The sequence below is a fragment of the Bacteroides eggerthii genome (genome assembly GCF_025146565.1).
GTDB classification, from domain to species: Bacteria; Bacteroidota; Bacteroidia; order Bacteroidales; family Bacteroidaceae; genus Bacteroides; species Bacteroides eggerthii.
The window spans coordinates 807,400-922,742 of sequence record NZ_CP102258.1 but is presented as its reverse complement, the minus strand read 5'-3'; the positions used below and the strand labels follow the sequence as shown (position 1 = coordinate 922,742).

Genomic DNA, 115,343 nt, shown 5'->3' with positions numbered 1-115,343 from the left:
AGCGTTACGCAAACTGATGCCATCATTCGTTGCAATCCAAAGATTTCCCCGGCTATCGGCCATGATGTGATTTACCTCATTATTATGTAATGATTGCGAATTGTTGATGCCATGTATCAGATGCTCCACATCAACACTTGCAGTCTCCGTATATTGTAAACCTCCGCCATTGGTAGCAACCCATATCCGGTTATGATTATCAGCCAGCAAAGAATAGACACTGTTACCCCTCAAAGAGGAAGGCTTGTCAACATCCTCTCGTATTACCTGCTGTACCCGACAAGCTTTTGAATCAAGTATCCATATCCCCCCTCCATCAACGGCCACCCAAAGGGAAGTAGAGTCAGGTATCAGAATATCCCGCACAATTAGTTGTGGAAAATGCGGAACCGCAACTTTCCGGGCTGTCTGAGTGGTAAGTTCATACTCCCATAATCCCGCATCATAAGTACCCACCCAGACACGTCCGGCATGCGCATCAAAACGGGCGGATGATATAAGAGTGGGAAGATGACCGCACAATTTGGTATACGTATGTTTACGGGTATCAATATGATATATGGATGATTGTACAAAAGCCAATGCATGACAATCCTCCAGTAATGCAATATTAGAAACACCTGCCATATCATCAAATGCCCGAGCAACTTCTTTACCTGTCCAAAAAAAGATACCGATACTAGTACTTATCCACACCTTCCCATCAACATCTATCAACAGATTAGTGACCCAATTATCATTGCCCAATAATGATGAAAGAGTGAACCACTGTTCGAACTTATTCAGGATGCGATTATAGCGAAAGACCTGTCCATTTTGAGTTGCAACCACCAACAGACTGCCCCGACTGGCCATTTTAAGCTGCAGCACATCGGTTGTAGCAAATGGAAGCTGGTAAAGCCGATAATCATCGGATGCCACACGCAGGACTCCCGAACGCGAAGCAGCCCAAATAAACCCATCATCGTCACGCACTGCTGCGGTTATTTCCCGCATAGAAATACCAAATGACTCATTGATATTACTAAACGTAAAATCTCGAGAAATCGCATTACAAGGTCTGAGTAAGAAAAAGATTAAAAATAACAATAATGAGTTTTTCATATATATAAGGTTTCTTTATTTAAATCATGACAAAGATACAAATATTACTTTTTCCAATACTAAGTCAATAATGAGAAAATAGAGAATCTATATTTAAAAGTGTAAGGAAAGTGTTCAAAAGTACAAAGAAAAAGGCCGACGGCACGACTATCTTTGCAAAGATAACAACTAAAATATAGATTACTTTATGAACAGAATCCTTATTTTCCTATTATTCCAAGCAGTATGTTCGGGAATTCTCATGGCACAATCCGGTCGTCCGGCAAAGAGTGAATCCATGTTGCCCGGCCAACGTGGCGAACTCAATGTACGCAATGCCGCATACCCACGCCTGTTACCCGGCAACCGTATAGAATTCAAAATAAAAGCGCCTGATGCTAAAAAGGTACAGATTAATTTAGGCCGCAAATACGATCTTGTCCGCAATGCCGACGGTGAATGGTGTGGTGTTACAGATCCTCTCACGCAAGGTTTTCATTACTATTTTCTTATTATTGACGGAATATCCGTTGCAGATCCGGCAAGTGAGTCGTTCTATGGATGTAGCATGATGGCAAGTGGTGTTGAAATACCTTATCCAGAGGGTGATGTGCGCTTCTATATGGCAGATGTGCCTCATGGGGACATCCGCATGAAACGCTATTTTTCAAAGACTTCCAATGATTGGCGACGTATGTTCGTATACTGTCCACCAGGCTATGACAGCTCAACACAATCCTACCCCGTACTCTATTTGCAACATGGCGGTGGTGAAGATGAACGCGGTTGGGCCAACCAAGGACGTACCGACATCATTATGGATAACCTGATAGCTAAAGGAGAAGCAAAACCCATGATTATTGTCATGACGGACGGCAACACTCACGACTTTGAAAGTGAGCTCCTCAAAGAATGCATCCCATTTGTAGAAAAAAACTTTCGCGTAAAAACCGACCGCAATAACCGCGCATTGGCAGGACTTTCCATGGGAGGTATTCAGACCCTGAATGTCGGTATTCCTAATCTCGACAACTTTGCCTATTTAGGAATATTCAGCTCCGGTTGGTGGGCTAACCCTACTCCTTTCGGAGGCGGCAATGACAACGAGAAATACTACAAAATGTTACAAGACAAAAAAGACGATTATAATACAAAACTGAAGCAATTCTGGATATCCATGGGCGGCAAGGAAGATATAGCTTACAACAATTGCCAGGTAATGATGAAACGGTTTGACCAAATAGGTATCAAGTACACTTACTTTGAAACTCCGGGCGGTCACACCTGGCCTGTATGGCGTGAAAGCTTATATCAGTTTGCTCCACTCCTTTTCAAATAACGACAATCACAAATAATTTTAATTACACACCTTTTTAAATATTCAAATTATGAAAAACGCATTAAAGCTTCTTTTTTCATCTTTATTGGCGCTACCCTTAACAATGTACGCCCAACAGCAAAGTTTTCCGGAAGGAACAGTTCCCAACGAACACAACATCAACGGGGCCGAGTATCCCCGTATAGGCGAAGACCGTCGGGTACACTTCAAAGTATTTGCCCCCAATGCACAAAAAGTAGAAATCAGCTTCCGCGGTGAAATGACTAAAGAAGCAGATGGATATTGGTCGCTCGTATCGAAAGAGCCTGAAGTTGTCGGCTTCCATTACTATCAGATTATAGTGGATGGAGTAAGTACTGCTGACCCTAACGGTAAACCGTTTTTCGGCATGGGTAAATGGGTAAGCGGCATTGAAATTCCGGAAAAAGGAGTCGATTACTACGCCATCAAGAATGTACCTCATGGACTAATAAGCCAAAGTTGGTATTATTCCAACATCCGTCAGGAATGGCGCAGATGTATGGTCTACACACCGGCAGAATATGATAAAAGCCCTTCTAAAAAGTACCCGGTGCTATATCTGCAACATGGAATGGGAGAAAATGAAACAAGCTGGGCCAACCAGGGCAAAATGAATTTCATTATGGATAATCTGATTGCCGAAGGTAAAGCCAAGCCTATGATTGTAGTAATGGACAACGGCAATATTGAAGTATTCAAAAACAAACCGGGTGAAAGTCCCACTGAAGCCAGAGCCAAATTCGGGGCTCAGTTTCCGGCTATTCTGGTGAATGAAATTATCCCGCACATCGAATCCAACTACCGGACATTGACCGACCGGGAAAACCGCGCAATGGCAGGACTTTCATGGGGTGGACTTCTTACATTCAACACAACACTGAATAATTTAGATAAATTTGCTTATATAGGCGGTTTCAGTGGAGCAGGCAGCATTGATCTGCCGAATATTGACACTACTTACAACGGAGCATTTAAAGACCGCAAAGCATTCAACGACAAAGTTCATGTCTTTTTCCTGGGCATCGGTTCGGAAGAGCGTCCCGAAAGAACCAAGAAACTCAGCGATGGGCTGAAGGCTGCCGGTATCAATAATATCTATTACGAGTCTCCAGGCACAGCCCATGAATTCCTCACTTGGCGCAGATGCCTGAAAGAATTTGTTCCGCTGCTATTTAGAAAATAATTAATGTCTCATTGAGAAATACACTTATAATAATGAAAATTCCTTATTACAAAGCATTGTTGGCGATTTGCCTCGCCACCATAATGAGTGTGCATGTATATGCACAAAACAAAGAGGCCGGCTTTCCTTTGGCTCCTTATTTTTCACCGGGAACCACCGATGTCATGTATCCTGATGATGAAGGTTTCATACGGCGTTGGCTATTGCTTGAACCTATTGACAAGCCTAACCGCAGCAATACTGTATTTACAGACAGTTATATTCGCGAAGCATTTGCTACCGAATACTTTCCCAAGCAGTTCACCGTATTGCCCAAAGACGGTGACAAAGTGAAAGTAGGCAAGCAGAAACTAACCTGGCATGCACTTGACAGCAACCTGTTTAATGTGAAACTATTTCGTTTTGCATCCAATCTTCAAAAGCAGATATACGGCGTATTGTTTTGGGCAGTTACAGTTATCAATTGTCCGGAAGACATACCAAACGTCAGGATTTCAGTAGGTTCAAATTCCGCTTCTATGTGGTGGCTTAATGGTGAGGAGGCTGTTATTTTGTCCGGTGACCGCCGTATGGTTAAGGACGATTGCTTGTCCAAACGCCTGACCTTGAAGAAAGGGAAAAACATTATACGTGGAGCTATCATTAACGGTCCCGGAATGAGTGATTTTTGTATCCGTCTCCTTGATGAAAAAGGAGCACCTATTAAGAACATTACCATTAGTTATAAATAACCATGAAAACAAAAACTATATTCTTGGGTGCCGCAACCCTATTATCCCTGCTGATATCAGAGAAAGCAACCGCACAAATCGGAGAACCTTATATACACGATCCTTCCACTATCATGGAATGTGAAGGAAAATATTACACTTTCGGCACAGGCGGAGGCGGATTGATTTCCGAGGATGGCTGGACATGGAACGGCGGTGGAGTGAGGCCCGGCAGAGGTGCGGCTCCCGATGCCGTAAAGATTGGCGACCGTTACCTAATTGCTTACAGTGCTACCGGCGGAGGTCTTGGAGGCAGTCATCGCGGTACTGTGCTGACAATGTGGAACAAGACACTAGACCCTAAATCACCAGATTTCAAATATACAGAAGCGATAGCCGTTGCCTCATCAGAGGACAACGAAGATTGCGACGCTATTGATGCCGGACTGTTACTTGATCCTACCGATGGCCGCTTATGGTTGTCTTACGGTACTTATTTCGGTTTTATCCGACTGGTAGAGCTCGACCCCGCCACCGGTAAACGAGTAGAAGGCAACGAGCCTATCAATATCGCTATTGATTGTGAAGCTACCGATTTGATATATCGCAACGGCTGGTACTACCTGCTCGGTACACATGGCACTTGCTGTGACGGGCCTAATTCCACTTACAATATTGTAGTAGGCCGTTCACGCAAGGTTACAGGGCCATACATTGACAATATGGGCAGAGATATGCTGGAAGGTGGCGGAAAAATGGTGCTTGCCGCAGGAAATCGCCAAACCGGTCCCGGACATTTCGGACGTTTCATCGAGACTGACGGAGTAGAAAAAATGTCATGTCATTTTGAGGCCGACTTTGACCGCGGCGGTCGTAGCGTACTCGCCATACGTCCTCTTTTATGGAAGAACGACTGGCCGGTAGCAGGTGAAGTATTTAAGGAAGGAACCTATGAAATAGAATCCGAACGCAGAGGCTATGGTCTTGAACTTGCCGTTGACTTTGTACGTATGGCAAGTGTCAGACACCGTTTTTGGGAAGAGAGTAAAGAACCTGTCCAACCTTTAAAGTCACAGACATTGGAAGAGGTAATAGGTACATGGCCGCAAGGCAATATTGATGTAAGAATCGGTGACTATATGTTCCGTCCTCACCAACGCTGGACAATCACAGCCGTACCCGATGCAGGCGGATATCTGGGAGCTCCTTACTACAAAATAGTAATTGAAGGCACTAACCGGGCACTGACAGCCACAGCAGATGCTGAGGTCTCAACCGTACCCGAATTTACCGGCGCTCCCGAACAACTTTGGAGAATAGAGCAACTCATTGACGGCACTTACCGCATCATGCCCAAGAAAGTCCCCGGCACTGATGAAGAACTGGTATTGGTGTCCGTAGGTGACAGCACCCCTTCACTTGGCAAATTCGATATGAACAGCGACAATTCCAAATGGAATTTCCGTGATCATTAAAAAACGGGCAGTCAACTTTGTGAAGATCACAGCACAAAAGCTATAACATAAAATCAAGCGTGAATTATACAAATCGGCAATGAAACAGTACCGATTTGTATAATTCACGCTTTCCCTATATCCTCACTCATCGAACACAGAACAAAGAACCGTTTCAAAAAACTCCGATACAGGTTTTCTTTAATGGAATATAATTCGTATTTTTGCCTGCAACTGCCAAATTAGCAGTTATTCATGAATAGACAATTCCCGAACAAATATGAGTGAAAACTTTGAAGGACCAAAAGACGAGTTGGATAAAGAGCTTCCGGAAGGAGGCGAAGGACATTCGGACTATAAACCTGCGGATACCAATGATGTAAACATCAAGCACCAGTTGAGTGGCATGTACCAGAACTGGTTTTTGGATTATGCCTCATACGTAATTTTGGAGCGTGCCGTACCTCACATCATGGACGGGTTGAAACCTGTACAACGACGCATCCTACATTCCATGCGTCGCATGGAAGACGGACGCTACAACAAAGTGGCCAACATCGTAGGACACACCATGCAGTTTCACCCGCATGGCGATGCCAGCATCGGTGATGCACTGGTACAACTCGGTCAGAAAGATTTGCTTATCGACTGTCAGGGAAACTGGGGTAATATTCTCACAGGAGACAGTGCGGCTGCTCCCCGTTACATCGAGGCGCGCCTTTCCAAATTTGCCCTCGACGTGGTGTTCAACCCCAAAACAACCGAATGGAAACTGTCATACGACGGACGAAACAAAGAGCCGGTGACACTGCCCGTCAAATTTCCACTCTTACTGGCGCAAGGCGTGGAAGGTATTGCCGTAGGACTTTCGTCCAAGATACTGCCGCATAACTTCAATGAGCTTTGTGATGCGTCTGTAAAATACCTGCACAACGAGGAGTTCAAACTCTATCCCGACTTTCAGACAGGAGGCAATATTGATGTGTCAAAGTATAATGACGGTGAGCGCGGAGGCGCTGTACGTGTACGCGCCAAAATAGAAAAGGTAGATAACAAGACACTTGTCATCCGGGAGATACCTTACGGAAAAACAGTAGCCAGTGTCTGCGATTCCATCGTCAAAGCAAGCGAAAAAGGAAAAATCAAGATAAAGAAAGTAGAAGACCTCACATCCGGGAATGTGGAGATATTGGTACACCTTGCTCCCGGCGTATCATCGGACAAAACGATTGATGCGCTTTACGCCTTTACAGATTGTGAAGTCAGCATCTCTCCGAACTGTTGCGTTATTGATGAGCAGAAACCACACTTTCTCACCGTCAGCGATGTACTGAAGAAGTCCGTAGACAACACATTGGCTCTGCTACGCCAAGAACTGGAGATACGTAAAAACGAAATACTGGAAAGCTTGCATTTCTCTTCACTGGAAAAAATATTCATTGAAGAGCGTATCTACAAGGACAAGGAATTCGAACAGGCCAAGAATATGGATGCTGCCTGCGAACACATTGATGAGCGTCTGACACCTTACTACCCCACATTTATCCGCGAAGTGACCAAAGAAGATATTCTCAAGCTGATGGAAATCAAAATGGCACGCATCCTCAAGTTCAACTCCGACAAGGCCGAAGAGCTGATTGCCCGTATGAAAGCGGACATTGAGGAGATAGACCGCCATTTGGCAAATATCGTGGAATATACGGTAGACTGGTTCCGCATGCTGAAAGAAAAATACGGTAAAGGCTTCCCGCGTCGTACGGAGTTACGCAACTTCGATACGATTGACTCCACTAAAGTGGTAGAAGCCAATGAAAAACTATATATCAATCGCGAGGAGGGCTTCATCGGCACAGGTTTGAAGAAAGATGAATTCATAGCCAACTGTTCCGACCTTGATGATGTCATAATTTTCTTCCGGGACGGACGTTACATCATCACTCCGGTAACGGATAAGAAGTTTGTCGGCAAGAATATCCTCTATGCCAACGTATTCAAGAAGAACGATAAACGCACCATTTACAATGTTGTCTACCGCGACGGGAAAGAAGGCACGCACTACATCAAGCGTTTTGCTGTAACTTCCGTAGTACGCGACCGCGAATATGACGTGACACAAGGCACTCCCGACTCACGTATCGTATATTTCACAGCCAATCCCAACGGTGAGGCTGAGGTTATCAAAGTAACCCTCAAACCCAATCCGCGTATACGCCGCATAATCTTCGAAGAAGACTTCAGCCAGATAAACATCAAAGGACGCCAGGCTATGGGTAACATACTCACCCGTAACCCGGTTCATAAGATAGCCTTGAAGCAACGCGGCGGTTCTACACTGGGCGGACGGAAAGTATGGTTCGACCAAGATGTGTTGCGTCTCAATTATGACGGCCGCGGAGAATACCTCGGTGAGTTCCAGAGCGACGAACAAATTCTGGTTGTGCTGAACAACGGCGAATTCTACACCAGCAATTTCGACGTGAACAACCATTACGAAGACAACATACGGGTACTGGAGAAATACGATCCGCACAAGGTCTGGACAGCCGTCCTCTATGATGCCGACCAGCAAGGCTATCCCTACATCAAGCGTTTCTGCTTTGAGGCGAGTAACCGCAAGCAGAACTATTTGGGCGAGAATAAAGACAGCCGCCTCATTCTGCTGACTGACGAATATTATCCACGACTGGAAGTCGTATTCGGAGGACATGACAATTTCCGCGAACCACTGATAGTTGATGCGGACGAATTCATTGCAGTGAAAGGTTTCAAAGCCAAAGGGAAGCGACTGACTACCTACACACTGGACACCATCAATGAATTAGAGCCTCTCCGTCAGCCGGAAGCCCCACAGCACGCCGAAAGCAGCGAGGAGGAAGAAGCCGAAATACTGGATCCGGATCATGGAAAGAGTGAAGGTGACATTCTGGATGAACTGACGGGACAAATGAAATTGTTCTCTAACAACGATGACAGCAAGGAACATGAAACTACCTAAACCGGTAATACCGGTTATCTGCCTGCTTTTGTTATTGCACAGCAAAACAATGCAGGCCCAGCTTCCTGTGGAAGCGGAGAGGCTGGAGCAAAGCCGTCTCGTGACCCGCGCCACCATGTACGGCGTAGGCTTTACGAACGTATTCGACACATATCTGTCTCCTCAGGAATATACCGGAATAGATTTCCGCGTCTCACGTGAGAGCATGCGCATGACCAAATGGATGGACGGCAAACTGTCCTTGCAGAGCTTCTTTCAAGCCGACCTCGGGTATACCCATAACAAAGTGGACAACAACAATACATTCTCCGCATTGGCCAACTGGAACTATGGTCTGCACTATAACTTTCCCATCACGAGTAACTTCAAGTTACTCGCCGGCGGTCTTGCCGACTTGAACGGCGGTTTCGTCTATAACCTCCGCAACACCAACAATCCGGCATCGGCACGCGCCTATATCAACTTAGATGCATCGGGCATGGCTGTTTGGGACTTACGCATAAAGAACTACCCGCTGACATTGCGCTATCAGGTCAACCTGCCATTAATGGGAGTGATGTTCTCACCGCATTACGGCCAATCCTATTATGAAATCTTCTCATTGGGGAACAGCAGTGGAGTTGTGAAATTCACCTCATTACACAACCAGCCCTCACTGCGGCAGATGTTGACGGCAGACTTTCCGATAGGACGTGCCAAGATGCGTTTTGCCTATATATGGGATGTCCAACAGTCCAACGTAAACGCTATAAAGACACACACCTACTCACATGTATTCATGGTGGGTTTCGTAAAAGAGGTGTATTTATTGAAGAACAAGAAAAGAAAGCGATAGGGCGGTAAGATGATAGACCAGAAAAGAATAAGATGATGGGACTTCTAAAAAAAATAGCACTTTTGATTGTCGTACTTCCTCTGCTGAGCAGTTGCATCCGCGAAGAAGAGGTGACCAATACTCCACAGGGCAACTTTGAAGCCCTATGGAAGATTATCGATGAGCAGTATTGTTTTTTGGAATACAAACAGATAGACTGGAATGCCATACATGACAAATACAGCAAACTCATCACCAACACTATGAGCAGCGAAGGCTTGTTCGAAGTCTTGGGAAATATGTTGAACGAGCTGAAGGACGGGCATGTAAACCTCGCTTCCGCCCACAATGTATCTTATTATGATGCATGGTATCAGGACTACCCGCGCAACTTTCGCGAGGATATTGTAGAAGATGTATATTTGGGTAAAGCCAGTACCGACTACCGCACTGCCGCAGGCGTCAAGTACAAGATATTCGAGGACAACATCGGCTATATGCGTTACGAAAGTTTCTCCTCGGGAATCGGTGATGGGAATCTGGATGAGATACTCTCCTACCTTGCCGCATGCAACGGACTTATCATTGATGTACGCAGCAACGGCGGTGGTAATGTAACCAATTCCACACGCATCGCTGCCCGTTTCACCAACAAAAAAGTATTGACCGGGTACATCCGCCATAAAACGGGTAAGGGTCACAATGACTTCTCCGAGCCCTATCCCATAGAATTGGAACCCAGCAACAGCATACGTTGGCAAAAGAAAGTGGTGGTATTGACCAATCGCCGTTCATACAGTGCCACCAACGATTTTGTGAACCAGATGAGTTGCCTGCCCAATGTCACTATCATGGGCGACAACACCGGCGGCGGCTCCGGCATGCCTTTTACCTCCGAACTGCCTAACGGATGGACCGTCCGTTTTTCAGCCAGTCCGCATTTCAGTGTAGATATGGAACAGATAGAATGGGGCATAGAACCTGACATCAAAGTTGATATGGATAAAGCGGATGAAGCCAATCACATAGATACCATTATCGAGAAAGCCCGGGCTTTCCTTAAAGGGAAATGGATGCCGGAATGAAATGAGCAACTTTCTTTACGCTTTTGCTTGTATAACCAAGAAAACTTCTTATCTTTGCACCGCTTAACGGAAAATCCCTTGCGGGTGTGGCGTAATTGGCAGCCGCGCCAGACTTAGGATCTGGTGCCGTGAGGCGTGTAGGTTCGAGTCCTATCACCCGCACAGTTTCTTTATAAAAGACAAATGACAGAAAAGAAGATGTATCAAAAGTACATCTTCTTTTTTTCTTGTAGGCATATCACAGAAAAGGCACGCACTCCTCCTCTCCTTCCCCCGCGAATTGTGTTAAAAACCGGAGATATATAAAGGTCTGAAATCTTTTTTGCATCCCGATTGTTTCAGAGAAAACAATCAAGTTAGTTATCCACTAAATTTTTATGCAATGAAGAAAAAACCTAAACTTCCTATGAAGAGAGCCTTTTGGCTGAAAAATCTGTTTCTGATAGCATGTTTGCTCCTTACGGCAATCCCCGGTTTCTCTCAAAACAAGACAGTGACCGGTACGGTGGTCGATGCGACAGGCGAACCGCTTATCGGAGCATCCGTACTGCAGCAGGGCACCTCCAACGGTGTCATTACAGACATCGACGGAAAGTATTCCATCCAAGTGCCGTCCGAAGCGACATTGGAGTTTTCCTACGTGGGCATGGTAAAACAGGCCATCAAGGTGGGCAACCGGAGCGTCATCGACGTACAGATGCAAGATGACTCGCAAATGCTTGCCGAAACAGTGGTCATCGGGTACGGTAGCGCCAAGAAGCGCGACCTCACCGGCTCTATCACCAATATCAAAGGTGATGAGATTGCCAACAAACCCGTAGTCAATCCGGTAGCTGCCTTGCAGGGAAAGATAGCCGGCGTACAGGTAATCAATTCCGGCAAAGCAGGTGCAGACCCCGAAATACGCGTGCGCGGTACAAACTCCATCAACGGCTACAAACCGCTATATGTGGTAGACGGCCTGTTCAATGACAACATCAACTTCCTCAATCCTCAGGACATCGAGTCTATGGAAATCCTGAAAGACCCGTCGTCCCTCGCCATTTTCGGTGTGCGCGGCGCCAATGGCGTCATCATCATCACTACCAAGAAAGCCAAGGAAGGACAGACGCGCGTCAACATCAACGGTTCATTCGGTTTCAAAACCGTAGCGAACAAGATTGCAATGACCGATGCGGCCGGATTCAAGGAACTCTACAACGAGCAGTTGAGGAATGAAGGCAGCCCTGAATTCGACTTTACCCCATGGACGGGCAACACCAACTGGCAGGATGAGATCTTCCAGACCGGATTCATCACCAACAACAATGTCAGTATAACAGGCGCTTCCGCCAAACACAGTTTTTACCTCGGTGCCGGTTATGCCTATGAGCAAGGCAACATCAAGCACGAAAAATACAGCAAAATCACGCTGAACATAAGTAACGATTACAAAGTTACGGACAACTTCAAAGTGGGTTTCCAGTTCAACGGCGCACGCATACTGCCTGCCGATACCAAAAGTGTGGCAACAGCCCTCCGCGCTGCCCCGGTAGCCCCCGTATACAATGAAGAATACGGTTTGTACACCACCTTACCCGGCTTTCAAAAGGCACAGATGAACAACCCCATGGTTGATGTGGAACTGAAAGCCAATACAACACGTGCGGAAAACTATCGCGCTTCGGGTAACGTGTACGCCCAGTGGGACTTCCTGAAGAACTTCCAGTTCAAGGTGATGTACTCCATGGACTACGCCTCCAACAGCAGCCGTACCTACACGCCTATCATTACCGTATTCGACAGCAGTGTGGAAGGTAACGTCGTAACCCTCGGCAACGGCAAGACCGGAGTGAGACAATCCAAAGAGACCGAAGCCAAAGTGCAAAGCGACTACCTGCTGACCTACACCAATAGCTGGGGCGAACACAGCCTGACCGCCACAGCCGGTTTCACCACCTATTATAATAAACTGGAAATGCTGGGTGGCGAGCGCACGCAAGGCGTGGGACTGGTTATTCCCAACAATCCCGACAAATGGTACATCAGCATCGGTGATGCGGCGACAGCCACCAATGAAAGCAAGCAATGGGAGCGCAGCACTGTCTCCATGCTGGGGCGCGTGCTCTACAACTACAAGGGCAGATACCTGTTCAACGGCTCGTTCCGTCGTGACGGTTCTTCCGCATTCTCCTACACCGGCAACCAGTGGCAGAACTTCTACTCCATCGGTGCAGGCTGGCTGATGTCCGAAGAAGAATTCATGAAAGACATCACTTGGCTGGACATGTTGAAGCTGAAAGGTTCGTGGGGTACGCTCGGCAACCAGAACCTGGATAAAGCCTATCCTGCCGAACCGTTGCTGACCAACGCTTACTCTGCCGTCTTCGGCAAGCCGTCCGCCATCTATCCCGGCTACCAGCTATCCTACCTGCCCAACCCTAATCTTCGTTGGGAGAAAGTAGAGGCTTGGGAAGCAGGAGCAGAAGCCAACTTTTTCCGCAACCGCCTGCACTTTGAAGGAGTATATTACAAAAAGACCACCAAAGACTTATTGGCAGAGGTACCGGGCATTTCGGGCACAGTGCCGGGCATCGGCAACCTCGGCTCCATCGAGAACAAAGGTGTGGAACTTGCCATCAACTGGCGCGACCAGATCGGTGACTGGGGATATAACGTGGGCGCCAATCTCACTACAATCAAGAACAAAGTGCTGAGTTTGGTGCAGGACGGTTACTCAATCATTGCCGGCGACAAGAGCCAAAGCTACACAATGGCCGGCTATCCTATCGGTTACTTCTACGGCTACAAAGTGGAAGGCGTGTACCAGACAGACGAAGAAATAGCCAAGTCACCTAAAAACACGCTGGCCACCGTCACACCGGGCGACCTGAAATTCAAGGACGTGAACGGCGACGGCGAAATCACCACTGCCGACCGTACTATGATAGGCGACCCCACCCCGGATGTTACCTACGGCATCACCCTCGGCGTAAACTATAAGAACTGGGAACTCGGCATCGACATGATGGGACAAGGCGGCAACCAGATATTCCGCACATGGGACAACTACAACTGGAGCCAGTTCAACTTCATGGAACAGCGCATGGACCGCTGGCATGGGCCGGGCACAAGCAACACCCAACCCTTGCTGAATACGAAGCACACCATCAACAACCTGAATTCCGAATACTACATCGAAGACGGCAGTTTCTTCCGCATCCGCAACGTGCAACTGGCCTATAACTTCGACAAGACCCTCATATCCAGAATCGGTATGCAGGCATTGAAGCTCTATGTCAACATTCAGAACCTGAAGACCTGGAAGCACAACACCGGATACACCCCCGAACTGGGCGGCAGCGCCATTGCTTTCGGCGTAGACGACGGCAGTTATCCGATGCCTGCCATTTATACATTCGGATTCAACCTGACATTCTAACAACAATTCACCGCAGAGCACACAGAGCCGCGCAACCCGGTATCCGCTGCGATGAACTAAAAAATAATAATTATGAAACTGAAAAATAAGATTTTAACTCTGATAGCAGGCACGCTCACCACCTTTGCCCTGACATCCTGCAACGATTTCCTCGATCGCGACCCGCTGGGACAGTTCACCGAGGACGACGCTCCGAACGCCCTCATCGGCGGAAAGATGTACAACGTATATTACCTGATGCGCAGTTACAACATTACTGCCGGCATTCCCGCTTTCATGATACACATGGTGCGCAGCGAGGACTCCGAAAAGGGAAGCGATGCCGGCGACGGCGCCGACCAGGCAGCCATGTGGGACGACTTCCAGTACACAGCTTCCAACGGTACGCTCAGCGCCTACTGGGGGCAGAACTATAAAATCATCTACCAATGCAACGAAATACTGAACGATTTGGAAAACAGCGAAAACAAAGACGATCCGGAAAATGTACGTACCAAAGGAGAAGCCCTGTTCTTCCGCGCCTATTGTTACTTCAACCTTGTGCGCGCTTGGGGAGAAGTGCCTCTGGTGACTTTTAAAGTGGAAGAAGCATCCGATGCCAATGTGCCCAAGACCACTGCCGACAAGATATACGAACAAATAGACAAAGACCTGACCGAGGCCGAGAAATGCCTGCCGCTGACATGGACCTCCGAATATACCGGACGGATCACATGGGGAGCCGCCCGTTCGCTGCACGCCCGCACCTACATGATGCGCAATGACTGGGATAACATGTACGACGCCTCCACCGAAGTTGTCAAGTCGGGCATATACAACCTGAACACCCCGGTGGATAAAGTCTTTACCGTAGAAGGCGAGAACTGCGGCGAAAGCGTTTTCGAGCTGCAATGCGAATCGACCGACGCTTTGAAGAACAGTGACGTCATCGGCAGCCAGTTCTGCCAGGTGCAAGGCGTACGCGGCGCCGGCGAGTGGGATCTTGGCTGGGGCTGGCACATGGGCACAACACTGGTGGGACAGGCATTCGAAGCCGGCGATCCCCGTAAAGACGCCTCCCTGCTCTATTTCCGCCGGAGCATCAGCGAACCCGTTACCCCGGAAAACACCAACAAGCCTTACGGCGAGTCTCCCGTATCCACCGCAATGGGCGCCTATTTCAATAAAAAGGCATATACATCGCCCGAACTGCGTAAGAAATACACCAAAGACGGGTTCTGGGTAAATATCCGCATTATCCGCTATCCTGACGTATTGCTTATGGCTGCCGAAGCTGCCAATGAAAAAGGCATTCCGGGCGAAGCCATCGACTATCTGGAACAGGTACGCGCCCATGCACGCGGTACGGACAGCAGCATACTGCCCAAAGTCACGTCTACCGACCAGAGCACACTGCGTGAAGCCATTCGCCATGAACGCCGCGTAGAGCTGGCATTGGAACCCGACCGCTTCTACGACCTTGTACGCTGGGGCATCGCCAAGGAAGTGCTTCAGGCTGCCGGAAAGAATTATCAGGATAAAAACGCCCTGTTGCCGTTGCCGCAAGAAGAGATTGACAAATCGAACGGGGTACTGGTACAGAATCCTAATTACTAAAACCTAAATTATTATCCGGCTCAAAAAGCATATTAAAAGAAACCATTACAAAGAAACCTATCATGAAGAAGTTTTTTAGAAGAACAAGCCTGTTGCTGGCAGCCGCCTTTCTGGGCGCTGCCACGATGCAGGCGCAGAAATCCCCTCAAGACATGGACCGCTTTATCGATGCGCTGATAAAGCGAATGACCGTAGAAGAGAAAATCGGCCAGCTGAACCTTCCCGTCACCGGTGAAATCACTACCGGACAAGCCAAGAACAGCGATGTTGCCAAGAAGATTGAGCGCGGGCTCGTCGGAGGCCTTTTCAACCTGAAAGGAGTAGCCAAGATACGCGACGTGCAAAAGTTGGCGGTGGAAAACTCCCGGCTGGGCATCCCCCTGCTCTTTGGCATGGACGTGATACATGGCTACGAAACCATCTTCCCTATTCCTTTGGGACTTTCTTGCACATGGGACATGGCCGCCATTCAGGAATCCGCGCGCATTGCCGCTGTCGAAGCCAGCGCCGACGGCATCTCATGGACATTCAGTCCGATGGTGGACATCAGCCGCGACCCGCGCTGGGGACGTGTCAGCGAGGGCAGCGGCGAGGATCCTTTCCTTGGCGGAGCGATTGCCAAAGCAATGGTCTACGGTTATCAGGGAGCCAATCTCGATGACCAACTGAAACGTAACGACGAGATCCTTGCCTGCGTCAAACATTTCGCCCTCTATGGGGCAGGTGAGGCAGGTCGTGACTACAATACGGTAGACATGAGCCGTAACCGCATGTTCAACGAATACATGTATCCCTATGAAGCCGCCGTAGAGGCAGGTGTGGGAAGCGTAATGGCCTCCTTCAACGAGATAGACGGCGTGCCCGCCACAGCCAACAAATGGCTGATGACCGATGTGCTCCGCAAGCAATGGGGCTTCAACGGTTTTGTAGTGACCGACTTCACCGGCATATCCGAAATGATAGAACATGGCATCGGCGACCTTCAAACCGTTTCGGCCCGCGCCCTCAATGCAGGTATAGATATGGATATGGTGAGCGAGGGGTTTGCCGGCACACTCAAGAAGTCCGTCATGTCGGGCAAGGTGAGTATGAAAACCCTCGACGCAGCTTGCCGCCGCATCCTCGAAGCCAAGTATAAACTGGGGCTCTTTGACAATCCCTATAAATACTGCGACCTGGACCGGCCCGCCCGCGACATCTTCACCAAAGAGCACCGCGCTGCCGCACGCCGTATTGCCGCCGAGAGCTTCGTGCTGCTGAAGAACGGCAACGTAAAACGGCATCCGGGCTCATTGCCCGAACCGCTGCTACCGCTGAAGAAAGAAGGAACGGTGGCCGTTATCGGCCCGCTGGGAAACACCCGCAGCAACATGCCCGGAACATGGAGCGTGGCAGCCCGCCTCAACGACTATCCCTCCTTGTATGAAGGGCTGAAAGAGATGATGAACGGCAAAGTGAACATCACATACGCCAAAGGCAGCAACCTCATCGGCGATGCAGCCTACGAAGAACGCGCCACCATGTTCGGACGCTCCCTGAACCGGGACAACCGGACGGACAAGGAATTACTGGACGAGGCGCTGAAAGTGGCCGCCGGTGCAGATGTCATCGTGGCCGCACTCGGCGAGTCTTCCGAGATGAGCGGCGAGAGCTCCAGCCGCACCGGCCTCGACCTTCCCGACGTGCAACGCTCCCTGCTGGAAGCCTTGCTGAATACAGGCAAGCCCGTAGTGCTCACCCTCTTCACCGGACGCCCGCTGACACTCACTTGGGAACAGGCGCATGTTCCCGCCATTCTGAACGTGTGGTTCGGCGGAAGTGAAGCCGCCTATGCCATTGGCGATGTCCTGTTCGGCGATGTCAACCCCGGTGGAAAGCTGACAATGACTTTCCCGAAGAATGTAGGGCAGATACCCCTGTTCTATAATCATAAGAACACCGGACGCCCGCTACAAGCCGGCAAATGGTTCGAGAAGTTCCGCAGCAACTATCTGGATGTGGACAACGACGCGCTGTATCCTTTCGGATATGGTTTGTCCTACACCACCTTCCAATACAGCGACATCGCCCTGAGCACCCCTTCAATGGAGCAGAACGGTTCTATCACCGCCGTGGTCACCGTCACCAACACCGGAAAGCGCGACGGTTCGGAAGTAGTGCAACTGTACATCCGCGACCTTGTGGGGAGCATCACCCGTCCGGTACGCGAGCTGAAAGGCTTCGAGAAAATATTCCTTCGCGCAGGCGAAAGCAAAACGGTCTCTTTCAAGATTACCCCGGAACTGCTGCGCTTCTACGACTACGACCTGAACCATGTGGCCGAACCGGGAGAATTCGACCTCTTCATCGGCGGAAGCAGTCAGGCTGCCAAGACGGCACGTATCACCCTGAAATAAGAGACCCGTTTCAACCGATTTAATTAACTATTGTACTCAAACAGAATGAAATCAGTAAACATTTATATCCCGCTTCTCCTCCTATTGTTTTCCGTAGGAGCCTGCGGCACAAAGAAGTCCGGCGGCACATCCGGAACATTGACCGACGAAGCCCTGCTGGACACCGTACAGCGCCGGACTTTCAATTACTTCTGGGACGGCGCCGAGCCCAACAGCGGGCTGGCACGCGAACGCATCCACATGGATGGAGTATATCCCGAAAACGACCGGAATGTAGTAACATCCGGCGGCAGCGGCTTCGGCATCATGGCGGTGCTGGCAGGCATCGACCGGGGCTATGTCACCCGCGAGGAAGGCTTGGCGCGTATGGAACGCATTGTCTCCTTCCTCGAAACCGCCGACCGCTTTCATGGCGCCTACCCCCATTGGTGGTATGGCGATACGGGGCGGGTGAAGCCTTTCGGGCAGAAAGACAACGGCGGCGACCTCGTAGAAACCGCTTTCGTCATGCAGGCACTCCTTGCCGTACACCAATACTATGCAGGCGGCAGTCCGCAGGAAAAAGCCCTTGCCGCCCGCATCGACAAGCTGTGGCGGGAAGTGGACTGGAACTTCTACCGGCAGGGCGACCAGAATGTACTCTACTGGCATTGGAGTCCCGAATATGGCTGGGAGATGAATTTCCCCGTACATGGTTACAACGAATGTCTCATCATGTATATCCTCGCCGCCGCTTCGCCCACTCATGGCGTACCTGCCGCGGTGTACCACGAGGGATGGGCGCAGAACGGCGCTATCGTCAGTCCGCATCAGGTAGAAGGCATCGAGCTGCACCTGCGGTATCAGGGCACAGAAGCCGGACCGCTGTTCTGGGCGCAGTATTCTTTCCTCGGACTTGACCCTAACGGGCTGAAAGACGAGTACTGTCCCGGTTACTTCGGCGAGATGCGCAACCTGACACTTGTGAACCGCGCCTATTGCATCCGTAACCCCAAACATTACAAAGGTTTCGGCGCCGACTGTTGGGGGCTGACCGCCAGCTACTCCGTAGACGGATACGCCGCCCACGCTCCCAACGAGGGCGACGACCGCGGAGTCATCTCTCCCACCGCCGCCCTGTCGTCCATTGTATATACGCCGGAATATTCGCTGCAAGTGATGCGCCACCTTTACGGCATGGGCGATAAGGTGTTCGGCCCTTACGGTTTCTACGACGCTTTCAGCGAAACGGACAACTGGTATCCGCAGCGCTATCTTGCCATCGACCAAGGACCGATAGCCGTCATGATCGAGAACTATCGCAGCGGACTGCTCTGGAAACTGTTTATGAGCCATCCGGACGTGCAACAAGGGTTACGGAAATTAGGATTTACCTTTGCAGAAGCAGATTGATTTACAGAAAATAGAAGAAGAGCAGCAAAAATACGTTGGCGCCAATGACGCAGCCGAAACCGCCCAATATCCACGAGCGCAACGGACTCTGTTTACCGGAGAAAAAGAGCGCGTAACACATGTTTACGGCGATATTGCTTACTATTGCCTGCATGGTGCAGGCCATTATCAGCGAAGCGGGCACGCTGCCCGTACCTTGCAGAAGGTTCAGGATGAACGGAGTGATGTCACTGAAACCTGATACAAAAGAAAGTAAGGTGAGCCCGCCCTCTCCGGCATATATCAGTGTATAATGGGTAGCTATTGTGAAGACCACGAAAAGTACGGCAAAAATAAGCGCCACCTTAAACTCCAGCGGGTTGCTGCCATCTTCCTCTTCATCGGTAGTCCCGGATACGGCCGGACGCTTCCATTTGGAATGTAGAAACCAGGCTGTTCCGGCGGCAACTGCCGACATAATCAGCAGGTAGGGATAGACGGCGGCTAAAGTTCCTATGCTGAATATCCCTATCAGGATCAGGAACCGCAGAAACATCATGCTGACCGCCAGCAACATGGCAGCCACATATTCGGGCGCTTCCTGTGCAGGCGCCTTGCGGCTCTTGCGTGCCAATACGGAGATGGTGGCGGTACTGCTGTACAACCCACCCACAATGCCGGAGACCAAAATGCCGGACTCGCGGAACACGTATCTCTTCAACAAATAAGAGAGATAGGAAATGCCGGAAACAACCACCGTAGCCAGCCATATGCTGTAAGGCGTCAGGTTAACGCCCGGTATCAGGTTGTCATTGGGCAACATCGGAAGAATAATACCGCTGATGGCAAGGAACTTGGCAAGCGTAATCATTTCATCATTCTTCATCCGCTGCGCCAGTTCGGTGAAGGTGTGCTTCAACTCCGTAAAGAGCAATACCGTTACAATCACCATGACATAGAACCATGAAGGCTGCGTGGCGACAATGGGCGCGATGCAGTACGTAATGAGCGCTATGACAATGGTAGTCACCCCGAACACATGAAACTGCGCCTGCTTGACGTAGTAGTTCAGGGCAAGCAACAGCCCTAAGACAGCTCCGCCGCCCATAAAAAGCCGGTAGTCCACCGGATCGAGAATATAGAGGAGATAACCCAGAATACCGATAAAAGTAAATGTACGGTCAGTACCGAAGAGGGTGGTCTCCCCTTCACGCTTCAGGCTGATGCGCCGCAAGGAAAGGCCTATGAGCAAAGAGAACACCGTCACCAGAATAAAAGTGACGAGCTCTTCCGGCAAGTGTTGGTACAGTTTCTCCATATACGAATGAACAATTACAAGGCACGATTAGTTTACTCCCATTCCTTAAACGGATGCTTCATCAGTTGCGAATTGTAATAACGGATATCTCCCGTAACTTCCCGCCCTATAAAATCCGGTTTCTCAAAAGGTTCATTCTCAGAGGCAAGCTCTACTTCGGCAACCGTCAGCCCTTCATTTTCCCCGTAGAACTCATCCACTTCGAAAACATGCTGCCCGCTGCGCACCAGATAACGGGTCTTATCAATGACGCCCGGCTCGCACAGCCTCATCAGGTCTTTGGCCTCATTCAAAGGGATCTCCTTTTCCCATTCGTAGCGGCTGATGCCTGAGCTGTCGGATGCTCCCTTAATGGTGAGGTAGCCCCGCCCGTCGCGAATACGCACTCTTACCGTCCGTCCCCGCGCACTGCTGATATAGCCCTGAATAATACGACTTTGGGCGTATGCTTGCGACTTATACTCCCCTTCTACGAGAAACTTCCGTTCTATCTCTTGCGGCATATTCTATCTTCGATTAGCCCAAGAAGGAGTAACCTACCAGCATGGCGACTACCAATAGCAGAGCTACAACTCCGATAATCAGCAACACTTTCTTGGCCTGTTCTTCTTCTTTCCGACTGTGCATTACTTTCTTTTTGCTCTTTCCCATGGTGTTTTTACAGTTTAAAGTTCAACGACAAACAAAGTAAAAAGAAATTCGGGAAGTTTGCAAACATTTATAAAAGAAAAAAGCGGGAAGTTAACATCATTGATTATATGATGTTAACTTCCCGCATATACGATATTAACTTCTTACCCGCAACAGAGTTAACTTATTCCGAACAATGAAGTTAACTTTAAAAAGGATCAAGCATTCTCCGCGCCTGCAAACTCCATGAGGTAAGCCTTGACAAAGCCGTCTATCTTGCCGTCCATCACTCCGTTTACGTCCGAAGTCTGGAAATTGGTGCGGTGGTCCTTCACGCGGCGGTCGTCGAACACGTAGCTGCGTATCTGCGAACCCCATTCGATTTTCTTCTTGCCGGCTTCCACCTTCGCCTGTTCCGCCATGCGGTGCTGGAGCTCCTTGTCGTACAAGATGGAGCGTAGCTGGCGCATTGCATTCTCGCGGTTCTTGGGCTGGTCGCGCGTTTCGGTATTCTCAATCAGGATTTCCTCTTCCTCGCCCGTATAAGGGTCTTTGAACTGATAGCGCAGACGCACGCCCGATTCCACCTTGTTCACGTTCTGTCCGCCCGCGCCGCTGGAACGGAACGTATCCCATGAGATATTGGCTACATTGATGTTCACTTCAATGGTGTCGTCCACCAGCGGAGTAACGAAAACCGACGCAAAAGAAGTCATGCGTTTACCCTGCGCATTGTAAGGAGACACACGCACCAAGCGGTGCACGCCATTCTCGCCTTTCAGGTAACCGTAAGCATAATCACCCGCAATCTCAATGGTGCAAGCCTTGATTCCGGCCTCATCGCCTTCCTGCAGGTTGGCGATAGTGGCCTTATAGCCATGCGTCTCGGCATAGCGCAAATACATACGCATCAGCATGCTTGCCCAGTCCTGGCTCTCCGTACCGCCGGCACCGGAATTAATTTTCAGCACACAGTCCATCTGGTCGGCCTCTTCGCGAAGCATGTTCTTAAGTTCAAGTGCTTCTACGGCGGCAGACGCTTTGGCATAGGCTTCGTCCACTTCCTCTTCCGTCACCAGTTCATCTTTGTAGAAGTCGAACGCAAGTTGCAGTTCGTCCGCCAGAATCCTGACCTCGTTGTAGCCGGAAATCCATTGCTGCAAGCCTTTCACTTTCTTCATCTGCGCCTCGGCAGCCTTCTGGTCGTCCCAGAAGCCCGGAGCTTGCGTACGCAACTGTTCCTCTTCTACTTGTATTTTCTTTCCTTCGATGTCCAGATAGCGGTTCAACGCTTCGGTACGTTCCTTTATATCCTTCAGTTGTTCAATGGTAATCATATGCTTTCTTCAAATTCTATCTTTTCGAGCCGCAAAGATAGTGCAAAAGTCTGAAAAAACGCGTTACTCTTCGTACATCTTATCAATCAGCTCCTTATAATTCGTTGCCACCACAGAGCGTTTCAGCTTCAGCGTGTTCGTCAGTTCGCCGCGTTCCATGCTGAAAGGTTCGGGCAGAAGGGTGAAGCGCTTCACCTGCTCGTAGTGGGCGAACTGCTGTTGCAGCGTATCGATGCGTGCACGAAACAACGCCTGCACTTTGGGGTGTTGCAGCAGGTCGGCCATATCCTTATATTCAAGGCCTTTTTCTTTGGCATAGTCCTTCACAAAGCCATAGACGGGCACAATGAGGGCGGACACAAACTTACGCTGGTCGGCAATGACGGCAATCTGGTCTATATAGCGGTCTATCGCGAGCTTCGTTTCCAACGCCTGCGGAGAGACATACTTGCCGTTGGAGGTTTTGAACAGGTCTTTGATGCGCTCGGTCAGATACAGATGACCGTCTTTCAGGTGTCCTGCGTCGCCGGTGTGGAACCAGCCGTCCTTATCAATGGCGTCGGCGGTGGCTTCGGGCTTCCTGTAATAACCGGTGGTGATCGTTTTGCCCCGGAGCAGTATCTCATTGTTCTCTCCGATCTTCACTTCAACGTCGGGCATCAGCGTACCCACCGAACCTATCTCATAGCCTTTGTCCGGGAAACAGGAAACGGTGGCGGTAGATTCCGTCAACCCGTACCCCACTATCATATTGATGCCTACGGAATGTACAAACTCGCAGATTTCATCGGGTACGGCAGCTCCGGCGGTGGGAAAGAAGTTTCCGTTCTCAATGCCGATCGTCTTTTTCAGCAGGGCGTAGATAGTCTTTTCGTAGAACTTATACTTCAGGTGAAGCAGCAACGGGGGTGTCTTGCCCACACGCAGATAGTCAATGTTGTGCATCTTGCCCACCTTGATGGCATCCAGCATCATCGCTTTCCGCAAGCCGGTCTCCTGCGCTATCTTCTCCTGCACGCCGGCATACACTTTCTCCCAAAAGCGGGGAACGCTGCACATCAGCGTGGGGCGTATTTCCTTGATAGTGGTCTGGATATCTGCCGGACGGAGGTTGATGCACACCTGTACTCCCCGGTGGATGCAGAGATAGGTCCAGGCCTTCTCAAACACATGCGTCAGCGGGAGGAAGTTCATGGACACGTCTTTATCCGTCATGGCAGTCAGGCGGATGTCGTGGATGCGGATGGCTTCCCGGTAGTTGAAGTGATGCAGCATCACCCCTTTCGGTTCGCCGGTGGTGCCGGAGGTATAAAGGATATTGGCAAGGTCCTCGTCCGAAGCGCGTGCGGTACGTTCTTCCACAACATTGTTATGGGGCAGGTCTTTGCCCAATGCGAGGAACTCATCATAATAGATGGATGTCTTGTCGCGGGGGTCGAGCACTACGTTGCGGTCGAAAATAATCAGTTTCTGCAAGGAGTGGCAGAAGCCGAACGCACTGAAGGCGGCGTCATACTGGAACTGCTCGCCTACGAAGAGGAAGCGTATCTGTGCGTCGTTAATGATGTATTGCGCCTGTGCCGAAGAGCTGGTGGCATACAGCGGTATAGTGACCAGACGATTGGCGAAAGCTGCAAAATCGGTGAACAGACATTCCGGTTTATTTTGTGAAAAGATACCGATATTTCGTTGTTCCTCCACACCCAACGCCACCAGAGCGTTGGCAGCCTGCCGTACTGTTTGAGAGAATTTATTCCAAGTGATGGGTATCCATTGTGATGTTTCATAGTCCCTGTATTTAAGGGCTACTTTGTCTCCATACTTCTCTGCCTGACGATGTACCATGACAGACAAATGATGATAAGTCATATCTTTAATAAATTGGTAAATATGGGTACAAAGGTATTAGTTTTATTTGAAACTATCTTCCTTTTTCAGGATTTATCCGTAAGTTTGCGGAGTAATAATGAATTATATAACCGATCCCGACAATGACAAACGACGTACAGACTTTAGTTTCCGAAGCAACCGGATTGCTCAAATCATTGATAGCCATTCCTTCCTTGAGCCGCGAAGAAGAGCGGGCCGCCGACTTCCTGCAGAACTACATCGAGATGCAGGGAATGGCCACCGGAAGAAAGGGCAACAATATATGGTGCCTGAGTCCGATGTTCGACCTGCAGAAGCCTACACTGCTGCTGAACTCGCACATCGACACTGTGAAGCCCGTAAACGGATGGCGGAAAGCCCCGTTCAACGCAGTGGAGGAGAACGGCAAGATCTACGGTCTGGGAAGTAACGACGCCGGCGCAAGCGTGGTCGGCCTGCTGCAGGTGTTCCTGCAACTTTGCCGCACCACACAGGCGTACAACCTGATTTTCCTTGCTTCCTGCGAGGAAGAAGTATCGGGCAAGGGCGGGATAGAGTCCGTATTGCCGCAGCTGCCTCCCATACAATTCGCCATTGTGGGTGAGCCCACCGAGATGCAGCCCGCCATTGCCGAGAAAGGCTTAATGGTGCTGGATGTCACTGCCTACGGACGTTCGGGGCACGCCGCCCGTAATGAAGGAGACAATGCCATATATAAGGTATTGGACGACATTGCGTGGTTTCGCGACTACCGCTTCCCGAAAGAATCTCCCTTCTTGGGCCCGGTAAAGATGAGTGTCACCATGGCAAATGCCGGAACGCAGCACAATGTCATCCCCGACCGCTGCACGTTTGTCGTAGACATCCGCAGCAACGAATGTTATACCAATCAGGAGCTTTTCGACGAGATACGGAAACATATCTCCTGCGAAGCCAAAGCCCGCTCGTTCCGCCTGGGCTCTTCACACGTTTCGCCGGACCACCCGCTGGTGCGGAAGGCCGTTGCTTTGGGACGGGTGCCCTTCGGCTCTCCCACACTGTCCGACCAGGCACTGATGCCGTTCCCGTCCATGAAAATGGGACCGGGCAAAAGCAGCCGTTCACATACTGCGGACGAATTTATCTTTGCAAAAGAGATAGAAGAAGCCATTACGCTGTATCTTGAATTGCTGGACGGGGCGGAGATTTAAGCTTCACCCGTTTTCGTTCCCTTTTTCCCGCAGGGCATTTCCAGTTTCAACGGGATAAACTATCAGTTTCCCTAAGGGATACCGGGAGTTTCATTGAGGTAAACCGGGAGTTTCAACGGTTGAAACTCCCGGTCCCCTTCATTGAAACTCCCGGTATGTCGCTTAACAATCGGCTTCACTACTCTGCAACATTGCATCGCCCTATATGCCGACCATCAATGGCGTGACGGATAATTAAACAATAATCACTTCTGTGTCATTGGTGACGGACGTACCCGTGCATTCGGGCGTCCCTTCAAAAACATTTGCCTCACCCGCATTAAGGCGGAACAGCATCTTGCCATGTCTGCCGAATACTACGATACTGCCTTGAAGCACCAGCACGCAGATGCGGTTGTTGAAGTTCTCCCAGTTGAGTGACTCGCCTTGACGAAGGCATACTTTAATAAAGTTACGTTTCATCATGGGGCGGCACTCATTGAATGTTTGACATCGGACATGCTTACTCCTCCCACCAGAGCTTAGGATATTCGGGCGTACCGCCGTTCCAACTGCCGAGGGATTTCCAGAACTTATAATTGCCGGTAGGCACACCGTCGGAGCCTGCTGTGTATGTACCGTCATTACTTGGGTCGGCGTACCACACTGTGTTGTTTGTGGAAGTAGGCCAGTCAGAAGAACCGAATACTGTTTCCTCCGTAGCATGGGCAATGGCATATTTTTCCCTGACATAGCATGAAGCCATAACAGAGCTACCGCTTGCAGAAGAAGAAGTAATGGCTCCGAGAACCTCTCCACCCTGCCTACCTTGTACCGTACCTATATTATAGCAACCCTTTATATCAAAATCATAACCATCATCCTTTCCGTATATTCCACCTGCATTGCCTCCCTCTGTTTCTATGACGCCCTCATTGTAACATCCATATATACTGCATTTTCCAGAAGAATTCCTCCCGGCAATACCACCTGCATATTTGCCGAAAACGGATGCTGTGCTCTTACAAGAAATAATTTTTCCATTGCACTCACCTGCAATTCCACCCGCTATTCCTACTCCGCGGACGCTTCCCGAAAAAGAACAGTTAGCAATTACTCCTGTGGCGTTATCACCGCATATTCCTCCAGCGCAATCATATTCAGATGGTTTCGTATTCTCAACATCTCCACTAACATGAAGATTGGATACACTTGCATTGGGGCCGGACCGAGCATCGATTTGGGAGAATAATCCCACACGATAATCTGCAATACTTACTTTCAAACCGGTTATCTTATGATGTTGCCCATCAAAAACACCGGCAAAGTTCCCTGTCGGCGTCCAAGGCTTATCATTCAGATTAATATCAACATCCAGTTTGAAATAAGTATCTCGATAGTTTTTACTTGTTGTATTTTTTGCAAATTGCGCAAAGTCCGTTGCAGAACCAATGATGTAAGGGGTGGCCTGACTTCCGTCTCCACCGCTATATGTAGCGCCTGTATTGACGGCAGGATATGTTCCGTCCCAAGTGCTTACAGTCTTACGATTGATATCCGGCGCATCGAAGTCCGCAAAGTCCAGCGTATAGGTATATGTCGAGCTGGTAGCAGCAAAGTCCATAAGCACATTTGTCCGCACATTCTTCTTAGTAGGTACGTTGTTGACGGTTATCGTCTTGAATGGAGTGCCCGGTGCGGCGGTGATGTATGTGTTGAGAGCGATATTCAGCATGCTGCCCGCACCGTCGGCAGAGGCAAGGAAGTAGGCCGACTGGTAGATGTACTTGCCGTCGGTACCGGGTGCTGCACTGAAATTGGTTATATCAAAATTAGCATCCCCGCTAACGCCGCCGGTGTTGTCAGTCACCGTATTATCCAGCACATTGAACGTGTTGGGCACATTGGTGTAGGCTGCCGTCAGTTTGGAGTAGCCCGTCATCTGGGTGTCGCTCTTGATGTTGACCTGCGCCACCGCACGCTTCATGACAACGGTGTGCGTCAGCGCTTCGTCGGCAGCCGCAACGGATGCCGTAGCACAGAATGCCTGACATTGGTCCTCGGCAGTAAGCGGCTTCTTCAAAGCCACAGCCTTGAGGTCGTCGGTATCGAAGAACTCGCTGCCACCGCCTGCATCGGGGATGTATTGCGCCCAGAACAGGCAGGTATAGGCCACGCCCAACGGAAGCGTCACATCGAAAGTACCTGTCTCTACTCTCTGCGTATATCCGGACAGAATGCTTCCGCCCGCATCGAGCACTTGCAGGATGTACTCCAACTTGTGTCCTGTCACTGAGGGAGCTGGGGCACGCGTCTGCGCCTGCCCGTCCGTAGTCAGCCGGAAGGTGAGGGTCTTCGTGCCGCCCACTTCCATTCCCGTACCCGGCTGCTGCTCGGAACAGGAGGCAATTAAGATTGCCACGAGGGCAATCAGACTCACTAATAGGTGTCTTGTTTTCATAAAAGTTATTTTTTAATTAGTAATACGAATCAGTAGTTGATTTTTCTCATTACTGTACGTTTTTGCGCTTTTTCACCACAGAGGGCACAGAGTTTCACAGAAGGTTAATCTTGATACTCGATAGTATTTGTCATTCAGAGCGTAGCGAAGAATCTACTCTCTAATGTCAATACGCAGCCTGGTATAGGGAGAGCAGATTCTTCGCTACGCTCTGAATGACAAATACTATCGAGTATCAAGATTAACCTTCTGTGAAACTCTGTGCCCTCTGTGGTGAAATAATTCATTATTCCCGGTCACTACGGCATTTTCCATCTCCGTCCGCATCTCCGCTCTCCCGCCCTCACCCCGGCAAGAGTAAATCAATGCGGAGAACAGCAAAGCATACAATTCACAGACAGCACAGATAATAAGCACCTGCAAAGTTTTCTTATATTTCATAAAGACAGGATTTCTAACATGTTTGTTACTCTATTCTTTTGCTTTGCTGCTCTTTTGCTCTTTATGTTCTTTTGTTCTTCTGTCCGAAGAACTTTTGCCCGAAGAACTTCTGTCATTCAGCCCACGCACCGATAGCAAAGAGTGTAAACATCCTTACTCCTCCCACCAGAGCTTAGGATATTCGGGCGTACCACCGTTCCAACTGCCGAGGGATTTCCAGAACTTATAATCGCCGGTAGGCACACCGTCGGAGCCTGCTGTGTATGTACCGTCATTACTTGGGTCGGCGTACCACACTGTGTTGTTTGTGGAAGTAGGCCAGCCAGAGGAACCGAATACTGTTTCCTCCGTAGTATGGGCAGCAGCATATTTTTCCTTGACATAGCATGAAGCCATAACAGAGTTACCGGCTGCGGCAGAAGAAGTAATAGCTCCAAAAGTCCCTCCCGACGAACTTTGTATCGCACCGATATTGTAGCATCCCTTTATTTCACAACCAAAACCGTCATTTTTTCCCAATATTCCACCTGCATACTCTCCGTCTATGGCTCCTTCATTGTAGCATCCATATATCTTGGGAATTGTAGAAGATTCCCGCCCGGCAATACCACCTGCTTCTTTACCGGAAACGGATGCTGTGTTCTTGCAAGAAATAATTTTTCCATTGCACTCACCTGCAATTCCACCCACTAGTCCTACTCCGCGGACGCTTCCCGAAAAAGAACAGTTAGTAATTACTCCGCCGTGCAAACCGCATATTCCTCCGGCAACGTAGTATGTAGTTGAACTCGTATTCTCAACATCTCCACTGACATGAAGATTGGATAGACGTCCGTCGTTGGATAGTTGGCCAAATAATCCCATTTTTTCATCTGCGCCACTTACTTTCAAACCGGTTATCTTGTGATGTTGCCCATCAAAAACACCGCGAAATTCCTTTGTCGGCGTCCAAGGCTTATCATTCAGATTAATATCAACATCCAGCTTGAAATAAGTATATTCATAGTTTTGAAAATTATTACGCGTATTCTCCGCAAATTGCGCAAAGTCCGTTGCAGAACCAATGATGTAAGGGGTGGCCTCACTTCCGTCTCCGCCGCTAAATGTAGCGCCTGTATTGGCGGCAGGATATGATCCGTCCCAAATGCTTACAGTCTTATGGTTGATATCCGTCGCATCGAAGTCCGCAAAGTCCAGCGTATAGGTATATGTCGAGCTGGTAGCAGCAAAGTCCATAAGCACATTTGTCCGCACATTCTTCTTGGCAGGTACGTTGTTGACGGTTATCGTCTTGAATGGAGTGCCCGGTGCGGCGGTGATGTATGTGTCGAGAGCGATATTCAGCATGCTGCCCGCACCGTCGGCAGAGGCAAGGAAGTAGGCGGACTGGCAGATGTACTTGCCGTCGGCACCGGGTGTTGAGCTGAAACTGGTTATCTCAAAATCAGCATCCCCGTTAACGCCGCCGGTGTTGTCAGTCACCGTATTATCCAGCACATTGAACGTGTTGGGCACATTGGTGTAGGCTGCCGTCAGTTTGGAGTAGCCCGTCATCTGGGTGTCGCTCTTGATGTTGACCTGCGCCACCGCACGCTTCATGACAACGGTTTGCGTCAGCGCTTCGTCGGCAGCCGCAACGGATGCCGTAGCACAGAATGCCTGACATTGGTCATCGGCAGTAAGCGCTTTCTTCAAAGCCACAGCCTTGAGGTCGTCGGTATCGAAGAACTCGCTGCCACCGCCTGCATCGGGGATGTACTGCGCCCAGAACAGGCAGGTATAGGCCACGCCCAACGGAAGCGTCACATCGAAAGTACCTGTTTCTACTCTCTGCGTATATCCGGGCAGAATGCTTCCGCCCGCATCGAGCACTTGCAGGATGTACTCCAACTTGTGTCCTGTCACTGAGGGAGCTGCGGCACGCGTCTGCGCCTGCCCGTCCGTAGTCAACCGGAAGGTGAGGGTCTTCGTGCCGCCCACTTCCATCCCCGTACCCGGCTGCTGCTCGGAACAGGAGGCAATTAAGATTGCCATGAGGGCAATCAGACTCATTAATAGATTTCTTGTTTTCATAAAAGTTGTTTTTATAATTAGTAAATATTTAGTTCCTCGCATCTATGTTTATCTCTCCGTCATAGTCTCCGTCGATACCTATATCTATGCCGCCACTACCGCTACCGCCACCACCTCCGCTACCGGCGGTGAGGAAACGGCCTGTGACGGTGGTGGTGTGCCCCCTCCGATAAGGTATCTCCAGACCGGAGCTGCGGCTCAGCACAGCTTTCCCGACGCCTTTTTCCCGAACCTCCACCGTCACCGTCACTCCCGACCCCTGCTCGTCCGCCAGTATATAGTCTGCGGCAAGCTCGCACTCGGTCATATCTTCAGAGAGATTTATGCTGCGGGTATAGCTGAAGCCCGCTCCGGAATTGAGCGGTTGCCCCGTAACGGCATCCAAATGGGTGACGAGGAAGTACGCGTAGATGATGTTCACCTCGTATTCGCCCGCACCGGGACGGCCGTTAGCCTGCTGCTTGTTCAGGAACTCCTGCACATCGGTTGCAACGATGCGGTAGTGCGCCAGCGGACGTTTGACGGTTATCTGTATGCCGTCCCGCCACTCCTCGCCCGCAAGGTCTGCGGAGGCGTTGCCGAAAAAGGCCTCTCGCCGCAGGTAGTCTTCCTCATACGGAAGCGTGTGGGACACAGAACGGAAATTCTCCGTATTGTAGTATGTATCGGGCAGCGATGCTCCCCGCGTATAGTCCGCCCATACAGTAAACCGATAGGGAACAGCCTTGAGTTTCAGGGGAACGGGAAGGGTGATCAGGGGTTGCGACCACTCTTCGGCACTCAATGCCGTTACCGTCCGCACCACCTCCGCACCGCTCCCGTCCGCCGGACGGGCTTCCACTGTGACGCGGGGCAGGCAGCCTTCGGGAAGGACGGCGGCACCGCCCTTGGTGATGGGAGGCAGGAGGATGAGTTCGCGTTCGGGCAGCAACTGCACCCGGAGCGTCACGTCCGCCGCCTGCCCGTCGTCGGGATACTGGTGGATGCACCCTGCAAGAAGCACAAGCATCGCCCCAAGCGCGGACAAGGCGGACAGCGTGAACGCCGGAGCGCAGAGCCTTATGGTGAGAGTATATATGTGTATCAGTCGTTTTTTCATGGCTGCGGCAGTTTATAGATAAATGACACTCCCAAGCGGGTAAGCCCCCAGTAGCGGAGGGTGCGGGTATCGAGCCATGCACCGTTGGGCACATTGCTGTACAGGCGGTAGCGGGTTTGGGCATAGCCTCCTCCGATGTTGAGCTCCATGCCCCATGACGGGCCGAAGGAGAACGCATAACCGTAACTCACGCCCGCCCCGAACAGGGGGCACTCGTTGTCCTGATAGCGCGCTGCATTCCACTTCAGGTTGTAGCGGGCGGCATGGGCATGCACCCCGACGAAATGCCCCTTCCCCGCAGAGGAGAACCAATAGCGGAGTTCGGGCTGAAAGGCAATCACGCGCAAGGCATGCTCCGCGGTGATGTCCCACGAACTCCACATCAACGGCAGGTCCAGCGTAAAGCGCCTGCCCACTTGCACCTCATAGGCAAGGTTTACGGTGGTGGCGGCCCAAGCGGCAAGATTGGTTTTGAGGGCGGCATAGCGTGCGGGACGCACCCGCTTTGCGTCCGGTGGGGAAACGGTCTCCGCTCCCTCCCGCAACTGCGGCTGCACAGTGGCCGAATGCAGGGGGAAGGAACGGACGGGGGGAAGCGAAGGATGCCGTTTGTCGGGCAACGGACGACGTGTCCGTATGACACATACCACTGCATTGCGCAGCGGCGGCAGGATGTTGTCTTTGATATAGCGGTATGCCAATCCGGCATTAAGGCGTTTCAGCAGTTGTTCGCGCCGGGCAAGGTCGCTCACTTGGTCGATAATCATCAGCACCTCTTCCCGCTCATTGAAGTCGGAAGCGCGCGCCACCGCTTCCCTCATCCCGTCCCAGTTCTCACCACCCGAAATGCAGGAGATGCGGGAACCGAGTTTCAGCATGGGATAACGTTCCGTAAGGTATTTGCTCATGGCCTGTGAACGACGGCGGGAAAGCTCAAGGTTGTAGTCACTCTTACCTTCGGGTGAAGAATAAGCGTGGATATAAATGGAGTCGATGGACCATACATATACAGGGTCGGAGAAAAGACTGTCCAAAGCGGACAGGGCGTGGCGGTTGTCCATATACGCACTTTCAACCTCCGCTTTGTCGAAACGGAAATAGACTGTTTGGGAACAGGCCGGAGGAGATAAAGAATTCTCCTGTGCATGAACGGACCGGACATGAATTGTCCCCAAAAAGAAAACCAGCAGTGTCAGAACCGGTAATTTAAGCATATCATTTTGTTTGTTTGTAGGTTGTTACTCCGTAAGTAACAGTAAAAAACAAACAACCTATCTGTAAAGCGTTACAGGCTCCAACAAAAGATTTATAAATGATAATATGCCGGGGCAGGCATATAAAACAGTGTCTCCATTTTCAGATCCAAATATGGAGATGAGAACCGTATGCGTTCTCGTAGGCCGAAGAGGCGCGATATGTCGGTGTTTTAGCTTGTATGGAAAGAGAAAGACATCTTAAAACCTTTTTATTTTTAAATGATTATGTTTTGTATATTGTTTTTTATATAATTATTCATATCTTTGCTGCGGTTTTACTTCCGTTACTTACGGAGTAACAGACACATTACTGCTTATTCCACAGGGTCTTATTCCCGGACCAAATATAATCAATTATTATTCTGTTGGCTTTAGCGAGTTCATCCCCTTCAAAACTTTTCAGATAGGAACGGGTGACCTCCAGAGAGGAGTGTCCCAGTCCTTCGGAAATAATCTCTTCGGGCACTTGGCAATACTTGGCAAGCGTGGCCCATGTGTGGCGCGGGGTGTAGGAGCTTATCTTCAAGCCATGCAATCCGCAGAGCGAGGGAAGAAAAGAAAGGTAATAGTTCAGCCCACGCAGGTTGCTCCGGTATTGGTGGAAATCCTCCTCTCCGTCAGGGTTGCTGCCAAGCAGGTTGAGCAGGTAGGGAGAATGTTCGTCGTGGTTGCCATACCGTTCTATCAGAGCCATAGCTTCGGGAGTGACACGAATACAAAGTTCCGTACCCGTCTTACGCCGGCGGCAGGTGAGCAGGTTGCCGTTAAGGTCGCACTTGCGGAGGTGTGTAAGGTCCACGTAGGGCATCCCCTGCAAGAAAAGCATCAGCGAGAAGCAGTCGCGGGCCTTCTGCATGCGTGCCAGAAAATCATCCGAACCGGACGCACCGGACAGGCGGACAGCGGAAGCCTTGAGCGCTCCGGCAGACAAAGGCTGCTTGAGCAGCTTCTGCATCTGCAACGCCGTAACCGCCAGCTTACGTTCCGAAGCCACCCCGGTTTTCAGTCCGGCAAACAGGCGGAACTCTCCCCTCACCAAGTCGGCATCCACCGCACTGTTGTAGACCGCACGCAACGAGCGGAGGTAGGTGGAAATGGTGTTGTAACTGAGCTGCCGCTCCTCCATATAGGTCTGGAAGCGGCGCAACGAGCGCTTGCTGAACGCGCCGAAATAAATGGAACCTCCGCCCACAAACTCCGTAAAGGAGCGCAAAGCGTACTTGTAGACATGGGCCGTAGCAAAACGGCCCTGCTCGCACAAATCTTTAATGACTTCGTTCATGAAGTCGGTCAAACTTTTCTGTCTCATACTTCATTGTTTTAAAATCCATAATACAACATTTGATTACTTTAGGTACGAATTACCTTAATATATATATGACATCCGTAATTATCTAAACAGGTGTTCCGTCCGGCCGGGCATTTTGTCCAAACCCACCGAAACCAAATATCAAATGCAGAAAAACAGAAAAGCTCCGATAGACTGAAACAAAATGTTCTGCTAAGGGAAACGGAAAGAAAGAATTTATCTGTTCAGCCAGGGTTCGGGATTCAGTTTCTCCTTTTCCCGGCGCAACTGGAAGTGGAGTACAGTGCGTCCGCCGTCGGCTCCGTCGGAGAATACCTGCCCGATGGCCTGCTTGGTGGTGACTGTGTCGCCCTGCTTCACCAAAGCGGAAGAGAGGTTGCAATAGACGGAAATATATGCCCCATGGCGGATAAGGATATTGAACAACCCGTTCAGCTTGAATACGGCCGCCACCTTACCGTTGAAAATGGCGCGGGCCTGTGCTCCCGGCCTTCCTTGAATGTCGATGCCTTTATTGTCCAGCTTGACGTTGCGCAACCCTTCCACCGCATACTGCCCGTAATGGCTGGTTATGATGTAAGCCCCGCTGATGGGCATAGGCAGCTTACCGCGGTTATTGGCAAAATCGCCGGACAACTCGCGGTCGGCCTTGCTCATGGTATAAGTCTCCAAAGGAGCAGCCTTTGTTTTGGATGCACCGGAAGCCGTAGCCGACTTGTCCGTCTTCGCACCGTCCTTCTTGCGTGCGGCAGCTTCGCGACGGGCCTCCTCCGCCGCACGTTTGCGGGCTTTCTCTATCTCTTCGGCAATGAGGCGGTCGATGCGCGCATTGAGCTGATTGGCTTCGCGGCGTTTTTTGGCAATCTCGTTTTGCAAACCGCGCTGCTTCTTCTGCAAGCTGGTGACAAGCGTACGTTTCTCCTTCTCCTGCTTTTCCAGCTTCATCTTCTCGGATTCACGCTCCTTCAGCAGATCGGCTTTTGCAGCGCGTACCTGCCTGAGTTCCGCTTTCTTCTTATTCACCTGTTCCTGCTTTTTCAGTATCTCCTCACCCTGCAAACGCTGATAGGTGGCATACTCGCGCACATAGCGCAAGCGGCGATAAGTCTGCGCCAGACTTTGGGCAGAGAAAATAAACATCAGCTTCTCCTCAATGGAGCGGTTCTTATAAAGGTATTGGACAGAAGAGTCGTATTTCCTTTTCTTGTCCTTCAAATCACGCTGCAACTGCCCCAACTGACGCTCCAGCGATGACAGTTCGCGGTCTATCGCCTCCACATCCTTATTGATGGTGAGGATGTAGCGCTTACGCTCTTCTATCTGCCCCGTCAGGGCGGCAAGCCCATTCAACTGGCTGCTTACGGTCTTCTTTGTAGTTTTCAGAAGTGTCTCCGACTCGGTAATCTGCTTTTGCAAAGCACCGCGCTTGCTCTCCAGCTCCTTAATTAGCCTGTTGGACTGTGCAAGAAGCGGAAAAACCAGACAGAAACAACTTATAAAAATACAAAGCAAACGTCTCATAAGCTCATCAGCATTTCTAATATTTCACTTAACTCGACTTCCGTATATTTCGAAGACAACTCAGTGGGCGTCAGGGAAAACGGACCGTAGGAAAAGCCGGACAACTCCACCCTGCCTTTCTCCAAAGAAGAAATACCCAACTCCTTCCCTGTCAGCTCCCTCTTTCCTTTGGGCTTGGAAGCATCGAACAGGATCTTCTCCAAATGGGCAAAATCCGCCTTCTTCGGCAATACATCCTTCAGTTCCTTACGGGTAGCCCGCACATAGCGTTTGCCCATACGGTCCACCAGCAATATCTCTTCGGGCGTCACCTCCATGCGCGCCACTTCCGTACGTATGATAGGCATCAAGAACGAGAGCTGCATCCGCTCGCCGCTTATCAGCTTCATCGTGCCGTTTACGGTGAAAACAGCGTCTTTGGAAGGAATCGTCAACCGTACTTTAGAAGACAGGTAACGGGCGCTCTCAGGCAATTTGGACGTCTCCGCCTTACGGGAAGTCTTACACCCCGTCAGACAACAGAGGAAGAAAAGGAGAAAGAGCAGTATCTTACTATTGGATTTTACTTGTTTCATCGTCTTATCACTTTTTATTGGTCACCGACATATACGTCGTTACTTATCACCGATATACTTCTTTTGCCGAATCTTCTGCTTCAGGGTTTTGGACTTGCTGCCTATCTCCAATGCCTGCTTCCAGTATTCCAAAGCTTTGTCCACATCACCCGTCATATAATAGATGTCGCCACAGTGTTCCACAATTACGTCGCTCTTGCCGCCGTCATTCTTCATGGCGTCGTCTATATACAGGCGGGCTTCGGCATAATTGCCTTTCTCGAACAGAATCCAAGCGTAGGTGTCCAGATAAGTGGCGTTATCGGGTTCGGCCTTCACCGTCTTATAGCTCATCTCCTCCGCTTTATCCAGATTGCGGCGCTCGACGGACAGGTAATAAGCGTAGTTGTTCAACGCACCGATATTGGAGGGGTTGTACACCAATGCCGAATCATAAGCGGCATAGGCTTCCGTATTCAAATCTTTCGTATGGTAGGCATCGCCCAAAATGGAATAGAAGTCCGAAACAACCTCTTTCTTGCTCTCGTCTGTGGTGTGCGACAACGCTTTCCGGCAGACCGCAATCACATCATCGGTCCGTTCGGCCTGATTATAGGCAATGGCCAAATAGAAATAAAACTCCAGCATTTCAGGATTGGTCTCAACGCCTGCTTCGCACAGCTCAATGACGTCACCGTAATTTTCTTTCTTGACAGCCTCACCCAACAACATCATACGGGCAGCCGTATTGGTGGGGTCGATTGCCAACACCCGGCGCAATACGGGCAACGCTTCCTTGTTCATCCCCTTGGAAAGGAGGTACTGGGCATACAACATCGGTATCCCGGCATCGTCCGGCTCTTGTTCCAGAATACGGTCGAAAAGGCTGATGACCCGCGTACTGTCCCTGCCGTCCTGCTCATTCTGCACCACAAACTGCCGCATTACATTCATCTTCGTTTCCGAAGGCACTTTCTTGTTGAGCAGCAATGTGTCCAACTGCCGCTGATAGAGCTCTTTCTGCCCGGTGGCTTCATAATAGGAGGCAAGCGAATACATAGCCATTGCGTTATCCGGCTCTGCATCCAATACCTTACGGTATATGCCGTATGCTTCGTCTTTCTTCCCGTTCTGCATATAGACATCACCCAGCACAACCTGATAGCGGGTGTCCATCGGATACTCCGCAACCAAGCTCTCTATCTCATGGAAAGCATTCTTATTGTCTTTCATTTGCAGGTAAATACGGAACTTCTCCATACTCAACTGCTCACTTTTGCCCATCTTCCCTTCAATCCGGTTCAGCGTGGCAATCACCTTATCGTATTGCTCCTGCCGATTGTAAATATCCAACAGGGCATATAGAGGATCCAGTTTGTCGGTGAAACGTACAGACATATCTTCCAGCAACCGCACCGCCTTCTCCTTTTCATCCTGCTGCTGGTAGAGGTTCGCCAACCCTTGACTGTACCAGTAATTATCCGGATCATTTTCCACCGCCTTCTCCAACGCCGCCTGTCCCTGAGGCGCTTGTTTCAGGAACAGATAATATTGCGCCAGCTCATACAGAGCCGACGAAGCATTCGGATTGATTGTCAGGCAGTGCTGCAGCAAGTCGAAAGCCGCGTCATAATCTTTTTGTATCTTCAGGCGGGATGCTTCCAGAAAAAAATAATCGTACTTGCGCTGCTGCTCCGGAGTGAGTTCGGCCACAGGCTTTGCCGATAATGCCTTTGCCTGCTTACGGGACGTCCCGCAGGAAACAAGCAAGAAGCCTGCCACCAATAAAAATAGTCCTGTTTTCTTGTTCTTGAATATGCTCATTATCTATGTAAAATCAGATGGTATAAGTAAACTTCCGTTAATCACCAATCATTAATCACTTATAACTCATCACCAACTACACGCCCGTATGCCCAAAGCCGCCGGAACCGCGCTCCGTTTCGTCCAGCACATCCACTTCCTGCCATACGGCTTGCTCATGACGGGCTATTACCATTTGGGCTATCCGCTCTCCATCCTCAATCACAAATCTTTCCGAAGAAAGGTTCACGAGGATAATACAAATCTCACCGCGATAGTCGGCGTCGATGGTACCCGGAGAGTTGAGCACCGAAATTCCTTTCTTGATGGCCAACCCGCTACGGGGACGGATTTGCGCCTCAAACCCTGCGGGCAAAGCAATATACAGGCCGGTAGGAACCAAGCAGCGCTGCAACGGTTCCAGCACCATCGGCTCGGAAAGATTGGCACGAATATCCATTCCGGCAGACAGCTCGGTGGCATACGCAGGCAACGGATGTTTTGACTTATTTATAATTTGGACAGTCATGGCGTTAATTACGGATTAATTAAGATTACTATTACAAAAAAGACCTGCTAAGTCTACTCTACAACAGGGCTTCTTTCATTATAGAGGGCGAAAATAGTGATTTTGAAGCAAAATAATGATACATTTGCAGTTAAATAATCTGTTATTAATGCGAATCAGGAGTCGGACCGGACTCATTACCGGAAAGAAATGAGCTATAACCCGACAAGTGGCTCACATCACCAATTAATATAATTATCGTCATGGACTGGAATACCCTCATATCTGCCAAGCGATTCGGCCTGGAAGAATTTCACAAAGAACGCCACGAGAACCGTTCCGAATTTCAGCGGGATTACGACCGCCTTATCTTCTCCGCCCCTTTCCGGAGATTGCAGAACAAAACGCAAGTGTTCCCCCTGCCCGGAAGCATATTTGTCCACAACCGGCTGACACATAGTCTGGAGGTATCCTGTGTGGGCCGTTCGTTGGGCAATGATGTAGCCAAAGCCATCCTTGAGCGCCGTCCCGACCTGCAAAGCTCCTACCTGCCGGAAATCGGCTCTATCGTTTCCGCCGCCTGCCTCGCCCATGACCTGGGAAATCCACCCTTCGGCCACTCCGGCGAACGCGCCATCTCCACCTTCTTTTCGGAAGGAAAGGGCATGGCATTGAAAGAAAAACAGCCCAACGGAGAACAGCTGACCCCGGCGCAATGGGAAGACCTGACACACTTTGAAGGAAATGCAAATGCCTTCCGCCTGCTTACCCACCGGTTTGAAGGACGTCGCAAAGGCGGCTTCGTCCTGACCTATTCCACACTTGCCAGTATCGTAAAATATCCCTTTTCATCGAGTTTGGCCGGAGAAAAGTCCAAGTTCGGATTCTTCACAACCGAAGAAAACAGCTTCCGGCGGATAGCCGAAGAACTGGGCATGAAGAAGCTGAACGACTCTCCGCTGAAGTATGCCCGCCACCCGCTCGTTTATCTGGTGGAGGCGGCAGATGATATCTGCTACCAGATGATGGACATTGAAGATGCGCATAAACTGAAAATCCTAACTACGCAGGAAACACAGGAACTGCTATTGTCCTACTTCCCCGACGAACGCAAGGCACACATACTCGACACTTTCAAGATTGTAAGCGACACCAACGAACAGATAGCCTATCTGCGCTCGTCTGTCATCGGACTGCTCATCGGCGAATGCACCCAAGCGTTCCTCAATAATGAAGCCCGGATTTTAGAAGGAGAATTTGAAGGCAGCCTCATCAAGCATATTTCGGAACGGCCTGCTGCTGCCTACAAGCACTGCGCCGAGGTCTCTTTCAAGAAAATCTACCGCTCACGCGACGTACTGGACATAGAACTTGCCGGTTTCCGCATCATCAGCACCCTGCTTGAGCTGATGATCGATGCAGTGTGCTCACCGGAAAAAACATATTCGCAGTTGCTCATCAACCGCGTATCCGGCCAATATAACATGAAAGCAACCGCGCTGTATGAAAGAATACAGGCGGTATTAGACTATATCTCAGGCATGACGGACGTCTTTGCGCTCGACCTCTACCGGAAAATCAACGGAAACAGTCTGCCGGCAGTATAAAATGCGGTTATCTGCTCGGAAAGAATATCTTATTCGCCCCGGAAGTCAGATTACATGCATCCGGCTCGTTCTCTATAAACGACTGTATATGCCGGATGCGCTTCTCTGCCAGAATCTCATCAACGGCGATTAAAATACCGGTTTCTTCCACATCACCGAAACCGTAATTAATAGCCGTACCGAACATACGCATGGTCGGGCTAAGGCTCATATATGCATTTACCAATGGCGGGATGTTATACCCCAATTTACGCACCTCACCATTAAGGATCTTGTAATCTTCCTTAAATGTATCCTTACAGAACAAAGCTGCCAGTTCCTTCTCGTCAGCTTCCAATTGCAGCGGTTTCATCGGAGTAATCAGGCTGTCTTTGTCCGCAAAATGCTTCTTCAGGAAATAAAGGATCATGTCACGCCCTTTGCGTATATAGCTGGGATACATGGTGACCTTTCCGAAGAAATATTTCACATTGGGCATAACCACCGTTAACGCACCCAAGCCGTCCCACAGATTATCCAGCGCAAACAGGCCTTTGCTGTCGCGGCGGGTGGACTGATATTCGAGCGTTACGAACGAACGCCCCAACTCAATGGTAGTGGGAAGATATTCCTTCAGAAACTTATCGGAGAAGTTAAACATGTGTGCAGTAGCCAGAATCGGTGCACCATGCTCGTCGAAACGTACATCCGTACCGAGAATATAACGGTAACCGCCTAATATCTCCTCTGCTTCCGGATTCCAGACAATCAACTGCTTATAGGGATTGTCCATGATATCGTATTCATCAATATCCATCGACATGCCCGTTCCGCCACCGGCAGCCCGAAATGCAATTTCACGCAGACGCCCGATTTCTTTCATCGTATTGGGTGAATCCTGAGCAGTAATAATGTATATCTGATTATTACTCTTGTTCGTCATGCGCAAGCGTTTGTCTTCCGTCAACTCCGCTTTCAGCAATTCTTTGCTGATCGGTGCAATTATATCTTCCATATTACTTTAATTGAGAATTGAGAGTTGAGAATAAATGTCCTCCGTATCAACTCCCGGTCTTCTATTTTAATTTTCAATTTATAATTTATACACGATATCTTTTACATACTGGGCCCATTGGGCAGGTGTCTTCGTCTTATCGAATGTTTGCCAGGGAATGGGCTTGCCTATTGTAATGGTAAATGTTTTATGGCGGTTCTTCAACATCTCATCCGCCAGATAAAGCATAGCAATATTAAACTTGATGCCCAACACTTTACAGAGGTTTGCCAAGTTGTAAAAGAAATTGGAATTACGTCCTTCAAAATGGATAGGCACCACATCACGATGCGCCTCCACACTCTTCACTATAAACGCCTTTTTCCAATCCAAATCGCGGATGACGCCATTCTGGCGGCGCGAACAAAGCCCGGCGGGAAACATGATAAGCTGATCGTCCGACGCGAACCCGGCCTCTACCATTTTCGGAAAATCCTTGGCCTGCTTACCGGTCTTATTAATAGGGATACAGAGGGGAGCCAGGCCATGCAGGTTCATAAGCAGGTCATTGACCATGTATTTCACCTTTCCACCGTAGTAGGTTCCAAGCACATAGCCCAATGCCACTCCGTCCTGACCGCCCAAAGGATGATTGGAAACAAATGTGTAAAGACCGTCTTTAGGCAGGTTCTCCTCACCTTTCACTATTAGCTTGGCATCCAGAAACTCCAGACAAGCCTGCAAGAATTCCACCCCTACCTTATCTTTCGACTCTTTCAGAAAAACATTCAATTCATCCTGATGAACGATGCGCTTCAAGTAAGACACGACAAACTTAGGGATATACTTTACATGCTTCGGAGCTTTTTCCCGAAGAATCCGATCAATGTCAATCAAAAATAAAGAGTCGTCAGCCATTCTTCTTATGATGAAATGATTGCGCAAAATTAACGCATCTTTTTAATTAAATGCAAATATTCGATAGAAAACTACACCCAAAATCTATCAAATAGCACCTAAAATCTATCAATTGATAGATTTTCCCCCAAAGATTGCTTGAAAACCGCCCGCCGGGAAGCCGGAACTTTCGTAAACTTGCAAAGCTGAAAAGCTAAACGAACAAGTAATCATTTAACAAAGCACATTATGAACAGTATTACATTTAAAAAAGACCTGGTTGGGGTTCAAAACGACTTATTACGCTTCGCATACAAGCTCACCTCCGACCGAGAAGAAGCAAACGACCTTCTTCAAGAAACATCGCTCAAAGCTTTGGATAATGAAGATAAATACATGCCCGATACTAATTTCAAAGGTTGGATATATACTATCATGCGCAACATCTTTATCAACAACTACCGTAAAGTGGTGCGCGACCAGACATTTGTAGACCAGACAGACAATCTTTATCATCTGAATCTTCCGCGCGACAACGCTTTTGAGAGTACGGAAAGCGCATACGACCTGAAAGAGATGCACCGCATTGTCAATTCATTGCCACGCGAATATAAAGTCCCGTTCTCCATGCACGTTTCCGGTTTCAAATACCGCGAGATAGCCGAAAAACTGGGACTTCCGTTAGGAACAGTAAAGAGCCGCATATTCTTCACCCGCCAAAAACTACAACAGGAATTGAAGGATTTTGTTTAATCGGCATCTACATAAAACCACATAAATTCATCCCATGAGGTAAATCCATTCGCCTCATGGGATTTTTTTGTCCCGGAAAAACGATTCAACCGTCCCAATTCCCCCACCGGTCAAAGCGCCTTGGCAGCATGTTCATTTCCAACAAAATAAGTAATCAACAAGCTGTTGAAAACTTCTAAGTAAGATTTTAGTTAAAACATTGTGGGGAATTGTGGGGAAATGTGTATTTTTACCGTCACTTATTATAATAAGGTGAAAAATGATACGTTTTTTAGGCAATATCGAAGCTAAGACCGATGCAAAGGGACGCGTATTTATCCCTGCCGGCTTCCGGAAGCAGTTGCAAGCTGTCTCCGAGGAAAGGCTCGTGTTGCGTAAAGATGTATTCCAAGACTGTCTGGTGCTCTATCCGGAAAGTGTCTGGTTCGCCACGCAGAACCAACTTCGGCAGCGGCTGAACAAATGGAATGCGAAACACCAACAAATCTTCCGACAGTTTGTGAGTGATGCTGAAATCATGGTTCCCGACGGGAACGGACGCATCCTGTTGCCCAAACGCTACCTGCAAATGGCAGGCATACAAAGCGACGTACGCTTCATCGGCGTGGACAACACGATTGAGATCTGGGCGAAAGAAAAGGCCGAACAGCCTTTCATGAACCCCGAAGAATTCAGCGAAGCCTTGCAAGACATCTTGGGAGAGAGTGGGATGATTAGTGATTAACGTATTAACGATGAACGATGAAAGAAGAAACGACATATCATATTCCGGTACTGCTGATGCCGAGTGTTGACGGCATGAATATACGCCCCGACGGAACGTATGTAGACATGACCTTCGGCGGAGGAGGCCATTCACGCGAGATACTGTCCCGGCTGGGTGAAGGCGGAAGGCTGCTGGGGTTCGACCAGGACGAAGATGCGGAACAGAACATTGTGAATGACCCGCACTTTACATTTGTACGCAGCAACTTCCGTTATCTGCATAACTTCCTGCGCTATCATGGCATTGAGCAAGTGGATGCCATACTCGCCGATCTTGGCGTGTCGTCGCACCATTTCGACGACAGCGAACGGGGATTTTCTTTCCGTTTCGACGGTATGCTCGATATGCGTATGAACAAACGCGCCGGATGCACCGCCGCCGATATTGTAAACACCTACGAGGAAGAACGCCTTGCCGATATCTTCTATTTGTACGGGGAACTAAAGAACAGCCGCAAGCTGGCATCCGTCATAGTCAAAGCGCGCGCCACCCGGCAGATCAGTACGATCGGAGATTTTCTGGACATCATCAAGCCCCTCTTCGGACGGGAAAGAGAAAAGAAAGAACTCGCAAAAGTGTTTCAGGCATTGCGCATTGAAGTCAACCGGGAAATGGAAGCGCTGAAAGAGATGCTATATGCCGCTACGGAAGCATTAAAGCCCGGCGGCCGACTGGTGGTAATCACCTACCATTCTTTGGAAGACCGCATGGTGAAAAACATTATGAAGACCGGGAACATAGAAGGTAAGGCCGAAAAAGACTTCTTCGGGAACATACAGACGCCTTTCCGCTTGGTCAACAACAAGGTTATCGTTCCTGACGAAACGGAAATAGAACGTAACCCACGCTCAAGAAGCGCCAAACTGAGGATTGCGGAGAAGATTGAGAAATAAATGAAAATGAGAAAGTGATAAAGCAATAGGGTGATGAACGAAACAGATTATAAACAGGAAGGACAGAAAGGTGAAAAAGTGAAAAGACGCACCTCGCTAAAGAACATTATCGGCGGCGACATTCTGGCTACGGACTTCTTCCGCCGCCAGACCAGACTGCTTGTTCTCATCATGGTTCTTATTCTGTTCTACATCCACAACCGCTATGCCTGTCAGCAACAAATGATAGAGATAGACAAACTCAAGAAAGAACTGATAGATATTAAGTACGACGCCCTGACACGCAGCTCCGAATTAATGGAACGCAGCCGTCAATCGCGCATCGAGGAATATATCGCAACAAAAGAAAGCGATTTGCAGACTTCGACCAATCCGCCGTATTTAATCAAATGAGAGCAAAGAACAGGGGCAAACAAGATTTAGTAAATTGCAAGCAACGATTTAGTAAATCGTAAGCGACAGTTTAGTAAATCATAAACCCCCAAATAGTAAATTGTAATTCGTTAAAACAGTAAATTAAAAAAGCCTTGGCAGTAAACAAGAAAAATATAATGACACGTTACTTCTTCGTAGTCCTTGTCATGGGACTGATAGGAGTGGCTATTATCGTAAAAGGTACCGTCATCATGTTTGCCGAACGGCAGTACTGGCAAGATGTCGCCGACCGCTTTGTGAAGGAGAACGTCACCGTCAAGCCCAACCGGGGCAATATTCTTTCATCCGACGGCAAACTGATGGCAAGTTCCTTACCGGAGTACCGCATTTACATGGACTTCAAAGCAGGCGGTCAGAAGAAAGACACCATGCTTATGAACCATCTGGGTGAAATCTGCGAGGGACTGCACCGGATATTCCCGGATAAGAGCGCCGCCGAATTCAAGAGGCACCTGCTGAAAGGGCGCAAAAAGGGAAGCCGCAACTACCTGATCTATCCCAAACGCATCTCTTACATCCAGTACAAAGAAGCCAAGCGGCTGCCGGTGTTCAACCTGAACAAATACAAGGGCGGCTTCCACGAGCAGACTTACAACCAGCGTAAAAAACCTTTCGGTTCTTTGGCAGCCCGTACATTGGGCGACCTCTACGCCGATACGGCACAAGGGGCAAAGAACGGCATCGAGCTTGCCTTTGACACCCTGCTGAAAGGACGCGACGGCATTACCCACCGCCAGAAGGTGATGAACAAATACCTGAACATAGTGGACATCGCTCCCGTAGACGGTTGCGACATCATCTCCACCATCGACGTGGGCATGCAGGACATTTGTGAAAAGGCATTGATAGACAAACTGAAAGAAATCAACGCCAATGTAGGCGTCGCCGTACTGATGGAGGTGCAGACCGGAGAGGTAAAGGCAATCGTCAATATGATGAAAGCGGGCGACGGAAAGTATTACGAAATGCGCAACAACGCCATCAGCGACATGCTGGAACCGGGCTCCACCTTCAAGACCGCCTCTATCATGGTGGCACTGGAGGACGGAAAGATCACTCCCGACACAGAAGTCGATACAGGAAACGGCATCATGATGATGCATGGCCGCGCAATGAAAGACCACAACTGGCACCGGGGCGGATATGGCAAGATCAACGTAACGCGCATCCTGGAAGTATCATCCAACATCGGCGTTTCGCATCTCATCGACAAACATTACGGCGACAATCCGCAGAAGTTTGTGGACGGCCTGAAGCGCATCGGCATAGACCGCCCGCTCCACCTGCAAATAGCCGGAGAAGGCAAGCCCAACATACGTGGCCCTAAAGAACGTTATTTCTCCAAGACCACCCTGCCCTGGATGAGTATCGGCTACGAAACGCAGGTGCCGCCACTCAATATCCTGACCTTCTACAACGCCATTGCCAATAACGGTACAATGGTGCGCCCCAAGTTCGTGAAAGCAGCAGTGAAGGACGGCGAAGTTGTCCATGAATTCCCAACGGAAGTCATCAATCCCAAAATCTGTTCAGACCACACGCTGACACAAATACGGGAAATCCTGCATAAGGTGGTTTCCGAAGGATTGGCAAAACCTGCCGGAAGCAAGCAGTTTGCCGTAGCAGGCAAAACGGGTACTGCACAGATTTCCCAGGGTGCCGCCGGATATAAGGCGGGGCGGGTGAACTATCTTGTCAGCTTCTGCGGATACTTCCCGGCCGAGGCGCCCAAATACAGCTGCATTGTCTCCATACAAAAACCCGGACTTCCGGCATCAGGAGGCTTAATGGCGGGTAGCGTATTCAGCAAGATTGCCGAAAGAGTATATGCCAAAAATTTGAGATTTGACATACGCAATGCGATAGATAGCACCACGAACGTGATTCCTACGGTAAAAGCCGGAGAGATGAACGAAGCGTTATACGTGCTCAATGCCCTGGATGTCCCGGTACAGAAACAGTTTGAGGCAAAAAAAGGACAAGAACTATGGGGACACAGCCAGGCTGCCCCGTCTGCCGTCATCCTGCAAAACCAGAAGAGCTCCGCCGGCATAGTGCCCAGTGTAGTAGGCATGGGAGCCAAAGATGCCGTTTACCTGCTGGAACGAAAAGGACTGAGGGTGCGCCTCAACGGCGTCGGCAAAGTAAGAAGCCAGTCCATTCCGGGTGGCAGCAGACTTGTCAGGGGACAGACGATAAGCCTGACGTTACATTAATTATAGAATATACATTATATATAATAAGGTATGAAATTAAGCGAACTATTAAAAACGATACAACCGGTACAAGTCACCGGTAGTACGGAGAAAGACATAACAGGAGTAAACATCGACTCCCGTTTAGTTGCAGCCGGACATCTGTTCATGGCGATGCGCGGCACGCAGACCGACGGGCACGCATACATCCCGGCAGCTATCGAAAAGGGCGCCATAGCTGTGCTCTGCGAGGACATGCCGGAAGAACCTACCCCCAACATTACGTATATCCAAGTAAAAGACAGCGAAAATGCAGTTGGCAAGGTGGCTACCGCTTTCTACGGCGACCCCACCTCCAAAATGGAGTTGGTGGGCGTGACAGGCACCAATGGTAAAACAACCATTGCTACCTTATTATATAATACATTCCGCCATTTCGGATATAAAGTCGGACTGATTTCCACCGTATGCAACTACATCGACGACCGGGCCATACCGACCGAACATACCACCCCTGATCCGATCACCCTCAACCGCCTGTTGGGCGAAATGGCCGATTCCGGTTGCAAATACGCATTTATGGAAGTCAGCTCCCACTCCATTGCGCAGCAACGCATCAGCGGGCTGAAGTTTGCCGGCGGCATCTTCACCAACCTCACGCGCGACCACTTGGATTACCATAAGACTGTCGAGAACTACCTCAAGGCTAAGAAGAAATTCTTCGATGATATGCCGAAAAATGCTTTCAGCCTTACCAACCTTGACGACAAGAACGGCTTGGTCATGACTCAAAATACACGTTCGCGAGTATATACCTACTCCTTAAGAAGCCTGAGTGACTTCAAGGGTAAGATATTGGAGTCTCATTTTGAAGGCATGCTGCTTGACTTCAACAATCGTGAGCTGGCCGTACGTTTCATCGGCAAGTTCAATGCCTACAATCTTCTCGCCGTATTCGGCGCAGCCGTATTGTTGGGCAAGAAAGAAGAAGATGTCCTCATAGCTCTCAGCACTCTGCACCCGGTAGCCGGAAGGTTCGACTCTATCCGCTCTCCCAAAGGCATTACTGCCATTGTGGACTATGCACACACTCCGGACGCTTTGGTCAACGTGCTGAATGCCATTCACGATGTGCTGGAAGGCAAAGGGAAAGTGATTACCGTAGTCGGCGCCGGCGGCAACCGCGACAAAGGGAAGCGCCCCATCATGGCCAAGGAATCTGCCCGCCTGAGCGACCGCGTCATCATCACTTCCGACAACCCGCGATTTGAAGAACCGCAGGACATCATCAATGATATGCTGGCCGGACTGGACAAGGACGATATGCAGAAGACAATCAGCATTACCGATAGAAAAGAAGCAATAAAAACCGCCTATATGCTGGCACAACCGGGAGATGTCATCCTCATTGCCGGCAAAGGACATGAAAACTATCAGGAGATAAAAGGAGTGAAGCATCATTTCGACGATAAAGAAATTATTAAAGAAATTATGAATTGAGAACCATGAATCATGAATTTCAAAGAAGCATGTCATGCTGTTTGCTCCGCACACATCATGCCGGCAATTCATTAATTCATAACTCAGAACTGAAAAAGACATGTTATACTACTTATTTCAATGGTTAGACAAATACGACTTCCCCGGTGCGGGCATGTTCGGCTACACATCTTTCAGAGCGTTAATGGCTATCATCCTGGCATTGCTCATTTCGAGCATATGGGGTGATAAGTTTATTAATCTATTAAAACGCAAGCAAATCACCGAGACGCAACGGGATGCCAATATCGACCCGTTCGGAGTAAACAAGGTGGGAGTGCCGAGTATGGGCGGAGTAATCATTATTTTTTCCATCCTGATTCCCTGTCTGTTGCTGGGCAAGCTGAACAATATCTATATGATTCTGATGCTTATCACCACTGTCTGGTTAGGCTCATTGGGATTTGCAGACGACTACATCAAGATATTCAAAAAAGACAAAGAAGGGCTGCATGGCAAATTCAAAATCATCGGCCAGGTAGGTCTTGGACTGATTGTAGGCCTTACGCTATACCTCAGCCCGCAGGTTGTCATTCGTGAGAATATTGAAGTGGAAAAGCCGGGGCAAGGCATTGAAGTAGTACATGCTGCCAAAGAAATCAAGGCTACACAGACCACCATTCCTTTTTTCAAAAGCAATAACCTGGATTATGCAGACCTTGTCTCCTTCATGGGAGAACATGCCCAAACAGCCGGCTGGATACTGTTCGTGTTCGTTACGATTTTCGTGGTAACCGCCGTCTCCAACGGCGCCAACCTGAACGACGGCATGGACGGCATGGCAGCAGGCAACTCCGCCATTATCGGTCTGACGCTGGGTATACTGGCATACGTATCCAGCCACATCGAATATGCCGGCTATCTGAATATCATGTATATCCCGGGATCGGAAGAACTGGTAATCTTCATCTGCGCCTTCATCGGTGCGATGATCGGCTTCCTTTGGTACAACGCTTACCCGGCACAAGTATTCATGGGTGATACGGGCAGCCTGACCATCGGCGGCATCATTGCCGTATATGCCATCATCATCCACAAAGAACTGCTGATACCTATTCTCTGCGGGATATTCCTCGTAGAGAACCTGTCGGTGATACTGCAACGGGTATATTATAAAGCCGGTAAACGAAAAGGAGTTAAACAGCGTCTCTTCAAACGGACGCCGATACACGACCACTTCCGTACCGGCATGAACCTGATAGAGCCCGGTTGCAAAGTGGTATTTACGCAACCGACGCAGCTGTTCCATGAATCAAAGATTACCGTCCGTTTCTGGATTGTAACCATTGTATTGGCAGCAATAACAATTATAACGTTAAAGATAAGATAACAACCCAATGAAGAATTATGAATGAAAAATGAAGAATTACCGATACAGCGCAACAATACGCAGCTGAATTCTTCATTCATCATTCTCCATTCTTAATTATAATAATATATGAGTAGAATTGTAGTTTTAGGAGCTGGCGAGAGTGGTGCGGGAGCTGCCGTACTCGCCAAAGTAAAAGGTTTCGACACATTCGTATCCGATATGTCCGCCATCAAAGACAAATACAAGGAACTGTTGGACAAGCATGGCATTGTCTGGGAAGAAGGGCAACACACTGAGGAACTGATACTCAACGCCGATGAAGTGGTGAAAAGTCCCGGCATCCCCAATGACGCTCCGCTTATTCTAAAATTAAAAGAAAAAGGCATTCCTATCATCTCCGAAATAGAGTTTGCCGGACGTTATACAGACGCCAAGATGATTTGTATCACCGGTTCCAACGGTAAGACTACCACCACTTCGCTCATTTATCATATCTTCAAGAGTGCGGGACTGAACGTGGGACTGGCAGGAAACATCGGCAACAGCCTTGCCCTACAAGTAGCCATGGAAAAGCATGATTATTATGTCATAGAACTGAGTTCCTTCCAGTTGGACAACATGTATAAGTTTCGCGCCAACATCGCTGTCCTCATGAATATCACTCCCGATCATCTGGACCGATACGACCACTGCATGCAGAAATATGTAGATGCGAAATTCCGCATCACGCAGAACCAGACACCGGAAGACGCTTTCATTTACTGGAACGACGACCCTATCATCCGCAGAGAACTGGAGAAGCATGGCTTAAAAGCGCATCCCTATCCTTTCGCCGCCGTAAAAGAGGACGGCGCCATCGCCTATGTGGAAGACGGAGAAGTGGAAATCAACGAGCCTATCGCTTTCAACATGGAACAAGAGGAACTTGCGCTACATGGCACCCACAACTTGTATAACTCACTGGCTGCCGGTATCTCCGCCAACCTTGCCGGTATCAAAAAAGAAGATATCCGCAAAGCCTTGTCCGATTTCAAAGGGGTGGAACACCGCCTTGAAAAGGTGGCGACAGTGCGCGGCATCCAGTTCATCAACGACTCCAAGGCAACCAACGTCAATTCCTGCTGGTATGCTTTACAAAGCATGACCACCAAGACCGTCCTCATTCTCGGTGGCAAAGACAAAGGAAACGATTATACCGAAATAGAAGAACTGGTACGTACCAAATGTTCGGCTTTAGTCTATTTGGGACTGCACAACGAGAAGTTGCATGAGTTCTTCGACCGCTTCGGGCTTCCTGTGGCCGACGTGCAAACAGGTATGAAAGATGCAGTGGAAGCAGCTTTCCAATTGGCCAAGAAGGGTGAGACCGTATTGCTAAGTCCTTGCTGCGCTTCGTTCGACCTCTTCAAGAGTTATGAAGACCGGGGCGATCAATTCAAGAAATACGTAAGAGAATTATAAATGGATTTATTAAAAAGCATATTCAAAGGAGACAAAGTAATCTGGATAATTTTCCTCTTCCTCTGTCTCATCTCCATTACGGAAGTGTTCAGTGCTGCCAGTACGCTCACTTACAAGAGTGGCGACCACTGGGGGCCTATCACCCAGCACAGCATTATCCTAATGGTGGGTGCTGTAATTGTGGTTCTCATGCACAACATTCCCTACAAATGGTTCCAGGTGTTTCCCGTCTTTCTGCTACCGGCTTCTGCCATACTGTTGGTGCTGGTCATGATGATGGAACGCATCAATGGTGCGGCGCGCTGGATGACATTCATGGGCATACAGTTCCAACCTTCGGAGATTGCAAAAATGGCGGTTATCATTGTCACAGCCTTCATCCTTTCCAAGGGGCAAGACGAAGACGGAGCCCATCCAAAGGCATTTAAAAGGATCATGATAATAACCGGAGCCATCTGCCTGCTCATCGCCCCGGAAAACTTATCCACAGCGGCATTGCTGTTTGGAGTGGTTTTCCTGATGATGTTCATAGGACGTGTTTCCGCAAAAAAACTATTGGTATTAATCGGCGGTCTGACATCGGTAGGCGTCATCGCCGTCACCTTCCTCCTGATGACGAAGAACAGCGACATACCTTTCCTGCACCGGTTCGACACGTGGCGTGCCCGTATCGAGAAATTCACAAATGACGAGGAGGTTCCCGCTGCGAAATTCGATATAGACAAAGACGCGCAGATAGCCCATGCACGCATCGCCGTTGCCACCAGTAATGTTGTCGGCAAAGGCCCCGGCAATTCCGTACAGCGCGACTTCCTGAGCCAGGCATTTTCCGATTTCATCTTTGCCATTATCATTGAAGAGCTCGGACTGGTGGGAGGAGTCATAGTGGTATTCCTTTACATCTGCCTGCTGATACGTGTGGGACGCATTGCCAAGAAGTGCGACCGAACTTTCCCTGCCTTCCTCATCATCGGCATAGCCCTGTTGCTGGTATCGCAGGCCGTCTTCAATATGATGGTGGCTGTGGGATTGGCTCCTGTTACGGGGCAACCGTTACCGCTTATCAGCAAGGGAGGTACTTCCACTTTGATTAACTGCGCCTATATCGGTATGATACTGAGCGTCAGCCGATATACAGCCAAGTTGGAAGAACAGAGTGAACACGACGCCTTGCCCACCATGCAGATAGAAACCGATAACGGAGACGAAAGCACTTACAGTGAAGCGCAAAGCGCCGCAGAACCGACAGCCAAAATGCTGAACAGCGATGCTGAATTTGAATAATATTAAGATTAGTTATTAGTAGCAAGTAGATATACACTCAGATATGGAAACGAAGAACAACAAACCGCGCATTATCATCAGCGGCGGTGGTACAGGAGGGCATATTTTCCCGGCCGTATCCATTGCCAACGCAATCAAAGAATTGTGTCCCGATGCGGAAATTCTGTTCGTGGGTGCGGAGGGGCGCATGGAAATGCAGCGTGTGCCCGATGCCGGTTATAAGATTATCGGTCTGCCCGTTGCGGGTTTCGACCGCAAACACCTGTGGAAGAACTTTGCCGTATTGGTGAAGCTGGCACGCAGCCAATGGAAAGCACGCAGCATTATCAAACAGTTCCGCCCGCAGGTGGCAGTAGGTGTAGGCGGCTATGCCAGCGGTCCTACCCTGAAAACGGCAGGAATGATGGGAGTGCCCACCTTGATACAGGAGCAGAACTCCTATGCCGGCGTCACCAACAAGCTGCTTGCCAAGAAAGCCTGCAAGATATGCGTCGCCTACGAAGGCATGGAGAAGTTCTTCCCCGCAGAGAAAATCATTATGACCGGCAATCCTGTCCGCCAGAACCTGCTCGGCCATTCCATTTCCCGCGAAGAAGCCGTACGCTATTTCGACTTAGACCCCGCCAAAAAAACAATCCTCATACTGGGCGGCAGTCTTGGAGCACGAACCATCAACCAAACTTTAACCGCAGGTTTGGACATCATCCGGAAGAACCCCGACATACAGTTCATCTGGCAAACCGGTAAAATATATATCGCACAGGTAAGGGACGCAATCACCACAGCAACCGGTGAGGCGGTGCACCACCCACACATCAGCGCCCTTCCCAACCTTTATGTGACAGATTTCATCAAGGACATGGCGAATGCCTACGCTGCCGCCGACTTGGTAATCTCCCGCGCCGGCGCCGGTTCCATTTCGGAATTCTGCCTGCTGCACAAGCCGGTGATTCTGGTACCGTCGCCCAATGTGGCAGAAGACCACCAAACCAAAAACGCACTGGCCCTTGTCGACAAGGATGCCGCTATCTACGTAAAAGATGCGGAAGCCAAAGAGAAGCTGCTGTCCGTAGCGCTGGAAACAGTGAAAGACAACGAGAAGCTGAAAGCCTTGAGCAACAACATAGCCAAACTGGCATTACCCGATTCGGCAACGGTCATTGCCAAAGAGGTATTGAAACTTATTAAATAACAAGTACATGAATATAGAAACCATAAAATCCGTTTATTTCGTCGGCGCCGGCGGCATCGGCATGAGCGCACTGATACGTTATTTCCTCTCCAAAGGCAAGTTTGTGGCAGGATATGACCGTACGCCAAGCGAGCTGACCGGGCATCTGATTGCAGAAGGTGCACAAATACATTACGAGGAAAACATCAACCTCATTCCGGCGAATTGCAAGGAGAAGGAAACGACATTAGTAGTATATACCCCCGCCATACCTCAGGAACATGCCGAACTGGCCTACTTCCACGAGAAGGGTTTTGAGATACAGAAACGCTCCCAAGTATTAGGCACGATTACCCGCAGCAGCAAGGGACTTTGCGTTGCCGGCACTCATGGCAAAACCACCACGAGTACAATGGCAGCACACCTATTCCACCAGTCGCATATAGGTTGTACGGCTTTTCTCGGCGGTATCTCCAAAAATTACGGAACAAACCTGCTCTTGTCCCAGACCAGCCCGTATACGGTGATTGAGGCCGATGAGTTCGACCGTTCATTCCACTGGCTTTCTCCCTATATGAGTGTCATCACAGCCACCGATCCCGACCACCTGGACATATATGGTACACGCGAAGCCTATCTGGAAAGTTTCCGTCACTACACTACCCTCATCCAGCCGGGAGGCGCATTGATTATCCGTAAAGGCCTTGCCTTGCAACCCGACGTGCAGCCGGGTGTAAGGGTATACACCTACTCCCGCGATGAAGGCGATTTCCATGCAGAGAATATCCGCATCGGAAACGGCGAAATCTTCATCGACTTCGTGGCTCCGGATACACGCATCAATGACATCCGGCTCGGCGTACCTATCGGCATCAACATAGAGAACGGCGTAGCTGCCATGGCGCTCGCACACCTGAACGGAGTGACCGACGAGGAAATCAAACAAGGAATGGCAAGTTTCCGCGGAGTGGACCGCCGTTTCGACTTCAAGATAAAAACCAGCCGGCTCGTATTCCTCAGCGACTACGCGCATCATCCGGCCGAAATCGCACAAAGCGTGAAGTCCGTCCGCGAACTTTACAAAGATAAGAAGATAACCGCTATCTTCCAGCCCCACCTCTATACCCGCACCAGAGACTTCTACAAAGACTTTGCAGACAGCCTCTCACTGCTGGATGAGGTTATTCTGACGGAAATCTATCCTGCCCGCGAGCAACCGATTCCCGGTGTCAGCAGCCGGCTTATATATGACAACCTGCGTCCGGGCATCGAGAAGTGTATCTGCCCAAAGGAAGATATCCTGAACCTGCTTTCAAAGAAGTCGGTCGAAGTATTGATTGTGCTGGGAGCCGGTGATTTAGATAACTATGTGCCTTCCATAACCCAATTGCTTGAACAACAAAGCAAATAGTAAACAAGTCTATGATTAAACGGATTTTACTTTCTATCGTCCTGTTGCTTGTCCTTACCTATCTGGTAGTAGCCATTACCGCTTTCAACCGAAAGCCGGCCGGACAAGTATGCCACGATGTGGAGCTGCTTATCAAAGACACAGTATACGCCGGTTTCATCACGAAGAAAGAAGTAACCGCTATGCTGGAAAAGAAAGGCATCAGCCCCATAGGTAAAAACATAGACCGCATCCACGCCAAGCCCTTAGAACAGGCACTTTCCAAACATCCTCTCATCGATGAAGTGGAGTGTTACAAGACGCCAAGCGGCAAACTATGCATCGAGGTGACCCAACGCATTCCTATCCTGCGGATAATGAGCGCCAATGGCGAAAACTACTATCTGGACAACAAAGGAACAGTGATGCCGCCCGATGCAAAGTGCGTTGCACACCGGGCTATTGTGACCGGAAACGTAGAAAAGTCGTTTGCCATGAGGGATTTATATAAGTTTGGTGTATTTTTGCAAAAGAATTCGTTTTGGAACGCACAAATCGAACAGATTCATGTATTGCCGGGCAGAAACATAGAGTTAGTGCCGCGTGTAGGCGATCACATCATCTACCTCGGCAAGCTGGACGACTTCGAACGGAAGCTGAAACGGGTAAAGACATTCTACGAAAAAGGATTAAACAAGGTAGGCTGGAACAAATATTCCCGTATCAGCGTTGAATTCGGTAACCAGATAATCTGCACGAAAAGGCAATAGCAAACAGTAAAATTAGTAAATAGTAAAACTATAAATAAACAGATATGGCAACAACAGATTTCATCGCCGCTATTGAGTTGAGTTCTTCCAAGATTTCCGGTATCGCGGGAAAGAAGAACAGCGACGGAAGTATTCAGGTGTTGGCTTATGCACGTGAAGATGCATCCTCATTCATCCATAAGGGCGTCATCTACAACATCGATAAGACAGCACAGGCATTGACTTCTATCATCAATAAGCTGGAAGGCCAGCTGAACAACTCCATTGCCAAAGTATATGTAGGCATCGGCGGACAGTCATTGCGCACAGTGAAAAATGCAGTGAGTCGCACACTGGAAGAGGAGGATATCATCTCACAAGAACTGGTAGACTCTATCTGCGATGAGAACCTCGAAGTGCCGTTGGCAGACATGAGCGTACTGGATGTGGCCCCTCAAGAATATAAAATAGACAACAACCTCCAAGCCGACCCGGTAGGAGTGGCAGGGCAGCACATCACAGGACAGTTCCTCAATATCGTGGCCCGCGCCTCACTCAAGAAGAACCTTGAACACAGCTTCGAGCAAGCCAAGGTAGAGATAGCCGACCTGCTCATAGCCCCGATAGCTCTGGCGAACGCCGTACTGACGGAAAACGAGATGCGTTCGGGCTGCGCACTGGTGGACTTCGGTGCGGACACCACCACCATTTCAGTCTATAAGAACAATATCCTCCGCTACCTGAGCGTACTGCCACTGGGCGGAAACACCATCACCCACGACATCACGTCACTGCAAATGGAGGAACAAGACGCCGAGAAGCTGAAGCTGCAATACGGCAACGCCCTCTACGAGGAAGAGGAAGACACCGAGACACCCGCCGTATGTACGCTGGACGACGGACGCGCCATTGAACTGGCCACGCTGAACAATATCGTCGAAGCCCGCACCGAGGAAATCCTTGCCAACGTATGGAACCAGCTGCAACTCTCCGGCTACGAGGACAAACTCTTCTCCGGAGTAGTGTTTACCGGTGGCGGGGCAAACCTGAAGAACATCGAAGATGCTTTCCGCAAACAAAGCAAAATGGAGAAGATAAAAACCATGCGCTTTGTTCATAACACGATTCATGGTTTCAGCGACGTGCTAAGCAAAGACGGCATGCAGAACACACTGCTGGCACTTCTTGCCGCAGGCAATGAAAACTGCTGCCTGCAGGAAACGAAACCCGCCGGTAATCCTACGCCCAAACCCGTTGACATGTTCGGCAATGACGAAATCCTGAAAGAACAGGAAGCAGCGGCCCGCGCTGCCAAAGCACAACGCGAGAAAGAAGAAAAGGAGCGTAGGGAGAAAGAACGCCAAGAAAAGGAGGAGAGAAAGCGGAAGAAGAAAGAAGGTCCCAGCTGGTTTGAAAAGACTTTCAACAAACTCTCCAACGAGATTTTCTCAGACGATGATATGAAATAATTAAAAAACTCTATAATCATGGATGATATAGCACAATTCGATTTTCCGACCGATTCACCGAAAATCATCAAAGTTATCGGTGTAGGTGGCGGTGGCGGTAATGCCGTCAACCACATGTACCGGGAAGGCATACATGATGTAACATTCGTGCTGTGCAACACAGACAACCAGGCGTTGAAAGACTCCCCCGTTCCTGTGAAGCTGCAACTCGGCAAAGAGGGTTTGGGAGCCGGCAACCGTCCCGCCCGCGCCCGCAAAGCAGCCGAAGAAAGCATCGAGGACATCAAGAACATGCTGAACGACGGTACTAAAATGGTGTTCATCACTGCCGGAATGGGTGGCGGCACCGGTACAGGCGCAGCCCCTATCATTGCACAAACCGCCAAAGAAATGGACATCCTGACTATCGGCATCGTCACCATTCCGTTCCGCTGGGAGGGTGACAAGAAGATAGACCAAGCACTGGACGGTGTGGAGGAAATCAGCAAGCATGTAGACGCCCTGCTGGTTATCAACAACGAGAAACTGAGCGAAATATATAGCGAACTATCCGTAGACGACGCTTTCGACAAGGCAGACGACACCCTTTCGGTAGCCGCCAAGAGCATTGCCGAAATCATCACCCTGCATGGAAAGGTCAACCTCGACTTCAACGATGTAAAAACCGTATTGAAAGACGGCGGCGTGGCCATCATGAGTACAGGCTATGGCGAAGGAGACAACCGCGTAAGCATGGCCATCCAGAACGCCCAACATTCTCCGTTGCTGAACAACAACGACATCTTCAATTCCAAGAAAGTATTGCTCAACATTTCATACAGCTCACAACACAAACTGATGATGAGCGAAATGGACGAGGTGAAAGAGTTTATGAACCGTTTCAGCCGCGACTTCGAGACCAAATTCGGTATGGCCATCGACGACAAGCTGGAGCAAAGCGTCAAGATCACCCTACTTGCCACCGGTTTCGGCATCCAGGATATCCACATGAAGGAGATGGACGAGCGCATCACCCAGCGTACCGCAGAAGAGCAGAAGCGCCTCGCCGAACTGGAAGAAGAGGAAGAGCAAAGACGTTCGCGCCGCGAGACCTACTACGGCAAGGATGCCAACACCAAGTATCAACGCCTGCGCCGCCGGCATATCTACATCTTCAACCCCGAAGACCTCGACAATGCAGACCTCATCAGTATGGTAGAAAACTCTCCTACCTACCAGCGCGACAAGAGCACCCTGGCAGCAATCAAGCTCAAGGCGGAAGAAGCCGGAATACTCGCCACCGAGGAAGCGCGGGAAGCTGAAAACAGCGGTAACGGTATAATCACCTTCTAAACCGCCGGCAGTTCAGCCCCCCACCCGGAAATAGTAAATTATAAATAGAAATAATAAGATGGATTTATTTGAAAAAGTCAGCGAAGACATTAAAAACGCAATGAAGGCTAAAGACAAAGTAGCCCTGGACACTTTGAGAAATGTGAAGAAAGTATTCCTTGAAGCCAAAACAGCTCCGGGAGCCAATGATACTCTGACCGATGCCGATGCTCTGAAAATTATTCAGAAGCTGACAAAGCAAGGTAAGGATGCCGCCGAGATTTATGTGCAACAAGGACGTCAGGACCTTGCCGATGCAGAGTTGGCACAAGTGAAAGTCATGGAAGCCTACCTGCCCAAACAGATGACTCCCGAAGAACTGGAAGCCGCCCTGAAAGCAATCATTGCCGAAGTAGGAGCCACCAGCGGCAAGGATATGGGTAAGGTAATGGGTGTAGCCAGCAAGAAACTTGCCGGACTTGCCGAAGGACGTGCCATTTCAGCTAAAGTAAAAGAACTGCTGGGATAAGCCCCTGCCCGGTTCCGCAAATACGCATAGGTATAAAGCCGTACTTCAAGCTCTTCTCCATCCCCAAAAGGAGGTGCTTGAAGTACGGCTTCTTATTGCTGCATCATCCACTGCCAATCATCAACCTGCAAATTCCCACTACGAAAGAAAGTTTATTTCTGATTTATCCGTCATGCTGTCACAAATAATGAGGTATAGAACTGATTGCCAACAACATATCTTGTGACAGATACGTGTGACAAATAAAAGTTATATGTTTTATCTGTCACACGCCCTGCGTGGCAACGGGAAATTGCCGCAGAGCCAAACTCAATCGAACAGTTCTTTCAAAACTTCCAAAGACTTCAATACCGGAAAATCGGGCAAGTGCAGACGATAATACTCATTCATAATCGTCAGGCAACGCGCACGTTCCGTACGATTCATATCAAAGAGATGCATTGTTTCATAGTTCATACGCATCAGCATCGTCAATCGAGACGCCTCTTCCGGTCCTATAAAATCAGAATGTAGCTGTGGGCGCAACGGAGTGAAACAAGCATTCTGCAAATCGAAACAGTCGCCGCTGTGATAATCTTCCAAGTTAGGATACAATCCGAGAAAGCGCGACAGGCGCATCAAAAAGACCAGATGAAAATTGGCAAAACCGCTGCCACACTCGTCCAGCCAGACAATGGAATGTTGCAAATATGCAAACAAAGGACGGTTTTCGGCCTCCTCACGCAAAGCACGATACAAAAACTCCGACAAGAACAAAGCAATGGCAGACTTATAAGGATCATAGGGAATCGAGGTAAAAGGATAAAACGACTTTGCCTCTTTCACCTTATATATAGTGGTATTCGGTCGGAAATCAGCTTCAAGCTCCACCAAAGACAAAGGCTGGAACAGCACCGATTTCACCGCAGCCTTGCGCGAACGGGACACCGGCACCAGAAAAGAAGCCCGTCCGGACACCTCGGTATAGATGTCTACGATGATGGAAGTATCCTTATACTTCAATGAATGCAATACAATTCCCTGTGTTTTCTGTAACATTTCCGTCCTTTATCAAGTTTCAATCCGGCTAACAAAGCTACAAAAAAAGAACGAAACTACGGAAATTAAAGAAGAGTAATCAAGAAACGACCATAAAAGATGAAAAAATGAAACGCACTTACATTACTGATTATCAATAATTAAAATCCCCAAAAAGAGATATTCCGGAAGAAATCATGCAAATTTTTCATCTGAAATGTTTGCTAATTCAAAAATAGTTTCTACCTTTGCAACCGCAAACGAAAGGAAAGTCGGATGCAAGAGCAGAAATGCTCACACAGGATGGCCCGTTCGTCTATCGGTTAGGACGCAAGATTTTCATTCTTGAAAGGGGGGTTCGATTCCCCCACGGGCTACAATTAAAAAAATAAACGAATTAAATAAAGATTAGTCGAGATGGCAAATCATAAATCATCACTGAAGAGAATCAGACAAGAAGAGACAAGAAGACTTCACAACAGATACTATGGCAAGACCATGAGAAATGCTGTTCGCAAGCTTCGCGCTACCACAGACAAAGCTGAAGCAACAGCTATGTATCCTGGTATCACCAAAATGTTGGATAAATTAGCTAAGACTAACGTAATCCATCAGAACAAAGCAAACAACTTGAAGTCTAAGTTGGCGCTTTACATCAACAAACTCGGTTAAGCTGATAAGTTTAAAAGATATGAGAGGCTGGACTTTTTAGTCCGGCCTTTTCTGCATACGCACCACTCCCGTACCACCTCTCCAAGACATCTCTTCATGGTGCTAAAAAGCTGTAAACGGCCCAAATTTATCAAAGCGTTGGCATGATATATCAGGGATTTTCACTATTTTTGCTTTGTTATTACAATAAGAGAAATTAGATTATGACTGAAGAAGAAAAGATAAACGGCGAAAACAATTACTCGGCCAGTAACATCCAGGTATTGGAGGGTTTGGAAGCTGTACGTAAGCGTCCTGCCATGTATATCGGCGACATTAGTATCAAAGGACTTCATCACTTGGTTTACGAAGTTGTGGACAACTCTATTGATGAAGCGCTCGCCGGTTATTGCGACCACATCGAAGTTACTATCAACGAAGACAACTCCATTACCGTACAGGATAACGGACGCGGTATTCCGGTAGATTTTCATGAAAAAGAACAGAAATCGGCTCTCGAAGTTGTTATGACCGTATTACATGCCGGTGGTAAATTCGACAAGGGCTCTTACAAAGTTTCCGGCGGTCTGCATGGCGTCGGCGTATCTTGCGTAAATGCACTGTCTACGCACATGACCACACAGGTTTTCCGCAACGGAAAAATCTATCAGCAGGAATACGAATGCGGACACCCGCTATATTCTGTAAAGGAAGTCGGCGTTACCGAAATTACAGGTACACGCCAACAGTTCTGGCCGGATGATACGATTTTCACCGAAACGGTCTACAACTACGACATTCTGGCTACCCGCATGCGTGAGCTGGCTTACCTGAACGCCGGAATCAAAATCACGCTGACCGACCTTCGCGTAAAAGAAGAAGACGGGAACTACAAACAAGAGATTTTCTACTCCGTAGAAGGCTTGAAAGAATTCGTGCGCTATATCGACTCCTCCCGCGAACATCTGGTGAACGATGTCATCTACATTAACACCGAGAAACAGGGCACACCGGTGGAGGTGGCCATCATGTACAACACTTCCTACAACGAGAACATCCACTCTTACGTAAACAATATCAATACAATCGAAGGCGGTACCCACTTGGCAGGTTTCCGTCGTGCGCTTACCCGTACGTTGAAGAAATACGCCGAGGACAACAAGATGCTGGAAAAGGCCAAAGTAGAGATTTCGGGTGATGACTTCCGCGAAGGCCTGACCGCAGTAATCTCCATCAAAGTGGCCGAACCGCAATTTGAAGGGCAGACCAAAACAAAACTCGGAAACAACGAGGTGATGGGAGCCGTAGACCAGGCTGTGGGCGAAGCACTCTCCTACTATCTGGAGGAGCATCCCAAAGAGTCCAAAATGATTGTAGACAAAGTGATATTAGCGGCACAGGCACGTGTGGCTGCACGCAAGGCACGCGAGTCCGTACAACGCAAGTCTCCGATGTCGGGCGGCGGCATGCCGGGCAAACTGGCCGACTGCTCCAGCAAGGACCCCGAAGAATGTGAATTATTCCTCGTCGAGGGTGACTCCGCCGGCGGTTCTGCCAAACAAGGACGTAACCGTACTTTCCAAGCCATCCTCCCGCTCCGCGGTAAGATTCTGAATGTGGAGAAAGCCATGTGGCACAAAGCCTTCGAGAGCGACGAAGTAAACAATATCATTCAGGCACTGGGCATCCGTTTCGGTGTGGACGGCGAAGACAGCAAAGAGGCAAACATAGACAAGCTGCGTTACAAGAAGGTAATCATCATGACCGATGCCGACGTCGATGGTTCGCACATCGACACGCTGATCATGACGCTCTTCTTCCGCTACTTCCCGCAGGTGATACAACAGGGCTATCTGTACATCGCCACTCCCCCTCTCTACCTCTGCACAAAGGGTAAAGTGAAAGAGTACTGCTGGACAGACCAACAACGTCAGAAGTTTATCGACACCTATGGCGGCGGTTCGGAAAATGCCATTCATACCCAGCGTTACAAAGGTTTGGGTGAAATGAACCCGGAACAATTGTGGGAAACAACCATGAACCCGGAAAACCGCATGCTGAAACAAGTACACCTTGAAAATGCAGCCGAAGCCGACTACACATTCTCCATGTTGATGGGTGAAGATGTAGGCCCGCGCCGCGATTTCATCGAAAAGAATGCAACGTATGCAAATATCGATGCATAAGAACAGTGATTAATCATTAGCGTTTGGTTAATGATTAATCATTGAATAACGTTTTTATTAACCAACCTCACATCTTACAACGAAGAAGCTCCGGACGGACAGGAAATACCTGTTGACCGGAGCTTTTCTCTTATAACATTCCTTGTTTTTTCATCTCCCCCGCCGCCAATTCCAGCTCAGCATACCATTCTTCGCCGAATTTACGTATCAGCGGCTCCTTCAAGAACTTATATACAGGAACATCCTCTTTCCGTCCCAATAGCACAGCCGCCTTGCAGACATCCCAACGATGATAGTTCACTGCCTTATAAGGCCCGTAATCGCCTATCCGTATGGGATAAAGATGACAGGAGACCGGTTTATAAAAGTCTGTCTTACCCTCACGAAAAGCCTTCTCAATGGCGCAATAGCAACAACCTTTCTCGTCATAACAAGTGAACACACAATCCTTATTATTAACAATGGACGTCACCAGATCGCCTTCTTCGTCTGTGTACACCACACCCTGCGCCTCTATCACAGCCCGCGCTTCAGCAGAGAGCTCATCCCAAATCACAGGGAGCACCTCCTCCAGCTTCTCTATCTCCTCAAATTCCACCGGGGCGCCGGCATCTCCCTCAATGCAACATTCTCCCTTGCAAGCCTCCAGATTGCAAAGAAACTTCTCACGCAGCACGTCCAGGCTTACCACCACGTCGTCTATCTGTATCATAACTATCTTAAATGTGTAAAAGAGCAAAAAGGCGTGGATTAGTTAATAACCCACGCCCCTCAATATGCTAATAATACTTACTTTATCAAATCCTTACCAGTCATTTCAGCCGGTTGCTTCATGCCCAAGATATGCAGAATGGAAGGAGCGACATCCGCCAATACACCGTTCTCCACCTTAGCATCCTTATTTTCCGTTACATAAACAAACGGAACGGGATTCAAGGAGTGAGCCGTATTCGGCGTGCCGTCCTCGTTCAGGGCGTGGTCGGCATTACCATGGTCGGCAATGATGATTACTTCATAATCATTGGCTTTGGCAGCTTCAACCGTATCTTTCACACATTCGTCGATAGCTTTTACGGCTTTCTCAATGGCTTCGTAGATACCGGTGTGACCTACCATATCACCGTTGGCATAGTTCACCACGATGAAATCGAATTTCTTGGTGTTGATAGCCTCAACCAGCTTGTCTTTCACTTCGTAAGCGCTCATTTCAGGCTTCAGGTCGTATGTGGCAACTTTCGGAGACGGAACGAGGATGCGCTCTTCCGCATCGTACGGAGTTTCACGACCACCGTTGAAGAAGAATGTCACGTGAGCATACTTCTCCGTTTCAGCAATATGAAGCTGCGTCTTACCGTTGGCAGCCAAGTATTCGCCCAATGTATTCTGCACATTCTCCTTATCGAAAAGTATATGTACTCCCTTGAAAGAAGCGTCATACGGAGTCATGCAATAGTATTGCAAGTTAGGAATAGTGTGCATGCCCTGCTCCGGCATATCCTGCTGAGTCAGGACGATAGTCAATTCCTTGGCGCGGTCGTTGCGGTAGTTGAAGAAAATAACCACATCACCTTCCTTGATCGTACCGTCGCAATCGGCGTTTACAATCGGCTTGATGAACTCATCGGTTACACCTTCGTCGTAAGACTCCTGCATAGCCTGAACCATGTCGGAAGCCACCTTGCCTTCACCGTTTACCAGCAGGTCATAAGCAACTTTCACACGTTCCCAACGTTTGTCACGATCCATAGCGTAGAAACGGCCTACGATGGAAGCAATCTTACCGGCAGACTTCCGGCAATGTGCCGTCAGTTGCTCGATGAAGCCCTTACCGCTCTTCGGGTCGGTATCGCGGCCGTCCATGAAGCAATGGATGAATGTATTCTCGATGCCATATTCCTTTGAAATATCGCAAAGCTTGAACAGATGATCGAAAGAGCTGTGCACACCGCCGTTACTGGTCAGTCCCATGAAGTGGATGTTCTTTCCATGTTCCTTAGCGTACGAGAAAGCAGAAACGATTTCCTTGTTCTTCAAGATACTTCCGTCGGCACAGGCGCGGTTAATCTTCACCAGATCCTGATATACGATACGTCCCGCACCGATATTGAGGTGGCCTACTTCCGAGTTACCCATCTGCCCGTCGGGCAAACCGACATTCTCACCGCTTGCCTGCAACTCTGAGTGCGGATAAGCAGCCAGCAAACTATCCCAGTAGGGAGTCGGTGTGTTGAAAATCACATCATCTTTACCTTGATCGCCGATACCCCAGCCATCAAGAATCATTAAAAGGGCTTTCTTGCTCATAATATTCATTGATTTTAATTGTACAATCTCTTTCCTGCGAAAAAAGACTGCTGATTTGCAATCTGTTTTCCGGTTGCAAAGGTACAAAATAGCGGTCAAACTATGTCACTTCAAAAAGTAAAAATAACATTTGCACCAATCAACCTGTTTCTGTTAATAACAAGAAATCCGAAAAAAAGTGCGCAAAAGTATGGATTCAGCTTTGATTTTCATACTTTTGCACTGTTTTTAAATAAAATCAACTGAAATGATGGACGATTCAAACCCACGAACGTGCAATAGTGTTTACAATTAAAGCGAACGGAGACGTTGGCGGCAATGCCTCTGTTCGGACTAAAGAAAGGAGGCAAAAAAATGAGAAAGTATCTCTACAGCGAAAACGGCTTCGTAGAAAAAAACGAGTGGAAACCCAACTGCTGGGTAAACGTGGAATGTCCGGACGACAGCGATTTCCAGTTCCTTACCCAAGAGTTGAAAGTTCCCGAATCATTCCTTGAAGACATAGCCGATACGGACGAACGCCCGCGTACGGAGACGGAAGGCAACTGGCTGCTGACCATACTTCGTATCCCGATGCAAAGCAGCCAGCATGGAATTCCGTTCATCACAGTGCCCATAGGCATCATTACGAACAATGATATCATCGTTTCCGTATGCTATCACCACACCGAACTGATACCGGACTTCATACAGCACACCCGCCGCAAAGGCATTGCCGTCAACAATAAGCTGACGCTGATTCTGCGAATCATATATTCCTCTGCCGTATGGTTCCTGAAATATCTGAAACAAATCAACAACGACGTAACCACCGCCGAAAAAGAACTGGAAAAGAGTATCCGTAATGAAGACCTTCTTCAATTAATGAAGCTGCAAAAGACGCTGGTGTACTTCAACACTTCCATCCGCGGCAACGAAGTCATGATAGGACGGCTGAAGAACATCTTTCAGGATACGGACTATCTTGATCTGGAACTGCTGGAGGACGTGGTCATCGAACTGAAACAGGCTTACAACACTGTGAATATTTACAGCGACATCCTCACCGGAACAATGGATGCTTTCGCTTCCATCATATCCAATAACGTGAACGCAATCATGAAACGCATGACGAGCCTCTCCATCACGCTGATGATACCCACATTGATAGCCAGCTTCTACGGGATGAATGTGGATATACATTTAGACGGTTTTCCACATGCGTTCGTATTCATTATTTTGCTATCGGCAATCTTATCGGCGGTGACCTTTATATGGTTCAGAAAGATTAAGTGGTTCTAAAACAGTTCCAACTGCCCGTCGCCCAGCAGGTTAAAGGTCATGCGATGATAGGGGGAAGTTCCCCGTTCAGCAATCGCCGCCCGATGTTTTTTCGTGGGATAGCCCTTATTATGATTCCAGTCGTAATAAGGGTATTCTTCATGCAGCCGGTTCATATAATCATCGCGATAGGTCTTGGCAAGAATGGAGGCAGCCGCAATGGAAAGATATTTGCCATCACCTTTTACAACGGTCGTATGCGGCAGTTCCCGGTATTTCTTAAAGCGGTTTCCGTCGATGAGCAGATGCTGCGGACGCAACTGCAACCGGTCGACAGCACGATGCATGGCGAGAAAAGAGGCGTTCAGGATGTTTATCTTATCAATTTCCTCCGGAGAGACAACTCCCACCGCCCACGCCAAAGCCTCTTTTTCTATAACTTCACGCAGGGCATACCGTTGCTTTTCGGTAAGTTGTTTGGAGTCGTTCAGCAATTCGTTCTTGAAGTCTTTGGGCAAGATAACGGCGGCAGCATAAACAGCTCCCGCAAGGCAGCCACGCCCGGCTTCGTCACAACCGGCTTCTATCAGTTCTTTGTTCAAATAAGGTAACAGCATATATCACTACATTAGAGCACACAAAGATAAATCTTTTCATAAGTAAACGGGAGTTTTAAAGAGAATAAATAATATGATTATCTTTGCCGGCAAATAAAAAGACAACAGACATGTTTATAATTATCGGACTGATGCTCACAGGAATGTTGCTGGGCTATCTCTTACGAAGAAAGAATTTGTGCAGAATCCACAATGTCATTACCGTACTGATCTGGGTGCTGCTTTTCATTCTCGGAGTTGAAGTAGGCGGAAACGAACAAATCATCAAAGGGCTGCACACCATAGGGATTGAAGCAATCATACTGACCTTGGGCGGAACTTTGGGAAGTGTCATTGCTGCCTGGGCATTATGGAAGGCTTTATATAAGAAGAAAGGAGAAGCGGCATGAAAGGCAGTCTTATCATAATCGGTTTCTTCGTGCTGGGTACGCTTTGCGGAGTTTCCCATCTGATACCCATTGACATAGTCATGGACAGCCGGATCAGCTTCTACGCTCTTTGTGCACTGATGTTCAGCGTGGGATTAAGTGTGGGCAATGACCCGCAAACATTGAAGAACTTCCGTTCGCTCAATCCGCGACTGGTTTTCCTGCCCATCATGACGATACTGGGCACACTGGCAGGTTCAGCAGCAGTCAGCCTCATCCTGACTCACCGCTCGCTGACCGATTGCCTGGCAGTAGGTTCGGGCTTCGGATATTATTCACTCTCCAGCATCTTCATCACCGAATACAAAGGAGCCGAACTGGGAACCATTGCACTGCTTGCCAATATCAGCCGCGAGATACTCACCTTATTGGCTGCACCGTTGCTGGTGCGCTGGTTCGGTAATTTAGCTCCCATCTCGGCGGGGGGAGCTACGACAATGGACACCACACTCCCGATAATCACCCGTACCGCCGGACAGCAATTCGTCGTAGTCTCCATATTCCACGGATTTGTGGTCGACTTCAGCGTACCGTTCTTGGTAACCTTGTTTTGTTCGATATAAGCCGGGAGCGGATAAGGCTTCCTATCGGAAGCAGATCCGTCCCACAGAACAAATATATTCGTCTCATGAGATAAAAAAAATCATCCCATGGGAGGAATAAATCCGTCCCATAGGATGAATAATTTCGTCTTACAAGACGAATATTGTAGGTTTAGAACACGCTCCAAGCAACAGTAAGACCTGCCATTACGATAGCCACCATGCTCATCAGTTTGATAAGAATGTTAAGGCTCGGACCGGAAGTATCTTTAAACGGGTCGCCTACCGTATCCCCCACAACGGTAGCTTTATGCACCTCACTGCCTTTTCCGCCGAAATTTCCTTCCTCTACGTATTTCTTGGCATTATCCCACGCACCACCGGCGTTCGCCATAAAGATAGCAAGCACGAATCCGCTGCTAAGTCCGCCAATAAGCAATCCCAGCACACCGGGCACACCGAAGATCAGTCCGGTCAGGATAGGAGCGATGATTGCTATCAATGACGGAACCACCATTTCGCGTTGCGCGCCTTTTGTGGAAATGGCCACACAACGTTCATAATCAGGCTCCGTCTCACCGGTAAGGATACCTTTTATTTCGCGGAACTGGCGGCGCACTTCATCCACCATGTGCGCAGCGGCACGACCTACGGCATTCATTGTCAGGCCACAGAACAAGAAAGCCATCATACTGCCAAGAAACATTCCCGAAAGCACTTTCGGATTCATCAGCGTTACATCATAATGGTGCATGAAATCGAAGAAGGTGGCATCCTGCACCGATACCGTCTCACCGCCCACAGAAATGTCGGTAGCACCCAAACGCGTCAGTCCGATGCGAATCTCTTCTATGTAGGACGCAAGCAGGGCAAGTCCCGTCAACGCGGCAGAGCCGATGGCGAAACCCTTACCCGTAGCGGCTGTTGTATTACCCAGAGAATCGAGCGCATCGGTACGCTTGCGCACTTCCTCGCCCAGACCGGACATTTCGGCATTGCCACCGGCATTGTCGGCAATAGGTCCATAAGCATCCGTAGCCAACGTAATGCCCAAAGTGGAGAGCATACCTACGGCAGCTATACCGATGCCGTAGAGCCCCAAGCCTACATTGGAAAAATCAAAACCGGCAGCAAAAAGATAAGAGGCTATAATGCCTACAACTACGGCAATGACCGGAATAGCAGTGGAAAGCATGCCCAAACCGATACCGGAGATGATGACAGTGGCCGGCCCCGTCTTACCGCTTTCACTCAGCTTCTGAGTAGGGCGATAGGACTGGGAAGTATAATATTCCGTAGAACGTCCGATAACGATACCTACTATCAGGCCTACAACCACCGAGCAGGAAATCCACATCCAGTTGTCCAGCTTCAACAGCCAAAGAACAAGGAAAGTGGCAACGACTATCAGTACCGAACTCAAATTCGTGCCGAAAGCAAGCGAATTCAATAAGTCTTTCATTTTGGCATCCTCTTTGGTGCGCACCGAAAAGATACCTATAATGGAGAGAATGATTCCCACAGCCGCAATCAGCATCGGAGCTATAACCGCTTTGAACTGCATCAGCGTGTCTCCCGAATGGATGAAGGCAGCAGCACCGAGGGCCGCTGTGGCAAGGATAGAGCCGCAATAGCTCTCGTAAAGGTCGGCGCCCATACCGGCAACATCGCCCACATTATCGCCCACATTATCGGCAATGGTTGCAGGATTGCGCGGATCGTCTTCCGGAATACCTGCCTCCACCTTACCCACAAGATCGGCGCCTACATCGGCAGCTTTCGTATAGATACCGCCACCCACACGCGCAAACAGCGCTTGAGTGGAAGCCCCCATACCGAACGTGAGCATTGTGGTAGTGATAATACAGAGTTTATGGGTGGGTGTCATCACATCCACCGGAATTACCGCGTTGAGCAACAAATACCAGAAAGAAATATCGAGCAGGCCAAGCCCGACCACAACGAGCCCCATCACCGCACCACTGCGGAAAGCAATACGCAGACCGGAATTCAATGAGTTGCGTGCAGCATTCGCCGTACGCGCCGAAGCATACGTGGCCGTTTTCATGCCAAGAAAGCCGGAAAGGCCGGAGAAGAAACCGCCTGTGAGGAAAGCTATCGGCACCCAAGAGTTCTGCACTCCGAAACCATAAGCCATAACAGAAAACAGAATCACCAGCCCCAGAAACACCCAACCCACAATCTTATATTGCTGGCGAAGATAGGACATGGCGCCTTTGCGCACTGCTGCGGCAATCTTGACCATTTGAGGAGTTCCCTCACTCTCTTTCATCATCTGACGGTGGAAATACCAGGCAAAGCAAAGTGCCAGAACGGAAGCGGCTGGAACCAGCCAGAAAAGCAATTGGTCCATAGCATAAATCGTATTAAAAGGTTGAACGAAAGCCTAAATGTATTGATTTGAAATGAAATAAGCAAACGATTAACCGAATTTATGCCAAGGCATGAAAAAACACATGAGGGCATCGAAACTCCAATGCCCTCATGTGTTTTCTTTATTCTATTGTTACGGCAGTACCGCAAGCAGTCACCATCAGCATACTGCCGCTGCCGCCTACCGTTTCGTAATCAAGATCCACCCCTATCACAGCATTGGCTCCCAACATACGCGCCTGTTCCTGCATCTCGCGAAGAGCAGTATCCTTTGCCTCGCGGAGCACCTCCTCGTACGAACCGCTGCGCCCGCCCACTACATCGCGGATGCTGGCAAAGAAATCACGAAAAACATTGGCACCGATAATAGTCTCACCGCTGACGATACCAAAATAACGGGTGATGCGGCCACCCTCAATGACGGAAGTTGTTGTTACTAACATAATTCTCTATTTTTAAGTTCTTCAAAACATCTTGCTGACACGCTCTATGCCTGCCACCAACACGTCTATTTCCTCTTTCGTATTATACAAGCCGAATGAAGCGCGCACCGTACCTTCAATGCCAAGGCGCTGCATCAACGGCTGCGCACAATGATGTCCCGTACGTACGGCAATGCCGAGGCGGTCGAGCAGCGTCCCCATGTCGAAATGATGAATATCGCCTACAAGGAAAGAAATGACACTGCCTTTATCTTCCGCTTCACCGAAAATCCGCATGCCGGGAATCTCTTTCAGGCGGTGCATGGCATACGCCGTCAGTTCATGCTCGTGGGTAGCGATATTCTCCATGCCAATAGCCGAAACATAATCCAGCGCTTTGGCAAGTCCGGTGGTACCGATATAATCGGGGGTACCGGCTTCAAACTTGAAAGGAAGCTCGTTGAAAGTGGTCTGTTCAAACGATACGTGTTGTATCATTTCACCGCCACCTTGATAGGGAGGTATTTTCTCAAGCCATTCTTCCTTACCATAGAGCACACCCACACCGGTAGGGCCGTATACCTTATGACCGGAAAAGACGTAGAAGTCGGCGTCCAAATCCTGTACATCCACCGGCATGTGCGGAATGGACTGGGCACCGTCTACAAGTACGGGAACGCCCTGCCCGTGGGCATAGCGTATCATTTCCCTGACAGGATTCACCGTACCCAGCACATTGGAGACATGGGCCACGCTGACAATCTTTGTACGTTCGGAAAACAGTTGCTTGTATTCATCCTGCAGAAGCTCCCCCTTGTCATTCATCGGAATGACCTTAATGGTGATGCCTTTTTTAGCAGCCAGCAACTGCCAGGGAACGATATTGCTGTGATGCTCCATGACGGAAAGAATCACCTCATCCCCCTCTTGCATAAATTCATCGCCGAAACTGGATACAAGCAGGTTGATACTTTCCGTCGTACCGCGGGTAAAGACTATTTCATTCGTGCTACGGGCATTGATAAACTTCCGCACCGTCTCACGAGATGCCTCGTGCAGCTCCGTAGCCTGTTGCGAAAGAAAATGCACACCGCGATGCACATTGGCATTGACCGAATAGTACTCGTCCGTAATGGCATCTACCACCTGACGGGGTTTCTGTGTGGTCGCACCGTTATCAAAATAAACCAACGGCTTACCATATACTTCACGAGAAAGTATCGGGAAATCAGCTCTTATCTTTTGAAGGTCCATATCTTTTAAATTATGAATGAACAATGAAGAAAGCTTCATTATTTACATATCGCGCATCCCTGACACTTGTTCAGCTCACCGCGGAAACGCTTCTCTACCAGCAGATGCAGGCGATCTTTCAAAGCATCCAGACGGATGGTATCAATCACCTCATTGACGAAGGCAAACATCAACAGCAAACGGGCCTCGCGCATGGAGATGCCGCGTTGCTGCATATAGAACAGAGCACTTTCGTCAAGCTGCCCCACCGTAGCGCCATGGCTACACTTCACATCATCGGCATAAATCTCCAGCTGAGGTTGGGTATACATGTGCGCTTCGCACGTAGCGCAAAGGTTGCGGTTCGTCTGTTGTGAGCTCGTATGTTGTGCATCGGGACGTACCAGCACCAAACCGGCAAAAGCACCGACTGACTGGTCATCGAGCACATACTTAAACAACTCGTTACTGGTGCAGTTGGGCACAGCGTGGTCTATTGTAGTGTTGTTGTCCACATGCTGGTTCTTATCTGCAATCGCCATACCGCAAAGGTTCAGTTCGGCTCCCTCGCCGGCAAGCGTAACCTCGGTTGTGTTGCGGGTGGTACCGTTGTGCAGGGTCATTCCATTCAGCAGAACATTGCTGTTGGCTTCTTGCTTGACATACAAGGCACTGATACGTACTGTACTGGTATGCGTTTCTTCCAGTTCATAGAAGTCGAAAGTGGCATTTTCACCAACAAACACCTCTATCACCTGCGTTGCAAGAAAGTTCACGCTATCCATTGCATGGTCGCACGCCAGAAGACGGGCTTGTGCACCCTCTTCCAAAATGACAAGCACACGACGGTTCACCATGAAATTGACGTCGGCACGCAGAATGTTCACTAACTGAATAGGCTTCTCCACCACTACATTCTTGGGAACATACAGCAATACACCGTCTTGCGCAAAGGCAGTATTGAAAGCCGTTACCCCATCTTTGGATGTATCTGCCAACTTGCCGTAATACTTCCTCACCAGTTCCGGATGCCGGTCGGCCATCTCCTTCAGACTTCCGAAGATGACGCCTTCGGGCAAATGCGACTTAGGCAATGCCTTGTTATAGAAAGCATCGTTCACCACAAAGTAAAGGGAAGTGCTCATATTCGGCACATCGCACTTAAATACCTCATAAGGATTGACGGGTATGTCCAAGCGGTTCAGGTTCAGCCCGTAATCAGGTTCAAAGAACTTACTGACATCGGTATATTTATATTTCTCTACCTTACGGGTTGGAAAACCAAGCCGTTCGAAGTCGGCAAATGCAGCGGCACGCGGAGCATTCAGCACTTCGGCGCTGTGACGGCATATCATCGCTTCCGTTTGGGAGAAAAGGTCTATATATTGTTGCTCTACACTCATGTTATCTAATTATGAGTTTTGAATTTATAATTCACTCGCTTCTTTCTTAATCCAATCGAAGCCACGCGCTTCAATCTCTTTTGCCAATTCAGGGCCACCGGTCTTCACGATGCGTCCGCCAAGCAACACATGGACAGTATCCGGTTTCAAATAGTCCAGCAGACGCTGATAGTGGGTGATCACCATTGCACTGGTCTGAGGCGTCTTCAGCTTATTGAAACCGTCAGCAACAATACGCAAAGCGTCCACATCAAGACCGGAATCCGTTTCGTCGAGAATGGCAAAAGTAGGTTCCAGCATAGCCATCTGAAAGATTTCATTACGCTTCTTTTCACCACCACTGAAACCTTCATTCACGCTGCGATTGGCAAGTTTGTTATCCAGTTCTACGATAGCACGCTTCTCGCGCATCAACTTCAAGAATTCACTGGCAGAGAGTGCTGGCAAATGGCGATACTTGCGCTGTTCGTTGACAGCAGCACGCATAAAGTTCACCATAGAGACGCCCGGTATCTCCACCGGTGTCTGAAATGAAAGGAAAATACCCTCGTGAGCGCGATCCTCAGGACTCATAGCCAGCAGATCCTTACCATTAAAAGTTATGGTGCCACGCGTTACCTCGTATGCAGGATGCCCCACCAGTACATTGCTCAGCGTACTTTTTCCGGCTCCATTCTGTCCCATCAGGGCATGTACCTCACCGTCGCGGATAGTAAGGTCAATGCCTTTTAGTATTTCTTTGCCATTGATGCTGGCATGCAGGTCTTTTATCTCTAACATAATCTTCAAAATTAAGAATGAAGAATTAAGAATGAAGAATCTCATAAGCATCTTCATTCCTAACTCTTCATTGTTCTATTTTAATTCTTCATTCTTCATTCTTAACTCTTCATTTTTATCCCACGCTTCCTTCCAGCGAAATAGCCAGCAACTTCTGAGCTTCCACAGCAAACTCCATTGGCAGTTTGTTCAGAACTTCCTTTGCATAACCATTCACAATCAGCCCGATAGCATCTTCCGTAGAAATTCCACGCTGGTTGCAATAGAATATCTGGTCTTCGCTAATCTTGCTGGTAGTTGCTTCATGCTCCACAATGGCTGTCTCGTTATGGATGTCCATGTAAGGGAAGGTGTGCGCACCGCATTTGTCGCCCAGCAACAATGAGTCGCACTGACTGTAATTACGGGCATTATCCGCTCTCTGGGCAACACGTACCAGCCCTCGGTAGGAGTTTTCACTCCGTCCGGCTGAGATGCCTTTGCTGACGATAGTGCTCCGGGTGTTCTTTCCGAGATGAATCATCTTCGTACCGGTATCTGCCTGCTGATAGTTATTAGTGACCGCCACACTGTAAAACTCTGCCGTAGAATTATCACCGGAAAGAATACAGGACGGATACTTCCAAGTAATGGCCGAACCTGTTTCCACCTGCGTCCAAGACAGTTTACTGTTTATTCCCTTGCAGTGGCCCCGCTTCGTCACAAAGTTATAAACTCCGCCTTTACCTTCGGCATCACCCGGATACCAATTCTGAACAGTGCTATACTTCACCTCAGCGCGGTCATGCACTACAATCTCCACAATAGCGGCATGCAATTGGTTTTCGTCACGCATCGGCGCCGTACACCCCTCCAGATAGGAAACATACGAATCATCATCCGCCACAATCAAAGTTCTTTCAAACTGTCCGGTGTTGCGGGCATTAATCCGGAAATAAGTGGACAGCTCCATTGGACAACGCACTCCCTTCGGAATATAGACGAAAGAGCCGTCGGAAAATACCGCAGAGTTCAGTGCCGCAAAGAAATTATCACGATAACCCACTACCGAACCCAAATATTTCTGAACCAAATCGGAATGCTCACGTACAGCCTCGCTGAAGGAACAAAAGATGATTCCCTTCTCCATCAACGTCTCCTTGAAAGTAGTCTTTACGGATACGGAGTCCATTACGGCATCCACCGCCATACCACTCAACGCCATCTGTTCTTCCAAAGGGATACCCAGCTTATTGAAGGTCTTGACCAACTCCGGATCCACCTCGTCCATACTCTTCGGACCGTCCTTTTTCTTGGTAGGGTCGGCATAATATGAAATGGCCTGATAATCTATTTCAGGAATACGGAGATGCGCCCATGTAGGCATCTCCAGCGTCAGCCAATGACGGTACGCTTTCAAACGGAACTCTAACAACCATTCAGGTTCTTCCTTCTTCCGGGAAATCAGCCGTACCACATCCTCATTCAAGCCGCGCTCAATGATGTCTGTGTGCACGTCGGTGGTGAAACCGTACTTGTACTTCTCCTGAGTGAGTTCCTTTACATATTTATTGGGTTCTTCTTGTTGCATTATTCATTCAATATATATTGTTCTGTAACATGCTTAGCTGCGGGAAAGAATATCCCGGCAAACGATTTCATAGGATAATATAACACCGATTCTTCCTTTTTTGTTTGATCCAGCAGCGTATTGTCCTCATCGATAAATTCAATAACACCGATTAGCAGGCTTACCAGCAAAAGAGACTTTAACGCTCCCAACCCGGAACCTAACCAACGGTTCAGCCAGCCGAGCGAAACCGCCTCCATTGCCTTTGTCAGCAAAGAGGCTATCAGGGCAAAAGCCAACGGCACAGCTATCCAAATAGCTATAAACGCCAACACCTGTGCCACTGTCATTGAGTCGGTTACTTTGGAAAACACTTTCTCGGCAACAGAAGCATACAGTGCTTTTGCCGCCAGCAGACCGACAATCAGTCCCAACAAAGCAGCCAGTTGCTTCACAAACCCCTTCATGAAACCAACGACCGCCCCTGCACCAATCACGACTAATATGACTATATCTATGGTTGCCATAATTAAAAAAGGATAATAAAGTGACAAGGTTATAAATTAATAAAAGTGACTATACAACAATGTGCCAATTGACTGCGCAAGAGATGCCGCAGGGCAATTGGCACATTGGCACATGCTATCACGTTATTACTTTATCACGCTATCGCCTTATCTTTTCTTATAAGGTTTGCTTTACTTCTACTTCTTCGTAAGATTCTATGATATCCCCTATCTTGATATCGTTGCAGTTCGTCAAGCTGATACCGCATTCAAAGTTAGTACCTACTTCCTTCACATCATCCTTGAAGCGTTTCAAGGCGTTGATGTTTCCTGTGAAGATAACGATGCCGTCACGTATCAGACGTGCCTTGTCACTACGTTTCACCTTTCCGGTCTTCACCATGGCACCTGCCACGAGACCCACTTTGGTAATATTGAACACCTCACGCACTTCAATCGTTGCCGTAACCTGTTCCTTCAAAGTCGGCGCCAACATGCCTTCCATAGCAGCCTTCACCTCTTCGATCGCATCATAGATGACAGAGTACTTGCGGATATCCACACCTTCTTGTTCTGCCAGTTTAGCGGCAGCACCCGAAGGACGAACCTGGAATCCAACGATAATCGCATCCGAAGCGGCAGCCAAAGACACATCCGATTCGGAGATAGCACCAACGCCCTTGTGGATAACGTTCACCTGTACCTGTTCAGTAGACAGCTTGATCAACGAGTCGCTCAACGCCTCGACAGAACCGTCCACGTCACCCTTCACGATGATATTCAGTTCGTGGAAGTCACCCAATGCCAAACGACGGCCTACTTCGTCCAGCGTCAGCATCTTCTGTGTACGCAGACCCTGCTCACGCTGCAACTGTTCGCGTTTGTTGGCAATCTCACGCGCTTCCTGTTCAGTTTCAATTACATGGAAGGTGTCACCGGCAGCGGGAGCACCGTTCAAGCCCAGAATCAAAGCCGGTTCCGAAGGACCCGCCTCTTTCATGCGCTGGTTGCGTTCATTGAACATGGCTTTCACCTTACCGTAACTTGTACCTGCAAGCACAATGTCACCCATCTTCAATGTACCGTTGGACACCAATACCGTAGCCACATAGCCACGACCTTTGTCCAATGAGGACTCAATGATAGAACCGGTGGCACGACGGTTGGGATTTGCTTTCAAATCCAACATTTCAGCCTCCAGCAATACTTTTTCCATCAAATCACTTACACCAATACCCTTCTTAGCGGAAATATCCTGAGACTGGTACTTGCCACCCCATTCCTCAACGAGGAAGTTCATGGCAGCCAGTTCTTCTTTAATCTTATCCGGATTGGCAGTCGGCTTATCAATCTTGTTGATGGCAAACACAATGGGCACACCGGCAGCCATGGCATGATTGATAGCTTCCTTAGTCTGCGGCATCACGTTGTCGTCGGCAGCCACAATGATGATAGCAATATCCGTAGCTTTGGCACCGCGAGCACGCATAGCGGTAAACGCTTCATGTCCCGGAGTATCAAGGAACGTAATCTTGCGGCCGTCTTCCAGCGTTACGTGGTAAGCACCGATGTGCTGTGTGATACCACCGGCTTCACCGGCAATCACATTTGCCTTACGGATATAGTCGAGCAACGAAGTCTTACCATGGTCTACGTGACCCATTACCGTTACGATCGGAGCGCGATGTTCCAAATCCTCCTCGGCATCTTCTTCCTCTACGATAGCCTGTGCCACTTCCGCACTTACATATTCTGTTTTGAAGCCGAATTCTTCCGCCACCAGATTGATTGTCTCGGCATCCAGACGCTGGTTAATGGAAACCATCATACCGATGCTCATACAAGTAGCGATGACCTGCGTAACAGAAACGTCCATCATGCTTGCCAACTCGTTGGCTGTCACGAATTCCGTCAGCTTCAATACTTTGCTTTCCGCCATTTCCTGGTCTTCCAACTCCTGCATACGGTTGGACACCATGTCACGTTTTTCCTTACGGTATTTCGCTCCCTTATTCTTACCTTTGGAGGTCAGGCGAGCCAAAGTTTCCTTTACCTGCTTTGCTACATCCTCTTCACTTACCTCCTGTTTGATAACAGGCTTTTTGAAGCGGTCTTTATTCTTATTCTTACCGGACTGCTGGTTATTGCCACCTTGCTGACTTCCGCCTTTCGAGCGGTCGTTTCCGCCACGCTGGAAATTGGACGCATTGTTGATGTCCACTTTTTCCTTGTTGATACGGACGCGTTTCTTCTTGGCATTGGCATCATTGCCGTCCTTCGAATCTTTTGTCTTATTATCATCACGACGGATCTCTTTGATAATGGCCTCTTTCATCAGCTTCTTCTGATCCTGACGCTGTTTCTCCTTTTCTTCACGTTCCTTCCGCTTTTCCTCTTTCGATTTCTTCTTCGGACGTGTAGACTGGTTCAGCGCAGCGAGGTCTATTTGTCCGATGACATTAATCTTCGATACAAACTCCGGCTGGTGTATTTTAAATATCTCTTCTTTGTCTTCCGAAACCACCTCCTCAGTCTCAACAGGAACCGGTTCTTCCTTAGGTGCTGATACAGGTTCGGCAATGACAGGCACAGGCTCTTCTTCCACAACAGGAGCCGGCTCCACAACCGGAGCAGGTGTTGGTTCGGGTTGAGGTTCGGGAGCGGAAACAGGTTCCGGCTTCGGGGCCTCCACAACCGGTGCAGGCTCTTCAGCCTTTATTTCCTCAACTACCGGTTTTTCCGGTTCTACTTCTTTCTCTTTTTCCACCGTATGTTTGCGATTCAGTTTATCCAAATCAATTTTGCCGACAGGCTTAAACTTCGGACGTACATCTTCGGGAACCACAGTCTTCACCACCTCTTCGGCTTTCGGTTTTTCCTGTGTTTCCTTGTCATAGCCGTCAATAGACACTGATGCCTTGTTACGATCCTTACTCTGGCGTTCCTGAATGAAACGCTCTGTTTTCAGTTTAAGATCCTTATCTGTACTAAACTCTTTCACGAGTAAGTCATACTGCTCATCGGTAATTTTCGTGTTGGGATTTGCTTCAATGGCATGTCCCTTCTTTTGCAAGAACTCAACTACCGTCGTGATTCCTACATTTAAATCTCTTGTTACTTTATTTAACCTTATCGTCATACTTTAATTTAATGAATAATGGAGAAAGAAGTGGTAGTTAGTGATTAGTGATTTTCTTCTTCTTCAAACTCCGATTTCAAAATGCGTAATACTTCGTCCACCGTTTCCTCTTCCAAATCAGTTTTTTCAATCAACATCTCGCGCGGAGCATTCAACACAGCCTTGGCAGTATCAATGCCGATAGCCTTAATAGCATCGATTACCCAGCCGTCAATCTCATCGCGGAATTCATCCAAGTAGATATCCTCATCTTCTACCGCCTCATCCAACTCGCGGAATACGTCAATAGTGTACTCAGTCAACATACTGGCCAGCTTGATGTTCAAGCCGCCTTTACCGATAGCCAGCGATACCTCCTCCGGTTTCAAGAAAACCTCTGCTTTGTGTTCCTCCTCGTTCAGACGAATAGAAGATATTTTAGCAGGGCTAAGTGCACGCTGTATAAACAACTGGATATTCGACGTATAGTTGATAACGTCAATATTTTCGTTGCGAAGTTCGCGGACAATACCATGAATACGGCTGCCTTTTACACCGACACAAGCACCCACCGGGTCAATACGATCATCATATGACTCTACGGCAATTTTAGCGCGTTCACCGGGAATACGGGCAATCTTCTTGATAGTAATCAGTCCGTCATTAATTTCAGGTACTTCCATTTCAAACAGACGTTGCAGGAAAACGGGCGACGTACGACTCAAGATAATCTTCGGATTATTGTTCTTGTTGTCAACACGAGCCACCACAGCGCGGGCTGTTTCTCCTTTACGGTAGAAGTCGCTCGGTATCTGTTCGGTTTTGGGCAACAGCAATTCATTGCCTTCATCATCGAGGAGCAACATCTCCTTTTTCCAAATCTGGTAAACCTCTGCATTGATAATGGTACCTACCTTATCAATATATTTATTATAAATACTGTCTTTTTCCAATTCCAAGATCTTGGAAGCCAAAGTCTGGCGCAGGTTCAGGATAGCACGACGGCCAAACTTCGCAAAGTTCACTTCGTCCGTCACTTCCTCTCCCACTTCATACGAAGCATCAATTTTTTGGGCTTCGCTCAAAGAAATCTGCAAGTTCGGATTTTCAAGGTCTTTATCTGCCACTACTTCACGATTACGCCATATTTCGAAGTCACCCTTATCCGGGTTCACGATTACGTCGTAATTCTCATCAGTACCGAACATCTTTGCAATCACACTGCGGAACGACTCTTCGAGTACGCTCACCATGGTGGTTCTATCAATATTCTTCAGTTCTTTAAATTCCGAAAAGGTATCTATCAAGCTGATAGTTTCTTCTTTCTTGGCCATAGTCTTATTTAAAACTAATTAAGTATTTAGTATATTTTATCTCTTCGTATGTAAAGGTCAGGTCTTCATCCACCATTTTAGGACGTTTGGCACCCTCTTCTTTCACTTTCTTTTGAACGGTGACGGTGAACTGCTGCTCGTCAGCGCCTTTCAAGATGCCGCAATGCTTACGGCCGTCTTTCGCCAGCACCTCCACCTCTTTGCCGATGTGGTTGACATACTGTTGCAACACTTTAAACGGCTGTCCGATACCGGCAGAGCCGACTTCCAGTTCGTAATCCTCATCCTCACGATTCAGCCGGGACTCTATGTAGCGGCTCAGCTCTACACAATCCTCAATCCAAACACCTTCTTTGTGGTCTATCTCCACCACAATCTTGTCATCCGGGCTGATTATAACTTCCACCAGGAAGTAATCTTTATCTTCCAGCCACTCATCTACAATTTGACAAACAGTTTTTTTTTCTATCATAGATTAACCATTAAGAACAAAAAAGAGGAGCTCAATCGCCCCTCCACCTTTCATCCGTTTCGGGTGCAAAGATATAAATAATCTGTTCGACTACAAAATAATAGGAGAAAAAAAGAATATTTAGCACTACGGTCCGAAATGTTCCTTCATTTAAAATTAATCGCTACATTTGCATGGTTCTTTAAACTTGATCATCATGGCACATCACCTGAACACCAATAAACAGTTTATGATAGGCAACGGCATCCTTGCGTTTGCCGTAATATTCGTTGTCGTTATCTTTGTCTATATGAGCATGCGCCTGCAGCAACGCAAAGAAGGCGAACGCTACTTTGCCGAGACCTACAACATCACTTTAGTGAAAGGGTTTACCGGTGATTCCATATCCGTTCTTCTCAACGACAGTGTCCTAATCGACCAACGCATAAACAAAGAACCTTTTACCTTTGAGGTGAAACGGTTTGCCGAGCAAAGCGCTTTGATGATAGTGGACCAAGCAACCGACAAACTTTCCTTATTCGAATTGAGCGAGAAAGGTGGAAATTACCGTTTTGAAAAAGAGGATGATGAAGTGAAACTATTGGCGCAAGAAGACTAAAGCCACGCATTAAAAGTCAGTTTTATACTTTCTCAATTCTTTACGAAAATCCTGTGCCTTATTGCCCGTCATGCTATCGAGCAATTCCCAGAAATGTTCACCATGATTCATTTCACGAGTATGCGCCAATTCGTGGAGCAGCACATAGTCAATCAAGTGTCCGGGCAATAAAACAAGAAAATAGGACAGGTTGATATTTCCACGAGCCGAGCAACTCCCCCAACGTCCGCTACTGGAATTTATTTTTACGCTCTTATAAGAAAGGTTGTGTTGAAGCGAGAGTGCATAAAGCCGGGGAGGAAGAATAATCTTGGCATTACGACGCAAGGCTTCTTCAATCACTTTCCGCAACCAGGCTTGCAACTCTTTATTCGAAAAGTCCGCATGCGGCGGGCAGATAATCTGCATCTCTCCCAATTCCGAACGTGAAAGGAAACGGTCGCGTTCTCCACTAACCAAACTCAGTTTAAAGAATTCCGTATCAATCCGATAGTTCAAATCAATCAACGGACGACTTTGCTTCTGTTGCGCCACCCTCAGCCGGGGACGCAATTGCTCTACGGCATTTCTTACTTCTGCAACCGTTGTACCCGGCGGAACAGTCACATAGACGGCATCCTCCCGCGTACGGAAAGTTAAACGCCGCGCACGTATATTTACCCGCACCAGTAAGCGCCCCAACTCTTCATCCTCCAAAATACATTCCGTCATCATCTGCTCTTTTCTAATAGAAATACAGGCAAAAGAACGAAGAATCGTCCGAAAAAGCAAACGGTTGTTTATCAAAAACGAACAAGATGTTCAAAAGCGGACACTTCGATTAGCCTATTACACACTAATAAACAAGGACTTACAACTATGGCACGAATTTTGGATAAAAGTCCGTAACCAAATGTTTCCGATAAAAAGCCATAAGAACTGCAACTTTCCGGAAAAAGATAGCGTCTAACAAACAAAAGAACTTAAAATAAATGAGTATGAAAAATTTAACAACATTCGTTTCAGCCATCCTCTTGGTATTCAGCACTACCGCTTGTTCTCAGTACCGCCACACAGAGCACACAGGAGCTTTCGGCGGTAAGACTGTCAAAGCAAGCAAGAACTATGTAACCAAAAACATCAAAGTAGATAACTTCACCGGGCTGAATCTGGCAGGCAGTCCCGATGTCATTTACACCCAAAAGGCAGGCAAACCCGAAGTAGAGGTATACACATCCGACAATATCGTAGACCTATTAGACATCAATGTAGCCAACAACACCCTGAACATCCGGTTCAAGAAAGGTGTCAATGTATCTTTCAACAAACTGGAAATCCGCATCTCCTCCGAAACGCTCAATAGCATCTCCATTGCCGGAGCCGGAAACATAGAATTGGCAAACGGGCTGAAGACAGATCATCTTAAAGTATCCATTGCCGGATCCGGTGACATACAGGGCAGCAACATCACTTGCACCAAGCTCAAAACATCCATAGCAGGATCCGGAGATTTGAAACTCAACAACATATCAGCCACCAACACCGAAGTATCCATAGCAGGATCGGGTACGGCAATACTGACGGGAAAGACCCGGGAAGCCAGTTATCGTATAGCAGGTTCAGGCGACCTGTTTGCTTCCGACCTGCAGGCTGAGCGCGTATCGGCAAGCGTGTCAGGGTCGGGTGACATCAAATGCCATGCTACCGACTTTCTGAAAGCACGCACCAGCGGAAGCGGCGACATCGGTTACAAAGGCAATCCGGAATTGGACGTTCCTAAAAAAGGCTTATACAAACTCTGATTAGACCATTCACTACATAGGGCACAGCAACCGGAAGGGCAAAAACATAATGGGACGCTGCATCACGCGGCGTCCCATTTATTTTAGTTAGTTTTTATAAAATTTTGAGAGAATTGAAACTTCACAGCTTCTGTTTTTTTGTTTTAATAAAAGCACACTAACTATATTATATTTAAAGCAAATGAAAATGTTATTTTAAAAAGCAAATGAAAAATCTATTCCTTGATCTCCTTCTCCTTATTAACGCGATGCAGGCTATCCATAATCTGCTTCTCGTGCGTTACGACCATATCTCCCGAAAGAGCTACCGACGGAGCTGAAATCTGCTTACCGATAGTATCGGCTGCGGCCACTTCCTTTACATCGGAAAAGAATGAATGTTGCATTGCATTACCCAATGAAAGCACCACCGCCACTGCTGCTGCGGCTTTGAACAACGGCATGAAGCGTGCGGTCAGTGTCATGCGCCTGGCTTTCACAACCGGAGCTTCAATCTCAGCAAGCACCCGTACATCGAAATCCGCGCCCAGATGCTCTTCCTGCTGAAGTTGCTGATACACAAACAAATCTTTGTAACGGAGCAAATGTCCGGGAACATCCCCTTCCATAAAGAAAGTACGCAACTGCGCTTCTTCTTCAAGAGAAGTCTCACACTGCCAATAGCGTTCCAAAAGTTGTTCTATATATTTAGAGTCCATAGCCTTCTATATCAATAAACCGTTGCTTAACCTTCTGCCGCGCCCTGAAAAGATTCACTTTAACCTGCTCTTCTGTCAAATTCAGGACAACCGCAATCTCTTTATAACTCTTACCTTCAACATCCCTCAACTGCATAATCAGCCGTTGTTTTTCGGGAAGCTCATTCATCAGGCGGTGTATCAGAGCCATCCGTTCTTTACTCACCAGCCTTTCGTAAGGGCTCGACGCATCGGAAGCATCTTCCATATCGGGTGTCAGTTCCACCGCCCGGGCATCTTTCCTTTCACTGCGGTCTATTGCCAGGTTCCTTGCCACTGTCAGGCAATAAGCCTCAATAGATCCGAACTGCGGCCACTCGTCACGTTTGTTCCACACCCTAATCAATGTTTCCTGCACAACATCTTCCGCTTCCGCCCTGTTAAATGTAATTCTCAGGGCCAGCCGAAAGAGTTTGTCTTTCAGCGGGAGAATGTCATTTCGAAAACTGATTTCTTGCATCTCTGATTAATTGACGGTTCAGCAGACCGAAAGTTACAGTCTGCCGCCACTTTTTTTGAATTATTTTATGATACGGGTTCCTCCGGCACTGTTTATGGCTGAAGCTAACGTGATTACGACTTCCATCACTCCGGCGTTCAAAGCCTCGAAAGAATTCTCCAGCTTGGGAATCATGCCGCCTTGTATCACTCCTTCGGCAACATATTGCTTAAATTCTTCCGGAGTAATCTGAGGGATCACGCTCTCATCGTCGTTTTCATCACGCAACACGCCCTTCTTCTCAAAGCAGTAAACCAGCGTCACGTCAAACTGTCCGGACAATGCCTTAGCCGTTTCCCCGGCAATCGTATCAGCATTCGTATTCAGCATATGCCCCTCACCGTCATGTGTCAGCGGAGCCATCACCGGAACAACGCCTTTACGGATGAGACTGCCCAAGAAATCCCCGTTCACCTGCTTCACATCGCCTACAAAGCCATAGTCAATCTCTTTCACCGGGCGTTTCACAGAACGGATCACATCCATATCCGCACCCGTCAGGCCAAGCGCATTCACGCCACGCGCCTGCAGACCGGCAACGATGTTTTTATTTACCAATCCGCCATACACCATTGTCACCACCTTCAAGGTTTCGGCATCGGTGATGCGGCGTCCATTTACCATTTTGCTTTCAATACCTAACAGGGCCGCAACCTTCGTTGCCGAGCGTCCACCGCCATGCACCAGCACTTTATAGCCCTTGATAGCGGCAAAATCATCCAACAGTTTACAGAGCGTTTCCTCCTCTTCCACGATTTTGCCACCCACCTTAATTACTGTCAGTTTCTCTCTCATTATTCCAAATATGTATATCCGTACAAGCCGGAGCGATAGTTAGACAAAAATTCCTTTCCTTCTTCCAAAGATATGCGTCCTTCTTTTACCGACTGGGTTACCCATGTCTCCAGAGTGCGCACCAGCTTCTTCGGGCTGTATTGTACATAGTCCAGCACCTCTGCCACCGTTTCACCGTCAATCACCTGTTCTATCGTATAGCCCTTGTCGCTTACGGACACATGCACCGCGTTCGTGTCGCCAAACAGATTATGCATGTCGCCGAGAATCTCCTGATAGGCACCCACGAGGAACACTCCCACATAATAGGGTTCCTTGTTCTTCAGAGAATGTACCGGCAAGTAATGAGACACGTTCTTGGTAGAGATGAAGTTCGCAACCTTACCGTCCGAGTCACAGGTGATATCCTGCAACGTAGCCGTCCGGTCCGGCTTTTCGTCCAGACGCTGAATGGGCATAATGGGGAATATCTGGTCTATCGCCCACGAGTCCGGCAAGGACTGGAAAAGCGAGAAGTTGCAGAAGTATTTATCCGCCAGCAATTTGGGAAGTCCGCGGAATTCGTCGGGCGCATGCTTCAGGCCGCTGGCAATCTGATTCACTTCGCGCATGATAGACCAATACAGGCGCTCTATCTTAGCGCGGGTCTGCAAGTCCACAATACCATGGCTGAACAAGTCGAGCGCCTCTTCGCGTATCTGCTGCGCATCGTGCCAAGCCTCCAGCATTTTGTTCTGGTTCAATGTATCCCATATGCCGTAAAGTTCCCTCAGCAGTTCATGGTCGTTTTCGGTCACCTCCTCCTCATCGTCCCATTCAGGAAGGTTGGTTGTCTCCAACACTTCAAAAATGAGTACGGAATGATGCGCAGTCAGGGCGCGTCCGCTCTCCGTTATTATGTTGGGATGCGGAATACCGTTCTTATCGCTGGCATCCACCAAAGTAGATATAGAGTCGTTCACATATTCCTGAATGGAGTAGTTCACGCTACCCTCGCTATTGGAAGAGCGCGTTCCATCATAGTCCACTCCCAAGCCGCCGCCTATATCCACAAATTCCACTTTGAAGCCCATGCTATGCAGTTGCACATAGAACTGCGACGCTTCACGCAAGGCAGTTTTGATACGGCGTATCTTCGTCACTTGGCTTCCGATATGGAAATGTATCAATTTCAGACAATCCTGCATGCCTTTGTCAGCCATGAAGTCCAGTGCTTCGAGCAACTCACTGGAAGACAGTCCGAACTTACTTGCATCGCCGCCGGAGTCTTCCCATTTGCCGCTTCCCGACGAAGCCAGCTTGATACGAATACCGATATTGGGTTTTACGTTCAGTTGCTTCGCCATCTTGGCTATCAGCTTCAGCTCGTTCAGTTTTTCTACCACGAGGAAGATGCGTTTTCCCATCTTCTGCGCCAACAAAGCAAGTTCAATGTAGCTTTCATCCTTATATCCGTTGCAGATAATCAGCGAATCGGAGTTCATATTGATAGCAATCACTGCATGCAATTCCGGTTTGGAGCCCGCTTCCAGTCCAAGATTGAACTTCTTGCCATGGCTGATAATCTCCTCAACCACCGGACGCATCTGATTCACTTTAATAGGATAGATGATAAAGTTTTCCGCTTTATAACCATACTCCTCTGCCGCCTGCCTGAAACAACAGGAAATCTTTTCGATCCTGTTGTCAAGGATGTCGGGAAAGCGGACCAGCATGGGAGCCATCACATCACGCAGCTGCAATTCGTCGACCAGCTCTTTCAAATCAACGCCAACTCCGTCTTTACGCGGTGTTACTACAACATGACCTTTGTCATTGATACCAAAGTACGAAGTGCCCCAACCTGTAATGTTGTACAGCTCTTCTGAATCTTCAATACGCCATTTTCTCATTTCTTGTTACTCTGCTGTTTTAAGTAATTTGTATTTATAAAAAGGGGTACAAAAATACATATAAATCCGGAACATCCTGCCTTTTCGAGTGAAAAACACACGTTTACAAGGAATTAAACATTCAATAGAGCACGCAACTCCTGCACAGACCCGGCTATCTGGCGCCTGCTTTCCAGCCTTCCGGCATCAAAACGGTAACGGGCCTGCGAATAAAAAGGAGCCCGTTTGTCCAGCGCCTCCACAATGAAGGAACGCAATTCCTCATCGGTCTTTCCTTGCAGGATAGGGCGTTGCCGGGTTGCCACCCGCAGGCGGTTGAACAATATATCAGGGTGCACGTCAAGGAAAACGGTTTGCCCATGCCGGTTCATGTAATCCATATTGTCAAAAAAACAAGGAGTGCCGCCGCCTGTGGAAACAATGACATCCTCAAACTCGGACACCTCGTGCAGCATACTCCGTTCCAGTTCACGAAAAGAGGCCTCTCCCCGCTCTGCGAACAATTCACGAATAGATTTGTGAAAACGTTCTTCTATGTACCAGTCCAAATCGATAAAAGGTACATTCAGTTCGCGGGCAAAAGCCTTTCCCAAAGTAGTTTTACCGGCTCCCATGTAGCCGGTCAAAAAGATACGTATCATAATTGCTTACCGTTTGCAGGCAAAGATAAGCAAACTGAGAGCAGAATAAAATGAACTTGTTCATTTTTTATGCCAAAGTGCAGCTTATCTTCGCTTTTCAAGCAAAGATAAGCAATTCCATAGTGAGACTACCCCACTATCAGCGGAAAATTTTAATCCGTTCGCTCAATTCCCCGAATTCCTTTTCTCCGGGTTCGGCAGTCGGTGTGCCAAAAGGCATTTCGGCTATCAGCATCCAGCTTCCGGGCAAATTCCAAGTGCGGCGCACCTCCTCATCAATCAGCGGGTTATAGTGCTGCAACGAAGCTCCCAGGCCGGCATCTTCGAGCATCGTCCAAATGGCAAACTGATGCATGGCCGATGTGTGCTGCGACCAGGTTGGGAAGTTCTCGGCGTAAGAGGGAAAAGCCTCTTGCAAATTCTTTACAACCGCAGTGTCTTCAAAATAGAGCACAGTGCCATGCCCGGCGGCAAAGCATCCGTCAATTTTGGCTTCCGTCTTTGCAAAAGCATCGGACGGGATGCGCTGTTTCAGGGTACTTTTCACAATATCCCACAATTTCTTATGCTCATCGCCCAGCAACAACACAATTCTGGTTGACTGCGAATTAAAAGCCGACGGCACGTTCTTCACTGCCGTACGGACAATATGCACCACCTCCTCGTCCAAAACGGGAGAGTCACTGCCGATGGAGTAATAACTACGCCGGTGTTCCAGCGCTTCTGCAAAGGTTCTTTTCATATATTTCTCTTTCATTATTGTTTTTATCCTATTGTAGAAATAACAAGTGAAAGAAACAAGTTGTTCGATTTTGCGGAATATATTTGTACCTTTGCCGCAAGTTATGAAAAAAGAGAAATTCTACGTTGTATGGGCCGGCGGCACTCCGGGCATTTATACCTCCTGGACCGACTGCCAGCTGCAGACCAAAGGCTACGAAGGAGCGAAATACAAATCGTTCGACACGCGCGAAGAAGCGGAAAAAGCCTTTGCCTCATCACCGTACGACTACATCAAGCGTAACGCATCCACCGGCAACAAAAAACCCGGACAGTCTCACGACGCAGATGCTCCCTACCCGACCGCAGTCCTCGAAAACAGTCTTGCCGTAGATGCCGCATGCAGCGGAAATCCCGGTGCAATGGAATACCGGGGGGTGCACGTCGCCAGCCGCCAGCAGGTCTTCCACTTCGGCCCCATGTACGGCACCAATAACATCGGAGAGTTTCTTGCCATTGTCCATGGCCTTGCCCTGCTGAAGCAGAAAGGCTTTGATATGCCCATTTACAGCGACAGCGCCAATGCCATCAACTGGGTGAAACAGAAGAAATGTAAGACCAAACTGCCCCGCGACCCCAAGACCGAAGAACTTTTCCAACTGATAGAGCGTGCCGAGAAATGGCTGCGCGAAAACACCTATTCCACACCCATACTCAAATGGGAAACCCGGCAATGGGGAGAAATCCCCGCAGACTTCGGAAGAAAATAACATAGAAAGACTCTTCCCTCCCCCCTTCTTCTTACCCGATATTAATGTGCATGCGCAGGTAGGTTTCAGCACACTGATAATCAATGCGTTTGAAGTTTATTATTGTTTACTTGGAATAAACTGCCGGTTTAATACCAATAAACTGTCAATTTAATACTAATAAACTTCCGGTTTAATACTAATAAATCGGAAGTTTATTCCAAGTAAACCAACGGTGAACTACATGGTACCGGACACTGTCGTCACTGTTGTCAACACACCCTCTATCCCCTTCCGGCAAAGGGATAGGCATCATCGGTGACGAGTGACGAGAAAAACATAAAAAAACCGACAAGCGGCAGCCTTATCCCAAAGACTGCATGTCGTTCAGCTTCTTGTAGTAGCCATTCTTGGCGAGAAGTTCCTCGTGCTTGCCGCGTTCCACAATTTCTCCCTCATAGAGCACGCAGATCTCATCCGCATTCTTAATCGTGGAAAGACGGTGCGCAATGGCAATGGTAGTGCGGGTTTTCATCAAGCGCTCCAAAGCCTCTTGCACCAAGCGCTCCGACTCCGTATCCAGCGCAGAAGTGGCCTCATCCAGAATCAGTATAGGCGGGTTTTTGAGAATGGCGCGTGCAATGCTGATACGTTGGCGCTGTCCGCCGGAGAGCTTACCGCCGCGATCGCCGATATTGGTGTCGTACCCTTTCTCGGTGTCCATGATGAAATCGTGCGCATTGGCTATTTTGGCAGCTTCGACAACCTGCTCCATGGTGGCATTCTCCACGCCGAAAGCGATGTTGTTGAAGAACGTATCATTGAAGAGAATAGCCTCCTGATTGACGTTTCCAATCAGCCCGCGCAAATCAGAGATACGCATTTCCTTGATGTTCAGCCCGTCTATCCTTATTTCGCCTGACTGCACATCATGGTAACGGGGCAGCAAATCGACCAACGTCGATTTGCCGGAACCGGATTGCCCCACCAGTGCAATGGTCTTGCCCTTGGGCACAGTCAGATTGATATGCTTCAACACCTGGCGCGAACCGTCGTAGCTAAAACTGATGTCCTTGAATTCCACTTTGTCTTTCAGTGAAGAAAGCGGCTTCGGCCGGGCAGGCTCCTTAATGGGATTCTCCGCGAAAAGTATCTTGTCGATGCGTTCCATAGACGCAAGCCCTTTGGGTATGTTGTATCCGGCTTTGGAGAATTCCTTCAACGGGTTGATAACGCTGTACAGTATCACCAAATAATAGATGAACGAAGGAGCGTCAATCGTCGAACTGTTGCTGAGGATCAGCGTACCGCCGAACCACAGCACGATAACGATGACACATGTACCCAGAAATTCGCTCATGGGATGCGCCAATGCCTGACGGGTAGCCACCCGGTTGATGGCGTCGCGGTACTCGTTGCTGCACTTATTGAAACGCTCCATCATTTTGTTTTCGGCAATAAAGGCTTTGATGATGCGCAGCCCGCCCAACGTCTCTTCCAGTTGCGACATGGTGTCACTCCACTTTGCCTGCGCATCCAGCGACTGCCGTTTCAGTTTCTTGCCCACCGTCCCCATTATCCAGCCCATGCCCGGAAGCACCAGCAATGTGAACAATGTCAACTGCCAACTGATGGCTATCAACGTTCCAAAATAAGCTATAATCAGTATCGGGTTCTTTATCAGCATGTCCAGCGAACTGGTTACGGACGTTTCCACCTCGGTCACATCACCGCTCATGCGGGCAATGATGTCGCCCTTCCGCTCTTCGGAGAAGAAACTCAAAGGAAGATGCAACACCTTGTTATATACCTGCGCGCGGATATCACGAACCACCCCCGTACGGAGGGGAATCATCACCGCCGAAGAAGCAAAATAGGAAAAGGCTTTCAGCAGAGTCATCACCGCCAGAAAGACACCCAGAATCAGCAACGTCAGCGAACCGCCCTGCGAGGCTATCAGCTCGGTGACGTAGTAGTAGAAGTTATTGACCGCTATATCTTTCAGGTTAACGCCTACCGCATCCCAAGGAATGAACTCGTAGGTCTTGGTATCCATCTTGAAAAGTATCTGGAGAATAGGAATAATCAACGCAAAAGAAAATATATTCAGAATTGCCGATAACAGGTTCAGGAACAGTGCTCCTATCAGATATTTCTTATAAGGCGGAACAAAACGCCGCAAAAGTCGGAGGAATTCTTTCATTCGGTCAAGCAGTTAATTCATTACGTTTGTACTGGGGGCAAAGATAGGGATAAAAAATTATCTATAAACGTGTTTTAACCAATATTCAAGAACATATAGCCATAACAGCTTCAGAATCGCGAAAAATGAAAACCTGACTATATTATAACTTCTTACCTTTTTTATTATAACTTTGTGGCCTATACCAAACTAATTCAAAGAAGGATGAAACCATACGATTACCTGATTGTCGGCAGCGGCCTGTTCGGAGCCGTATTCGCTCACGAAGCCCATAAAGCCGGTAGAAAATGCCTTGTGATAGAAAAGCGTACTCACACCGGTGGTAATATCTACTGTGAAGAAGTAGACGGAATCAATGTGCACAAATACGGTGCCCACATTTTCCATACAGACAATAAAGAAGTGTGGAACTATGTCAACCGCCTTGTTGAATTCAACAGATATACCAACTCACCGATTGCCAATTATAAGGGGAAACTGTATAATCTTCCTTTCAACATGAACACTTTCTATCAGCTGTGGGGAGTGCGCACCCCGGCAGAAGCCAAAGCAAAGATACAAGAACAGTGCAAGGAATATGCCCACATCACCTGTCCGCAGAATTTGGAAGAACAAGCATTGAAACTTTGCGGAGAGGATATTTACCGGCAACTGATAAAAGGATATACGGAGAAGCAATGGGGACGTTCTGCCACAGAGTTACCGGCATTTATCATCAAACGCATCCCTTTCCGCTTCATCTTTGATAATAATTACTTTAACGATCCGTATCAGGGTATTCCTGTCGGTGGTTACAACCGCTTAATCGATGCCTTGCTGGAAGGTATCGAAGTCCGCACCGGCATCGACTATATGGAACACCGTAAGGAACTGGACCCTTTGGCAGAGAAGGTGCTCTACACCGGTTGCATTGACGAGTATTTCAATTATGCGTGCGGTCATCTGGAGTACCGCAGTCTACGATTTGAACACAAGCGCCTGGCAGATGTAGAAGACTTTCAGGGCAATGCTGTCGTAAACTATACCGATCGTGAAACTCCTTACACCCGTATTATCGAACACAAGCATTTTGAGTTCGGCAAACAGCCCTCCACCGTAATCACTTATGAATATCCTGATGATTTCGAGCCGGGAAAAGAGCCTTATTATCCGGTAAACGATGAGAATAATACCCGGATTTTCAACCAATATCAAAGGCTGTCCCAGCAACAGGAGAAAGTTTTATTCGGCGGCAGATTGGCACAATATACGTATGCGGATATGGATGATACGGTGGCAGCGGCGCTAAAGTTGTGGAAGGAGGAGTAATATTTCCCCAAACTACTTCCTTCCTCCAAAAATGTAATGAAAGAAATCCACAGGAATCACCTTTAAAAGATTACGCAGCATTTTAAGGTCACGTTTCCATTTTTTCTCTTTCGTCAAAGCATACAGTATACGCTGTTCAAATTTGGAAGCACCAAGCAACGCATCTACAACGAGTGGAGTAAACAAAGCATGCAACACCTGGGAACGTTCTTTATTTTGCAATTCTTGATATCCTGCATTGGATGATACCCCTTCTGTGTTGAAGTCAGACACAATAAAATCCAATTGTTTATAAGTACGATTTCTCAATAGTAATTCATAGACCATTTCTTCCCAATCAGCAACAATCTTAAGTTCTTCATTATAGGGTCTTTCTTTCAACAACTGAGTACGAATAAATGTAGAAGGATGATAGAGTGCTTTTTGGGCCAAAAAATAGGCTGTCACGCGTTTTGGTGAATAATTTATCCAACACTTTCTTTTATTAAATCTTTGTAGGTGCCCTGAATAAAAATCAGCACCGGACAAATTATCACAGACTCGCCCCAAAACATCTGCATCATGAAACGTATCTCCGGAATTAAGAAAAAGACAGTACTTCCCAGAGGCACACTTGATGCCTTTATTCATTGCATGATAAATACCACGATCTTTTTCACTAATCAAATGAGAAATATACGAAGAAAAACTCTGAATAATCTCCAAACTTCCATCCGTAGATCCCCCATCTACAACAATAAGCTCATAATCTTTACAAGTTTGTTTAATGATAGAGGATAAAGTCATCCTATATCCATACTCATTATTAAGCCCAATAGTAATAATACTAACTGTCATAAGGTATATTATGTTCTAATTTGATTGTCGCAAATACATATATTGTACACTAAGCATACAATGTTCTTATCCCCATTTCTATTTTTCAACTAAATTTACAATTATTCCGAATTTAATAGATTTCATTACCGGGAAGTCTATATATAGAATATGTTACATTTCTCCAACATTATAAAGAACAAAATGTCCCGGATAGATTAGAACATGATCTTTTTTACCTCACACTCATAAGAAATAGCCAAAGCTTCCAATAAGGATAATGTAAAGGAGAGTAATGAATCTTTCGAATATCCTTTAGCAAATCCTCTACAAACAAAGAGGCTTGCAGTTCTTTAACCATACCATTTTCTTGTGCCCGACGCAACAAACGGCGCAACATCCTTAACCTCCGATAAATCATTACAGGCATATAAAATAAATGTTCCGCTTCAGGAATAGCCCGTAATCGTTCCTGATGGAAAAAATATTCATAATCAGCGCTAGGTTCGAAAATATGCGTAATATTGGTACCATGCTGCATATAATTGTAGATGCTATCTCCACCTACCAAAATTACAGGTTTGGCAGATGCAAAAGACAAACGTATATTCATAAGCATATCTTCCCCCATGACAATCTCCGGTGGACTCTGTAATGTATGTTCATCAAACAAAATACGCCGGAATAACTTTCCGCATGCTGCCGAAATATTATGCCGTCCTTCAATCAACAGTTTCCTATAATGGACAGGAGAAAGTTTTTTTCGCCCCCAAAGTCTTTTTTTCCGAAAGAAGCCGATTACTATATCTGTATTTTGAGAAGTAGCTTGAAACAAACGCCGCAAAGCATCTGCCGGCATCGTATCATCAGAGTCAACAAAGAGTATCCACTCCCCAGAAGCTTGTTCCACCCCCCTCCGACGTGCATAAGCAGCTCCGCCGTTTTTCACATGTAACACTCGTATACGTGAATCTTCCTTTTGCAATTCATCACAAAGAATTTCAGTGCCATCCGTACTTCCATCATCAACTATACATAATTCAAAATCTCTATACGTCTGTTCCAACAAACTCTTCACACAAGCAGCCAACAGTTCTTTTCTATTATAAACAGGAACGATCACAGATATTTTATTCTTCATATTCATCGCTCATCTGTTAATAACATATATTTAGGCTTTCTAAATCTAAAAGCATAAGGTAACCGTTTCATACACCATTGAACACGTTTCTTCAAAGAAGATAGAGGCCGCTGCCCTTGCCATGGTGTCATATCCAAATATTTATAATATTCACTTCGCAGCGGATGCATACTATCATAATTCCAAGGTTTCTTATTAGTATAGTGCAAAATCACCGGATGCAACAGTTCCTCTCTAAAGTTGTTCCAATCAGCTACTTTTTTGTCTATACCATAACGATAGAACCCATCTTGCATATTCCACTTCAAAGGAACAAATACTTTATCTTTATGCAAAACGACATTCAACAAATCCTGATCATTGAAAAGAATACGTTCCGGATATGTCTGAAAATATTCAACACACTGTTTGTCCACCTTATGTTCCCGCCAATAATCTAAGTTGATAAGGAGCACACCGGCATTAAAATAAGAATACGATCGGTCGTAATGAAGCCGTTCATAACGTTCGTCTTCGTCCTTACCAATATCTTCAATACAAGCTGCACCACAGCCGGACAAATCTGTATTCCAAAATTCCGAAATATCCCCCAAAACCACAATATCACAATCCAAATAGAGAACCTTTTCCACATCATCAGGCAGAATGGCCGAAAACATACAACGATAGTAAGTTGCCATAGAAATACGTTTGCCGAATTTCTTTATAGCAAAGCAACTCAATAAATCTTCAGGAGGGAAATAGAAACGGATGTCATTTCCGTAAGAAGCCACTAAGTTCCGCAAAATCTGTTGATTTTCCTCGGAAAGAGATGGGGCTACAATGTGTACACAGATATCAGCACTTTTATTATTCTCAAACAAAGAAACTAATGTAACAGCACAATGCTGCATAAAGTTAGCATCTATATTACAAGCTATATGAATCATAAAGATTTGATTTATTATTGTTTTTGACCTGTCATCTGAAAATATTTATCCATCACCAGCAATGAAATCAGACGCTCGCGTTCAGTATCGAAAAATTGTGCTACATATTCATGAGCATGCCGGATAATCAGTTCTGCTTCTGCCGGATGATTAATATAATAAGTCAGTTTTTCTTCTAAGTTGGAAAGATCGTCCTTAATCTCTATATAATGATAATCAGGTATTAATTTCCCTTCCATAAACCAAGTCTCACAGGTGGGACGAGTCATTACAGCAATAGAGTTGGATGACATTACCCACTTTAAATTAGAAGCGACATCATTACCCTCAAGTGCCATAATAAACTTGTAGTCAAGATGCTCACGAATTGTTTTTTTTGGAGTCATCCAAGCGTCGGGATAACCTTCATTCCTACCCACTACACCACAATCGCAAAGAGAAGATCCGAAGTACATATGAAGAAATTTCTCACGAATACGGCTCAACCGAATCTTGCCGCGAAATATAGCTTGGTCACGTTTTTGTGAAAAAGGAACAGGATCGTTTAGAAATATAAAATGCCGTAATTTATCCAACTTCAACACTACGGAATAGGCATTATCCTCCTTCAACAAACGACTTTTTACTATTGAAGGGTATTGGGGGGTAAAATATACGTCTCCCGGAATATAACTTATACGTAAATTCTGATTAAACCAACAGGTTACATCCTTCAAATCAAAATAATATGCTTTGTGAAAAGTAGAAGGGCGAAAGTTTCTTATCTTATCCAAATATACATAATAGCTATGCTTATGCTCATGCAAAACCTGTTCCGGCAATACTACCGGATGTTGCAACTTGTTGTAATAGTTCACCCGTTCATGAATGTAATCTTTGTCAGACCGCATTTCTACTTGCTCCAAACAGCTCTTTCTCCGCATACTGAAAAAACAATCGGGTATACACCGCTTCAGATACCCCTTTAGGAAAAAGAATGCCTTTGATGGTTTACCGCTACGAAGCTTATACAACAGACTATCACTCATTTAATATTGTTTTATAGGCAATAAATAGTGTTTTTTAAACGTTCGTTTAAAAAACACAAAGATAGGAGTAATTTCTTATCTAAAAAATATTGTTACTCGTTTTTTTCATATTCATCGCCAAAAACGTATTAACCTGATAATATCATTTTTTTGAATAGTCATAAATATAGACAAACGATCTTCCTGTGAAAAAGTTCTGAGAGGTGTTTTTTAAACGAACGTTTAAAAAACACTATTCCTTAAAAACAGACATATGAGACTGATTAAAATGACAGGCGGCCTGGGCAACCAAATGTTTATCTACGCTTTCTATCTACGAATGAAAAAACGTCATACAAATACTCGGATCGATTTGTCCGACATGATGCATTACAACGTCCACCATGGTTATGAAATGCACCGCGTGTTCAATCTTCCCAAAACAGAATTCTGTATCAACCAACCTTTGAAAAAGGTTATAGAATTTCTTTTCTTCAAGAAAATCTATGAACGCAAACAAGACCCATCAAGTCTCCTCCCATTCGATAAAAAATACTTATGGCCTTTGCTATACTTTAAAGGATTCTATCAGTCGGAAAGGTTCTTTGCCGATATGGAAAATGACATACGTATAGCCTTTACATTCAACTCAGACCTGTTCAATGAGAAGACCCAAGCAATGCTAACGCAAATAAAGCATAACGAGCATGCCGTTTCACTACATATCCGCCGGGGAGATTATTTAGAACCCAAACATTGGAAAACAACAGGCAGTGTGTGCCAACTGCCCTATTACCTCAATGCTATTACCGAAATGAACAAACGGATAGAGCAGCCTTCCTATTATGTTTTTTCGGATGACATAGCCTGGGTAAAGGAAAACCTACCGTTGCCACAGGCCGTCTTCATTGATTGGAATAAAGGTGCAGAAAGCTGGCAGGACATGATGCTGATGAGCCATTGCCGCCACCACATCATTTGCAACAGTACGTTTAGCTGGTGGGGGGCATGGTTGAACCCCAGAGAGAATAAGACGGTAATTATGCCCGAACGTTGGTTTCAACATTGTGATACGCCCAACATCTATCCTGACGGTTGGATAAAAGTACCCGTTAACTGATTACATACATCGCGATGATAAATACTTACCTTATAAAGAAAATAAGTTTAGCCCTTGTGGAATGTTTCAAAACATTCCGCAAAGCCCCTCCTTCACAATTAATAATGACCCTATTGGTGAAAAACGAAGAAAGCATGCTGGAGGAAAACCTATTGTTCCACAAAGCAATGGGTGTGGACAGCTTTATCATTACAGACAATAATTCCACCGACTCTACTCCCGAGATTATCCGAAAATATAAACAGAAAGGATGGATAAAGGAAGTCATTGAGGAGAAAGCAACCGACTATGAACAAAAAGAATGGGTAGACCGGATGATATGGAAAGCCAAAACCATCTACAAAGCCGACTGGATCATCAATGCCGATGCCGATGAGTTGTGGTACTCTCCCTCCGGCAATCTCAAAACAGACCTGTCGGCCACCCATGCCAACGTATTGAATTGCGAAATGAGAAGCGTTTATCCGGAAGAGAACCGACCTTTCTGGCAGTGGGATAAAGTTGTGAAACCTGTCAGTGAACCGGAACGCTACGATTTGTCTACCTATTCCATATTCGAACGGCAGAACAAAAAAGTCATCCATCGAAGCGCCGGCTATCTGCAAATCTCTATGGGAAACCATAAAGTGACCATGCTTCCCCAACTATCCACAGACAGTGGCATACGCATATATCATTACAACATACGCGGGAAACAACAATTCCTGGAAAAGATGATAAATGGAGGCAGGCAGCTGGAGCAGCATAAAGGCAGACATGGAGGTCGCCATTGGAGATACTTCTACAAATTATACAAAGAAGGGAAACTCGAAGCGGAGTATGACCGGGTTATCGGGACATCCTTTTATAAAGCATTGTGTGAGAAGCAGTTTATTATTCCGGACACAACCATTCCGGATGTCTTTAAAGAACTAAACATACACCAATGATGAAACATGCCTTTCTGATTATCGCCCACAACGAATATCCGATACTCGAAGTATTGCTTTCTATGTTAGACGACGAACGCAATGACATCTATCTGCATATCGACAAACGAGCAGTGGGCCTATATCAAAAAATTAAAGGATTCAAGATAAAGAAAGCCGGTTTCTATCTCATTGAAAAAACATGAAAGTGTATTGGGGAGACATCAGCTTAGTAAAGGTGGAATATCTCCTGTTCGAGACTGCTCTGAAAAACGGACCTTATGCCTATTATCACTTACTGTCAGGAGCAGACCTTCCTATCAAGAGCCAAGACTACATTCATGAATTCTTTCATAAAAATTCAGGAAAGGAGTTCGTCGGCTTCTGGCAAGATGCAGCCCACCAACGGGATTTGGAACGCAAAGTATCCCGATATTATTTTTTCACACAAAGACTGAAAGACAAAGGAAACATGCTGCATGGAATCACCGCATTTCTCCGGAACACAGTTTTAGCCCTTCATAAAATAAGCAACTACCGCAGAAAGACAACATTTGAGTTTAAAAAAGGAGGACAATGGGTGAGTGTCACTGAAAATGCCGTCAGCTATCTGCTGCAGTACAAGGACATTATATTGAAGCGGATGAGATACACGCTTTGCCCGGACGAAATATTTATTCAAACCCTCCTGTGGAACTCTCCTTTCCGAGAAAAGATGTACTGCATACATGATGCCAGCACAGGCTGCATGCGTGACATTGACTGGGAACATGGAAATCCCTACGTATGGCAGAATGCCGATTATAAAAGACTTGCCGACTCCAACAAGATTTTCGCCCGGAAGTTTCACTCCAAACAAATGAAGGTGGTCCACGAAATACAGAAATCATATTCAAAATAACGAACGTAATGAATATTTTATTTTACACAGTCAATGAAGTAGCTCCACAATATGGGGGAGTTGAAAGAATAACAGCAAATATAGCAACTGCATTAACCACATTTTATAACGCAAATTGTTATTCAGCTTATAAATACGACATTGACAGTTCATTTGAGAAACAACAATTCGTCGATACAATCAAGATCACATCTTACAATAAGCTCACTCGGTTAATTCAGTTCATAGAACAAAACAAAATTGATGTCATTATCAACCAGGGAGAACATAAACTAACCAAACATCTGAAGACAGCCTTAAGCCAGTCGCAAAGAAAAGAGTGCAAACTGATATTCGCACTTCACACCAAACCTGCCGCTGAGGTCAACTTTATAACTCTGGACAACCCCAAGAAAGAGCTCAAAGAGGGGAAGCACATATGGAAAAACCTCAGAAAATGCTTATCATTCCCATACCAAAAAATGAGAAAGATCATAAAGCTGCCTGTCCTGTATAAAGAGTCATATACTTTTTCAGACAAAGTAGTCCTCTTATCCGGACACTTCAAAAACGACTTCCTAAAATATGCCCGCCTAAAAGAGGATAGCAAAATCAGAATAATTCACAATGCCCTCTCATTCCAATCTTTTTATGACATGGCAAACTACGGATACAAAAAGAAAGAAGTGCTCATCGTATCCAGGTTGGAGGAAGAACCCAAAAGGGTATCCATCGCTTTAAAAATATGGAAAGAGATTGAAGCCGACAACAGCTTATCCGATTGGAAATTAAGAATTGTTGGTCATGGGAAAATGGAAAGCCAATATAAAGACTTTGTCAGACATCACAACCTGAGTCGTGTCTTCTTTGAGGGCGCAAGAAATTCGGAGCCTTATTACACTGAGGCTTCCATATTCATGATGACCTCCTCCTTTGAAGGGTGGCCGCTGACGTTAATTGAAGCGCAACAATGCGGCTGTGTTCCTCTGGCCTTCGACAGCTTTGCATCATTGAAGGATATAATAACAAGTGAGGACAACGGGTTCATCATCCCCAATAATGATATTCCGGCGTATATCCAACAAATCAAACGACTAATGACAGATGATAAATTGCGCAAATCCATGGCGGCCAATGCCATTGAAAGCAGCAAACGGTTTACCATTGACACCATAATAAAGGAATGGATAAATTTAATGGAGGAGTAGTATGATTTTTATCAATCACTGCTATTTCATAATGCCCAGCCGTTCGTGTATCCCGTCACAATATGCTTTCCACAGTTTGGCAATATCACTCCATTGGTAAGCATCGGTGAACGGACAAGTAAGAAGGGCCGTTAAAATATAGCCTGCCACTCCATTAAAGCCCCGAAGATACCTTACTGCCCAATTACGTCCATAATGGTGGCTCAAGTAAGTGGAATTGCGCACCTGATAGAAACGTTTCCACTTTTTCTTTTTATTCCGTTCGCTCCAACTGTCGTTCGAGAAAAACTTCTCCTTGTCCATCAGTGCCGTAGGAACATATAGTATTTTAAACCCGGCCTGCACCGTACGAAGACAATAATCCGTATCATCACAAAAGATAAACAGCTCCTTATTGGGGTAACCTATCTTCTCAACAACCTCACGCCGGATAAACGGTCCCTCAAAAGCTGCTCCCTGTATCTCCACAGGTTCTGTTACGGTCTGTTTCGACAGTTTACCGGTGTACATGGAAGCAAAAGGGTTTATTAAGTTATAACCTTGAAACTCATGCGTGAAAAGCTTCCCTTCCTGCAAGCGTCGTGGAGCAAGTATTCCTATGTCTTCCCGATCGGCATGGAGCAATAGCTGCTCCAGACAATCGGCACGCGGAAACACATCATCATCCATGCACCAAATCCAGTCGGCACCCGCCTGATATGCATACTGCATACCTGTATAAAAGCCCCCCGAACCGCCGACATTCGCTTGACTGATAACAATAAGTCCCGGCTGCGTCTTCAACCATTCGGCAGTAGCATCCGTACTTCCGTTATTGACAACTACAATGGAAGAGACCGGCTTGTTCTGCTGCAAACAGCGAACAGTCCTTTTCAGCAGTTCTATTCGGTTATAGGTAACGACTACGGCTACAATATTCATGGCTATCTTCAATAAAGGTTATCAATCTTTCCCGGTTGGGTACTTCTGTAAGCAACCATCAGTTCAAAACATTTTTCAACATCAAAACCTCGGGCCTTTGCATACTCCTCGGCCATCCAACGATGCATCTGCGGAGTGGCAGGCAGGCGCTCAAAGTTCTTACAGCCCGCTTTCATGCCGATAGTACCGATAAACATCCGGTTCAAATCCACAATTTCCAATTTAATGCCTTCCGGCGTTTTCTGAAACAGAATATTTTCGCGCCCATAATCTTTATGAGCGTACCCATGTTCATGAAGCACAGCAGTTACCCTCCCTATCTCGCGCAGAACGTCTTCTTCATATTCAAACTTCTGCTTGAACAAGTCATTATAGACATAAGGACATGCCGACAAGCAGCTCACATAGTAACTTCTGTCGAACAACAGGCCGCTACGCACATTGAGATACCCTACCGGTTGAGGGGTCCCCACACCTATATTTCGATATAATTCGGCATGGTCATAGGAACGTTTGGCTTTAGAAGGCCGAAAAATACCGTACACAAAACGGTTGATAAAATTGGGACGGTGGAAAGATTTAACGACATATTCCCGGCCTTTATACTCCATTTTCCTCAATTCATTGCGCCCTTTATGGATTACAATACCCTCATTCTTTTCAAAACGCTCAGGTAAAGAGAGTACAAACCCTCTCAACGCCTCAAAATCCGGATGGATAACTAAGGTATGAGGATGAAAAATATCGGCTTTCCGGCTCATTTCAGATTTCATAAATACATCAAATTTTATCCAACCCTTTCGTATACTTCAACCAATAATACTTCAACGGATTCTTATATTTCAGTTGTTTCCATGGACGGCTGCCATGAGGCTGATGCAACACTGGCAATGTAGTAAATAAATAATTCTTAAACCCTTCCTTCAGGGATTGGTGTGAGATAGTTACATCGTGCCAGTTCTTCTCAGGATCCAACCGGTGGAAGTCGAAAGCTTTCAGGAAATTCAAAGTCAACAGGGAGCAGCAAAAGCTGCAATGTTTCTTCTCCGGAAACACCTGATTCTCTTTCCCTTTGGCATAAAGATAAGGATAGTTGATATTCCCTTTGGCATCCACTGTCACAGCAGCTGCAATCCCACAGTCCTCTCTTTTCATTGCTCCGTCAAACAAAGCCTGTAATGTATTCTTCTTTACCACCACATCCGACTCTACAATAATCAAACCGGCATCAGCCTCAATGGCACGCTGTTGCGCCATTTGCAGCACCAGCAGATAGTTCGGGGAGGGATGTTCTGTAATCTCGGCAAGGTTCACCAACTCAAATCCCAGTCTCCCGGACGCCTCCTGCAATTTTGCCGTATTTTCTTCCGTACTGAAATCATTGTATACAGTATAAGTAAACGGTATTTGAAAACCGGATGCCATAACGGCCTCCACAGTTTGTAGCGTCAACTCAATAGAGTCCTTTACAGGAGTAATGATATGAATACACTTCATTGGATATAAATAATTAGTCTTTGTTCAACAAGCTGCAAAATTCCCACAAGTTGACAAAACTATACAATATTTTGCACACAGCCAAACAGTTTGCCGCATTTATTCCTTGTCCGCTTTCCGTTTTACCGTATGCTTTACTTTCAATACGGCAAGATTTAATTCGATCGTTGTCTCCGAATCCGTTGCCTGAAGATTATTGTCCAATAAATCGGTGAACAAATCACCGCTTTTCTCCAATAAGGATTTCTGCTGCTCTTCGGAAGCATCCGGCAAGTTGTTCAAGGTACGGGAGAGTTCGCGCAACTTGGCAAAAGTCTCAATAATGGAAATCGTAGCCTCGGTTGCACGAGCACTTTTCAGAATGGTGGCAATCATATACAATCCCTTCTCCGTAAAGGCTTTGGGCAAAACTCTTGACTTAGAAAGATTTGTGGTGGAATTTTTCCACCGCAAACCTTTCAATTCACTATCATTCAGTTCAATAACATACCCTTTGGGGAATTTATCCGGATTATTTCTGACGGACTTATTAATATCCCGTGTTTCCACCCCGTACAAAGCAGCAACATCCCTGTCCAAAAGTACTTTTTGTCCGCGAAGGGTAATTATCTTATCTTCTATTTCTTCAAAACCAATCAGTGTTTTCATCAGTATATAAATTTATGTTTTAAACAATCTGTCAAAGGTATGTATTATTGTACCAACATTCCTCATTCTCACGAATTATTTTTAACTTTGCCTACATAAACAAAAGTGCCATGAAAGTAATTGTCGACAACAAAATACCTTTTATAAAAGAAGCTATTGAAAAGATAGCGGATGAAGTGGTTTACGCACCGGGGAAAGACTTTACCCCCTCCTTGGTAAAAGATGCGGATGCGCTCATTATCCGTACACGCACCCGATGCAACCGGGAATTACTGGCAGGCAGCCAAGTGAAGTTTATTGCTACGGCAACAATCGGATTCGACCATATTGATACGGAATACTGCCACGAAGCAGGCATCACCTGGACCAATGCTCCCGGATGCAACTCCGCATCCGTAGCCCAATACCTGCACTCATCATTGATCCTGCTGCAAAAGCAGAAAGGCATTAACCTGTCGGAAGCCACTATCGGCATTATAGGTGTGGGCAATGTGGGCAGCAAGGTGGCTGAAGTTGCACAAGAGCTGGGCATGCATATCTTGCTCAACGACCTTCCGCGCGAAGAAAAAGAAGGAAAACAGCAGTTCTCTTCCCTCCAGTCGCTTGCGGAGGAGTGCGATATACTCACCTTTCACGTACCTTTATATAAAAAAGGGAAGTATAAGACCTACCACATGGCTGATGCTGCATTTTTCAGATCATTAAAGCGGCGGCCTGTCATCATCAACACCTCACGCGGAGAAGTTATCGAAACAAATGCACTACTGAACGCCTTAGAGACAGGAGCCATTTCAGATGCTGTCATTGATGTTTGGGAAAACGAGCCTGCCATAAATATAGATTTATTAGACAAAGTGTTCCTCGGAACCCCCCATATTGCCGGCTACTCGGCAGACGGTAAAGCCAACGCCACCCGCATGTCGCTGGATGCCCTATGCCGTTATTTCAATATACAAACGGACTACCAAATTATTCCGCCCGCTCCAAAACAGCTGCAAATCACAGCAGATGACCTATCGGATGCCTATTTGCAAATGTATGACCCCCGCCGGGACAGCAACGCATTAAAAACACATCCGGAGTTATTCGAAAAGCTACGGGGAGATTATCCTTTAAGAAGAGAGAAAGAAGCATACACAATTTTGAATCATCCGGAATAATATGCCGCTTCTGTCCGCAAAAAACAATATTCCGAAAGATTGTCAGCACATCTCCGATAACAAACGCTCTATGACCTGCGGGTAATACTCATACTCCAGCGCATGCACTTTCTTTGCCACATCTTCCGCCGTATCCTGCGGCAAAACAGGGCATCTGTACTGCACAATGACTTCCCCCTCATCAAAATGCTCATTTAAATAATGTATAGTAATGCCGGTTTCCGTTTCGCCGGCAGCCACCACCGCTTCATGTACACGATCTCCGTACATGCCTTTACCTCCGAATTTGGGTAATAAAGAAGGATGAATATTTATAATCTTATTGGGATAAGCATGCAAGATACAATCCGGTATACGTGCAAGAAAACCGGCAAGGACGATGAAGTCAATGCCCCTCTCCTCCAGCAGAGCCAACACAGCCGTTCCATCCACCCACTCGGTTTTACCCATACAGGCAAACGGAACATTCAGACTGCGTGCACGTTCCAAAACCAAAGCTGTCTCCCTATTAGCTAAAACCAGCCCTATATTCACCGATTCGCTATTTTGAAAATAACGGATGATGTTTTCTGCATTCGTCCCGTTACCGGAAGCCAAAATAGCAATGTTTTTACTCATAAGCCCTCCAATCCCTGCACAAAACCGTGAAAAATGTGCAAAAAGGTACATTTAATTCATCAAATATTTGCGAGGAACAATAAATATTTATTCCTTTGCACCGCAAATTTAAAGAAATAAAACTAATTATTAATTAAAAACTTAAAGTTATGTCTGAAATTGCATCAAGAGTGAAAGCGATTATCGTCGACAAATTAGGCGTTGAAGAATCAGAAGTTACTAACGAAGCTAGCTTCACTAACGATTTAGGAGCGGATTCTCTTGACACTGTAGAACTTATCATGGAATTCGAAAAAGAATTCGGTATCTCTATTCCTGATGACCAAGCTGAGAAGATTGGTACTGTAGGTGATGCTGTATCTTACATCGAAGAACACGCTAAGTAATCTTAATCCATTCATTTCTTAGTATGGAATTAAAAAGAGTTGTAGTAACAGGTCTTGGCGCCATTACTCCCATTGGCAACACAGTACCCGAATTCTGGGAAAATCTCGTGAATGGGGTTAGTGGAGCAGGACCTATTACTCATTTCGACGCATCACTTTTCAAGACCCAATTCGCATGCGAAGTGAAGAACTTTGATGCCAATCAATATATCGACCGCAAAGAGGCTCGCAAGATGGACTTGTATACTCAATACGCTATCGGCGTAGCCAAGCAGGCGGTAGAAGATTCCGGTCTTGATGTCGAAAATGAGGATTTGAACAAAATCGGTGTCATCTTTGGTGCCGGTATTGGTGGAATCCGTACATTTGAAGAAGAAGCAGGTAACTATGCCCTCCATAAAGAAAACGGTCCTAAGTTCAATCCGTTCTTCATCCCTAAGATGATTTCGGACATTGCTGCCGGACAAATTTCTATCCTGTACGGTTTTCATGGTCCTAACTATGCGACTTGTTCTGCATGCGCCACTTCTACCAATGCTATTGCTGATGCATTCAACCTCATCCGTTTGGGTAAGGCCAATGCCATTGTCAGCGGTGGTTCGGAAGCAGCTATCGCCGCTTGTGGTGTAGGTGGTTTCAACGCTATGCACGCTTTATCTACCCGCAACGACTCTCCGGAGACTGCATCCCGTCCGTTCAGCGCAAGCCGCGACGGCTTCATCATGGGTGAAGGCGGTGGATGTCTGGTTCTTGAAGAACTGGAACACGCCAAAGCACGTGGCGCCAAGATTTATGCAGAGGTTGCCGGTGTAGGTATGTCTGCCGATGCTCATCACCTGACAGCTTCCCACCCGGAAGGCTTGGGAGCCAAGTTGGTAATGAGAAATGCGTTGGAAGACGCAGAGATGAAGCCTGAGGAAGTAGATTACATCAATGTTCATGGTACATCTACTCCGGTTGGTGATATTTCGGAAGTAAAAGCTATCCAGGAAGTATTCGGAAAGCATGCTTATGAACTGAACATCAGTTCAACCAAATCCATGACAGGCCACTTATTGGGTGCTGCCGGTGCGGTAGAAGCTATTGCAAGTATCCTTGCTATCCAGAATGGCATTGTTCCTCCGACTATCAACCACGAAGAGGGTGACAACGACGAAAACATCGACTATGACCTGAACTTTACGTTCAACAAAGCCCAAAAGCGTGAAGTGAACGTAGCCTTGTCCAATACTTTTGGATTCGGTGGTCATAACGCATGTGTTATTTTCAAGAAATACGCAGAATAATACGGTCGTGTTACGTAACCAAATAGACAAAATAAGGCTCTTATTCCGTAAGGACAGAGAGTCTTATTTTTGTTTTTACAAGATACTTGGTTTTTTTCCCCGCAATATCCGTTTCTACCAGCAGGCCCTGCTACACAAGTCCACCTCTGTCCGTTCCGAGAAAGGGCGGCCATTGAACAACGAGCGACTGGAATTCTTGGGCGACGCCATTCTGGACGCCATCGTGGGAGATATTGTGTATAAGCACTTTGAAGGCCGCCGAGAGGGCTTTCTTACCAATACCCGTTCAAAAATCGTGCAACGGGAAACCTTGAACAAACTGGCCGTAGAAATAGGGCTGGACAAACTTGTCAAATACTCCACCCGTTCTTCCTCACACAACAGCTACATGTACGGCAATGCTTTCGAAGCACTTATCGGAGCCATCTATCTGGACCAGGGCTACGAACGTTGCAAACAGTTCATGGAAGAGAAAATCCTCAAGAACTACATTGACCTTGACAAGATGTCGCGCAAGGAAGTCAACTTCAAGTCCAAGCTCATCGAATGGAGCCAGAAGAACAAAATGGAAGTCTCCTTTGAGCTGATAGAACAGTCCCTCGACCGGGACTATAACCCAATGTTCCACACAGAAGTCCTCATTGAGAATCTTCCAGCCGGTACAGGCACAGGCTATTCCAAGAAAGAGTCACAACAGAATGCCGCACAAATGGCCTTGAAAAAGATAAAGAATGACGGCAACTTCAAAACGGCCATTGAAACAGCCAAAGTGCAAAACCACATGATAGAAGAAAATACGGCAGCGGAAGAAAACGCAACAGACGCAACAGAGAAGCTATCCGAAGCAGATTCCCATACGCTTGCCTTGAACAACTAAATCATGTTCCTCGGTCACTAACTTAAGTTTTCCGGCTATCTCTTCCAAAGGCGCCGAGGATATTTCATTTCCTTTCAGAGTCACCATACGCCCGAACCGCGCTCCTGCAATCAGCTCCGTAGCATGACCTCCCATGCGGGTCGACAGATTACGGTCAAAAGGCGTAGGCGAACCTCCACGCTGAATATACCCCAGAACGGTTTCACGCGTCTCAATACCCGTTTCGTATTCAATCTCCTGCGCGATATACTCAGCAGCACGCTTCCTGCCGTCAGTCTGGATGCCCTCCGCCACCACTACGATAGAATAGGGTTTCCCTCTTTTCAAGCGGTTCAGGATTGTATCTCCGATATTGTGGATATTATAGGAAAGTTCGGGAATCAGGATCACATCGCCTCCTCCCGCCATGCCGGAATACAATGCAATCCACCCGGCTTTGTGTCCCATTACCTCTATCACCATCACCCGTTTGTGCGAACTGGCAGTGGAGTGAAGCCGGTCTATGGCATCCGTAGCGATGCTGACGGCAGAGTCAAAGCCGAAGGAGAAATCAGTCCCCCAAATATCATTATCGATGGTCTTGGGAACGGAAACGATGTTCAGTCCTCTGGCAGCCAGTTTAGCGGCGGTTTTCTGCGTACCGTTGCCGCCAATGCACACAATACAGTCCAGCCCCAGTTCTTTGACGTTCTTCTCTATCAAAGCAGGTTTATCCACATCGGACACCACTCCATGCTTCTTGAACGGCTTTTCGCGGGAGGTTCCCAGCATTGTACCGCCCAGGTTCAGCAATCCCGACAAGGACTTATCCGTAAACGACTCCACATCTTTTGTCAATAATCCTTGAAAGCCGCTATGAATACCTATCACCTCCATTCCATAGTGGTTGATAGCGGTTTTGCATACGCCACGAATAGTCGCATTGATACCGGGACAGTCCCCTCCTGAAGTCAAAATACCGATTCTCATAATGTTTTAGTTTAAATTACGGTTCTTTTCTCCTATACGGACGTAAAGATAGAAAAAAAAGAGAAAAAAGATAGAGATGCCGATAAATAAGATTACTTTTGCGCATTAAATACAGATTTCAATAAGAACGATGAATATTACAAAATTTCTGAACAAAGTATACTTCGCCCCCCGCCTGAAAGAAATCGAACGATACACCGACCATGCAAGCGAACTGCAGGCAGGCGTCATGCACCGCCTGATACGTATGGCCGCCAATACGGAATGGGGCAAGAAATACGATTACGCTTCCATCCGTACTTATGAAGATTTCAAGAAACGTCTTCCCATACAAACCTACGAAGAGATCAAGCCTTACGTAGCCCGTCTGCGGGCCGGCGAGCAGAACCTGCTATGGCCCTCGGAAATACGCTGGTTTGCCAAGTCTTCGGGAACAACCAATGATAAAAGCAAATTCCTGCCGGTCAGCAAAGAGTCCCTGCAGGACACCCACTATCAGGGCGGCAAAGACGCCGTCGCCATCTATCTGGGGCAGAACCCGGAAAGCCGCTTCTTCTCAGGGAAAGGCCTCATTCTCGGCGGCAGCCACAGCCCGAACCTGAATTCCAACCACAGTCTGGTGGGCGATTTATCCGCCATACTGATACAGAATGTACACCCGCTGGTGAATTACATCCGCGTGCCGAGCAAGAAGATCGCCCTGATGAGTGATTTTGAGTCCAAGATGGAAGCAATAGCCAACAGCACGCTCCACACCAATGTCACCAACCTCTCGGGAGTGCCCTCCTGGATGCTGGTGCTCATCAAACACATACTGGAGAAAACCGGCAAGCAGTCGCTGGAAGAAGTATGGCCCAATCTGGAAGTATTCTTCCATGGCGGAGTAGCTTTCACTCCTTACCGGGAGCAATATAAGCAAATCATCAAAAGTTCCAAGATGCATTATGTGGAAACGTACAATGCATCCGAAGGCTATTTCGGCACGCAAAACGACCCGAACGACCCTGCCATGCTGCTGATGATTGACTACGGCATCTTCTATGAATTCATTCCCCTGGAAGATGTCGGCAAGGAGAATCCGCGCATCTGTTGTCTGGAAGAGGTAGAGCTGAACAAAAACTACGCAATGGTCATCTCCACTTCCGCCGGACTATGGCGTTATATGATCGGGGACACAGTGAAGTTCACCGGCAACCGCCCCTACAAATTTGTCATTACCGGCCGCACGAAGCACTTCATCAACGCTTTTGGCGAAGAGCTGATTGTGGAGAATGCCGAGAAAGGCCTGAACAAAGCCTGTGCAGCCACCGGAGCGCAGATCATAGACTATTCCGCGGCTCCTGTCTTTATGGACGAGCACGCCAAATGCCGCCACCAGTGGCTGGTTGAGTTCGCCCGGATGCCGGATAGCCTGGAGAAGTTTGCCAAGATACTGGACGACACCCTCAAAGAAGTAAATTCCGACTATGAGGCCAAACGGCAAAACGACCTGGCCTTACAGCCGTTGGAGATAATCGTGGCCCGCAAGAACCTGTTCCACGACTGGCTGGACAGCAAAGGCAAACTCGGCGGACAGCACAAGGTTCCCCGCCTCAGCAATACAAGAGAGTACATCGAGGAAATGCTGAAACTGAATTTCAAAGAATGATACCACCGCCCAACAGCAAGCCGTCCGCATCATAGAAAGCGGCGGCCTGCCCCGGAGCGATAGCCTCCAAAGGCTCCAGCAACGACACCCTCAGGCATCCGTCCGCCATCAGAGCCACCCTGCAACGGTTCGCCTGCTTGCGATAGCGTATCTTCACGATGACCGTTTCCATGCCCAACACCCGTTGCTCACTGACGAGGTTCCAATCTTTCAGCAGCATTTCGTCCTTATACAGGGAAGCGAGCGGTGCAAGTACCACCTCGTTCGTCGCTGTCCTGACTTCCTTCACAAATACGGCACGATTGAGATGAATCCCCAGCCCGCGCCGTTGGCCTATCGTATAAAAGGGATACCCCTCGTGCCTGCCCAATATTTCCCCCTTTTCACCGATAAAAAGACCCTTTCCCGGCAACCGCTCCGCAGGGACTTCACGCTTCAGGAAAGAACGGTAATCCAACGGGCAGAAGCATACCCCTATACTGTCCTTCTTGGAGGCGACACGCGCAAACCCACGCCCGGCAGCATAGGCGCGCGCTTCCTCTTTCGTCACATCCCCCATCGGGAGCAACATGCGTTGCAAGATGTCCTGCTTCAATCCCCACAAAAAGAAAGTCTGGTCCTTGTCCCTGTCCGATGCCGGAGCGATATAACATTGTTCTCCCAAGAGGGCTTTACGCGCATAATGCCCGGTGGAAATCCAATAAATCCCCTTTTCATCGGCTATTCTTGCCAGAAGCGCCCATTTCAGTTCATTGTTGCAGAGCGTGCAGGGGACAGGAGTATGCCCCGCCAGGTATTCATCGATAAAGTAGCGGATGATGCGTTCGCGGAAAAGCTCCTGCGCATCGTATGTGACATGCTCAATGCCCAGCCTCGCAGCCAATGCACGCGCATCGTCCAAATACTCCGTCCTGCCGTCCACCTCGTAAAAACGGAAAGTAACTCCCGTCACCTCATAACCGGCATCCAGCAGTCTCATGGCAGCCACAGAGCTGTCCGTACCGCCGCTCATTCCCAATAACACACGTTCTTTTGACTTCATGCCGCAAAAATAGTATTTCATCCTGAGAAAACCCTATCTTTGCCACCACCAAAAGAAAACATCATGGAAAACTTCAACTACCAATCCGTCCCCTTCCACTACCTGCACTGTCTCAATACCTCCTGCGCCCGGAGCGCAAACTGCCTGCGCCATCTCGCCGCACAGCATGTCCCTGCCGAAGTGACACACATCATGGCGGTGAATCCCGCCAACTATCCCGCAGAAGCCGGCCGGTGCGCCTACTTCCGCAGCACCGAGAAACAGCGTTATGCCTGGGGCATCAGCAGTCTTTTCGACAACATCCCCTACAAAAAAGCGGTGTATCTGAAGCGGAAGATGCACGACCTTTATCCCCGCACCACCTACTACCGTATTCTGCATCAGGAACGCGCACTCTCGCCCGGGGAGCAAGAAGAGATCGCCGCACTGTTTCTTCAGACAGGCATCGACGAAGTCCCCGTTTTCGACAGGTACACCGATGAGTACAACTGGGACGAGCAGCACACACCCAAAGGCAACGCCGCTCCGTAACTTGCTGAGTGGATGAATGGTTGATGTCCCACCGCCGACGGTCATAGTGGGACATCCTTTCAGTCGTATTGGGAACACGTTTCAGTCGTAATGAGAGCCCCGTTCAGTCGTATTGGGAACATGCCTCTCCCGCGGTGGGAACATATCTCTGCACATCGGCCTATTATAATATTTCGCACACAGGGCTGTTATATTCATAGAAATTCCGTAACTTTGTGCTTCGTAATGAACTAAAAGACAAACGTTATGGAACAACAACTGACCATTTACAACACCTTAGATAGAAAAAAGGAGTTATTCGTACCCCTGCACGCCCCTCATGTGGGCATGTACGTCTGCGGACCGACCGTCTATGGCGACCCGCACTTGGGACACGCACGTCCGGCCATAACTTTCGACCTGCTTTTCCGCTATCTCACGCATATCGGCTACAAAGTACGCTACGTGCGCAATATCACCGATGTGGGGCATTTGGAACATGATGCCGACGACGGCGAAGACAAGATAGCCAAGAAAGCCCGTCTGGAACAACTCGAACCTATGGAGGTGGCACAGTACTACATCAACCGTTACCACCAGGCAATGGACGCGCTGAACGTCCTTTCGCCCAGCATCGAGCCGCATGCCAGCGGCCATATCATTGAGCAGATAGCACTCGTGAAGGAAATCATGAAGAACGGATATGCCTACGAGAGTGAAGGTTCCGTCTACTTCGACGTGGCCAAATACAATAAAGACCACCATTACGGCAAACTCTCCGGCCGCAATCTGGACGATGTGCTCAACACCTCCCGCGAGCTGGACGGACAGAGCGAAAAGCATAACCCCGCCGACTTCGCCCTCTGGAAATGTGCGCAGCCCGAACATATCATGCGCTGGCCCAGCCCATGGAGCAACGGTTTCCCCGGCTGGCACGCAGAATGTACGGCCATGGGCAAAAAATACCTCGGCGAGAACTTCGACATACATGGCGGCGGCATGGACCTTATCTTCCCGCACCACGAATGTGAGATTGCACAATCCGTAGCCTCACAAGGTCACGACATGGTGCACTACTGGATGCACAACAACATGCTGACTGTGAACGGACAGAAAATGGGCAAGAGCTACGGCAACTTCATCACCCTGGAAGAGCTGTTCACCGGCACGCACCCCATGCTGGAACAAGCATACAGCCCGATGACCATCCGCTTCTTCACCTTGCAGGCGCACTACCGCAGCACGGTGGACTTCAGCAACGAAGCCCTGCAAGCCGCCGAAAAGGGTCTGGCCAGACTGATGGATGCCGTACATGGACTGGACAAGATTACACCGGCAGCAACCTCTACGGTAGATGCGAAAGCCCTGCGTGCCAAGTGCTACGAAGCCATGAACGACGACCTGAACTCTCCGATCGTCATCGCCCACCTCTTTGAAGGCGCCAAAATGGTGAACAACATCCTCGCCGGAAACGACACCATTACCGCCGAAGACCTGAAAGAGCTGAAAGAGACATTCCACCTCTTCTGCTTCGATATTCTGGGACTGAAGGAAGACAACGCCTCCAATGCCGAACGCGAAGCCGCCTTCGGAAAAGTGGTGGACATGCTGCTGGAAGAACGCATGAAGGCCAAAGCCAACAAAGACTGGGCCACCAGCGACAAGATACGCAACGAACTGACTGCCCTGGGATTTGAAATCAAGGACGGCAAGGACGGATGCGAATGGAAGCTGAACAAATAAGCGCCCCGAAAGCGGAAAGCATATAATAAGGGTGTGTCACAGAGCACTCCGGTGCAACAGTCATCATCCTTATTCACCGTACGGTATCATATCGGACAGGATGCGTTCCCTATACCAAGGGTCGTCAATCTCCTTCAGCACCTTCCCCATTTCGGCACACAATCCGTCCACAACATCCTTATTCTCCTCCAACGGGAGGTTATTCATCTGGTACGGATCGTTCCTGTCATCAAACAGCAGGCTCTTCACGAGCTTCCGGCTGTCGCGGTCTATATAGAGCGCCAGCGTATAATGGGACGACTTGAATCCGCGCGATGCGGGAAAATAAGAACGGATTTTG

General features: G+C 47.9%; 100 protein-coding genes, 2 tRNA genes and 1 pseudogene (2 of these 103 only partly in view). 50 read left to right on the top strand and 53 right to left on the bottom strand.

Features of this window, described 5'->3' with window-relative positions; translation table 11 throughout:
- A protein-coding gene (locus NQ546_RS03825) for a hybrid sensor histidine kinase/response regulator transcription factor (protein ID WP_004292098.1) crosses the window boundary here: on the bottom strand, nucleotides 1-996 show its beginning. The gene continues 2,724 nt to the left of window position 1, outside the view; the window shows 996 of its 3,720 coding nt (coding positions 1-996); it begins with the start codon at nucleotides 994-996; its stop codon lies beyond the left edge, outside the window.
- A gap of 295 nt (nucleotides 997-1,291) precedes the next feature.
- Between NQ546_RS03825 and NQ546_RS03820 the strand changes: the two genes are divergently transcribed.
- The 12 genes from NQ546_RS03820 to NQ546_RS03765 all read left to right on the top strand — a co-directional run bounded on the left by NQ546_RS03820 (nucleotide 1,292) and on the right by NQ546_RS03765 (nucleotide 19,489).
- The gene (locus tag NQ546_RS03820) at nucleotides 1,292-2,422 is read left to right on the top strand and encodes an alpha/beta hydrolase-fold protein (protein WP_004292097.1); all 1,131 of its coding nucleotides are present in this window, start codon (nucleotides 1,292-1,294) and stop codon (nucleotides 2,420-2,422) included.
- A gap of 49 nt (nucleotides 2,423-2,471) precedes the next feature.
- Entirely contained in the window at nucleotides 2,472-3,626 is a 1,155-nt protein-coding gene (locus NQ546_RS03815; protein WP_004292095.1) for an alpha/beta hydrolase-fold protein, read from the top strand.
- Between the two features lie 32 nt (nucleotides 3,627-3,658).
- A complete protein-coding gene (locus NQ546_RS03810; RefSeq protein ID WP_004292094.1) occupies nucleotides 3,659-4,357 on the top strand; it encodes a hypothetical protein in 699 nt (232 codons plus the stop codon).
- A 2-nt stretch (nucleotides 4,358-4,359) separates the two neighbouring features.
- On the top strand, nucleotides 4,360-5,811 hold the full coding sequence (locus NQ546_RS03805; RefSeq protein WP_004292093.1) for a family 43 glycosylhydrolase: 1,452 nt from the start codon (nucleotides 4,360-4,362) through the stop codon (nucleotides 5,809-5,811).
- Nucleotides 5,812-6,070: 259 nt separating this feature from the next.
- Nucleotides 6,071-8,785, top strand: coding sequence for a DNA gyrase/topoisomerase IV subunit A (locus NQ546_RS03800; RefSeq protein ID WP_004292092.1), 2,715 nt, complete (start codon nucleotides 6,071-6,073; stop codon nucleotides 8,783-8,785).
- Complete coding sequence (locus NQ546_RS03795; protein WP_004292090.1) at nucleotides 8,772-9,620, top strand: DUF3316 domain-containing protein; 849 nt, start codon at nucleotides 8,772-8,774, stop codon at nucleotides 9,618-9,620. Before NQ546_RS03800 ends, NQ546_RS03795 begins: the two co-directional genes overlap by 14 nt.
- 32 nt (nucleotides 9,621-9,652) lie before the next feature.
- Nucleotides 9,653-10,684, top strand: a complete 1,032-nt coding sequence (locus NQ546_RS03790; protein WP_004292089.1) for a S41 family peptidase — start codon at nucleotides 9,653-9,655, stop codon at nucleotides 10,682-10,684.
- Between the two features lie 80 nt (nucleotides 10,685-10,764).
- Nucleotides 10,765-10,846, top strand: a tRNA-Leu gene (locus NQ546_RS03785).
- Nucleotides 10,847-11,066: 220 nt separating this feature from the next.
- Entirely contained in the window at nucleotides 11,067-14,105 is a 3,039-nt protein-coding gene (locus NQ546_RS03780; protein ID WP_004292087.1) for a SusC/RagA family TonB-linked outer membrane protein, read from the top strand.
- Between the two features lie 72 nt (nucleotides 14,106-14,177).
- Nucleotides 14,178-15,701 (top strand): RagB/SusD family nutrient uptake outer membrane protein, encoded by a 1,524-nt coding sequence (locus NQ546_RS03775; RefSeq protein WP_004292086.1) that lies wholly within the window; start codon nucleotides 14,178-14,180, stop codon nucleotides 15,699-15,701.
- Between the two features lie 62 nt (nucleotides 15,702-15,763).
- Nucleotides 15,764-18,097 (top strand): beta-glucosidase BglX, encoded by a 2,334-nt coding sequence (gene bglX / locus NQ546_RS03770; RefSeq protein ID WP_004292084.1) that lies wholly within the window; start codon nucleotides 15,764-15,766, stop codon nucleotides 18,095-18,097.
- Nucleotides 18,098-18,142: 45 nt separating this feature from the next.
- Nucleotides 18,143-19,489, top strand: a complete 1,347-nt coding sequence (locus NQ546_RS03765; protein WP_004292082.1) for a glucoamylase family protein — start codon at nucleotides 18,143-18,145, stop codon at nucleotides 19,487-19,489.
- 1 nt (nucleotide 19,490) lies between these two features.
- On the opposite strand, the gene NQ546_RS03760 is transcribed toward NQ546_RS03765, so the two are convergent.
- From NQ546_RS03760 to NQ546_RS03740, 5 genes are all read right to left on the bottom strand, one after another.
- Nucleotides 19,491-20,786: an MgtC/SapB family protein gene (locus NQ546_RS03760; protein ID WP_004292080.1), complete on the bottom strand. Its 1,296-nt coding sequence runs from the start codon at nucleotides 20,784-20,786 to the stop codon at nucleotides 19,491-19,493.
- Between the two features lie 32 nt (nucleotides 20,787-20,818).
- Nucleotides 20,819-21,289, bottom strand: coding sequence for a CYTH domain-containing protein (locus NQ546_RS03755; RefSeq protein ID WP_004292078.1), 471 nt, complete (start codon nucleotides 21,287-21,289; stop codon nucleotides 20,819-20,821).
- Between the two features lie 13 nt (nucleotides 21,290-21,302).
- Nucleotides 21,303-21,437: a hypothetical protein gene (locus tag NQ546_RS03750; protein ID WP_004292076.1), complete on the bottom strand. Its 135-nt coding sequence runs from the start codon at nucleotides 21,435-21,437 to the stop codon at nucleotides 21,303-21,305.
- A gap of 197 nt (nucleotides 21,438-21,634) precedes the next feature.
- The gene (gene prfB, locus NQ546_RS03745; RefSeq protein ID WP_004292074.1) at nucleotides 21,635-22,753 is read right to left on the bottom strand and encodes a peptide chain release factor 2; all 1,119 of its coding nucleotides are present in this window, start codon (nucleotides 22,751-22,753) and stop codon (nucleotides 21,635-21,637) included.
- A gap of 63 nt (nucleotides 22,754-22,816) precedes the next feature.
- Nucleotides 22,817-24,622 (bottom strand): AMP-dependent synthetase/ligase, encoded by a 1,806-nt coding sequence (locus NQ546_RS03740; protein WP_004293197.1) that lies wholly within the window; start codon nucleotides 24,620-24,622, stop codon nucleotides 22,817-22,819.
- A gap of 122 nt (nucleotides 24,623-24,744) precedes the next feature.
- Between NQ546_RS03740 and NQ546_RS03735 the strand changes: the two genes are divergently transcribed.
- Nucleotides 24,745-25,812: a M20 family metallo-hydrolase gene (locus NQ546_RS03735; RefSeq protein ID WP_004292068.1), complete on the top strand. Its 1,068-nt coding sequence runs from the start codon at nucleotides 24,745-24,747 to the stop codon at nucleotides 25,810-25,812.
- Between the two features lie 234 nt (nucleotides 25,813-26,046).
- On the opposite strand, the gene NQ546_RS03730 is transcribed toward NQ546_RS03735, so the two are convergent.
- The 11 genes from NQ546_RS03730 to dut all read right to left on the bottom strand — a co-directional run bounded on the left by NQ546_RS03730 (nucleotide 26,047) and on the right by dut (nucleotide 38,837).
- The gene (locus tag NQ546_RS03730; RefSeq protein ID WP_004292066.1) at nucleotides 26,047-26,277 is read right to left on the bottom strand and encodes a hypothetical protein; all 231 of its coding nucleotides are present in this window, start codon (nucleotides 26,275-26,277) and stop codon (nucleotides 26,047-26,049) included.
- A gap of 37 nt (nucleotides 26,278-26,314) precedes the next feature.
- The gene (locus NQ546_RS03725; protein ID WP_004292063.1) at nucleotides 26,315-28,252 is read right to left on the bottom strand and encodes a DUF6562 domain-containing protein; all 1,938 of its coding nucleotides are present in this window, start codon (nucleotides 28,250-28,252) and stop codon (nucleotides 26,315-26,317) included.
- A gap of 225 nt (nucleotides 28,253-28,477) precedes the next feature.
- Complete coding sequence (locus NQ546_RS03720; protein ID WP_004292061.1) at nucleotides 28,478-28,693, bottom strand: hypothetical protein; 216 nt, start codon at nucleotides 28,691-28,693, stop codon at nucleotides 28,478-28,480.
- A 153-nt stretch (nucleotides 28,694-28,846) separates the two neighbouring features.
- Nucleotides 28,847-30,766 carry a DUF6562 domain-containing protein gene (locus tag NQ546_RS03715; RefSeq protein ID WP_039953485.1) on the bottom strand — a complete coding sequence of 640 codons (1,920 nt, stop codon included), beginning with the start codon at nucleotides 30,764-30,766 and terminating at the stop codon, nucleotides 28,847-28,849.
- A 28-nt stretch (nucleotides 30,767-30,794) separates the two neighbouring features.
- Nucleotides 30,795-31,865 (bottom strand): DUF6562 domain-containing protein, encoded by a 1,071-nt coding sequence (locus NQ546_RS03710; protein WP_004292055.1) that lies wholly within the window; start codon nucleotides 31,863-31,865, stop codon nucleotides 30,795-30,797.
- Nucleotides 31,862-33,079: a DUF3575 domain-containing protein gene (locus NQ546_RS03705; RefSeq protein WP_004292053.1), complete on the bottom strand. Its 1,218-nt coding sequence runs from the start codon at nucleotides 33,077-33,079 to the stop codon at nucleotides 31,862-31,864. Before NQ546_RS03705 ends, NQ546_RS03710 begins: the two co-directional genes overlap by 4 nt.
- A 349-nt stretch (nucleotides 33,080-33,428) precedes the next feature.
- Nucleotides 33,429-34,430: a tyrosine-type recombinase/integrase gene (locus NQ546_RS03700; protein WP_039953482.1), complete on the bottom strand. Its 1,002-nt coding sequence runs from the start codon at nucleotides 34,428-34,430 to the stop codon at nucleotides 33,429-33,431.
- Between the two features lie 216 nt (nucleotides 34,431-34,646).
- Entirely contained in the window at nucleotides 34,647-35,951 is a 1,305-nt protein-coding gene (locus tag NQ546_RS03695; protein WP_004292044.1) for a murein hydrolase activator EnvC family protein, read from the bottom strand.
- Entirely contained in the window at nucleotides 35,948-36,526 is a 579-nt protein-coding gene (locus NQ546_RS03690) for a DUF4292 domain-containing protein (protein WP_004292042.1), read from the bottom strand. The genes NQ546_RS03695 and NQ546_RS03690 overlap by 4 nt, the downstream gene beginning before the upstream one ends.
- A 39-nt stretch (nucleotides 36,527-36,565) precedes the next feature.
- Entirely contained in the window at nucleotides 36,566-38,329 is a 1,764-nt protein-coding gene (locus NQ546_RS03685) for a tetratricopeptide repeat protein (protein ID WP_004292040.1), read from the bottom strand.
- Nucleotides 38,330-38,405: 76 nt separating this feature from the next.
- Nucleotides 38,406-38,837 carry a dUTP diphosphatase gene (gene dut / locus NQ546_RS03680; protein WP_004292039.1) on the bottom strand — a complete coding sequence of 144 codons (432 nt, stop codon included), beginning with the start codon at nucleotides 38,835-38,837 and terminating at the stop codon, nucleotides 38,406-38,408.
- 242 nt (nucleotides 38,838-39,079) lie between these two features.
- On the opposite strand from dut, the gene NQ546_RS03675 reads away from it, so the two are divergent.
- Nucleotides 39,080-40,423, top strand: a complete 1,344-nt coding sequence (locus NQ546_RS03675; protein WP_039953480.1) for a deoxyguanosinetriphosphate triphosphohydrolase — start codon at nucleotides 39,080-39,082, stop codon at nucleotides 40,421-40,423.
- Nucleotides 40,424-40,430: 7 nt separating this feature from the next.
- On the opposite strand, the gene NQ546_RS03670 is transcribed toward NQ546_RS03675, so the two are convergent.
- Together NQ546_RS03670 and NQ546_RS03665 are read right to left on the bottom strand one after the other, a co-directional pair.
- The gene (locus NQ546_RS03670) at nucleotides 40,431-41,417 is read right to left on the bottom strand and encodes a GNAT family N-acetyltransferase (RefSeq protein ID WP_004292036.1); all 987 of its coding nucleotides are present in this window, start codon (nucleotides 41,415-41,417) and stop codon (nucleotides 40,431-40,433) included.
- 78 nt (nucleotides 41,418-41,495) lie between these two features.
- Nucleotides 41,496-42,314, bottom strand: coding sequence for a 1-acyl-sn-glycerol-3-phosphate acyltransferase (locus NQ546_RS03665; RefSeq protein ID WP_004292035.1), 819 nt, complete (start codon nucleotides 42,312-42,314; stop codon nucleotides 41,496-41,498).
- A gap of 228 nt (nucleotides 42,315-42,542) precedes the next feature.
- On the opposite strand from NQ546_RS03665, the gene NQ546_RS03660 reads away from it, so the two are divergent.
- The 15 genes from NQ546_RS03660 to NQ546_RS03590 all read left to right on the top strand — a co-directional run bounded on the left by NQ546_RS03660 (nucleotide 42,543) and on the right by NQ546_RS03590 (nucleotide 59,550).
- The gene (locus NQ546_RS03660; protein ID WP_004292034.1) at nucleotides 42,543-43,046 is read left to right on the top strand and encodes an RNA polymerase sigma factor; all 504 of its coding nucleotides are present in this window, start codon (nucleotides 42,543-42,545) and stop codon (nucleotides 43,044-43,046) included.
- Nucleotides 43,047-43,305: 259 nt separating this feature from the next.
- A complete protein-coding gene (gene mraZ / locus NQ546_RS03655; protein WP_004292033.1) occupies nucleotides 43,306-43,770 on the top strand; it encodes a division/cell wall cluster transcriptional repressor MraZ in 465 nt (154 codons plus the stop codon).
- 17 nt (nucleotides 43,771-43,787) lie between these two features.
- Complete coding sequence (gene rsmH, locus NQ546_RS03650) at nucleotides 43,788-44,705, top strand: 16S rRNA (cytosine(1402)-N(4))-methyltransferase RsmH (protein WP_004292032.1); 918 nt, start codon at nucleotides 43,788-43,790, stop codon at nucleotides 44,703-44,705.
- 33 nt (nucleotides 44,706-44,738) lie between these two features.
- Nucleotides 44,739-45,098, top strand: coding sequence for an FtsL-like putative cell division protein (locus NQ546_RS03645; RefSeq protein ID WP_004292031.1), 360 nt, complete (start codon nucleotides 44,739-44,741; stop codon nucleotides 45,096-45,098).
- A gap of 158 nt (nucleotides 45,099-45,256) precedes the next feature.
- Nucleotides 45,257-47,356 carry a penicillin-binding protein gene (locus NQ546_RS03640; protein WP_004292030.1) on the top strand — a complete coding sequence of 700 codons (2,100 nt, stop codon included), beginning with the start codon at nucleotides 45,257-45,259 and terminating at the stop codon, nucleotides 47,354-47,356.
- Between the two features lie 30 nt (nucleotides 47,357-47,386).
- Complete coding sequence (locus NQ546_RS03635; protein ID WP_004292029.1) at nucleotides 47,387-48,835, top strand: UDP-N-acetylmuramoyl-L-alanyl-D-glutamate--2,6-diaminopimelate ligase; 1,449 nt, start codon at nucleotides 47,387-47,389, stop codon at nucleotides 48,833-48,835.
- A gap of 100 nt (nucleotides 48,836-48,935) precedes the next feature.
- Entirely contained in the window at nucleotides 48,936-50,204 is a 1,269-nt protein-coding gene (mraY, locus tag NQ546_RS03630; protein ID WP_004292028.1) for a phospho-N-acetylmuramoyl-pentapeptide-transferase, read from the top strand.
- Nucleotides 50,205-50,312: 108 nt separating this feature from the next.
- A complete protein-coding gene (murD, locus tag NQ546_RS03625) occupies nucleotides 50,313-51,647 on the top strand; it encodes a UDP-N-acetylmuramoyl-L-alanine--D-glutamate ligase (RefSeq protein ID WP_004292027.1) in 1,335 nt (444 codons plus the stop codon).
- Nucleotides 51,648-52,931 carry an FtsW/RodA/SpoVE family cell cycle protein gene (locus NQ546_RS03620; protein WP_004292026.1) on the top strand — a complete coding sequence of 428 codons (1,284 nt, stop codon included), beginning with the start codon at nucleotides 51,648-51,650 and terminating at the stop codon, nucleotides 52,929-52,931. It begins immediately after the preceding gene.
- A gap of 43 nt (nucleotides 52,932-52,974) precedes the next feature.
- Nucleotides 52,975-54,123, top strand: a complete 1,149-nt coding sequence (gene murG, locus NQ546_RS03615; RefSeq protein WP_004292025.1) for an undecaprenyldiphospho-muramoylpentapeptide beta-N-acetylglucosaminyltransferase — start codon at nucleotides 52,975-52,977, stop codon at nucleotides 54,121-54,123.
- Nucleotides 54,124-54,130: 7 nt separating this feature from the next.
- Nucleotides 54,131-55,513, top strand: coding sequence for a UDP-N-acetylmuramate--L-alanine ligase (locus NQ546_RS03610; RefSeq protein WP_004292024.1), 1,383 nt, complete (start codon nucleotides 54,131-54,133; stop codon nucleotides 55,511-55,513).
- A gap of 11 nt (nucleotides 55,514-55,524) precedes the next feature.
- Nucleotides 55,525-56,262: a cell division protein FtsQ/DivIB gene (locus NQ546_RS03605; protein ID WP_004292023.1), complete on the top strand. Its 738-nt coding sequence runs from the start codon at nucleotides 55,525-55,527 to the stop codon at nucleotides 56,260-56,262.
- A gap of 44 nt (nucleotides 56,263-56,306) precedes the next feature.
- Nucleotides 56,307-57,710: a cell division protein FtsA gene (gene ftsA / locus NQ546_RS03600; protein WP_004292022.1), complete on the top strand. Its 1,404-nt coding sequence runs from the start codon at nucleotides 56,307-56,309 to the stop codon at nucleotides 57,708-57,710.
- Between the two features lie 18 nt (nucleotides 57,711-57,728).
- Nucleotides 57,729-59,042, top strand: a complete 1,314-nt coding sequence (gene ftsZ, locus NQ546_RS03595; RefSeq protein WP_004292021.1) for a cell division protein FtsZ — start codon at nucleotides 57,729-57,731, stop codon at nucleotides 59,040-59,042.
- Between the two features lie 58 nt (nucleotides 59,043-59,100).
- On the top strand, nucleotides 59,101-59,550 hold the full coding sequence (locus tag NQ546_RS03590) for a GatB/YqeY domain-containing protein (protein ID WP_004292020.1): 450 nt from the start codon (nucleotides 59,101-59,103) through the stop codon (nucleotides 59,548-59,550).
- A gap of 309 nt (nucleotides 59,551-59,859) precedes the next feature.
- Here the strand turns inward: NQ546_RS03590 and recO are convergent, their stop codons facing one another.
- Nucleotides 59,860-60,588, bottom strand: coding sequence for a DNA repair protein RecO (gene recO, locus NQ546_RS03585; protein WP_004292019.1), 729 nt, complete (start codon nucleotides 60,586-60,588; stop codon nucleotides 59,860-59,862).
- 284 nt (nucleotides 60,589-60,872) lie between these two features.
- On the opposite strand from recO, the gene NQ546_RS03580 reads away from it, so the two are divergent.
- The 3 genes from NQ546_RS03580 to gyrB all read left to right on the top strand — a co-directional run bounded on the left by NQ546_RS03580 (nucleotide 60,873) and on the right by gyrB (nucleotide 63,404).
- Nucleotides 60,873-60,944: transfer RNA gene (locus NQ546_RS03580), tRNA-Glu, on the top strand.
- Nucleotides 60,945-60,984: 40 nt separating this feature from the next.
- Nucleotides 60,985-61,239 (top strand): 30S ribosomal protein S20, encoded by a 255-nt coding sequence (gene rpsT, locus NQ546_RS03575; protein ID WP_004292018.1) that lies wholly within the window; start codon nucleotides 60,985-60,987, stop codon nucleotides 61,237-61,239.
- 203 nt (nucleotides 61,240-61,442) lie between these two features.
- Nucleotides 61,443-63,404 carry a DNA topoisomerase (ATP-hydrolyzing) subunit B gene (gene gyrB / locus NQ546_RS03570; RefSeq protein WP_004292017.1) on the top strand — a complete coding sequence of 654 codons (1,962 nt, stop codon included), beginning with the start codon at nucleotides 61,443-61,445 and terminating at the stop codon, nucleotides 63,402-63,404.
- Between the two features lie 130 nt (nucleotides 63,405-63,534).
- Here the strand turns inward: gyrB and NQ546_RS03565 are convergent, their stop codons facing one another.
- On the bottom strand, nucleotides 63,535-64,116 hold the full coding sequence (locus tag NQ546_RS03565) for a DUF3109 family protein (RefSeq protein ID WP_004292016.1): 582 nt from the start codon (nucleotides 64,114-64,116) through the stop codon (nucleotides 63,535-63,537).
- Between the two features lie 77 nt (nucleotides 64,117-64,193).
- The gene (gpmI, locus tag NQ546_RS03560; protein WP_029429339.1) at nucleotides 64,194-65,708 is read right to left on the bottom strand and encodes a 2,3-bisphosphoglycerate-independent phosphoglycerate mutase; all 1,515 of its coding nucleotides are present in this window, start codon (nucleotides 65,706-65,708) and stop codon (nucleotides 64,194-64,196) included.
- A gap of 354 nt (nucleotides 65,709-66,062) precedes the next feature.
- Between gpmI and NQ546_RS03555 the strand changes: the two genes are divergently transcribed.
- Nucleotides 66,063-66,989: a magnesium transporter CorA family protein gene (locus tag NQ546_RS03555; protein WP_034716354.1), complete on the top strand. Its 927-nt coding sequence runs from the start codon at nucleotides 66,063-66,065 to the stop codon at nucleotides 66,987-66,989.
- On the opposite strand, the gene NQ546_RS03550 is transcribed toward NQ546_RS03555, so the two are convergent.
- On the bottom strand, nucleotides 66,986-67,585 hold the full coding sequence (locus tag NQ546_RS03550) for a ribonuclease HII (protein WP_004292012.1): 600 nt from the start codon (nucleotides 67,583-67,585) through the stop codon (nucleotides 66,986-66,988). The two genes, NQ546_RS03555 and NQ546_RS03550, sit on opposite strands and share 4 nt — an antisense overlap.
- 110 nt (nucleotides 67,586-67,695) lie before the next feature.
- Here NQ546_RS03550 and NQ546_RS03545 point away from each other — a divergent pair, with 110 nt between their 5' ends.
- The gene (locus NQ546_RS03545) at nucleotides 67,696-67,974 is read left to right on the top strand and encodes a LysO family transporter (RefSeq protein ID WP_004292011.1); all 279 of its coding nucleotides are present in this window, start codon (nucleotides 67,696-67,698) and stop codon (nucleotides 67,972-67,974) included.
- A complete protein-coding gene (locus NQ546_RS03540; protein ID WP_004292010.1) occupies nucleotides 67,971-68,576 on the top strand; it encodes a LysO family transporter in 606 nt (201 codons plus the stop codon). Before NQ546_RS03545 ends, NQ546_RS03540 begins: the two co-directional genes overlap by 4 nt.
- A 151-nt stretch (nucleotides 68,577-68,727) precedes the next feature.
- Here NQ546_RS03540 and NQ546_RS03535 read toward each other — a convergent pair whose 3' ends face one another.
- From NQ546_RS03535 to rimP, 10 genes are all read right to left on the bottom strand, one after another.
- Nucleotides 68,728-70,929 carry a sodium-translocating pyrophosphatase gene (locus NQ546_RS03535; protein ID WP_004292009.1) on the bottom strand — a complete coding sequence of 734 codons (2,202 nt, stop codon included), beginning with the start codon at nucleotides 70,927-70,929 and terminating at the stop codon, nucleotides 68,728-68,730.
- 142 nt (nucleotides 70,930-71,071) lie between these two features.
- A complete protein-coding gene (locus NQ546_RS03530) occupies nucleotides 71,072-71,392 on the bottom strand; it encodes a heavy metal-binding domain-containing protein (protein WP_004292008.1) in 321 nt (106 codons plus the stop codon).
- 21 nt (nucleotides 71,393-71,413) lie between these two features.
- The gene (locus NQ546_RS03525; RefSeq protein WP_039953552.1) at nucleotides 71,414-72,625 is read right to left on the bottom strand and encodes an aminotransferase class V-fold PLP-dependent enzyme; all 1,212 of its coding nucleotides are present in this window, start codon (nucleotides 72,623-72,625) and stop codon (nucleotides 71,414-71,416) included.
- A 38-nt stretch (nucleotides 72,626-72,663) separates the two neighbouring features.
- A complete protein-coding gene (gene sufD, locus NQ546_RS03520) occupies nucleotides 72,664-74,007 on the bottom strand; it encodes a Fe-S cluster assembly protein SufD (RefSeq protein ID WP_004292006.1) in 1,344 nt (447 codons plus the stop codon).
- A gap of 24 nt (nucleotides 74,008-74,031) precedes the next feature.
- Nucleotides 74,032-74,787 carry a Fe-S cluster assembly ATPase SufC gene (gene sufC / locus NQ546_RS03515; protein WP_004293229.1) on the bottom strand — a complete coding sequence of 252 codons (756 nt, stop codon included), beginning with the start codon at nucleotides 74,785-74,787 and terminating at the stop codon, nucleotides 74,032-74,034.
- A gap of 115 nt (nucleotides 74,788-74,902) precedes the next feature.
- A complete protein-coding gene (gene sufB / locus NQ546_RS03510) occupies nucleotides 74,903-76,357 on the bottom strand; it encodes a Fe-S cluster assembly protein SufB (RefSeq protein WP_004292004.1) in 1,455 nt (484 codons plus the stop codon).
- The gene (locus NQ546_RS03505; protein ID WP_004292002.1) at nucleotides 76,357-76,863 is read right to left on the bottom strand and encodes a CvpA family protein; all 507 of its coding nucleotides are present in this window, start codon (nucleotides 76,861-76,863) and stop codon (nucleotides 76,357-76,359) included. The genes sufB and NQ546_RS03505 overlap by 1 nt, the downstream gene beginning before the upstream one ends.
- Before the next feature lie 157 nt (nucleotides 76,864-77,020).
- Nucleotides 77,021-79,981 carry a translation initiation factor IF-2 gene (gene infB / locus NQ546_RS03500; RefSeq protein ID WP_004292001.1) on the bottom strand — a complete coding sequence of 987 codons (2,961 nt, stop codon included), beginning with the start codon at nucleotides 79,979-79,981 and terminating at the stop codon, nucleotides 77,021-77,023.
- A gap of 44 nt (nucleotides 79,982-80,025) precedes the next feature.
- Nucleotides 80,026-81,294 (bottom strand): transcription termination factor NusA, encoded by a 1,269-nt coding sequence (nusA, locus tag NQ546_RS03495; protein ID WP_004292000.1) that lies wholly within the window; start codon nucleotides 81,292-81,294, stop codon nucleotides 80,026-80,028.
- 4 nt (nucleotides 81,295-81,298) lie between these two features.
- A complete protein-coding gene (gene rimP, locus NQ546_RS03490; protein ID WP_004291998.1) occupies nucleotides 81,299-81,766 on the bottom strand; it encodes a ribosome assembly cofactor RimP in 468 nt (155 codons plus the stop codon).
- Nucleotides 81,767-81,962: 196 nt separating this feature from the next.
- Between rimP and NQ546_RS03485 the strand changes: the two genes are divergently transcribed.
- Complete coding sequence (locus NQ546_RS03485) at nucleotides 81,963-82,364, top strand: hypothetical protein (protein WP_004291997.1); 402 nt, start codon at nucleotides 81,963-81,965, stop codon at nucleotides 82,362-82,364.
- Nucleotides 82,365-82,373: 9 nt separating this feature from the next.
- Here the strand turns inward: NQ546_RS03485 and NQ546_RS03480 are convergent, their stop codons facing one another.
- Nucleotides 82,374-83,078 (bottom strand): YgjP family zinc-dependent metalloprotease, encoded by a 705-nt coding sequence (locus NQ546_RS03480; protein ID WP_004291996.1) that lies wholly within the window; start codon nucleotides 83,076-83,078, stop codon nucleotides 82,374-82,376.
- 263 nt (nucleotides 83,079-83,341) lie between these two features.
- Between NQ546_RS03480 and NQ546_RS03475 the strand changes: the two genes are divergently transcribed.
- The gene (locus NQ546_RS03475) at nucleotides 83,342-84,145 is read left to right on the top strand and encodes a head GIN domain-containing protein (protein WP_039953551.1); all 804 of its coding nucleotides are present in this window, start codon (nucleotides 83,342-83,344) and stop codon (nucleotides 84,143-84,145) included.
- A gap of 215 nt (nucleotides 84,146-84,360) precedes the next feature.
- Here NQ546_RS03475 and NQ546_RS03470 read toward each other — a convergent pair whose 3' ends face one another.
- The 6 genes from NQ546_RS03470 to NQ546_RS03445 form a co-directional block, all read right to left on the bottom strand.
- The gene (locus NQ546_RS03470) at nucleotides 84,361-84,843 is read right to left on the bottom strand and encodes a hypothetical protein (RefSeq protein WP_004291993.1); all 483 of its coding nucleotides are present in this window, start codon (nucleotides 84,841-84,843) and stop codon (nucleotides 84,361-84,363) included.
- Complete coding sequence (locus NQ546_RS03465; RefSeq protein WP_004291992.1) at nucleotides 84,833-85,342, bottom strand: RNA polymerase sigma factor; 510 nt, start codon at nucleotides 85,340-85,342, stop codon at nucleotides 84,833-84,835. The genes NQ546_RS03470 and NQ546_RS03465 overlap by 11 nt, the downstream gene beginning before the upstream one ends.
- A gap of 60 nt (nucleotides 85,343-85,402) precedes the next feature.
- Nucleotides 85,403-86,176 carry an acetylglutamate kinase gene (argB, locus tag NQ546_RS03460; RefSeq protein WP_004291991.1) on the bottom strand — a complete coding sequence of 258 codons (774 nt, stop codon included), beginning with the start codon at nucleotides 86,174-86,176 and terminating at the stop codon, nucleotides 85,403-85,405.
- Complete coding sequence (gene speA, locus NQ546_RS03455; protein ID WP_004291990.1) at nucleotides 86,176-88,068, bottom strand: biosynthetic arginine decarboxylase; 1,893 nt, start codon at nucleotides 88,066-88,068, stop codon at nucleotides 86,176-86,178. Before speA ends, argB begins: the two co-directional genes overlap by 1 nt.
- A 113-nt stretch (nucleotides 88,069-88,181) precedes the next feature.
- Nucleotides 88,182-88,709, bottom strand: a complete 528-nt coding sequence (locus NQ546_RS03450; RefSeq protein ID WP_004291989.1) for a shikimate kinase — start codon at nucleotides 88,707-88,709, stop codon at nucleotides 88,182-88,184.
- A 139-nt stretch (nucleotides 88,710-88,848) separates the two neighbouring features.
- On the bottom strand, nucleotides 88,849-89,451 hold the full coding sequence (locus NQ546_RS03445) for a nitroreductase family protein (RefSeq protein WP_029429338.1): 603 nt from the start codon (nucleotides 89,449-89,451) through the stop codon (nucleotides 88,849-88,851).
- Nucleotides 89,452-89,554: 103 nt separating this feature from the next.
- Between NQ546_RS03445 and NQ546_RS03440 the strand changes: the two genes are divergently transcribed.
- Nucleotides 89,555-90,199, top strand: coding sequence for a ribonuclease H1 domain-containing protein (locus NQ546_RS03440; RefSeq protein WP_004291987.1), 645 nt, complete (start codon nucleotides 89,555-89,557; stop codon nucleotides 90,197-90,199).
- Nucleotides 90,200-90,542: 343 nt separating this feature from the next.
- Here NQ546_RS03440 and NQ546_RS03435 read toward each other — a convergent pair whose 3' ends face one another.
- Complete coding sequence (locus NQ546_RS03435) at nucleotides 90,543-92,381, bottom strand: ABC transporter ATP-binding protein (protein ID WP_004291986.1); 1,839 nt, start codon at nucleotides 92,379-92,381, stop codon at nucleotides 90,543-90,545.
- A 204-nt stretch (nucleotides 92,382-92,585) separates the two neighbouring features.
- Here NQ546_RS03435 and glf point away from each other — a divergent pair, with 204 nt between their 5' ends.
- Nucleotides 92,586-93,689 (top strand): UDP-galactopyranose mutase, encoded by a 1,104-nt coding sequence (gene glf, locus NQ546_RS03430; RefSeq protein ID WP_004291985.1) that lies wholly within the window; start codon nucleotides 92,586-92,588, stop codon nucleotides 93,687-93,689.
- 12 nt (nucleotides 93,690-93,701) lie between these two features.
- Here the strand turns inward: glf and NQ546_RS03425 are convergent, their stop codons facing one another.
- The 4 genes from NQ546_RS03425 to NQ546_RS03410 all read right to left on the bottom strand — a co-directional run bounded on the left by NQ546_RS03425 (nucleotide 93,702) and on the right by NQ546_RS03410 (nucleotide 97,603).
- Nucleotides 93,702-94,526 (bottom strand): glycosyltransferase family 2 protein, encoded by an 825-nt coding sequence (locus tag NQ546_RS03425; protein ID WP_004291984.1) that lies wholly within the window; start codon nucleotides 94,524-94,526, stop codon nucleotides 93,702-93,704.
- Nucleotides 94,527-94,740: 214 nt separating this feature from the next.
- Complete coding sequence (locus NQ546_RS03420; protein ID WP_004291983.1) at nucleotides 94,741-95,652, bottom strand: glycosyltransferase family 2 protein; 912 nt, start codon at nucleotides 95,650-95,652, stop codon at nucleotides 94,741-94,743.
- Nucleotides 95,649-96,575: a glycosyltransferase family 8 protein gene (locus NQ546_RS03415; protein ID WP_004291982.1), complete on the bottom strand. Its 927-nt coding sequence runs from the start codon at nucleotides 96,573-96,575 to the stop codon at nucleotides 95,649-95,651. Before NQ546_RS03415 ends, NQ546_RS03420 begins: the two co-directional genes overlap by 4 nt.
- A gap of 14 nt (nucleotides 96,576-96,589) precedes the next feature.
- Nucleotides 96,590-97,603, bottom strand: coding sequence for a glycosyl transferase family 90 (locus NQ546_RS03410; RefSeq protein ID WP_004291981.1), 1,014 nt, complete (start codon nucleotides 97,601-97,603; stop codon nucleotides 96,590-96,592).
- A 253-nt stretch (nucleotides 97,604-97,856) separates the two neighbouring features.
- Between NQ546_RS03410 and NQ546_RS03405 the strand changes: the two genes are divergently transcribed.
- From NQ546_RS03405 to NQ546_RS03390, 4 genes and pseudogenes are all read left to right on the top strand, one after another.
- Nucleotides 97,857-98,702 carry an alpha-1,2-fucosyltransferase gene (locus NQ546_RS03405; protein ID WP_004291980.1) on the top strand — a complete coding sequence of 282 codons (846 nt, stop codon included), beginning with the start codon at nucleotides 97,857-97,859 and terminating at the stop codon, nucleotides 98,700-98,702.
- A 14-nt stretch (nucleotides 98,703-98,716) separates the two neighbouring features.
- On the top strand, nucleotides 98,717-99,631 hold the full coding sequence (locus NQ546_RS03400) for a glycosyltransferase family 2 protein (protein WP_004291979.1): 915 nt from the start codon (nucleotides 98,717-98,719) through the stop codon (nucleotides 99,629-99,631).
- A pseudogene (locus NQ546_RS03395) lies at nucleotides 99,631-100,511 on the top strand (beta-1,6-N-acetylglucosaminyltransferase). The gene NQ546_RS03400 and the pseudogene NQ546_RS03395 overlap by 1 nt, the downstream one beginning before the upstream one ends.
- A gap of 8 nt (nucleotides 100,512-100,519) precedes the next feature.
- The gene (locus tag NQ546_RS03390) at nucleotides 100,520-101,698 is read left to right on the top strand and encodes a glycosyltransferase (RefSeq protein WP_004291976.1); all 1,179 of its coding nucleotides are present in this window, start codon (nucleotides 100,520-100,522) and stop codon (nucleotides 101,696-101,698) included.
- Nucleotides 101,699-101,719: 21 nt separating this feature from the next.
- On the opposite strand, the gene NQ546_RS03385 is transcribed toward NQ546_RS03390, so the two are convergent.
- The 4 genes from NQ546_RS03385 to NQ546_RS03370 form a co-directional block, all read right to left on the bottom strand.
- Complete coding sequence (locus NQ546_RS03385; RefSeq protein ID WP_039953475.1) at nucleotides 101,720-102,619, bottom strand: glycosyltransferase family 2 protein; 900 nt, start codon at nucleotides 102,617-102,619, stop codon at nucleotides 101,720-101,722.
- An 8-nt stretch (nucleotides 102,620-102,627) separates the two neighbouring features.
- Nucleotides 102,628-103,392 carry a lipopolysaccharide kinase InaA family protein gene (locus NQ546_RS03380; protein WP_004291974.1) on the bottom strand — a complete coding sequence of 255 codons (765 nt, stop codon included), beginning with the start codon at nucleotides 103,390-103,392 and terminating at the stop codon, nucleotides 102,628-102,630.
- Between the two features lie 7 nt (nucleotides 103,393-103,399).
- A complete protein-coding gene (locus NQ546_RS03375; RefSeq protein ID WP_004291972.1) occupies nucleotides 103,400-104,116 on the bottom strand; it encodes a hypothetical protein in 717 nt (238 codons plus the stop codon).
- A gap of 99 nt (nucleotides 104,117-104,215) precedes the next feature.
- Nucleotides 104,216-104,764, bottom strand: a complete 549-nt coding sequence (locus NQ546_RS03370) for an ORF6N domain-containing protein (RefSeq protein WP_004291971.1) — start codon at nucleotides 104,762-104,764, stop codon at nucleotides 104,216-104,218.
- A 110-nt stretch (nucleotides 104,765-104,874) separates the two neighbouring features.
- Here NQ546_RS03370 and pdxB point away from each other — a divergent pair, with 110 nt between their 5' ends.
- Nucleotides 104,875-105,924, top strand: coding sequence for a 4-phosphoerythronate dehydrogenase PdxB (gene pdxB, locus NQ546_RS03365; RefSeq protein WP_004291969.1), 1,050 nt, complete (start codon nucleotides 104,875-104,877; stop codon nucleotides 105,922-105,924).
- 42 nt (nucleotides 105,925-105,966) lie between these two features.
- On the opposite strand, the gene purN is transcribed toward pdxB, so the two are convergent.
- Nucleotides 105,967-106,593: a phosphoribosylglycinamide formyltransferase gene (purN, locus tag NQ546_RS03360; protein WP_004291967.1), complete on the bottom strand. Its 627-nt coding sequence runs from the start codon at nucleotides 106,591-106,593 to the stop codon at nucleotides 105,967-105,969.
- Between the two features lie 98 nt (nucleotides 106,594-106,691).
- Here purN and NQ546_RS03355 point away from each other — a divergent pair, with 98 nt between their 5' ends.
- The 3 genes from NQ546_RS03355 to rnc are packed head-to-tail and all read left to right on the top strand — an operon-like array spanning nucleotide 106,692 to nucleotide 109,091.
- A complete protein-coding gene (locus NQ546_RS03355; protein WP_004291965.1) occupies nucleotides 106,692-106,928 on the top strand; it encodes an acyl carrier protein in 237 nt (78 codons plus the stop codon).
- Nucleotides 106,929-106,951: 23 nt separating this feature from the next.
- The gene (gene fabF / locus NQ546_RS03350) at nucleotides 106,952-108,214 is read left to right on the top strand and encodes a beta-ketoacyl-ACP synthase II (protein ID WP_004291937.1); all 1,263 of its coding nucleotides are present in this window, start codon (nucleotides 106,952-106,954) and stop codon (nucleotides 108,212-108,214) included.
- Nucleotides 108,215-108,221: 7 nt separating this feature from the next.
- On the top strand, nucleotides 108,222-109,091 hold the full coding sequence (gene rnc, locus NQ546_RS03345; RefSeq protein WP_039953473.1) for a ribonuclease III: 870 nt from the start codon (nucleotides 108,222-108,224) through the stop codon (nucleotides 109,089-109,091).
- On the opposite strand, the gene NQ546_RS03340 is transcribed toward rnc, so the two are convergent.
- Nucleotides 109,050-110,060, bottom strand: coding sequence for an ATP-dependent 6-phosphofructokinase (locus NQ546_RS03340; RefSeq protein WP_004291935.1), 1,011 nt, complete (start codon nucleotides 110,058-110,060; stop codon nucleotides 109,050-109,052). The genes rnc and NQ546_RS03340 overlap by 42 nt on opposite strands.
- 130 nt (nucleotides 110,061-110,190) lie before the next feature.
- On the opposite strand from NQ546_RS03340, the gene NQ546_RS03335 reads away from it, so the two are divergent.
- The gene (locus NQ546_RS03335; protein WP_004291934.1) at nucleotides 110,191-111,708 is read left to right on the top strand and encodes a GH3 auxin-responsive promoter family protein; all 1,518 of its coding nucleotides are present in this window, start codon (nucleotides 110,191-110,193) and stop codon (nucleotides 111,706-111,708) included.
- Here the strand turns inward: NQ546_RS03335 and mnmA are convergent.
- Nucleotides 111,698-112,750, bottom strand: a complete 1,053-nt coding sequence (gene mnmA / locus NQ546_RS03330) for a tRNA 2-thiouridine(34) synthase MnmA (protein ID WP_050764440.1) — start codon at nucleotides 112,748-112,750, stop codon at nucleotides 111,698-111,700. The genes NQ546_RS03335 and mnmA overlap by 11 nt on opposite strands.
- Before the next feature lie 63 nt (nucleotides 112,751-112,813).
- Between mnmA and NQ546_RS03325 the strand changes: the two genes are divergently transcribed.
- Together NQ546_RS03325 and cysS are read left to right on the top strand one after the other, a co-directional pair.
- Entirely contained in the window at nucleotides 112,814-113,281 is a 468-nt protein-coding gene (locus tag NQ546_RS03325; RefSeq protein WP_039953471.1) for a DUF6078 family protein, read from the top strand.
- A 246-nt stretch (nucleotides 113,282-113,527) separates the two neighbouring features.
- A complete protein-coding gene (cysS, locus tag NQ546_RS03320) occupies nucleotides 113,528-115,003 on the top strand; it encodes a cysteine--tRNA ligase (protein WP_004291931.1) in 1,476 nt (491 codons plus the stop codon).
- Between the two features lie 69 nt (nucleotides 115,004-115,072).
- Here the strand turns inward: cysS and NQ546_RS03315 are convergent, their stop codons facing one another.
- Nucleotides 115,073-115,343, bottom strand: the 3' end of a protein-coding gene (locus tag NQ546_RS03315) for a sulfatase family protein (RefSeq protein ID WP_004291930.1). The gene runs 1,280 nt beyond the window's last position; only the last 271 of its 1,551 coding nucleotides appear in the window; the start codon falls outside the window, past its right edge; it ends in the stop codon at nucleotides 115,073-115,075.

What these genes read in the sequence shown, in the direction of transcription:
- NQ546_RS03820 (WP_004292097.1), top strand. Translation starts at nt 1,292, where the DNA reads ATGAACAGAATCCTTATTTTCCTATTATTCCAAGCAGTATGTTCGGGA.
- NQ546_RS03815 (WP_004292095.1), top strand. Translation starts at nt 2,472, where the DNA reads ATGAAAAACGCATTAAAGCTTCTTTTTTCATCTTTATTGGCGCTACCC.
- NQ546_RS03810 (WP_004292094.1), top strand. Translation starts at nt 3,659, where the DNA reads ATGAAAATTCCTTATTACAAAGCATTGTTGGCGATTTGCCTCGCCACC.
- NQ546_RS03805 (WP_004292093.1), top strand. Translation starts at nt 4,360, where the DNA reads ATGAAAACAAAAACTATATTCTTGGGTGCCGCAACCCTATTATCCCTG.
- NQ546_RS03800 (WP_004292092.1), top strand. Translation starts at nt 6,071, where the DNA reads ATGAGTGAAAACTTTGAAGGACCAAAAGACGAGTTGGATAAAGAGCTT.
- NQ546_RS03795 (WP_004292090.1), top strand. Translation starts at nt 8,772, where the DNA reads ATGAAACTACCTAAACCGGTAATACCGGTTATCTGCCTGCTTTTGTTA.
- NQ546_RS03790 (WP_004292089.1), top strand. Translation starts at nt 9,653, where the DNA reads ATGATGGGACTTCTAAAAAAAATAGCACTTTTGATTGTCGTACTTCCT.
- NQ546_RS03780 (WP_004292087.1), top strand. Translation starts at nt 11,067, where the DNA reads ATGAAGAAAAAACCTAAACTTCCTATGAAGAGAGCCTTTTGGCTGAAA.
- NQ546_RS03775 (WP_004292086.1), top strand. Translation starts at nt 14,178, where the DNA reads ATGAAACTGAAAAATAAGATTTTAACTCTGATAGCAGGCACGCTCACC.
- bglX (WP_004292084.1), top strand. Translation starts at nt 15,764, where the DNA reads ATGAAGAAGTTTTTTAGAAGAACAAGCCTGTTGCTGGCAGCCGCCTTT.
- NQ546_RS03765 (WP_004292082.1), top strand. Translation starts at nt 18,143, where the DNA reads ATGAAATCAGTAAACATTTATATCCCGCTTCTCCTCCTATTGTTTTCC.
- NQ546_RS03760 (WP_004292080.1), bottom strand. Translation starts at nt 20,786, where the DNA reads ATGGAGAAACTGTACCAACACTTGCCGGAAGAGCTCGTCACTTTTATT.
- NQ546_RS03755 (WP_004292078.1), bottom strand. Translation starts at nt 21,289, where the DNA reads ATGCCGCAAGAGATAGAACGGAAGTTTCTCGTAGAAGGGGAGTATAAG.
- NQ546_RS03750 (WP_004292076.1), bottom strand. Translation starts at nt 21,437, where the DNA reads ATGGGAAAGAGCAAAAAGAAAGTAATGCACAGTCGGAAAGAAGAAGAA.
- prfB (WP_004292074.1), bottom strand. Translation starts at nt 22,753, where the DNA reads ATGATTACCATTGAACAACTGAAGGATATAAAGGAACGTACCGAAGCG.
- NQ546_RS03740 (WP_004293197.1), bottom strand. Translation starts at nt 24,622, where the DNA reads ATGACTTATCATCATTTGTCTGTCATGGTACATCGTCAGGCAGAGAAG.
- NQ546_RS03735 (WP_004292068.1), top strand. Translation starts at nt 24,745, where the DNA reads ATGACAAACGACGTACAGACTTTAGTTTCCGAAGCAACCGGATTGCTC.
- NQ546_RS03730 (WP_004292066.1), bottom strand. Translation starts at nt 26,277, where the DNA reads ATGATGAAACGTAACTTTATTAAAGTATGCCTTCGTCAAGGCGAGTCA.
- NQ546_RS03725 (WP_004292063.1), bottom strand. Translation starts at nt 28,252, where the DNA reads ATGAAAACAAGACACCTATTAGTGAGTCTGATTGCCCTCGTGGCAATC.
- NQ546_RS03720 (WP_004292061.1), bottom strand. Translation starts at nt 28,693, where the DNA reads ATGAAATATAAGAAAACTTTGCAGGTGCTTATTATCTGTGCTGTCTGT.
- NQ546_RS03715 (WP_039953485.1), bottom strand. Translation starts at nt 30,766, where the DNA reads ATGAAAACAAGAAATCTATTAATGAGTCTGATTGCCCTCATGGCAATC.
- NQ546_RS03710 (WP_004292055.1), bottom strand. Translation starts at nt 31,865, where the DNA reads ATGAAAAAACGACTGATACACATATATACTCTCACCATAAGGCTCTGC.
- NQ546_RS03705 (WP_004292053.1), bottom strand. Translation starts at nt 33,079, where the DNA reads ATGCTTAAATTACCGGTTCTGACACTGCTGGTTTTCTTTTTGGGGACA.
- NQ546_RS03700 (WP_039953482.1), bottom strand. Translation starts at nt 34,430, where the DNA reads ATGAGACAGAAAAGTTTGACCGACTTCATGAACGAAGTCATTAAAGAT.
- NQ546_RS03695 (WP_004292044.1), bottom strand. Translation starts at nt 35,951, where the DNA reads ATGAGACGTTTGCTTTGTATTTTTATAAGTTGTTTCTGTCTGGTTTTT.
- NQ546_RS03690 (WP_004292042.1), bottom strand. Translation starts at nt 36,526, where the DNA reads ATGAAACAAGTAAAATCCAATAGTAAGATACTGCTCTTTCTCCTTTTC.
- NQ546_RS03685 (WP_004292040.1), bottom strand. Translation starts at nt 38,329, where the DNA reads ATGAGCATATTCAAGAACAAGAAAACAGGACTATTTTTATTGGTGGCA.
- dut (WP_004292039.1), bottom strand. Translation starts at nt 38,837, where the DNA reads ATGACTGTCCAAATTATAAATAAGTCAAAACATCCGTTGCCTGCGTAT.
- NQ546_RS03675 (WP_039953480.1), top strand. Translation starts at nt 39,080, where the DNA reads ATGGACTGGAATACCCTCATATCTGCCAAGCGATTCGGCCTGGAAGAA.
- NQ546_RS03670 (WP_004292036.1), bottom strand. Translation starts at nt 41,417, where the DNA reads ATGGAAGATATAATTGCACCGATCAGCAAAGAATTGCTGAAAGCGGAG.
- NQ546_RS03665 (WP_004292035.1), bottom strand. Translation starts at nt 42,314, where the DNA reads ATGGCTGACGACTCTTTATTTTTGATTGACATTGATCGGATTCTTCGG.
- NQ546_RS03660 (WP_004292034.1), top strand. Translation starts at nt 42,543, where the DNA reads ATGAACAGTATTACATTTAAAAAAGACCTGGTTGGGGTTCAAAACGAC.
- mraZ (WP_004292033.1), top strand. Translation starts at nt 43,306, where the DNA reads ATGATACGTTTTTTAGGCAATATCGAAGCTAAGACCGATGCAAAGGGA.
- rsmH (WP_004292032.1), top strand. Translation starts at nt 43,788, where the DNA reads ATGAAAGAAGAAACGACATATCATATTCCGGTACTGCTGATGCCGAGT.
- NQ546_RS03645 (WP_004292031.1), top strand. Translation starts at nt 44,739, where the DNA reads ATGAACGAAACAGATTATAAACAGGAAGGACAGAAAGGTGAAAAAGTG.
- NQ546_RS03640 (WP_004292030.1), top strand. Translation starts at nt 45,257, where the DNA reads ATGACACGTTACTTCTTCGTAGTCCTTGTCATGGGACTGATAGGAGTG.
- NQ546_RS03635 (WP_004292029.1), top strand. Translation starts at nt 47,387, where the DNA reads ATGAAATTAAGCGAACTATTAAAAACGATACAACCGGTACAAGTCACC.
- mraY (WP_004292028.1), top strand. Translation starts at nt 48,936, where the DNA reads ATGTTATACTACTTATTTCAATGGTTAGACAAATACGACTTCCCCGGT.
- murD (WP_004292027.1), top strand. Translation starts at nt 50,313, where the DNA reads ATGAGTAGAATTGTAGTTTTAGGAGCTGGCGAGAGTGGTGCGGGAGCT.
- NQ546_RS03620 (WP_004292026.1), top strand. Translation starts at nt 51,648, where the DNA reads ATGGATTTATTAAAAAGCATATTCAAAGGAGACAAAGTAATCTGGATA.
- murG (WP_004292025.1), top strand. Translation starts at nt 52,975, where the DNA reads ATGGAAACGAAGAACAACAAACCGCGCATTATCATCAGCGGCGGTGGT.
- NQ546_RS03610 (WP_004292024.1), top strand. Translation starts at nt 54,131, where the DNA reads ATGAATATAGAAACCATAAAATCCGTTTATTTCGTCGGCGCCGGCGGC.
- NQ546_RS03605 (WP_004292023.1), top strand. Translation starts at nt 55,525, where the DNA reads ATGATTAAACGGATTTTACTTTCTATCGTCCTGTTGCTTGTCCTTACC.
- ftsA (WP_004292022.1), top strand. Translation starts at nt 56,307, where the DNA reads ATGGCAACAACAGATTTCATCGCCGCTATTGAGTTGAGTTCTTCCAAG.
- ftsZ (WP_004292021.1), top strand. Translation starts at nt 57,729, where the DNA reads ATGGATGATATAGCACAATTCGATTTTCCGACCGATTCACCGAAAATC.
- NQ546_RS03590 (WP_004292020.1), top strand. Translation starts at nt 59,101, where the DNA reads ATGGATTTATTTGAAAAAGTCAGCGAAGACATTAAAAACGCAATGAAG.
- recO (WP_004292019.1), bottom strand. Translation starts at nt 60,588, where the DNA reads ATGTTACAGAAAACACAGGGAATTGTATTGCATTCATTGAAGTATAAG.
- rpsT (WP_004292018.1), top strand. Translation starts at nt 60,985, where the DNA reads ATGGCAAATCATAAATCATCACTGAAGAGAATCAGACAAGAAGAGACA.
- gyrB (WP_004292017.1), top strand. Translation starts at nt 61,443, where the DNA reads ATGACTGAAGAAGAAAAGATAAACGGCGAAAACAATTACTCGGCCAGT.
- NQ546_RS03565 (WP_004292016.1), bottom strand. Translation starts at nt 64,116, where the DNA reads ATGATACAGATAGACGACGTGGTGGTAAGCCTGGACGTGCTGCGTGAG.
- gpmI (WP_029429339.1), bottom strand. Translation starts at nt 65,708, where the DNA reads ATGAGCAAGAAAGCCCTTTTAATGATTCTTGATGGCTGGGGTATCGGC.
- NQ546_RS03555 (WP_034716354.1), top strand. Translation starts at nt 66,063, where the DNA reads ATGAGAAAGTATCTCTACAGCGAAAACGGCTTCGTAGAAAAAAACGAG.
- NQ546_RS03550 (WP_004292012.1), bottom strand. Translation starts at nt 67,585, where the DNA reads ATGCTGTTACCTTATTTGAACAAAGAACTGATAGAAGCCGGTTGTGAC.
- NQ546_RS03545 (WP_004292011.1), top strand. Translation starts at nt 67,696, where the DNA reads ATGTTTATAATTATCGGACTGATGCTCACAGGAATGTTGCTGGGCTAT.
- NQ546_RS03540 (WP_004292010.1), top strand. Translation starts at nt 67,971, where the DNA reads ATGAAAGGCAGTCTTATCATAATCGGTTTCTTCGTGCTGGGTACGCTT.
- NQ546_RS03535 (WP_004292009.1), bottom strand. Translation starts at nt 70,929, where the DNA reads ATGGACCAATTGCTTTTCTGGCTGGTTCCAGCCGCTTCCGTTCTGGCA.
- NQ546_RS03530 (WP_004292008.1), bottom strand. Translation starts at nt 71,392, where the DNA reads ATGTTAGTAACAACAACTTCCGTCATTGAGGGTGGCCGCATCACCCGT.
- NQ546_RS03525 (WP_039953552.1), bottom strand. Translation starts at nt 72,625, where the DNA reads ATGGACCTTCAAAAGATAAGAGCTGATTTCCCGATACTTTCTCGTGAA.
- sufD (WP_004292006.1), bottom strand. Translation starts at nt 74,007, where the DNA reads ATGAGTGTAGAGCAACAATATATAGACCTTTTCTCCCAAACGGAAGCG.
- sufC (WP_004293229.1), bottom strand. Translation starts at nt 74,787, where the DNA reads ATGTTAGAGATAAAAGACCTGCATGCCAGCATCAATGGCAAAGAAATA.
- sufB (WP_004292004.1), bottom strand. Translation starts at nt 76,357, where the DNA reads ATGCAACAAGAAGAACCCAATAAATATGTAAAGGAACTCACTCAGGAG.
- NQ546_RS03505 (WP_004292002.1), bottom strand. Translation starts at nt 76,863, where the DNA reads ATGGCAACCATAGATATAGTCATATTAGTCGTGATTGGTGCAGGGGCG.
- infB (WP_004292001.1), bottom strand. Translation starts at nt 79,981, where the DNA reads ATGACGATAAGGTTAAATAAAGTAACAAGAGATTTAAATGTAGGAATC.
- nusA (WP_004292000.1), bottom strand. Translation starts at nt 81,294, where the DNA reads ATGGCCAAGAAAGAAGAAACTATCAGCTTGATAGATACCTTTTCGGAA.
- rimP (WP_004291998.1), bottom strand. Translation starts at nt 81,766, where the DNA reads ATGATAGAAAAAAAAACTGTTTGTCAAATTGTAGATGAGTGGCTGGAA.
- NQ546_RS03485 (WP_004291997.1), top strand. Translation starts at nt 81,963, where the DNA reads ATGGCACATCACCTGAACACCAATAAACAGTTTATGATAGGCAACGGC.
- NQ546_RS03480 (WP_004291996.1), bottom strand. Translation starts at nt 83,078, where the DNA reads ATGATGACGGAATGTATTTTGGAGGATGAAGAGTTGGGGCGCTTACTG.
- NQ546_RS03475 (WP_039953551.1), top strand. Translation starts at nt 83,342, where the DNA reads ATGAAAAATTTAACAACATTCGTTTCAGCCATCCTCTTGGTATTCAGC.
- NQ546_RS03470 (WP_004291993.1), bottom strand. Translation starts at nt 84,843, where the DNA reads ATGGACTCTAAATATATAGAACAACTTTTGGAACGCTATTGGCAGTGT.
- NQ546_RS03465 (WP_004291992.1), bottom strand. Translation starts at nt 85,342, where the DNA reads ATGCAAGAAATCAGTTTTCGAAATGACATTCTCCCGCTGAAAGACAAA.
- argB (WP_004291991.1), bottom strand. Translation starts at nt 86,176, where the DNA reads ATGAGAGAGAAACTGACAGTAATTAAGGTGGGTGGCAAAATCGTGGAA.
- speA (WP_004291990.1), bottom strand. Translation starts at nt 88,068, where the DNA reads ATGAGAAAATGGCGTATTGAAGATTCAGAAGAGCTGTACAACATTACA.
- NQ546_RS03450 (WP_004291989.1), bottom strand. Translation starts at nt 88,709, where the DNA reads ATGATACGTATCTTTTTGACCGGCTACATGGGAGCCGGTAAAACTACT.
- NQ546_RS03445 (WP_029429338.1), bottom strand. Translation starts at nt 89,451, where the DNA reads ATGAAAAGAACCTTTGCAGAAGCGCTGGAACACCGGCGTAGTTATTAC.
- NQ546_RS03440 (WP_004291987.1), top strand. Translation starts at nt 89,555, where the DNA reads ATGAAAAAAGAGAAATTCTACGTTGTATGGGCCGGCGGCACTCCGGGC.
- NQ546_RS03435 (WP_004291986.1), bottom strand. Translation starts at nt 92,381, where the DNA reads ATGAAAGAATTCCTCCGACTTTTGCGGCGTTTTGTTCCGCCTTATAAG.
- glf (WP_004291985.1), top strand. Translation starts at nt 92,586, where the DNA reads ATGAAACCATACGATTACCTGATTGTCGGCAGCGGCCTGTTCGGAGCC.
- NQ546_RS03425 (WP_004291984.1), bottom strand. Translation starts at nt 94,526, where the DNA reads ATGACAGTTAGTATTATTACTATTGGGCTTAATAATGAGTATGGATAT.
- NQ546_RS03420 (WP_004291983.1), bottom strand. Translation starts at nt 95,652, where the DNA reads ATGAATATGAAGAATAAAATATCTGTGATCGTTCCTGTTTATAATAGA.
- NQ546_RS03415 (WP_004291982.1), bottom strand. Translation starts at nt 96,575, where the DNA reads ATGATTCATATAGCTTGTAATATAGATGCTAACTTTATGCAGCATTGT.
- NQ546_RS03410 (WP_004291981.1), bottom strand. Translation starts at nt 97,603, where the DNA reads ATGAGTGATAGTCTGTTGTATAAGCTTCGTAGCGGTAAACCATCAAAG.
- NQ546_RS03405 (WP_004291980.1), top strand. Translation starts at nt 97,857, where the DNA reads ATGAGACTGATTAAAATGACAGGCGGCCTGGGCAACCAAATGTTTATC.
- NQ546_RS03400 (WP_004291979.1), top strand. Translation starts at nt 98,717, where the DNA reads ATGATAAATACTTACCTTATAAAGAAAATAAGTTTAGCCCTTGTGGAA.
- NQ546_RS03390 (WP_004291976.1), top strand. Translation starts at nt 100,520, where the DNA reads ATGAATATTTTATTTTACACAGTCAATGAAGTAGCTCCACAATATGGG.
- NQ546_RS03385 (WP_039953475.1), bottom strand. Translation starts at nt 102,619, where the DNA reads ATGAATATTGTAGCCGTAGTCGTTACCTATAACCGAATAGAACTGCTG.
- NQ546_RS03380 (WP_004291974.1), bottom strand. Translation starts at nt 103,392, where the DNA reads ATGAAATCTGAAATGAGCCGGAAAGCCGATATTTTTCATCCTCATACC.
- NQ546_RS03375 (WP_004291972.1), bottom strand. Translation starts at nt 104,116, where the DNA reads ATGAAGTGTATTCATATCATTACTCCTGTAAAGGACTCTATTGAGTTG.
- NQ546_RS03370 (WP_004291971.1), bottom strand. Translation starts at nt 104,764, where the DNA reads ATGAAAACACTGATTGGTTTTGAAGAAATAGAAGATAAGATAATTACC.
- pdxB (WP_004291969.1), top strand. Translation starts at nt 104,875, where the DNA reads ATGAAAGTAATTGTCGACAACAAAATACCTTTTATAAAAGAAGCTATT.
- purN (WP_004291967.1), bottom strand. Translation starts at nt 106,593, where the DNA reads ATGTACCTTTTTGCACATTTTTCACGGTTTTGTGCAGGGATTGGAGGG.
- NQ546_RS03355 (WP_004291965.1), top strand. Translation starts at nt 106,692, where the DNA reads ATGTCTGAAATTGCATCAAGAGTGAAAGCGATTATCGTCGACAAATTA.
- fabF (WP_004291937.1), top strand. Translation starts at nt 106,952, where the DNA reads ATGGAATTAAAAAGAGTTGTAGTAACAGGTCTTGGCGCCATTACTCCC.
- NQ546_RS03340 (WP_004291935.1), bottom strand. Translation starts at nt 110,060, where the DNA reads ATGAGAATCGGTATTTTGACTTCAGGAGGGGACTGTCCCGGTATCAAT.
- NQ546_RS03335 (WP_004291934.1), top strand. Translation starts at nt 110,191, where the DNA reads ATGAATATTACAAAATTTCTGAACAAAGTATACTTCGCCCCCCGCCTG.
- mnmA (WP_050764440.1), bottom strand. Translation starts at nt 112,750, where the DNA reads ATGAAGTCAAAAGAACGTGTGTTATTGGGAATGAGCGGCGGTACGGAC.
- NQ546_RS03325 (WP_039953471.1), top strand. Translation starts at nt 112,814, where the DNA reads ATGGAAAACTTCAACTACCAATCCGTCCCCTTCCACTACCTGCACTGT.
- cysS (WP_004291931.1), top strand. Translation starts at nt 113,528, where the DNA reads ATGGAACAACAACTGACCATTTACAACACCTTAGATAGAAAAAAGGAG.